A 105124-nucleotide genomic window follows, 5' to 3' on the forward strand; every position below is an offset into this window, starting at 1 on the left:
GATCGATGGCTTTCTTGTCGATTCCCTCTCCTAAAAATCGTCCGGACTATTGTTAATTCAGCCATTTAACTGAGAATTGTCTCCGTCGTCTCACTCAAATCGCTAGAATAATGAAAATTATCAAAAGCAGGCTCCATGATTCCTACCGTTATTGAAACGTCTGGTCGGGGCGAACGCGCCTTTGACATCTATTCTCGACTGTTGCGAGAGCGAATCATTTTTCTGGGGCAGGCGATCGACGCAGACGTTGCCAACCTGATTGTCGCCCAACTGCTCTTCCTGCAATCAGAAGACTCCGAGAAGGACATTTACGTTTACATCAACTCTCCGGGGGGTTCTGTTTCGGCAGGTATGGCGATCTACGACACGATGCGTCAGATTACACCGCCAGTCAGCACGATTTGCGTCGGGTTTGCTGCCAGCATGGGAGCGTTTTTACTCAGCGCTGGCACCAAAGGCAAACGGATGAGCCTTCCCCACTCGCGGATCATGATTCACCAACCGTTGGGGGGTGCCCAGGGTCAAGCGACTGATATCGAAATCCAGGCCAGAGAAATTCTCTACCATAAGCAGCGCCTCAACGAAATGCTGGCAGAGCATACCGGACAATCGATCGAGCGCATCCAGGAAGACACTGAGCGCGACTTCTTTATGTCAGCCGAAGAATCCAGAGCCTATGGACTGATCGACCAAGTAATTGAGCGTCGTCCGTCAGCTACCCGGCCCGCAGTGGTGAAGTAAGCGGTCGGGAGTGAGGAGTGAGGAGTAAAGACTTTAGACCCAAGACCTAAATTTCCTCTGTCTAGAGTCCAAAGTCTCATCCCTCATTCCTTTCTTAAAATGGAATCTGACTCATTGAGGGATGTCCCTTTGAGGGCAAAGCCTTGAGGTAGTGCAGAAACTCTAACAACTCGTCTTCGGTGAGTTCGGCGCGGGTTTTTTTGCCATAGGTTTGTTGGAGGTAGGTGCTGCCCTGTTTCTTTGTCCAGCCGATTCGCTCGATCTCGGCGCCAATCTGGGCGATCGCATCTGACAAATCCACTGGGTCGTGCTGCATATCGGGCACTGTGACCTTGGCAGACTCTACCGCAGGCTCAAACGCTTCGGTGTACTCATACTCCATCTCGATCGCTGGCTCAGGCGTGTCCAAACCCGGAAACGTGGATAAGAAATCGTCGGACTGAGCAACAGAAGGCGCTTCTTTTTTCTTAGTGCGGCCGCGAGGAGGAGACGCAATTTCTTCGGGCGTGGGGATGGGGTCTACTGGGGAAGCGAAACTATCTGCATCTCTGAGGGTCGGCTCTGTAGACGATTGACTTTCAGAAAGCTGAGGGGTTGCTAAACTGCCTGCAATCTCTGGTTGGGAGGCTTCGGTCATCAGTCGGGCTGACATCTCAAAGGCTGAAACGCTGGGAGAGGCAAGGTGAGTCGGGGCGATGCCCAAAACCTCCATTGCACGAATTCTGGCTCGATCTTCGGCAAGCTCAACGCGATCGGCGGCAGCCATCCCAGTCGCCATCGTCAATCCGCCCACTTGTACCAAAGCACGGACGACAAACTGACCTTCATGAACCTGGACTAGCTCAGAACTGAGGGCACCTGTCGGATAACGGCTGCGGAGTTGAGCAAACAAACTGTGACTCGTGGATTGGTGCAGTTCCGCAGGCAGCGCTTCACGCAGGGCAAACATAGCAGGGTTCAGCGAGTCATCTTGCGGTGTAGACGAATACATAGTGGTCGAGCGATCGATGTTAGAAATCAGATGGGTTGCATTCATGTCCATTCTAGGTGGTAGGGGACTCGACACTCTCTGGTCACAGCCTCAACTATCCCTCTCAAGAGAGAATTTGAAAGTTGCTCTGTGTGAGAAATTATAAAGTAATGGATTATCTCAGATTGTGATCACCTTTTCTTTAAATTAAATCTAAAAAGTTAATCTCAAAGGTTCTGCTCGATACCTGACCTCGCCAAAAAGTCTTGCTATAGTGGGTCACTTAAGAGGAGTTCTAATAACCGGATCAGCCTTTATTGTCTCTTATGAAATGATTTATAAAAAAGCTTTGGAAAGTCAAGAACCACTTCGGATCAATTTTGAACGTCAGCTTAAGCGCATTCAGCGAGATGTGTTGAGAATGGGGGCGCTTGTTGAGAATTCTTGTTGCTTAGCGAGGCAGGCTTTGTTTGAGCAAGATTTAGATGCGCCCCAGCGAATTAGGATTCAGGACAAGCAAATCGATCGCCTCTACAAACAGATCGAGTTGGAATGTGTTAATTTAATCGCCCTTCAGTCTCCTGTGGCTCAAGATTTGCGGCTGCTGAGTGCCCTGATGCAGCTTGTCCGTGACTTAGAGCGCATCGGAGACTACGCCAAAAACTTGGGAGATGTGGCCGTTCGCTTATTTCCTTACCCAGTTTCTCCTCACATGGGCGAAATTCGGATGATGTTCGATCGCTGTCGGGCCATGTTAGCGATGAGTTTGGCTGCGTTATCTAATTTAGATGCGGAGTCTGGGCTAGAGGTGAAACTCAAGGATGATGCGGTCGATTCAGACTACGAAAATCTTTATACTGTCCTGGCACATCAGTCTGACATCCAAGGCGTTGTAGAACCGATCGTTCTTTTAGTGCTCTTGATTCGCCACTTGGAACGCATGGCCGACCACGCCACTAATATTGGAAAGCGAGTTGCTTACATCGTGACGGGGCAGAGGTAAGGAACGAAGTTCTCCTTCATCCCTACTTCTTGTGGCGATCGTGCCCCTTTTCATGACAGTATTGAAAATAGCGCCTATCTGAAAAACCTGAGTGAAGATCGTTAGAATGACCTTTTTGGGTTAACTTAGGTGACCGATCGTGGGCAGACAAGCGACCTGAGTGTGCGACACTTCGCAGAGACATCCAACACGCTTTGAGAGGAGAGGTCTCTAGAATTGTCATTCGAGACAATGAACTGAGCAATTGGGTGAGCTTGGGTCAACTGACTGCGATCGGGCTGTGACGGCTGAAAACCGCAGACTCCCCACTGCCCAACGGGGAAACCACACAGGCAAGTGCCTTTTTGCGTTGAGTGAAAGGGGGTTGACTTGACCCTGTGGAAGCGCGAAACGCACGAACGAACAGAAGATTACGAGGACATATCGCTGCATGGAATTCTCGATCGCCGAACTGCTGGCAAATTTTACAGAAGATAAGCTGGTCGCCCCCAAAGCTCTAGAGAAAAAATTAGAGTGTCTCAACGAAGCCAGTCTCCGCAGATTGCAGATTACGCTAGATGCCCTGGAAAAAGTCGGCATTTTGGTGAAAGAGCGAGGCAAATATCGTCGAGTCACCGAAGACGGCGTGGTCGAAGGTAAGCTGCGCTGTTCGAGTAAGGGCTTTTGTTTTGCAATTCAAGATATCGAAGGGTCAGAAGATATTTACATTCGCGAAAGCCAGCTAAATCATGCCTGGAACGGCGATCGTGTATTGGTGCGTGTGACCAAAGAAGGCAGTCGTCGCCGCAGTCCTGAAGGTGAAGTTCGGTTAATTTTAGAAAGGGCAAATCCTTCGGTGCTGGCTCGGCTCAAGAAAGCGGATTCTGGAGACTATCGGGCTGTGCCCTTGGACGATCGTCTCTTATTTGAGTTGGATCTTAGAGAAAACGGCAATCACCTAGAAGACGCGATCGATAACCTGGTGCATGTCGAAGTGCAGCGCTATCCATTGGGGCAACATGCCCCGATCGGCAAAGTCGCCAAAATTCTCGGCCCCGATTCTGAAGCGGCCGACATCGATATCGTTTGCTGCAAACATGACTTACCGCGGGCTTTCCCCGACCATGTTTTGGCCGCCACAAAAGGACTATCCGCCAAAATTAGCAAAGTCGAACTGAAAAAAAGGCTGGATCTGCGTGGGTTGACGACGGTTACGATCAAAGCGCAGGCGACCGATAGTGCCGATGATGCGATTACGCTCGATCGCACCGATGACGGCAACTGGCAGTTAGGCATTCATATTGCCGATGTGGCCCACTATGTTGAGGCGGGCGGATCGGTCGATCGTGAAGCTCAAAGACGTGGCGTTTCGGTCTATTTGGGCGAATTGGTGCTGCCCATGCTGCCTGAGCAACTCACTGACAACCTCTGTTCGCTACAGCCCGGAAAAGATCGATTGGCGATTTCGGTCGTGCTGACGTTAAACACAGACGGGCAAGTGATTGAGTTTGAAATTCAGCCGACGGTGATTCAGATCAACTATCAACTCAGCTATCACCAGGCAGAATTGATTCTCGCCAAGCAGCACACCGAAGAAGTTCAAGAATTTGAGCCAATCTTTGAAATGCTGTCTCACTTGTCAGAGTTGAGCCACGCCATCAAAGAGCAGCGCCGCCAGCGAGGAGCCTTTGAACTCAATCTGCCCGAAAAAATTTACGCTCGTCCCGATGGGTCAGAAGCCCCTGAAGAAGCTGATAAGTACACATTTAGCAAGTTTCACTACGACGACGAAGGATCTTTAGGAGCGGTAGTCGTTTCTTCGACGTTGCCCATTCACTCGATGATTGTTGAGTTGATGCTGTTGACCAATCAGACCGTCGCAACTCACCTTCACGCTTTAGAAGTTCCTGCTGTCTATCGCGTCCACCCCACGCCCGACCCAGACGACGTACAAGAACTGATCAAGCTAGCCGTCAGCATGGGCATTGACCTAAAGCTAGAACAGGAAGATGAAGTGCATCCGCAGGACTATCAAAATCTAACCCACAAATTTGCAGAATCTGAGTCAGAACGAGTACTAACTTATCTGCTGTTGTCCACGCTCAAACCTGCTTTTTATAGCACGACTCCAAAATCGCACTTTGGGCTGTCTTTAGAGCAGGGATACACTCACTTTACGTCTCCCGTTCGGCGCTACCCTGATTTGCTGGTGCATCGGGCCCTCCATGCTTTGTTTGAAGACGGGCGCGATCGTCGCTCTACTCGTGCCAAAGAAAGCGTCCATCTGCGTCATAGCTCCAGTCACGGACAAATCACCTGGAACGTATTGCCCACCGAAATTCATCAAGAGTTAGAGAGCCATTTTTCAGCCGTGGTGGTGCATCTGAGCGAACGCGAAAAAATCGCCCAGGATGCCGAAAACGACTTGGAAGGGCTGAAAAAAGCCGAACTGATGAAAGAACGCACGGGCGAGATCTTCCACGGGCTGATTACGGGAGTTCAATCCTACGGCTTGTTTGTTGAGATCGAAGAACTCTTGGTCGAGGGGCTGGTTCATGTCAGTTCGCTTAAGGATGACTGGTATGAGTTTCGATCGCGCCAACAAACCCTCGTCGGACGCAAAAATCGCAAACAGTATCGACTGGGCGATCGGATCGAAGTGCAGGTCAAGAGTGTCGATTATTACCGTCAGCAGATTGACCTGATTGCTGTAGGCGGAGGCAGCGAAGCCAGCGAAGAAGATCTCGAAGGTGAAGACAACGCCCTCGATCAAGAACTCGATAGTGAGGAATAATAAGGAAGACAATAAGGAAGATTTTGAGTATTGAGTTTTGGGTTTAAGTGTAAAAACTGCTCAGAATGTTAGATTCAAAATCCGAACTTAAAATCAATGAGCGTCTTCTGTGCCTTCTAATTCTTCTCGTCCGCTTATTTTGGGCATTTCGGGAGCTTCTGGGCTGATATATGCCGTTCGTGCGCTCAAGTATTTGCTAGAGGCGGAGTATACGATCGAGCTTGTCGCTTCTAAAGCAACCTATATGGTCTGGCAAGCTGAGAAAAATATTCGGATGCCTGCTGACCCTCTGCAACAAGAGGAATTTTGGCGGCAGCAGTGTGGAGTCGAGCTTGGCGGCCAACTGACCTGTCACTCAGCTACTAATGTCGGTGCTAATATCGCCAGTGGCTCATTTCGTACGGTAGGGATGCTGGTGATTCCCTGTAGTATGAGTACCGTGGCAAAATTGGCAGTCGGATTGAGTTCTGATTTGCTGGAGCGATCGGCTGATGTGCAGCTTAAAGAAGGTCGCAGGCTGGTGATTGTGCCGCGCGAAACGCCGTTTAGCCTGATTCATCTTCGCAATCTGACCACCCTCGCAGAAGCGGGAACCCGGATTGTACCCGCGATCCCGGCGTGGTATCACAACCCTCAGACGATCGAAGATCTCGTCGATTTTGTCGTCGCCCGTGCGTTGGATCAGTTAGAAATTGACTGCGTTCCTATCGATCGCTGGAAAGAAGGCTAGGATCAACAATGAGTTCTCAGTTTTGAGATTTGAATTTGCCCACCTCAAAACTCAACGCTCACAACTCAAGACTCAAAAACTATGCCTCTTCTTCGTCTCATCCTGCTGCTCGGAATTGCCGTCCTGTTGCTGCTGTTTGTGTTGCCCAACTGGGCACCGTCGATGCAGCTTGTCTTTTTGGGCATTCGATCGCCTGCATTTCCCTTGTCGCTATGGATTTTGGGCGCGATTGCGGCAGGCATTGTCACCACCCTTGTCATTTCGATTTTGTTTCGGCTGACAGGCTTCACCGCTCAACGCAAAGGACGAAAAAAGGCGCGATCGTTTGATCAGTCTTCCGCTAGAGCTTATTCCTACACGCAGTCCCCTGCTTCAGAACCCACGCCCCAAGCTGCCAACAAATCATCAGACTGGGAGGAAGACGCTTCAGATTGGTTTGACGACGATTCAAGCTGGGAAGACGAACCAAAAGACCGCAAACGCACCTCCGCTTCTCCGTCCCCTGACTCTGAGACTCGCTCATCCTACTCTTACAGCTACCGCGACCCTAAAGCGACTCGCCCTGCTGCGCCTGACTCTGTGGTGGATGCTGACTACCGGGTGATCATTCCGCCAAACCGCAATCTCGACCAAAATGAGGACGATGAGGGATGAAAGAATCGCTTCTATCGCTTGAGAAATGCTAATTCTTCCACTGTGTTCTTGACCGTATTTTTGACAGTTAGCTAAATCTTTTGAGTTCGCTAAACTAACTATCTACCGGGACTTCGATCGCAGCCACATTCTCTCCAGGCTCTCGATCGTGTTGTGATAGGTGGCCGCTTTGTAAGCAAGATGTGCGTGTAGAGCAGGTCAGTCAAGACGGGGGTGACAACCATGTTGATTGCAGTGGCTCCCATTCATTTATGCAGCAAGTCTTCTATCGAAATTCGTCTGGTCAAAAGCAGCGATCGCTCAATCCTCCAAAAACGCTAGGCTGGTGTAGAACCCTTATTCAATCAACGGACAACTCTTTTGTTAAAAGGCGTAAATCTCTATCTCATCGGCATGATGGGGGTTGGCAAAACCACGATCGGACGCTTGCTGGCAGACCAACTTGATTACCAATTTTTTGATGTTGATGCCATCATCGAGCAGGCCAGCGGGCAGTCAATTTCTCAAATCTTTGCAGAGTCGGGTGAAGCAGCGTTTCGACAGCTAGAAACTAACGTTTTGGCAGAATTAGCTCCTTACACTCGACTTGCGATCGCGACGGGCGGCGGTATTGTCCTCAAACCCGAAAACTGGGGATATCTGCGGCATGGAGTCATCGTTTGGCTAGACTTGCCCCTGGATGAGCTTTACAACCGCTTGCAGCACGATCGCAGCCGTCCCCTGCTACAGTCTTCAGAAACGCTCAAACCGAGACTCAACACGCTGACAGCCCAGCGTCAATCCCTATACGCTCAGGCAGATGTGAAAATTACAGCACAAGCTAATGAGTCTCCGACTGAGGTGTCTAGGCGAGTTATGGAAGCGATCGCTCAAGCCTGTCAGCAGAAGATCGCCGCCACTCAGGAGATCGATCGACTCAATCGAGAGGCTCCTTATAAAATTCAGAATCAGATTCAAAACAACTAGCTTCAAAACAGTTAAGGGCAGAAATGAGAGAATCAGACGGGAAAATAACTCTCCCATGATTCTCTTATCTCCACCCTCTCATACGTTGCAGAGTTCAAGATTGGACGAATAGCCTTTTCTCAATCGTTGTCCAACGCTGAAGGAATGCCCAAAATGGGGCAGGGAAAGTCCTGACCCAACTGCTGTATCAGTGAATGAGCGGTCGTTTCACAACCCAAAATCAAGAGTGAAGCGGACTCTTCTTGAACCACAGACCTTAACTCTTCGGCTACGGTGCCAAATCGCAGATGCGTCTTTAGTGACCCTCGCCACTCATCCGCTAGACAGCGCGCTTGCCAGAGAATGCGATCGGCTTGCTCAAATACGTCCGACATCCCGATTGGTTGGATGAAATCACTGAGTTCGGGTAGCTCGACTACTGCTGTCTGATGACCCTGACGATCGGCTTTGCGAGGATATGGGCGCTCTCTCAGATCTACCCGATTTTCAACCTCTCGAATGCTTTCTGTAGGGCAATAGACCGGGATCTTAGTCGTTTTGTTTTCGACGACATACACAACCTGTACAGTGACTTGTTTGCCAGTGGCGAGCCGGGTCTGATGGGCAATCCACAGCGTCAAGTCTAGAGCCGTTTGACTACAAGGAGAACCCGAATAGCCAACCGCCAAATTGATTTCTTGCTTAGAATTTGGGGTCAGAGAATGCGCTTTGGGCAAAAGCACCATTTGATTCACTAGATCAGAACGACCCAGCGTGCTTTGAAGCCGCACCAACATGGACAAAATATTCACAGTAAAACCTCTCAGGATTAGGATAGGCGAGAGGTGGGTCAGGGCTAAACTCAACACTCAGAACAAATCCGAGCTTGAGATACCAGGAGACCTCAATGACAGTTGCTGACAGTAGCAAGTCTTGGGCGCTCCTCCCATTGCCGACGGAGTTAGCTGACGGGCTAAGACTGGAAGGTGTCTCTCTTAATCTGGGTAAGATTCGCCCCAAAAGGTTGGTTCCTCCGCTTCAAATTCGCAACTCAGAACATTTACTGAGCCAAAATTTAGATTAGGCTACCCACTCAAATAATGGTTTGACGGCACATGAAGGAGAATCCAACTTAGAGTTATGGAATCCTTCATTGATCAATCTAGTGCAGCTTTATGGTAAAAGGCTGCTACTTTTAAGACAAAAATCGTTTCTGCTTGAGTTTATTTAACCGCAAACTCTAACAGTATAACAGCGCAAATTACAGGTCTGCCTGTCCTATGAAAAGATATGTTTTGTTAGTGTCTGTTATCTAGACTACAAATACAACTATTTCATAAAGATTTTAGATTAATATCTGTCTAAAGACTCAGCTTAAAAGGAAGTTTAATCAGATGTTTTGAGCAGCCTCTGGGGTAGTGGAGATTCTTGGGAGACTGCTTTCTGGCTAGAGAATCTCTTAATTAACAAAGTTGAGAATTTGTGACGTTTGTTTCGACGTTTGTTTCTAATAAATTTTTGTATAGACGATTGGTTCTAGTAGCTCTTTTGAATTTGCCAAGCAGCTCTAAATAAGCAAAGGGTAAAACGATCGGCCAAAGTAGCGTCGCGATCGTCAACACAATTAAAGACATCTGTTTTTCTTCTTTTGACATATCAGCGTCTTGTCGGAAAAAACCCAGCCAGCCGATAAACAAAATGGGCATCATACCAAGGTAAAAAACACCCAGGAAGAACAACAGTGTCTGCATTGTGGATAACCCTCATGAATGATGTTTTAGGAACTGATAGGGCTTCAATCGCTTGTTAATGGACGAGAAATGGTATCCGAAGCGCCTTCTATACAAATACAGGGAAGCTCTGCTGATTCCATGAGCGTGAATACGTAAGCTGTTTTCAAGATGAGAGGTATTAAAAAATAAACTACCTCAAATCTACGGACAAGGGTTTCGTATGAGTCGCTACCTGATACGTTTAGTAGAAAGTTTACTTGAATTTGCTCCTTGCTGGACTGATCTGAGCCAACCAAAAATTCTCTTTTCCTAGAAGTGATGTCACTCAAAGTTTACGGTTTTAGGAGTCTATCGTGCCTTGAGTGAATGCTACTGACTCCATGATCTCCCTTTGGTTGTAGCAAAAAAACACGGTGCCATGTCTCTTACTTATGAGGGATCGTTTGCGGCGATACTGATGCATCTAGGCAATCGGTCATGGGTTATTAGTCATGAAATGCTCACTTTTTGAACTAACTTTTAGGCTCTAAACAGCAGGTAAACTCCAATTAACGCGATCGCCACCCCCAAAACTGCTCTCAAACTAACTCTTTCACCCATGTAAACGGCAATCGGCAAAATAAATAAAGGACTTGTATTGGTGAGCGCCTGAGCAACCCCAGTAGCGGTATATTTTAAAGCGGTCTGCTGAAGCCAGATACCCAGGTAGGTGCTGACAAAGGCGGTTCCGACTACTACCTTGAGCAATCGATGAGACTGGAGTGGTTTGATTAGACTACGAGACTGCCCCCGCAAAACGACCCAGAGAAACAGGACGATCGTGCATCCCAATAATCGGATCAGGGTACTCCAGAGAGGGTCTACATTAGTTCCTGACAGGGCGGCCCGTGATAAGACGGCTCCTCCAGATTGTCCCAGGGCTGCCAAAACGCCAAAGATTAGACCTCGTAGGGGACGAAAGTGAGTTTCAGCTTCAGATGGGGGAACCCGTTCGAGGACGACCCATATCACTCCGGTGAGGGTCAGTCCGATTCCTAACCAGGCTGAGAGCGGCAGACTTTCTTGCAGAAATATCAGGGCTAATAGGGCTGACAAAGAGGGGGAGAGGGTTTCCAAGACCAGCGTTCGTCTGGCTCCGATGCAGTTGAGGGTGTTGAAGTAAGCGGTGTCTCCAAAGGCGATGCCCAAAATGCCGCTGAGGAGGAGCAAAATCCAGCTTGTGGGGCTGATATCGGGAATGGGTTGTCCTTGTAAAACCAGCGTAATCAGCAGGAAGACGATCGCAATCCATCCTTTAGTGAGATTTAAAATCAAGGGCGACACCTGCCGTCCGACACCTGTATAGATGATGGAAGCGATCGCCCAAATCAAAGCGGCCGTCAGCGCAGCAAATTCTCCTCTAAATTGGAGCAAACCAGCGGGAAGTAAGGACATAGCAGACAGAAGGTGAGGGCGGCAAATCTAAAACTCAGAACTCAAACCTTTTTCAAGAGGTCTGCTGTTTGGTGAGGCTCGACGATCGTATTGGCGCAGAGAATTCCAGAGGCGGCGACAGCGGGCACTCCAATTCCGGGAAGCGTGCTGTCTCCGACGCGGTAAAGTCCAGAAATGGGCGTATGGCAACTGGGAAACCTGCCTTGACCAACGGCGATCGCGGCTCCATACGTCCCCTGATGACGGCGCAAGTAATGGGCGTGAGTGAGGGGAGTGCCGATTAGCTCCAGGACAATGCGCGATCGCAGGTCAGGAATAATCCGTTCTAACGCACGAAACAGGGAGTGCGATCGCGATCTTTTCCTCTCTTCATAGGTGTCGTCTCGGTGCCATCCCTCAAACGGTTCTAGCGTGTAGGCGTGGAGGGCGTGGTGTCCAGGGGGTGCCAGATTTGCATCCCAGACTGAGGGAATCGAAATCATGCAGGTGTTTCCTGGCGTAGTGATGTCTTGAGCCGCATCGTGAACGACGACGTGGTGCCCGGTCAGATTTTCTAAGCCGTTCGATCGGATGCCCAGATGCAGATGCATAAAGCTATCGACTGTGGGCGTGTCTAGCGAAGTCTGACGGTAAGCCGCAGGCAGATCAGTCGGTTTGAGTAACTTGGTGTAGGTGTCCCAAATTGTGGCGTTAGAGAGCACGATCGGAGCCGTCAAAATTTCCCCTTTTGTCTCTCCTTTTCTCAGCCCTTTTCTGAGCTGTACGCCTTGCACTTTGCCAGACTCAACCAAAATCTGCTCAACGTGAGTGCCCAACCGAAGCGTGCCGCCCCACTTTTCTAATCCTCTGATCAGCGCTTGAATAATCGCTCCACTGCCGCCGATCGGGTAGTCGATCACCGATCGCGTGCGCTCTCCAAACATAAAGGCGACTTCGGGGGCGATCGTGCCGTGAGCTTTCAACCCTGACAGCAAAAAGCACTCCAAGTCAATCAACCGCCGTACCCAGGGGTCGGTTACCGTCTCATCCATTAGTGCGCCCACTGACCCTTGAATCACGCCTATCTGAGGCAGCAGTTTCAATAAAGTGGGCAGATAGCGACTTAGCAAGACTGGAATCAGCTTCAAATCGGCTCTCAGGGCCAGCGTGGGAATTTCTCGTAAGCTGTCGTAAAGTTTGAGAAAGCGCTGTTCGAGTTGGGCCAGTTGGGTTGCCCCTTGAGGCGTAATTTGGGCAATTGCCTGCCGATAGCGGTCTGAGTTGCCGTACACCGGGAAGGTGCCTTCGGGAAAATGATAGTGACCAAACGGATCGTACGCGATCGCTGCCACCGACTCGCCCAATACGTCCAACACTTGTCGCAATGGATTGACTGAATTGGGGTCAGCCAATCCACAATAAAACGACGGGCCAGAATCGAAGTGAAACCCCTGCCGCACAAAGCTGTGAGCTGCCCCACCCGGAATATTGTGGCTTTCACAGACAATTACTCGTTTGCCATATCGAGCCAGCAGGGCCCCCGCGACCAGTCCGCCGATTCCACTGCCGATGACGATCGCGTCTGCGTTGGTTTGACTTTGCATCGTAGATGTTTAGGTAAATGTTTAGATCGGGCCGGTTTGAAGTCTGGGCGGCTAGAGTAAAACGTATTGCAATTCTCACTTAAGGAACTTTGCGACGATTGCGCTTTCCCCTAATTTAAGTAGTGATGAAGTGCGATCGAGCAGTTACGCAATTACAAGGAGCTTAATGCATGGTACAGGCACAACAAGGCGATACGGTCAAAGTCCACTACACAGGTAAGCTGGACGACGGAACGGTTTTTGACTCCTCGGCGAGTGGCGATCCTTTAGAATTTACGATCGGGTCGGGCAATATCATTCCAGGGTTTGAGAAAGCCGTTGTGGGCATGAGTCCTGGTGATTCTAAAACAGAAGTGATTCCGGTAGATGAGGCCTATGGTCATCATCGAGAAGAAATGGTGCTAGTGGTCGATCGCACCCAGATGCCCTCTGATTTAGAACCCGAAGTTGGTCAACAGCTACAAATTCAACAGCCTTCAGGTCAGACAATTCCCGTGGTGATCACTGACATCTCTGAGGCTGAAGTGACGCTCGACGCAAATCATCCTTTAGCGGGCGAAGATCTGACGTTTGACATTCAATTGGTCGAAATTGGCTAAATTCTGAGTTTTTGGCGACGAGATTGGCTTTGTGATCTGGGCGATCGGTCTGGAGGCAGGGCCAATTTTTGTGAAAATCAATGGAATTGCTCAGTCCGTTCGTAACTACGGAAAAAATTATCGTATAACTTTCTTAAATTTCCGTAATGTATTGTTGGGGAACTGAAGTCGATTGTCGCCAAATGCCTGATTTGCCCCTCACGGCAGATCCAGATTGAGAAGATTATTGTATTCTTGGATAATCTTGCTCATCCTCTATACGCCATGCCAGACAAGGTTTTCAGAGTTTCTGACTCAAGATCTGCGCGGTTTGTATCTCCTCATGAAGTTTGACAAGACTACTTGTGCATGGTTTCTATCTATATGGACTCGTTAAAACTTAAAAAATTATGAGGAAGGGACTTCTGCACAAGCCCATCGTTGTTTTTGGTTCCGTTATTGACAAAGTGATCTTCACGCATGTGGTGGTGATCGGCTTACCCACTCTGATTTACTACTTCATCTTGAAGAGCGGATGGAATCTCCTTGCCTTGCATGTGTGCATCCCCATCCTCTATTTTTTGACCTCGATCGTGGTGATTGGGGAGTCGGTTTCAACGGCGATCGCCTACTCAACTCCACGCAAACAAAAACCTCGACTCGGAACGCTGCAACGCTGGCTGAGAATGCCTCGCACCTATGCTACTCATCGACATTTGCCGTCTGAGCCAAAACGCCCGCTGCCCAAGTGTTCTCTCGTCGTCGTGGCATATCTGCCCAATGAGCAGCACATCATTGTCAAGACGCTGAAGTACATCCTAAACAATGTGCACCGTCCCGAGGCTGGGCTAGAAGTGATTTTGGCATACAACAGTCCGGTTCGGCTGCCCGTCGAAGATGAGCTAGAACGCCTCGCCGAACAGTATCCAGAATTGCGCCTGCTGTATGTCGAAGAAAGTCACTCAAAAGCCGAAAACCTGAATGCTGCGCTGAGAATTGTCACGGGCGAGGTGACGGGAATTTTGGATGCTGACCATCGCCCGATCGCTGATTGCTTCAAACGTGCGTGGAGTTGGCTGGCGAGTAATCGCTACGCAGTGGTTCAGGGTCGCAATGTAATTCGCAACAACAATAGCAATTTTTTGACGCGGATGATCGCTGTTGAGTTTGAGTGCATGTATGGGGTGAGCCATCCTGCCAAGTCGCTGCTGGCCGATACGGGCATGTTTTGTGGCTCAAATGGCTATTGGCGGACGGCTGTCCTCAAGCGGATTCGGTTTGCTCCTAGCATGATGACGGAGGATATTGACGCGACCCTGCGTACCCTGCTGAGAGGACACAATATTGTCCATGAACCCAGCATTATCACCACAGAATTGGCTCCGATCGACGTGCGATCGTTCTGGTTTCAGCGCAAACGGTGGGCCCAAGGCTGGCTCGAAGTGACGCTCAAGCATCAAGTGCCGCTGCTGCATTCTCACAAGTTAGACGCTTGGCAAAAGCTTTATTGGACGCTGCTTTTGATTTATAGCGCTGGGTTTCACTTTGTCGCGCTGCAAATTTTTCCGATGTTGTTTAGTTTGAGTTTGAGTCAGACGGAGCCACCGATCATTCCTCAAGAATATGTGTGGGCAACCACTGCTCTGACGCTGATGAGCGGGCCGATTCAAACTTTGGTGGCGTGGCGAGTCAGAAATAAGATGGTGAAACATCCGATTCGGGATTTTGTGGTCTATTGCTTGTTTATCCCGTTCTATTGTGTGTTTAAGAATGTGATTGCGATTATTGCCATCTACGATCACATTTTGGGTAATACGGAGTGGGTTGTCACCAAGCGTGGATTTCGCGAATCTGTTGCGGCTACACCTTCTAGACGAGAAGTATTGCGTAAAGCGAGCTAGTCAAAATCGTTCCTTTCTCAGTTCAGAGGTTCCTCACACGCTTCTTTGAACTTGATCAGAGATTAAAAGTTGTTTGAAATGCTACATTTTGAATCGTCGTGAGCGGCACCTGATAAAAATATTGACGATAAAACTGTTCTTCTCGAATCTCAGCTAGAAACTGTTCGGTGACTCTGGCGATCGCTTCTGATGACTGCGATTCTCTGGCTGCATTCCAGGTGATCTGAAAGCGGTCGGAATAAGTGACGCTAAAGCCCAAATATTCCAGTGCTTTGAAGCCACTTTTGAGGGGACGATCGCTGATTCCTAACCGTTCGGTCAACTGCTGGCGCGTGGCAGCTTCTCCAGTGCGGCTCAAATATTTGGCGATACCGACCAGTTGGGCCCAAATCTCGTGGGGAGGCGTGAGTGTGGGCGTAGGATACGCGATCGCCAGGTGACTTTTTGCGTTGAGGGCGCGACGAAACCAGGCTTGTAGGTCGCTCCAACTGGTGGGGCAGCTTTGCACTTTGAGCAGCTTTTCGGGGGTATTGGAGGGCATCTCAGTGCGCCAGTCGAGAATCCAATCCACTTGTGGCGAAGCTGTCTGAACGGAGGTTTCACAGGGACGAACGGCCACCAAGCGCACTTCATACTGTTTGCGAAAGGTATTGTTTTCGAGTTCGACGATCGCATCACAGCGACCTTGAGGAATTTCGTGGCTGTAGTGTCCCCACCAGAGACCGGGAAAGCCCGTTGTGACCGTTTCGTCCAGGATTTTGAACTCGGTTTGAATATAGCGGACTTCTTGCCCCTTCCAGTCGCGACTGTTGCGATGTTTGCCCACTTCAAACCAGCAATTTTGGATTAGCAGTTTGGGAATCGGATTGCCCATGCCGCAAGGTTCGATTAGTTTGAGTTCTTGAAATAGCTCAAATCCCAATTCTTGAACGGTGACCTGTAGATCGGCTTTGAGGGAAGGCGTAGCAGGAAGGGGCTGCTGGCGCGATCGCTGGTTGATCGCCTCGACAAAGAGCGGTAGATTTTCGACAGGTAAACTCAGCCCTGCTGCAAACGGATGTCCGCCAAAGCGATGAAGCAGATGCGCCTGATCTTTGACCAGTTGGTATAAATCAATTTGATTGGCAGAGCGGGCAGACCCACGAGCTAGCGATCGATCTGAAGAATGATTTGCTGCCTCGGTGCTGAGAAGAATGGTAGGTCGCCCGTATTCTTGAGCGATTTGACCTGCGACGAGTCCCAATACGCCCAGATTCCACTGGTCATCCCAGAGAACGATTACGCCTGTGGTGGAGAGATCTAGCTGGGCAAGTTTGGCGGTCACCTGTTGGGCAACATCTTTTTGTAAAGCTTTGCGGCGAGCGTTGGCCAATTCGGTCGCGTCGGCTAATTCTTGACAGCGCTGGGGGTCTTGACTCGTCAGCAACTCTACACAAAAGTGAGCATCTCCCTGAATGCGGCTGACAGCGTTGATGCGCGGGCCGAGACCAAAGGAAATATCGGTGGCTCGATCGCCGCTCCGATGACACCGTTCTAACAATCTCGTGATGCCGGGGCGGGTCTGTTCAGAGGGTTTGCGCTTGCTGTGAGTCTGGAGTTGTTGGATGCCTTTTTGGGCGAGATAGCGACAGTCGCCTTTGAGTTCTACCAGGTCGGCAATGAGTCCGATCGCCACCAGATCGAGCAGCGTTTCTAATGGTTTTTTGGGTACCTCTGGCATCGTTTGGTAGAGCGCTTCGAGCAGTTTGTAGGCAACGGCAACGCCTGAAAGTTTGGCTAATGGATGGTCAGCCGAAAAATAGCGCGAGTTGAGAATGGCGGCCACAGGCGGACGATCTTTGGGCAAGGTGTGGTGATCGGTGATGATTACGTCGATTCCTAGACTTTGAGCGTAGGTCAATTCGTCCAGGTTGGTGCTGCCTGTGTCGCAGGTGACGATTAGCTGACAGCCTTTTGCTTTGAGCGCGTCAATGCCCGAATTGGACAAGCCGTGAGACTCGGTGAGCCGATTGGGAATGAAGTAAAAAAGCTGCTGATTTTGGGCAAAAAATTCTCCCAGCCCATCCCACAAAACCGCCGTTGAAGTCACGCCGTCGGCATCAAAATCTCCCCAGATGGCGATCGTTTCCTGAGATTCGTAAGCCGCTTTGAGTCGTTGAACCGCCGATCGCATCTCCTGCCCAAATTCAAAGGCGCTCGTTGGTTTGTAAAGATCAGCATTCAAATAGCCCGCCAATTTCTCAGGGTCGCGAATGCCGCGTTGCCAAAGCAGTTGAGCCACATACCGACCTTTCACGCCGTGAAACTCAAGCGTTTGAATGAATTCTGCTGGTGGCAACTCTGATTGAATAGCCCAAGCGATCGCTGACATGAATAATTCCTCAGATTTTGGGGTGCCTCAAGGTTGAGATTTCAAATTTCGGATCTCAAATTTTGGATCTCATGTTTTGGGGTTTGGGCGACGGGGACGCTTCCAGACGGCTCGTTCTGCTTTTTCTCGCTCGTAGGCGATCAGTCTGCCGTAGTATTCATGCTCACTGAGATTTAGCGATAAGAAAACGTGTCGCCGCATATTGCCAAAACCCTTGCGATCGAAGAACTTAACGGCGGGAAGATTTTCGGGATCGGTATCCACCATCATAAATCTTGCCCCATCATCGATCATGCGTTCTACCAGCTTATCGACCAGTTTGTCCGCTACCCCGCGCCGCTGAAAGTCGGGAGACACGCCTAGCCAAATGATGTAGCCATAAACCAGCGAGGCTTTGTTGATCACGGTTCCGAGAATGAATCCGGCGACGCGATCGTCCACTGCGGCCACCAGGCAATATTCGGGATCGGTGTTGTAGAGTCCGATCACTTCCCACTCATCCCAGGTGCGATAAATGTAGGGGTACAGATCGCTGGTAAAAAGCCTTTCGCCCAAATGATAAACGGCAGCCAGATCATCAATCTCCATATCCCGAACTTCGATCGGAGGTGAGATGACTTCGCTGCTAAAAGATTCCGTCATAAAAATAATTCCTACGCCCTATCTTGATTACAACGGAATTTCTTGAATCTCTGCAAAGTTAGGTAAGCGTACAGTCGATTCCTCACCATCTCCTCGTTGACAGCGTGTTGCAAAACTACAGTCTGCACACTGCTTTGAGCCTTCTGCCACTTGCGGAAAAGACTCGCCTTGCTCGTAGCGATCGATCCATCCGCTCAATCGTTGGAGTAGCTGGGTTAGATCTCGCTGAGTTTGCTGATGAGTCGTTGAACTGTAGGAAAACTTGAGGCTTTGCGGGTCAGCGTCTTCTCCAGACTTCGATTGAAAAAACCAGTAAGTCATCGAAATCTGCCCAGGATCGTAGTGACTCGTCTCCGCCAACACGAACGGATAGAGGCGAGTTTGCCAATTTTCTGCCAGTTGTCTTGACTTCAACGGTTTTGGGTAGGTTTTCCAGTCGAGAATTTGGGCCTGAGAGTCGCTCATCACCAACAAGTCATACACCACCGTTAGCAAATGCCCTTCTACCTCCAGAGTGCGCTGATGCTCACTTTGACGAAAGGTGGGTGCCTCTAGCTCCAAAATCCTGGGAGCCGCTCCCACAAATGCCGTAAACCACTGATTTAACTGCTCGTCTTCGCGAATAAACGGTTCCACCGGAAGCCCCATCTCCCACTGCTGCATCAACGAGTGAAAGCGGCTCCCCAACATCAAGCGCGCCTGCTGATCGGGTGTGGTGGGCGCTCCCAACTGTTCTAAATAAGTGTGCTGAAACTTACGCGGACAGGTTTCGAGGAGGTTTAACTGTCCTTGGGAAAGACGCATGGGAAGGGATGAGGGATGAGGGATGAAAGGGGAATGGCACGATCGCTAACCCCATTCTAAGTTTTTCGTTACACCTCACACCTCACTTCTCTCCCATCACCCTTTTGTCAATACAAACACGCTGCCCTCGTTGCCGCGCCCGATGCGGAGGTCTTCGTCCAGGTAGGTGATGTCTAGCCAACCTTGCTGATCGCGGTTTTCGACGCTGAAATCGATCGCCGCCAGTTTTTGTCCTGATTCAAGCTGCTCGATAAAGCGATCGGGGGTTTGATAGCCGATAAGTCGCTGAAGTCCAATCACCGATCGCTCAAATTTCACATCTACCCGTCGCTCAGAGACAGGTTTGAATCGGGCCCCAATGCTGACGATCGTCTCGACAAAGGGCAATCCAATCAGTTCGGCAATGTTGTAGAGCTTGGCTTCGGGGGCGCGAATGCTTTGGTAAACCTGCCCCAATTTGAGAAAAGGCACCTGATCGATGCTCAAAATCCCCCGACTGGTGGTGTAGATTAACCGCCAATCACCATCTAATAGATCCAAGGCTTCGATCGGGCGAGGAGTGGGATTGCGATCTTCGAGTTGAGCGATCGCCGCCAAAATCGCCTGCTTTTGAGAATCGGTTGCCAGCAGGCCTCGATTTTTGCCTGCGATCGTTTCTAATAGTGCTGCCTTCCCGATCATTCGCGTTCAACCCCGTAAACAGATGATAGGATAGCCGACTGATTACCCAATCGTAATTCTGCGGTCGGGATCAGAGGACGATTATTACAAATTTTCTTAAATGCAGCGATCGCTTTTCATAGCCAATTTCTAACCTGGAAAAAGCAACCTTGACATCTGCCAAAAAATGTGAGAATTCCCTGTTCCAATTTCCTTCCTGGATGGTAGACTCTGGTTGTTTCACTGCGTATAAGATTTAAGTAAAGCAACGTTAATTTTTGTTGTGTCTATGACTTACAACCCCTCATTACGTGAAGAACCGCGTGGGCAACGGGCCGCTGTGATTCCAGTCCAGCAAGAGTCCTCGATTCTAGATTGGCTAGAAAATACGGGCCGCCTGTTGGCTCGTGAGCCAGTGGATGCTGAATATCCAGGTAGCGAAGAAGAAATCACGGAGTTCATTTCAGAGGATGACAACTCCTTTGATCTCGACGACGACGATGATTTAGATCTCGAAGATTAGGTTGATCGGTTTATGGTTAGCCAAACTTAACCAAGTCTTGACCATAGACCTTTCCGAGTTGACCTAAAGTTCAAGGTATTGGACGATTTTTCCGAAAAAAGTCCTTTGGTTGGTGTGGTGTACTTGTGGAGTGAAGTGAGATTCTTGTGGACGCAAAGTTATTTACAAATCGGTCATTCAGCCTTTCCGGAACGCGCTTATTTTTGTGCGTGACGATCGGGCTTTCGGTAGCGGCGCTGGGGTTAGACTGGCTAGCTGGACGATCGCTCGACCAAGGAGCCTCGCTAACTTTATCCTTGTGGATTTCTGCTCTGGCGACGGCTGGTGTGGGGTTCTGGGCAGTTCCGCTACTGCGGGTGCTCAAAGCAGGACAGGTGATTCGAGAAGATGGGCCGCAGTCCCACTTAAAGAAGGCAGGGACTCCGACGATGGGAGGCGCGTTCTTTGTTCCGGTGGCAGTGGGAATCGCGATCGTGCTTTCCAACTTCTCGCCGAATGTAATGGCCGTTTCTGCGCTAACCATGGCTTATGCGGCGATCGGCTTTTTGGATGATTGGCAGATTATTCGCTACAAGTCCAACAAGGGCATTTCGCCTCGCTTAAAGATGGGGCTACAAATTGGCTTCGCGATCGCGTTCTGCGTCTGGATGTACGCCACACAGCCCGTTAGCATCACGACTCTGGCGCTTCCCTTTGGATTAATGTTGCCGTTGGGCGGCTTGTTTTGGCTGCTGGCTTCCTTTGTGCTGGTCGCTGAGAGCAATGCAACCAACCTAACGGATGGCATGGATGGTTTGGCTGGGGGAACGGTGGCGATCGCGCTACTGGGTCTCGGTGCCCTGGTGGGTCAGACTTCACCCGACTTGATGGTTTTCTGCGCTTGTTTGAGTGGCGGCTGTGTAGGATTTTTGGTTCACAATCGCAATCCGGCCCGCGTTTTTATGGGCGATACAGGATCGCTGGCGCTGGGCGGTGCATTGGCGGCCGTTGCCCTGATTAGCAATTCGCTGTTTGCTCTACTGATTTTGAGCGGATTGTTTGTGATCGAAACGCTGTCTGTGATCGCCCAAGTTAGCTACTACAAAGCAACCAAGGACTCAAACGGCATTGGCAAGCGTCTCTTTAAAATGTCGCCTTTCCACAATCATCTAGAGTTGACGGGCTGGACAGAGACTCAAGTGGTCGGCTGGTTTTATGCGATCGCCACCCTCCTGGCAATTCTCACCTTCACAATTCGCTAACTAAATGGTTTTACGTTTCGATTCACTAATTTTGAAACTGAGTCGCTTATGTAAGCAAAGTCTAGTATCATAGTGAATCGAAACCTTGGAGAGATGGCTGAGTGGTCGAAAGCGGCAGATTGCTAATCTGTTGATGGTTTTAGGACTATCCGAGGGTTCGAATCCCTCTCTCTCCGTCCCAAATCGACCACTTGTAATGGGTCATGAATGTTCTAAATGTTCGTGGCCCATTCTTGTTTTTGAGCCAAATCGACAAACGTGTGTATTTTCTGAGGCAATTGGTTTAAGATGAGGCTCATTTCTAAGCGGTTGTGGCTTTTAGCAACTGCATACGAGACATTGAGGGGTTTACATTCGATGAGTCACTTGTCTTCACATCCTAAGCCGAAGTCGGCAGTCTCTCCGAGATACCCGCGAGGGGTCGCTCTTGCTGCCTTCGATTCTAGCCACTCACAACAACATCCTCAAAGCTCTCCGAGATACCCGCGAGGGGTCGCTCTTGCTGCCCTAACCCTAGCCGTCGGGTTTCTCACCGCAGCCTGTCAAGAAGCCGCTCCGCCACCTAATGCGGCCTCTCCGGGCACAACGACCGCTCCAGCCGCCGCTCCCACGACAGAAGCAAAAGGGCTGAAGATTGGGTCGCTCTTACCTGCAACGGGGGATTTGGGGTCGATCGGGCAGCAAATGATTGCTACAGTTCCGCTTTTAGTCGAGACGGTCAATCAGTGCGGTGGCGTAAATGGTGAGCCTGTCACCCTCGTTTCGGTCGATGACCAGACCGATCCCTCAGCGGGGACAGAAGGCATGACTCGGCTAGCCGAAGCTGAAAAAGTGGCGGGAGTCGTCGGATCGTTTGCCAGTAGCGTTTCGACAGCAGCGTTGCCCGTAGCCGTTCGCAATAAAGTTGTGTTGATTTCCCCTGGCAGCACCAGTCCCGTTTTTACTCAACAGGCGAAGGAAGGCAAGTTTCAGGGCTATTGGGCGCGGACGGCTCCTCCGGACACCTATCAGGCTCAAGCGCTGGCGAAATTAGCCCAAGAGCGCGGCTTTAAAACGGCAGGTACGATCGTCATCAACAACGACTACGGGGTGGGCTTTGAAAAAGAATTTGTAAAAGCCTTTGAGAAATTAGGCGGCACGATCACGAACGCTTCTAAGCCGACTCGCTACGATCCCAAAGCAACGACGTTTCAAACCGAGGCGGCGGCCGCCTTTGCAGGTAAGCCTGATGCGGTGGCGGCCGTGCTTTATGCGGATACGGGCAGTCTGTTGGTCAAGTCTGCGTTTGAGCAAGGGGTGAGCAAAGGAACTCAACTGCTGCTAACGGATGGCGTTTATTCACCCGATTTTGTCTCCAAGGTGGGCAAAACTCAAGATGGCAAATCGATCTTGTCCGGGGCGATCGGTACCGTTCCGGGTGCCAATGGCAAAGCGCTAGATGCCTTCACAAAACTTTGGGCTGAGAAACAAAAGCGTCCCCTCGCTCCCTATGCGGCCCATTCCTGGGATGCCGCCGCAATTCTAGTATTAGCGGCCCAATCCGCCAAAGCCAATACAGGAGAAGCCATCAAAGACAAACTGCGCGAAGTGACCAATGCTCCTGGGACAGAAGTCACAGATGTTTGTAAAGGGCTAGAACTTCTCAAAAAAGGCGAGAAGATCAACTACCAGGGCGCAAGCGGCAACGTCAATATTGACGAAAGTGGAGATGTCATCGGCAACTACGATGTTTGGACAGTCAAAGATGATGGCTCTCTAGCCGTGATTGGCAAGGTTAGCCCTCAGTAGACCGGAGTAGCTAGTAAATTTCTGAACGGTCAGTCTTTAGAACTCTCCCGATTGGGGTGCGATCAGGTCATTAAGCCAGCCGTCAATTTGAGCCAACAGGCGATGAGAGGCGGCTGAACTGATCGCATCTGTATCGCTAAATCGCTCCAACGCCCGGTTGTAATCTGAGATCGCATAGTTCCAGTCTCCTGACAGATGGTGCGCTCGCCCTCGTGCCCCAAAAATGTGGGCTTCTAAAACGCTGGTGGAACCGTTGGACAACAATTGGGTGATTTGCAGGGCGTGATCAAAGTTCTCGATCGCTTGAGCAAATTCTTCTAGCTCTCGAAACGTAATTCCCTGATTGATCCAGGCGCGAATGTTGGTGGGGTCGAGGTCGATTGCCATTTCATAATCTGCGAGAGCCTCCGTCAGACAGCCTTGAGCTGCATAGTAGTTGGCGCGATTATTGTAAGCGCTGGCCAACTTGGGGTTGAGATGAATGGCGTAGTTGTAGTCATCCAACGCTGCGCCAAACTGACCCGATTGAAAATGAACCAATCCTCGGTTGTTGAAGTCTACAGAGCTGGAGGGGTTCCGTTCGAGGAGAAGGTTGAGTCCCTCGATCGCGTCCCTGTAGTTTCCTTTGCGAGCTTCACAGAGAGATTGTTGTCTCAGCAACCGATCCTGCTCACTCGGCTCTAGCCAGGTGGTGCGACGGGTGCTTTCTAGAGGTCTGCGACGCTGGCGAAGCGGATTTGTAGTGGAGCTACGGCGAGTAACGTGCGTTCTTCCACTCTTGAGATAAGTCGGACGTAAAGATCTGGAGTTGTCTTGACTGAGAGAAGTACGAGCGTTCATGCAATCCTCACTAGGCTTCTGGATTAACCTTATCGACTTGACGACTAAATTTTTTCTGCCTACGTGTCACAACCTGATACGTCTACGGTTAGATTTTAGATCTGTGAGGTGACAGCCGTGTTGCGTCGTGGTTTCGACAACAAGTTCTACAATGCCAATTCAGGTTATTTCTGACGAAACAGGAATTGACACACGGGTTCACACTTCTGGGTTAAACGATTGGGTAACAGGACGGATAGAAATTTACGCGAACTTTGCATAACCTTAATATTCCCGCAAAATTAATTCACTAACGGCGGCTCACCTGTGTTGCGAGTCATAAAGCCTGAGGCAGACTGATCGCTCAACTTGATAAAATGCGGCAATCAAGCGATCGCACCAGTGTTGAACTGGGCTAAACAAGCTGTTTATGACGACCACATTTTCCTACCCCAACACGTCCGATTTGACCGCAGATGACTATCTAGTGCTGGGTTTGGCAACCTGCTATATCAAAGATGATGGTGAAGTGCATGAGGTGAAGGTGATTGAGCCGATTCCGTCTGCGGCACTCGAAGCGATCGTCAAAGGGATTCCGACTTCTTACTCCAAAGCGATCGCGACGACGATCGGCACCGTTTTGAGTGATGAAACGCCTCAACTCCCGGATGGTTTTCCGGCTGACGCTCAATTTTGTGATGATTTCAGCTTTCGGGCGACGGCGGCGGCTCGGACGTTTAAAGCACGATCGCAGGCGCAGTCTCACATCGCGATCGGAACAACCCGCACCGACTTTAACCACTCTACCGAACGCAAACGGGTGCTCAATTCTCAGCGTATCGTCAGCACCGAAGACAACGTAAAACAGCACGAACACACTCATAAGGTGCTGTAGGCTTGGATTTGGGCATGGGGCAACCTCAAACAATGCTTTTAGAATAGTACAAGTGTACCCTAATTTCAGCGAATATTTTTAGTAGGAGTTTACGAATGTTGAAGCTCTACGGTGGTGCGCGGAGTCGGGCCTCGATCGTGCAGTGGTATCTAGAAGAATTAGAAATTCCCTACGAGTTTGTGCTGCTGGACATGTCGGTTCAAGAACACTTGCAGCCTGAGTTTCGTCAGATTAACCCCTTTGGGAAGGTGCCCGCGATCGTCGATGGCGGCTTTTCTCTCTGGGAGTCAGGCGCAATTTTGCTTTATCTAGCTCAGAAGTACAGCAAAGAATTTGACTCGCCCGAAACTCAAGGAACGATCGCCCAGTGGATTCTGTTTGCCAACGCAACGCTGGGGCCAGGAGTATTCGTCGAAGCGAGTCGAGAGCGAGAGTTTCCCAGACTGATGCAGCCGTTAGATGAATTGTTTGGGCAGCAGCCGTTTGTGTTGGGCGATCGCTTTACGGTGGCAGATGTAGCGATCGGCTCGATGCTGTCATACATTCCTCTGATGCTGAAGCTCGATTTTGGTGCATATCCCAACGTGGTGAACTATGTACAGCGACTGTCGGAGCGTCCTGCATTTGTTCAGACGATCGGCGGTCGAAAATAGTCCCTTTCAAGCTTGAATAGGAGCTATTCGCAGACAAAAAAGGGGACAGCTTTTACCATCCCCCATCAGTCAACAAATTTTGGGCAGAATCTACAGATGAGGCACATAGCGTTCTTTTTCAGGAACGTTCGCATACTCAGCTACGATTTGACGAAACTCGTCGCCGTCGATCGTTTCCTTTTCAATCAGCAAATCGACCAAGCGATCGATGACTTCGCGATTTTCACGCATGATCCGGCGCGCATCGTCGTAGCAGTGTTCGACAATCATGCGGACTTGAGCATCGATGCGAGCGGCGATTTCTTCGGAGTATTCCGATCGCGCCGTCCAATCCCGACCCAGGAAGACTTCGCCTTGCTGACTTTCAAGCGAAACCGGCCCTAAATCGGACATGCCAAACCGAGTCACCATTTGACGCGCCATTCCTGTGACCTGCTGCAAGTCGTTTCCGGCTCCAGTCGTCACCTCGGAATCCCCAAAGATCACTTCTTCAGCAGCCCGACCACCCAAAGCACCCGTGATGCGTGCTAGGATTTGCGCTCTCGAAATCAACCCTTGATCTTCAGAAGGCGTAAACCAGGTCAACCCTTGCGCCTGTCCACGGGGAACCAGCGTCACTTTTTGCACAGGATCGTGAGCCTTGACCAGCGTGCCAATCACGGCATGTCCAATCTCGTGGTAAGCGATCAAACGCTTGCTCTTGCTGTCTACGAGCGGTGTGCCTTCCATGCCTGCGACGACGCGATCGACGGCATCATCCACTTCCAGCATGGTGACCGCCTCTTTGCGACGACGGGCGGTGAGAATAGCCGCTTCGTTCAACAAATTGGCGAGGTCAGCCCCAGAGAATCCGGGAGTGCGACGGGCGATCGCTTCGAGTGAAACTTCGGGAGCAATTTTTTTGTCGCGAGCGTGGACGTTGAGAATTTCTAGACGACCTTTGATATCGGGGACATCGACCGTAACTTGACGATCGAATCGGCCCGGACGCAGCAGCGCAGAATCCAAGACATCGGCGCGGTTGGTCGCAGCGATGATAATGATTCCAGTGTTGCCTTCAAAGCCATCCATCTCGGTCAGCAACTGGTTGAGGGTTTGTTCGCGTTCGTCGTTACCGCCGCCGATTCCTGCACCCCGCTGGCGACCCACTGCGTCAATTTCATCGATAAAGATGATGCAAGGTGCGTTCTCTTTGGCTTTTTTGAACAAATCACGGACGCGAGAAGCCCCCACCCCGACAAACATTTCGACAAACTCAGATCCAGAGATCGAGAAGAAAGGCACGCCAGCCTCACCTGCGATCGCTTTTGCCAACAGAGTCTTACCCGTTCCAGGCGGCCCGACCAGCAAAACGCCTTTAGGAATCCGGGCACCGACTGCGGTAAAGCGTTCTGGCTTTTTCAAAAAGGTCACGACTTCTTGCAGTTCTTCTTTGGCTTCTTCGATGCCTGCCACGTCGTCAAACAACACGCCCGTTTTGGCTTCCATCTGGAACCGAGCGCGAGATTTGCCAAAGCTCATGGCTTGACCTGGGCCACCCGGAACGTTTCCAGAACGGCGGAACAAGAAGAATAAGCCACCCAACAGCAGCACGGGGAAGACTAAATTTCCTAAAAGTCCCCAAACTGCGCCATCGTTGCGAGCAGGGTGAGAATCCAAATTAATGTTGGATTCTCTCAGACGAGTAATCAATTCGGGAGCATTGCCCGGAAGGTCAACGCGCAAACGCTGTAGCCGATTTTCCAGTTCGGGGTCGATCGCTTCAACAATGGCAGTGCGCCCACCATCATACAAATCAACGCTTTTGACCCGATTGGCATCCAAATATTCCAAAAATCGCCCGTAGGTCATGCGGGTGCTGGCGGTGTTTTTGCTCACCGTGGCGGGATTAGGAGCAAATGACCCCTGCCATAGGAAAAATCCAATAACGAGTGCAGGCAAGGCCCACAGCAGGATGGTTCTCCAGGAAGCTTTCATAAACTGGCAACCTCTATATGTGGCAACAACGGTTAAGTCTCGATCTTAAACAAAAGTGAAATTTCCTCAAGGGGAAGCGCGGATTTAAGTGGGTAGATTTCCGCTCTGTAAAGGCGCTTCTGAGAAAGTTGATTCGATTTCCAGACGTTTAATGAGAAATATCTTAATTAAATTTAACCTAATTGGGAGACATCCAGCAATCAGGTTAAAGATATCGAGGTCTGATGCCATTCCCTTGCTTCAGGAATGCTGCGCTTGCTTAGTATCGATTTGCTTAGATGAGAGGTGACCGTGTTGGGGAATACGTGGTCGATCGCTCCTTTCGTGATGTGGCTATTTTAAAGTTGAGTCAGAAACAGAATTCTCGGAGTGCTTGGATGCTGATCAGGCTAAAGCTAAGGGAAATTGCCGAGCAGGAAAGGTTTCAATTTATCTTATTTTCAGACGGCGAAGAACTCGCAGAAGGGCACCTTAGTGCGATTCCTGAAGGCTTGACTCAGGCGTTTGAGGACTGGCGGCAAGCCTATCTAGGATTGGACAGCGTACGATTTCGCCTTACGCCCATCCCTACGAAGACAAACTTCTCAGAATTAGACATCGCGGGCTTTGCCAAAACGCTCAAATCGCACTTGGATGAGTGGCTCAACGGCGGTCAGGAGTGGCAAAAGGCGCGAGAAAGGTTAGCTCAAGTGCTGGCGCGAAATGCGGGCAGTGAGATTCGGGTTTTGCTGGATGTGAAGGATCATCGGCTACGGCGGTTTCCCTGGCAGGAATGGGAGTTTTTTGAAGACCACTTTCACAATGCCGAGATTGCTCTCTGTGAACGGTTTCAGCCGCCTGCTGTTTTACCTGGGTCGGGACTCGTCAAGATTTTGGTCGTGGTTGGCAATACGCAAAACATTGAGAAAGGGGTTCTCGCAGATCTGGAAGCTATCAAAAGCGTTGAGAAAAATGGCGCAGTGGTAGAAATTTTGGAACAGCCCAGTCGCCACACGCTGCTCGAAAAGCTGCGAACTCACCCCTACGAAATTTTTATTTTCACGGGACACAGCAGCAGTAACGCCAGTGGGGAGATTGGCAAAATTGCCCTTTCTGACACCGATGATTTAGAGATTGGTGAACTGAAACAGGCCCTACGATCGGCGATCGCTCAACGATTACAGCTTTGTATTTTCAATTCTTGCGATGGGTTGGGGCTGGCAAGACAGTTGGCTGAGTTAAAACTGCCCTGCACGATCGTCATGCGAGAGCCTGTTCCCGATGATGCGGCTGCCAAATTTCTCAAGGTGTTTTTGAAAAGCTTTGCGGAAGGGCGATCGTTTTTTCGCTCGTTTCGAGAGGCGCGGCAACGGCTGGAAGGCTTTAATCAATATCCGGGGGTCTGTTGGTTGCCTGCAATCAGTATCGGTCAGTCGGTACAGCCGCCCACTTGGGAGCAGTTAGCTGGCAAGGTCGCTCCGATCGCTTCAAATCCACTGCCAAAAGAGTCAGGGAACCGTAGTAAAAAGCTGATTTTGGGAAGCATTGCAGTTCTGGGATTGGTTGCAGGTGGAGTCTGGTTCTTGAATCGGACTAAACCCCAAATTCCAGCTTTAGAACCTAGCCCTAGCGTGATCGAAATCAGTCAGATTCAGTTTCCGGCAATGACAGTGAAGTATGGCGGGTCTGGCACGTTGTCACGTCTGGCAAATGGCTTAAAGGTGCTTCCGGGCGTTCCAAGCAGTTTTAATTTAGATTATGTGAAGCCGCCCGAAGAAAACGGCAGCGAAGTCGGCATTCAGATGTTGATCGATGGCGAACTCGATATTGCGCTCTCATCAACTCAACTGGAAACCAAAGATTACGATCGCGCCGCTCAAAAACAAGTGCGGATCAAGCAGGTTGCGATCGCCATTGACGGGATTGCTGTGGTCGTGAATCCCAGTTTGAATTTGGATGGGCTGACGATCGGGCAGCTAAAAGACATTTACACAGGCAAAATTACGAACTGGCAGCAAATCAATCCGTCTCTGCCCAGTTTGAGCATTCAGCCCTTCTCTAATCCGCCACAGACCTCCGGCACGGCCAAAAACTTCAAAGAAAAAGTGCTAGGTAACGAAGACTTCAAGATTCCTCAAGAAAATTACACTCGTGGCTCGTTGAGTGCTGGGATAGCGAGAGTTGCTGATGCTCCGGGGGGCATTTATTATGCGACGGCTTCCGAAGCAGTCAGACAATGTACGGTAAAGCCGATTTCGGTTAGTCCGGGGGCCAGCAGCGGGTGGGTCGCGCCTTACCAGGGTAATTTAGGAAAGCGAGGGCCAGGCTGTACAGAGCAGGATCAGAACAAAGTTAACGTAGAAGCGTTTCAGCCTAATGGCCAGTATCCAGAGCGGCTAACTCGCAGGCTGTATGCGATCGTGCGTCAGGACAATGACCCCCAGCGAGCCAAACGCAAAGAGGCAGGAGAGGCTCTGATTAAGCTACTGCAAACTCAGCCAGGACAAGAACTAATCCGAGAAACAGGGTTTTATCCATTGCAGGCGGCGATCGCTTCGAGTTACCCGCAAGGGGTCGCTAACCTCTACCGGACTTCTGTAATCCTCAAAATGTAGGGGGTTGCTTTGTCTTTGTGGTAGGTGCCGACCCAGACTTGATAGCTGCCGGGGAGCCATTCTCCCTCGATTCCAGCATTTTTGTCCTGCAAATCGTCGTTGCACCAGACACCACCCGGCCCTTTGATGACGATCGTCGTGTCTTCAGAACTCTGCGTTTGAATCTTGAGATATTTGAAAGCGGCTTTTAGCTCGATCGTATGATTGGGGGCAGCATCCATAAAGCCCAAACAGCCACCCGTCGGAGAATCTGCCCGACCTGCAACCTCTTTGGCGGCAACTGATCCCCCTGTAATTCCCTTCAACTCTGTGGGGTCGGGGGAGAACTTGGGGCTAAGTGTGGCATTTTGAAACATCGGGGGACTTTGGGCTTGAGCAGGCATCGAGACGATCGCGCCTCCTATCATGGCTGAAGATACCAACACTGCCCATCTGCACTTTCGCTCGGAATGAATCTTAAGCATTGGTGTTTCTCGCGTTTGACGTGTCTGGTTCTCGAAGACGGTCTTTTTGGCAAGAGAGTTTCTCGTTGAGGGCAGAATTGTTAGGCTCTAAGAATCCTCAACTTCAATACTGAATTTTAGGCGATCGTCGCGGCCCTTTCGAGTCGAGAACGATCATATCCCTTCTGACTCAACAACAGCCAGGACTGCACCAAATCTGGCCCATGCATCGCACCCGTCAGCGCGGCTCTCAGCGATTTCATCACCACCCCTTTTTTGACGTTCTGTTCTTTAACCACCTGCTTGATGATTTCCTGAATGCTTTCGCTGGTCAGAGAAGTGGAGGAGAGTGTTTCATGGATGGACTTGAGGGCTGCCGCCGCACCTTCCTGCTTGAGTTGAGCGATCGCTTCTTCGTCAAATTCAATCTCGCTGACAAACAGATAGCGCGTCATCTCCACGGCTTCTTGCAGGCGAGACAAGCTGGCACCAATCAGACTCGTCGTTTGCTCTAACCAGGAACGATCTGCCGGATCAACTTCATACCCCGCTGCTTGCCAATAGGGAATCAGCAGATCGGTGAGCTTGTCCACAGGCATATTGTGCAGATATTGACTATTTAACCAATTAAGCTTGTCCCAATCGAATTTAGCGCCAGCTTTGTTAACGCGATCGAAGCTAAAGTCCGCTGCTGCCTCTTCCAACGTGAAGATTTCTTGAGTCGAATCTGGAGGCGACCAGCCCAGCAGCGTCATGTAGTTGACCAACCCCTCTGCGGTGTAGCCCATTTGCTGAAAGTCGTCGATCGAGGTAACGCCATCCCGTTTCGAGAGTTTTGCCCCAGCCGAGTTAAGAATCAGCGGCGTATGCCCAAATTCTGGAACGGTGGCTCCCAGCGCTTCATACAGCAAAATTTGTTTGGGCGTGTTGCCGATGTGGTCTTCTCCCCGAATCACGTGGCTAATCTGCATGTCAATGTCATCGACGACAACGACAAAGTTATAGAGCGGCTGCCCCACTTCGCTGCCTTCTGCTGCCCGCGCGATCACCATATCGCCGCCCAGATCGCGACCCTTCCAGGTGACTTTGCCGCGTACCATGTCGTTCCAGGAAATCTCGCGATCGTTCTCAATTTTGAACCGAATCACAGGCTTACGACCTTCTGCGACAAAAGCGGCTTCCTGTTCCGCTGTCAAATTGCGGTGACGGTTGTCGTATCGAGGCGCTTCTTTTTGCGCTTTTTGGGCTTCTCGCATCGCATCCAATTCTTCGGGCGTTTCGTAACTGCGGTAAGCCAGCCCTCTGTCTAAGAGCGTTTTGACCGCTTTCTCATACATCTCTAGCCGCTGCGATTGATAAAAGGGGCCTTCGTCCCAGGTCAGACCGAGCCACTGTAAGCCCTCCAAGATATTTTCGGTGAATTCAGGGCGCGATCGCTCCAGATCCGTATCTTCAATCCGCAGAATGAACTGCCCCCCCTGATGACGGGCAAAGAGCCAGTTAAACACAGCCGTTCGAGCGGTGCCAATGTGAAGCTTTCCGGTAGGACTGGGGGCAATACGAACACGAATCATAAGGAAAAGGGTAAAGGAAAAGGATAAAAAAGAAAAAGGATGAATTCTTTAAGACAACGAATGAATTTTACTTCATCCCTCATCCCTCATCCTTCATCCTTACTTCTTAACGGGACTGACGGGGCTCGAACCCGCAACTTCCGCCGTGACAGGGCGGTGCTCTAACCAATTGAACTACAGTCCCTCATTTCTGAGGTCGCAACCTTTCAGCGCGATCTCTATTGTGCCGATCGACCCTTCTTTTGTCAAACGTTTTGCGAAAGTTTTTTGAAACAAGGCGTTTTGGCGGGCGATCGGCACCAGCTAGCGAAACTGGATAGCTTCTAATTCACTACTTTTTACGATAGTCTGCATCGCGCCAGCAGAGCGGCAAGTCTTCGCCCGAAGGAAACAGCAGCGCTTCTTTGCGAAACGGAGTCGGGTCTTGCTCTTCTTGCCCTTCTTGAATCCGACCTTTGGTTTCGTCTTGAGCGGGGTTAAATAAAGATTCTAGATCTAAAATTTCAACCAGGTTGCCCGTTTGTTTTTCCTGCAAAAGCATGGAATTCTCCCATAAATTTTTGAGTACGCTACCAGAATGCGGCTTCACAAACGGCTTCTCATCTATCTGAAGGCAAGTTGGGCGATCGACTGAGGGATAATAGCGATCGAGCGTTGCACCCAAGCTTCATGCGAACTATTGCCGAAATCAATGACAAAATCGATCGCCATCAGGCCACTGTTCTCACCGTCGAAGCCCTGAAAGCGCGAGTTGCAGAAGTCGGCGTGACTCAAGCAGCCAAAGAAGTCGATGTTGTGACGACGGGCACCTTTGAGCCGATGGAGTCTTCTGGGGCAATTTTGAATCTGGGGCAGACTGATCCACCCATTAAGATCCGTCAGTGCTGGGTCGATGGCGTGTCGGCTTATGCAGGGTTTGGGGCGGTCGATCTGTATCTCGGTGCCTCTCAAATGGTGGAGTATTCGGGCATCGGAGACGGTTCGGACAATGAGGACTCACGAGATCGGGGCGGTGGGCATGTAATCGAGGATTTGATTGGGGGAAAGTCAGTGCATTTGCGGGCGATCGGGCAGGTGACAGACTGTTACCCTCGTGCCTCGTTTGAGACGACAATTACTCGCGAAACGATCAATCAGTTTTATCTATTCAATCCTCGTAATCTCTACCAGAATTTTATTGTTGGGGTGAATGGCGGCGATCGTCCTCTTTTCACTTATTTGGGCCCGCTACAACCTCGATTAGCGAATGCGGTTTACTCCAATCCAGGGGCGATTTCCCCGTTGCTAAATGATCCTGATTTGCAGCTAATCGGGATTGGTACGCGAATTTTCTTGGGAGGCGCGATCGGTTATGTGACCTGGGAAGGCACTCAGCACTTTCCGTTACAAAAACGACTGCCTAACCGCACGCCGATCGGGCCCGCTGCGACCTTGGCGCTGATTGGTGACGCAAAACAGATGGAGACTCGTTGGGTGAGAGGCTGCTATCTCAAAGGGTATGGCCCGTCGCTGATGTTGGGTGTAGGCGTGCCGCTGCCCGTTTTGACTGAGGAAGTGATTTTACGGTGTGCAGTGCAGGATCAGGATCTGGTGGCTCCGATCGTCGATTTTTCGATTCCTCGGCGGGTTCGTCCTACGTTCGGATTGGTCAGCTACGCTCAACTCAAATCTGGCAGAGTGGCGATCGACGGTAAATCCGTGCGAGTGGCCCCTTTATCGAGTATCCATCTAGCGCGACAGGTGGCGATCGAGCTAAAGCAGTGGATTGATGAAGGAAAATTTACGCTAACTGAAGCGGTTGCCCCAATTCCCAACGATCGCGCATTCATTCCCCAAGATTTGAGAGGTCGCTGATGTTTGCCAAAATCCGGGGCACCGAAATTTACTTCGATATTGAGGGGTCAGGACTGGTGCCCGACGGCTCTCGAATGCGAGAAAAACCAGTGGCGTTTCTGATTCACGGCGGGCCAGGGGCGGATCACACGTCCTACAAGCCAACTTTTTCCGCTTTGAGCCAGAAAATGCAGTTGGTGTACTTTGACCATCGAGGACAGGGACGATCGGCACGGGGCGACAAAACGACCTACACGCTGGATCACAACGTTGAAGACATGGAAGCTTTGCGTCAGTATTTGGGATTGGGCAAAATCGTCGTGATTGGCAGCTCCTATGGGGGAATGGTGGCTCTGACCTATGCCACTCGCTATCCTGAGAATGTGTCCCATTTGATTGCGATCGCCACCGTCCCCGATTTCCGATTTCTGCAACGAGCGCAAGAGATTTTGGCAGAACGAGGCACCGAAGAACAGCAAGCGATCGCTCAATTCCTCTGGAATGGCAACTTTGAAACGGAGGATCAGCTACGGGAATATTTTAAGGTGATGCGATCGATGTACTCGGTCACCTACGATCCCACTGACCAGACCGACCAGACAAAGAGTTGGAATCGCACCATTCTCTCGATCGATGCCATCAATGTCGCGTTCGGTGGATTTCTAAAAACCTACAGTGTTTTGGATGAATTGCCCAAAATTACGGCTCCAACCCTGATTATTGCTGGCCGACACGACTGGATCTGCCAGCCCGAATTTTCAGAAGAAATGGCTAAAGTGATTCCCAACGCTGACTTAAGAATTTTTGAAAACAGCGGTCACGCCATTCGAGCCGACGAGCCAGAAGCTTTACTGGATGCGATCGCAGGGTTCATCGTCTACAAAAAATAAGCCTGCAAAAAAATAATCAGGAATGGATCGAAATCCACCCCTGATCACTCAGCCAGACTGAAGACCTTTAAGCCTCTGTTGTGTTTGTGTCCCGCTTTTTAACAGGCTTTGGTAAAGGATCTTTGCGCGCAGGTGCGGGGGTAGACGGTGCCCCAGCGGTTGGTTTTGACGCACCTCCAGCCCGGTTAAACGGACGCGGTGACGCAAAATCTCGTCTCGGTCGATCGCCGCTCCCCCTGCTAAACGAAGATTTGGGCTTCTTCTTAGGCGGAATCATGCCGATCGGGGTTCCCTTCTCAATCACCAGCCCGTCACCCCGTCTGCGAACTTGCAGATCCCAAAAATAGCCAACGACCTTACCAGTCAGCGTTCCTTCAAGTTTGAGCTTGAAGCATTTGCTGCGGTTGCCGTCTTTTTTGCGAGGCGCTTGCTGAATCTTCACCACCAGAGAGTTTTCTTCGGGCGTGTGAAAAATCACTTCTCCACGAATCGAGAAATAGTCATCATCCGCTTCTGACGAAGGTTGGTAAACGATCGGGGGTTCTTCATCTTCTGAAGGTTCGCCGTCTCCCTCTTCCGCCTTGTTCAGCTTCTCTGGCTCCCAAACTCCGACGATTTGCGCGTGCAGATCTTCTTCTTTCTCGCGGGTGCGGGGATACACCACCCAGAGATGGTCTTGTTCTAAGTCCAGATGATTTCTCACCAGACTCATCACCCGACCCAATAGGACAGCCTGAATTTCGGTGCCATCGGTGGTGAACAGCGTCCCACGGGTAAACTGCTCTTCTGATGCGGTATAGCGACCTCGCAGGAGACCGATCGCTCGATACTGCATTGGCTCACTCGGTGCTGGGATGGGCTTGTGGCGCAATCCGTCATCTGGAGGCGCTTCTGGCGTTTCCTCTACAATGGGAGGCGGCGGAGTCGGCTCAGGCTCGATCGCTTTGGGTGGCATGACTGGTCTGGCCACCGGACGCATCAACGGGCGCTGGGGAGTCAGCGGGGCCGTGTCTGAGGAGTCTTCTGAGGAGCTAGATGGGGGCGATTCGGCAGGGTCTTTATGAGTCTCAGAAGAAGCATCGTTGAGGGGTTGCTCATCCAGGGGGGCCTGGGGGGATGCGGGAGACTTGGGAGGTTGGAGAGGACGGTTGGGCAGGGGACTCATAGGCTATCATCGTCACGGGCTGAGGGCAGAGTTGCATCAGTCAGCATATTGTACTAAATGCAGTCAGACTAAGAAGGAATCCGAAAGCTTTTTGCATTTCTATAAAAGATTATGGAATGCGCTTTTCAGAATTTCTGCTGGGGAGCCATCTCAGAGGTTGCCGAAAAGGTTGACCCACAGACTCATTCTTAGCATTTACGTTGGTCAGCATCAATAACGCTGTGTCTATGATACTGATTTCTGATGACTGACAAATCGACTCCAGGCAGACAATCTTAAGATTTCCCTGGTTCTCTGACGGATCAACAGACCCGGTTTGTATCAAGCCTCACAGTTAGAAGATTTCTATCGCCAAATCTATCCCAATGGAGGACACAGCATGGAGAAAATCTGTCTTGTGTGGCTCTGTTTCTCGATTGATCTGTTTCTCGATTGAGATGCGCGATCGCAGAGAGCAGACCTCTTTCTTTTAACCTGCTGCTTAAATGCTCGGCGGCTCATGTTAAGCCAGTTTGATGAAGTCTTTTAACTTCGTTGATTTGGGCAGAAGGTCGATTATTGGTCAAGCATTGACACGATTTGTAACCAGGAAATGAGTGCTCTACTGCTGTTTCTACTTTTTTAGCAAAACCCCTTGACTCTGACGTGACGTGAGGCTTTTAGGATGAACTCGTTCACAGTTAGAGCAAATCAAGGAGGAACAGGATGCAAACCACGGGGTTGAAAGTGGGCGATTTAGCAAAACAAACAGGAGTCTCTGTTCGGACGTTGCACTACTACGATGAAATCGGTTTATTGTCGCCTTCTCATCGTACCGAAACAGGTTATCGACTGTATGACGAAGCGGACATTATTCGATTGCAGCAAATTGTGTCGCTGCGGCAGGTTGGGTTCTCTTTAGAGGACATTCGATCGTGTTTGGATCAGCCTGATTCTTCACTTGATCACATTATTCAGTTACATCTCACTCGTCTGCGCGAACAAATTGATTTATCTCATCGATTGCTCACCCGATTGGAAGCGATCGCACAGACCCTAAACTCAGCAGAATCTGTTTCTGTCACGACTTTAATTCAAACCATTGAGGCTATTTCTATGTTGGAAAAGTACTACACGCCAGAACAATTAGAAACGCTCAAGCAACGTCAGGAGTTGGTGGGTGAGGAGAGAATTCGTCAAGTGGAACTAGAATGGCAGGAACTGCTGGAGCAGGTTCGCACTGAGATGGAAAAGGGCACCGATCCAACTAGCGAGTCAGTGTTAAGGTTGGCTCGACAATCACTCGCGTTGATTCATGAATTTACAGGCGGGGATGCAGGAATTGAACGATCACTGCACACGATGTATCAGCAAGAAGGAGCGGACGTTGCCAGTCGGGGGGTTGTTAATTCGGCTACCTCTGAATATTTGAGTAGAGCGGTGGCAGCTCTAGAAGGATCAGAATCGTGAGCTTCTACGATGGGTGAGAGGGGCACCAGTCTCTCGTATCACTTCCAGGGTGTCAAGGTGTAAAGAAAAAAGTTAGATAGGGGACTTGGACAGGGGACTTGAACAGGGAACTTTAGACAGAAGACTTTGGACAGGGGACTTTAGACGGGGGGCTTCTGACTCTGGGCAGTTGTCTGGTGGGGTTGACTAGAATGGGGGCTAGAGGGTCTGGGCATTTTCAGTTCTTTCACGGCTTAATCTTTGTTTCAGGATGCGATCGATGCAAATTCCTTTTGTTGGTAAAGATAAAAAGCTCCCTCGATGGCTGCTGGGGTTGATGGTGGCTGGGGTGATTGCGATCCCGGCGGGTACTTATTGGGCTTCGCGCAAGGCGGCTCCGCAGGCAGATATCAAGACGCTGACGACCCCGGTGAAGTCTGAAACCTTGACGATGCGAATTACGGCCAGTGGCACGATCGCGCCCGTTCAGACTGTCAATCTCAGCCCCAAAACACCCAGCCGCATTGCAGAATTGTATGTCGAGCAGGGCGATCGGGTAGAGGCGGGTCAAGTGATTGCTCGGATGGAAAACAACGAACTGCAAGCCCAGCGCGCTCAGGCAGTTGCCAGCCTCGAAGAAGCCCAACAGCGGCTCAATCAGCTAAAAGTTGGGACTCGTGTCGAAGAGATTCGTCAATCAGAGTCAGAAGTGACCCGTGCCCAGGGTGAGATCAACCGCGTCCAGGGGCAGATTGCCGATGCTCAATCGCAGTTAGAATTCGCTCGAACCCAGACTCGACGGCAGAGAGAACTGGCCAACCAGGGAGCGATCGCCGCCAACTCGCTCGACGAATTTCTTCGCAAAGAACGTAGCGCCCAGGAAGCTTTAAACCAAGTTCGCGCCCAGCTAAGTCAGTCTCAAGCTCAATACAGTCAGGCGGTGCAGCAGCTTGCTCAAAAACGCAACGGGGCGACTCGTGAGGAGATTGGTCAGGCGGAGGCGAGAGTAGCGGCTGCGGTGGCTCAGGTCAAGCAGATCGATTCTAATTTGGCGGATACGGTGATTCGTGCGCCTTTTGCAGGGCAGATTACGCAACGCTACGCCAGTGTGGGAGCCTTTGTTACCCCGACGACTTCTGCTTCGGCGACCTCTTCGGCGACTTCAACGTCGATCGTCGCTCTCGCCACTGAGTTAGAAGTGTTGGCTAAGGTACCCGAAGTGGATATTGGCAACATTAAGCAGGGTCAGTCGGTTGAGGTGAGAGTAGACGCTTTTCGGCAGGAAGTCTTTAAGGGGCGAGTTCGTTTGATTGCGCCCGAAGCGGTCGTTGATCGCGATGTCACCTCGTTTCAAGTGCGGATTCAGTTACTTTCGGGGCAAAACAAGCTGCGATCGGGGATGAATGCCGATTTAAGTTTCTTAGGTAACCAATTAAACAATGCCTTGATGGTGCCAACGGTCGCAGTCGTCACCCGCCAAGGGCAAACGGGCGTACTCGTCCCAGGAGCAAAAAATCAACCAGAATTTAAGGAAGTTACGATCGGCACAAGCATGGGAAATCAAACCCAAATTACCGAAGGATTGAATGCAGGCGATCAGGTTTTTGTACAGCTTCCCGAAGGGCAAAAACTACAAACAATCATTGACGGCGACACCAACAAATAGGACAGCAGAAACATATGGCAATGGACTGGCTTGAAAGTGGAAAAATGGCAGTCAAAACGCTCACTGCGAATAAACTGCGAAGTAGCTTAACCATGCTGGGAATGATCATCGGCAACGCTTCGGTGATTGCTATGATCGGTATTGGACAAGGGGCACAGCGACTCGCTTCTGAACAGTTTGAGTCATTGGGGCCGAACGTTCTTTTTGTTACGCCGGGGTCAGGTCAGGCCAGACAGAGAACGACTAACTTGCCGAGAACGCTGGTCTGGGGAGATGCCATTGCGATCGCCACTCAAGTCCCTTCGGTCAAAGAAGTCGCGGCTCAAAGACAGTCTCAACAGCCGATCGTGTATGGGGGACGCAACCGCAGTTCTTTAGTCGTGGGAACGACCCCAGAATTTCTCTCAGTCCGCGATTTTGATGTGGCTAAAGGACGGTTTTTGACCAATGCCGATCTCGATCGCAGTACCAAGGTTGCTGTTTTGGGGCCTGAGTTAGCGGCGGATTATTTTGGCACCAAAGACCCGATCGGACAGCGGATACGAATCCGCAACATTAGTTTTGAAGTGATTGGAGTGATGCAGGCGAAGGGGTCATTTTTGGGCAGCAATCAGGATGACGCGGTTTACATTCCCTTGACGACGACAGCTAATCTGCTGACCGGACGCACTTCACCCTATGGACTGGATCTCACCTTTGTTTCGGTATCTGCCAAAGATGAAGCAAGTGTCCAGGCGGCCGAATTCCAAATTACAAACCTGCTGCGCCTGAGACACAAAATCGTCAACGAAGACGATTTCACCGTCCAGACTCAAAAAGACATCCTTCGCATCGTCGGCACGATTACTGGAGGCCTCACCGCAATGCTGGCCGCGATCGCCGGAATCTCGCTCCTCGTCGGCGGCATCGGCATCATGAACATTATGCTGGTTTCTGTCACCGAAAGAACCCAAGAAATCGGCTTAAGAAAAGCGATCGGAGCCACCGAACAGGATGTTCTCGTCCAATTCATGATCGAAGCTGTTCTCTTATCAGCCGCAGGTGGCCTCATTGGCACCGCTGTCGGAGTGAGTGGAATTCTCCTCGTTTCTGCGTTCAGTCCCCTACAGGCAGGTGTCGCACCGATGGCGATCGCCCTAGCCGTAAGTGTATCCGGCACGATCGGACTCGTCTTTGGAGTCATTCCCGCCCGCCAAGCCGCAAAACTCGACCCGATCGTCGCCCTCCGCAGTGCCTAACTCTGTCATCCTCCAAATAAAACGCGAGACCTCAACTCCCACCAACCAATTCTTTCATCCCTCATCCTTCATCCCTCATCCCTCCCCATGCCCCAACCTGTGATCATCCGACTCGAAGAAGTCACCAAAGTCTACGGCTCTGGCGAGACTGAAGTTCATGCTCTGGCGGGTGTGGATCTGATTGTCGAACAGGGCGAATATTGCGCCATCATGGGCGCTTCTGGATCGGGCAAATCAACGATGATGAATATTATTGGCTGTCTTGATCGCCCCACTGCCGGACGCTACTACTTAGACGGGGTAGACGTTTCGGGACTTCAGGACAAAGATCTGGCGCACGTTCGCAATCTCAAACTGGGCTTTGTGTTTCAGCAGTTTCATCTATTGCCGCAGTTGAGTGCGCTCGAAAACGTCATGCTGCCGATGGTCTATGCCAGCGTTCCGTCGGAGGAGCGGCACAACCGGGCGAAAGAGGCGCTGATTAAAGTGGGGCTAGAAAATCGGCTGGCCAATCGTCCCAATCAATTGTCAGGCGGACAACAACAACGGGTAGCGATCGCGCGGGCTATTGTCAATCGTCCCGTTCTTTTGCTGGCAGATGAGCCGACGGGCGCGTTAGATTCTGGAACCACCAAAGAAATTCTCAGCATCTTCACCGAACTGAATGCGAGTGGCATGACCGTCGTGATGGTGACGCACGAACCGGATGTGGCCCGCTGTACTCGCCGGGTCATCTGGTTCAAAGATGGGCAGGTCATAAAGTCTTATCTCGCGCCTGAAGAGTTGGGCACGGTGACGGCCGCCTGATGACCTCAGTGTGATTTTTTAGTCATTCATACTAGGTCGCGATCGGACTAAGCTCGTATTCTCTGGTCATCAGAATGTTGAGCAGCTCTCGTCACAATACTCTTAGTTGAAGCGAGTAAAAGCAGTTTAGCGCAAATTGTGCCTGACAATACACTAGGTACTGAACGCTCTGTGGTCACACCGGATGTCACGATACGAAGAATCAGCAGCGGGAGCTTGGCTGTTGCCGAAGGCATTCTAGCATTCACACTTTATTGACTACTCTCGCGAAGGAATAGAAACGAATTGTGAATGCTAAAACGCCTGCTGGGAGAAGGTTACATCGTTTTTTAGCAATTTTACTTCTTCTAAAGTGGCATAAGAGGGATAGCGCTTTGAAGTTAAATATTTTGTCGAACGAGGGCTAATTGCAGGACACTTCACCGGCTTTGGGCGTGGCATCTGGGTAGAAGGTGACGATCGCTCGATTTGTTTTGACAAACACCGCTTTAAAGGGTGGAGCCGCATTATCGCGCACGGTAAGTAGACAAGCTTGCTGACCCCTGTTTCTGAAAGCTTTGAAAGCCTGGGTCGCGTCGGTCAAAATCTCTTGAGCATTGCTCACATAGGAGTAGCCTTTTTTAGTATCTCTGGTGACAATGCGATCGCCCTGTCTCACCTCGACCCCCAGGGTATAAATTCCGCCCTCCATCACCTCTTCGGCTCTAGAATTATTGGGCAATCGTCCAGCAATGCCTTGAGTTTGTAGCTGCAAATATCTGCCCGCAAAATGCAGTCCACCAATCTGCCGCGCGCCTTTGATTTGTCCACAAAAGATATGCTCAAATCCACTTCTGTCTGACCAGACGGTGATCAAGTCGTCGCGAAACTGCTGATCGCTGCTGCGTCCCGGAAACAACTCGCCGCCCACCGATCGCTTCACACTTCTCACCACATCCGGAGACTCGGCAAACAATCGTCTCAGGCTGACCGTGTTAACTTTGCTGCCAAAGGCTCCGCAAGTCTGCAACACTTTCTGATCAAAGGCATTCAAACTAGGCGGATTGGGCGTAATATCAACTCGCTGATTTCTAGGAATGCCAACCGCAACGGGATTGTTAACTTGATCAAAAAAGGGCAATAGTTTTGAATTAGACTGAGAACGCTGTTTGGAATAACTCTGATAATCTGTCTGGGAAACTTGAGCGATCGCTTGTTGAATCAGTGATGGAACCGTTCCTAACAACAGCAGCGAGAATCCACCAACACAACTTTTTAACAACCTGGACATAAATGAGATTCTCATAACGACAATGTAAGCCAAAACACGAGAGAAACGGTCTGAATACTCCTGTGACGTGATTGCGCCTCTAGAGAGTTCCCGGTTAGATGAGAATAAAATGAATTTTATAGATGTAAAAAATTACGTAGAAAAGTCGCGATCGTGACTCGCTGCTTGATTTTCATCGCTTCATAACCCTAAAGTGCATTAGACTAAGGGCATTCATCGCTTTGAGTGGGTGGGGAGGCTTCAGGATTGGGTTTGATTCGATCCTGATGGGTCGATCGCAGTGTTGAAAACAGTTCTATTCCCTACAGCGCACGACTGCCATGCGTAACAGATTCCCGTTTGGATTAATTCTGCTTCTCAGCCTTGTCTATATCGGGTTTGGTGACCAGTTTCTACCCTTCTCGCTCGGTCGCTACAGCTTTCAGGCACGCAGTTCGCTCAATCAAATCATGGTGGGGGCGTTTCCGAGTTGGCGACCTAAAGCAGATCCCCAACAGCGCACTCAGGAAGCCGTCAAGCAAACTGAGAAGGGAGAGCAAAAAACGAATTAGATTTGAGGTTTGAGTTAAAGCGTTGAGTTGTCGGTTGAGGCATTGTCTAAACTTTTGGCGATCGCCCTCACTCAAACCCTTTTCACTCAAACCTCAGCCTTTTCTAAACCTTTTTCAACCAGCTAAACATGGCGCGCAGGTCTTTGCCGACTTCTTCGATCGGGTGTTCTGCTTCCCGACGGCGCATGGCGTTGAATCCTGGTTTGCCTGCCTGATTTTCGAGGACAAACTCGCGCGCAAATTGTCCGGTTTGAATCTCAGACAAAATCTTTCGCATTTCCAAGCGCGTCGCATCGGTGACAATCCGCGGCCCGCGAGTCAGATCGCCATACTCTGCTGTATTGGAAATGCTGTCGCGCATCGTAGCCAGTCCGCCTTCGACGATCAGATCGACAATCAGCTTGACTTCGTGCAGACACTCAAAGTAAGCCAGTTCGGGCTGATAACCTGCTTCGACCAGGGTTTCAAACCCGGCTTTGATCAACGCACTCAACCCGCCGCACAGCACCACTTGTTCGCCAAACAGATCCGTCTCGGTTTCTTCGCGGAATGTGGTTTCAAGAACGCCGCCTCTGGTGCCCCCGATGCCCTTGGCGTAAGCCATTGCCCGATCGCGGGCCTGTCCTGACGCATCTTGATAAACCGCAAACAGCGCAGGCACACCTTGACCTTGCTCATAGGTACGCCGCACGAGATGACCGGGGCCTTTGGGCGCAACCATCACCACATCGACATTGGACGGAGGCACGATTTGGGCGTAATTGATGTTAAAGCCGTGGGCAAACGCCAACACGTTTCCTTCGCTGAGATTGGGTTCGATTTCCTGGGTGTAGACCGATCGCTGCACTTCGTCGGGGAGCAAAATCATGATAAAGTCGGCGGCTTTGGTGGCATCGGCCACACTATGAACCGTCAGCCCCGCATCTTTGGCTTTGATTGCAGACTTGCTGCCAGGATACAGTCCGATAATCACGTTGAGACCGCTGTCTTTGAGGTTGAGGGCGTGGGCGTGACCTTGAGAACCGTAACCGATGATGGCGATCGTTTTTCCAGCGAGTAAATCGAGATTGGCATCCGCGTCGTAATACATCCGCGCCATGAGAAAGTCTCCTTGCAGCAAGTCTTGATGGGTTATCAGAACTCTCAATTTTATCAGAAGGAAGCCACAAAAATTGGATGGTGTCCGGCGTGTCGAGAATTCTGTTGTACAGTATCTTCGTCATTCTTTTATGGAGGCGATCGAGTCGATGTCTACCCCTCACACTTCACCGTCCCCTTCTTTTTTGCGATCGCTGGCTCGATTTTTTGGCGAATATTTTATCTACTTGCTGCCGTCAGCGTTCATCATTTACTTAGTTTTAGAGTCTTATCAAATTGATTTTCGTCCCTATTACATTGCAGGTAAATCAATTTTATTTGGACTTGATCCTTATCTAAATCATGTGAATGACCACCCAGAATTTTATACCCCTGTCAATGCAAATATTTCTCCAGGTTCAGGCTTTATTTATCCCCCATTTGCATCGCTATTATTTGCGCCTTTTGCAATGCTGCGTTACGCAAACGCCAAACTGTATTACAGCATCTTTATTTTGATTCTATTGTGGTTGTTATTGTTTGAGTTAGTCAGATATAGCCAATTTGAAACAAAAGGTGAAACGCTGCTGTTTGTGATGGCTAGTTTTCCAGTATTTGCCAACTTTGAGCGAGGACAAATTGATATTCTGGTTTGTTATCTGACGATCCTCTCGTTTCTCACTTATCAACGTCGTCAACCTCAAGTAATTTCTGGATTTCTCTTAGCGCTGGGCTGCTGTATCAAGCTGTTTCCTGGGATTGCCGTTCTCTACTACCTGTACAAGCGAGAATATAAGCTAATTGCTTACACGTTTGGGTTTATTGGGTTTTTATTTTTATCACCGATCGCTTACTTTGGCCCGGCGATCTACACCAGCTACGTTAAACGAATTTTGCCTCAGTTTTTTGGCGCTCTATCGAGTCCAGTTCCGATCAGTACGCATGGTCAGGCAGTTGTCGATCGCGTGGTCAAATCTTTCGACAGCAATGGATTAAGAGCAACCCATGATTTTGTTCACGGCTACATGAATCCCTTCTTGAGAAATAATCTGGTCGGTGCGGTGATTGTGGGAGCGATCGCGTTTTCAGTGCTGCTTTATTATCTGCGTCGTAGCCCAGTTGAACATCAGTTTTTCTCGGTGATGAATTCGATTTATCTATTCAATCCGCAAACCTGGATTATGGGCCTAGTCTGGTATATTCCTCTGTTTGTTTATCTATTTGGAAAAGCCAATCATTTGGGCAAGTTTGTATTAGTTTTGCCGCTGATGATGCCGCCTTTTACAAATACTAATGGAATGTTAGCGTATGCAATTACGCTTGCCTTTGCCATTCCCAAATCTCGCGATCGTCTGATTAAGGGACATGAGCTTTTACAGAATGCTTAAGAATGAATGTTCCACACCAGTCAAAGAAAGTTTAAAGTCATATTGGTTTGATTAAGCCTCTTCGCCCCGGTGTTTAGCGCTTCTGCCCCCCAACCTACAATCGGGGACTTTAAAGAGATTTCTGATTCAAAGTCCCTCACTTGTGGGGGATCTAGGGGGCTGCTAAGAACTGCAACCGTAGCCCAAAATTATGTTGAGTTCACGTTAATTAAAGCGTCTGCAAACTATCGACTAAGGCTGAAATGGCACTCGGAACTTGACTAGCCGCCGTTTGAGTCGCGGCAATCAAAATCATCGCCACATCGGTTGGTAGCTGACGAACTAGAATCGTGCCGCCGATCGGTTGACTTTTTCCGGCGATCGTCAGGCTCCCTGTCCAATCGAGCTTGATGCCCCCTGGAATCGCTTGCCACTGACCCGGCTGAAATCCTTCTCCTTGCTGAAATGCCGTCTGAGCAATCTTGACCAGCGCATCGTTATCCGTTCCTTGTAGGGCGAGTTGTCCCTGGGATCGCACCAAAACCGTATACGCCAAACTGCCGTCGGGCGACTCGATCAGCACCGATCCCGCCAAAGGACTGACTTTATAATTTTGCAAAATCCCAATCTTAAAGCGGCCTTCCGGGTCTTTATATTCACCACTCACGGGCAAAGGTGGCGCAGTCGAAGCGGGAGACACCGGAGCGACCCCTTGCGGGTAACTCGGAGAGAGCGGACTGGGAGCCGCCAGCGGCGAAGTGGGCAGTGGGGGAACAGGAACACCTGGCGCAGTGGGAGAAATCGTCGGTAAAGGAGCCACCGGAACGGCCGTCGGCGGCACTGCGGGAGAAGCGGGAAGTGATGGAGAAGCGGTGGGCGGTTCAGCTTGGGCCCGACTCAATCCTGTCCAATTGTTTTGAATAAGCGTCGCGGCAACCAATAGGGCGATCGCCACTCCCATCCACCAGTTTCGCTGCCATCTCATCGCTCGTCTGCTCCTATCGACCTAAAATTGAGGGATTGTTTGATCCAAAAACACCAGCAACGCATCCGATCATCAAGGTTGCGAGAGTTGCTGCCCAGAGAGCTTTCCAGCCCAATTCGCTCAGGTCTTTGCGGCGAGACGGAATCAGACTAACAAAGCCGCCGACAAAGATTCCGACCGAGGGCAAATGGGCAAAGCCACACAGCGCGTAGCTGACGATCAACAGAGAGCGATCGCTGATTGCTCCTCGATCACTCAACAGCGCCAATTGCTGATAGACAGGCACTTCTGTTTCCAGCAACCGCCGCCCGATCAGAACCGAAGCCTGCCACAATTCCGCCCAGTTTAACGAAACGCCCGTCAAAAAAGTCAGCGGCAAAAACAGCGCCCCCATAATATTTTGCAGCGTCACGACTTCAAAAATCAGACCCAGACGACGCAAAAAGAGATTGCTGCTTTGGGCGAGAGAAGCCAGGTTGCCAAAAAACAAATTTACCAGGGCGACCAGTCCCAGAACCGCGATCAGAAGGGCCGCAATGGCGATCGCCAGTTTCACCCCATCCATTGCCCCGGTGATCACGCTTTCCATTGCATTCGATTCGGGCGCGTCCTTCGGTTCTTCTGGCAAGCTGCCCAGGGTTTTAGGCGTTTCTGTTTCGGGCACCAGCAGTTTAGAAATGACAAAGCAAGCCGGAATCGCCATAATCGAGGCAGAAACCAGGTGCCCTGTAATGTTGGGAAAAACGGGGCGAAGTAGCTGGGCGTAGAGGGCGAGAACCGTTGAAGCAGCGCTTCCGTAGCAGGAGGCAAGAACGGCACAAAGTTCACTCCGAGTCATGTCTGCCAAAAAGGGACGCACCACCAGGGCGGACTCAATGCCCACAAAAATGTTTGTAGCTCCGCTCAACGCCTCTGCGCCACTGAGATTCATCGTTCGGCGAAAGAGTTTGGCAAACAGACCAACGATCGGCTGAATTAGCCTCAAATAATAAAACAGTGACATCAGGGCGGAAAAGAAAATCACCGACGGCAACGCGCGAAAGGCAAACACATAGCCCAAATTTAAACTATCGGGGCTGAGGCGATCGCCCGCAACCGGAATATAAGGCGGCGTGACCGCACGAGCAATCCAGCGACCTGCCAACACGGGCCCCGGTACGGTAGAAGCGTCTGGGACTAATAAGGAACCAAAAATAAACCGAGCGCCCGCCTCCGTCGCATCCAAAACGGCGTTGACGTTGGTGCTAATAATCTGAACGATCGTGCGCGTCACCGGAAACGAAAACACCAGCAGGCCCAACACCAATTGCAGCGCAATCCCCCAAATTACGACCTTCCAGGGAATCACACGGCGGTTTTCGGAGCCGAGCCAAGCGATCCCACAGAGGGCAAAAATCCCGACAAAGGACAAAAGATTTAGCCAGGTCATTTTATCGATATCGACCGATCACATCGTTGAATCTGATTCTCAGCAAGTCTATCAGCATTCGGATCGAGTCTTGCACAAGATTCACGGTTGAGTGTTTTGTTTGATGCTGGTCTGACACCTTCGCGGGGATTTCGACGATCGTATACCCCCACTTTTTCGCCAAATAAAGTAGCTCTGCATCAAACGAAAAGCCTGTTAATGCTTGTTTAGCAAACAATGTTTTAGCCGCATGTTTCTGAAATCCCTTTAAACCTGCTTGCATATCTCAATATTGAAGATTCAGCACTTTGCGAGACAAAAAGTTATAAACTTGACCTGCAATTTTATGGCTCCATTTCAAGTCTTTTTTCAAGTCTTTATTGTTGCTCACTAACCCTCGACAACCGATCGCTACTTCTGCATTTTGCAGCTTTCTAACTAACCGATCTAACTGATCGAGTGAATAAGCTAAATTACCATCCAAAAAGCAAATATAGTCACTTTGAGCATCGTCAACTCCTCGACTAATCGCGTGTCCTTTTCCAGCACGAGGACGATCAGAAAGTAGCTGAATCTGTCGGGTTTTGGCTAAATGAATTCCAAAAGAAATGATGCACTTGGCACGATCGCTCGACCCGTCATCCACAAAAATAAATTTATAGTTCGGATGCGTTTTCAAATAGCCCAAAATTAGATGCAACGTATCCTGAATACAGGCTTCTTCGTTATAAACAGGCAAAATGACAGAAACAGGTGATTTATTCTTTAACTCGGAGTCCAAATCTTGAGATTCTGATTCACTCGATCGGTGGCGAATTACAATCCAGGTAGACCCAAGCAGAACGGTGAGATGACAGGACAAAAAATGATCAAATGGTTCAATCAGCGCCCCTGGTTACTGTTGCCATTTTTGGGGCTAATTCCATTAGCAGGATATGCGCTCAATCACACGCCACAGTCTGAGCCAAGTCCAGTTGCAGAAAGTCGTCCCAGTCCCGTTGCTTCGAGTGACCCGCAGGTCGTGCCCCCTCGTCCTTCCGCTTCCCCGACTCCTGCGCCCAAACCTACCAAATCGCCCTCTGCCAAAGCTACTCCGACGCTTACGCCCGTCAATCCTGCGGCGCTGACCAAAGAAGAAATCGCCCTCAACCAAAAAGCCAAAGCAGAATTTGCAGCCCTGCGCGGCACTGTGGATTCGTTTATTGAAATGCAGGTGTCGATCAGCAATGGGAATGCTTCGACGATCGCCTCCAATGCGGGTGCTACGATTCTGGATGAAAAAGGACGATCGCTGCACACCTTAGCCCCAGGGACAAACTATCCAGCCCAGTTAGCAGGCAGCGGGATTGCGGTAGGCGATCGCCAACTCCCGGCGGTTGTTTGGGTAGAACCTGATCCGAGGGGAGTTTTGTATTTGGGCGATCGCCCTTATCACGGCAAGTTTTTGTTAGTCTCTCAAGCAGGTCGGCTGCGGGTGATCAATTATGTGAATCTCCGCCAATATCTGCACAGCGTTGTGGGCAGTGAAGTGTCACCGAGTTGGCCAATGCAGGCGCTCAAAGCTCAGTCGGTAGCGGCGCGTTCTTATGCGTTGACGTATTATTTTAGACCCGCCAATGCGCTCTATCACATGGGGTCAGACGAGTATTTTCAAGTTTATAGCGGCATCAAGACCGAAGCCGATACAACCCGCAAGGCGGTCGATCAGACAGCAGGCGAGTTCGTCAGCTATCGGGGGGGCATTGTCGAGTCACTTTATGCTGCGTCAGACGACATTGTTGCAGAAGCCTTTCGCGGGAAGGGAATGAGCCAATTAGGAGCCTTAAGCCTCGCCGAAAAAGGCTATTCTTACAAACAGATTTTGTCTAATTACTATCCCAAAACCGGGGTCGCTCGTATCGAAGAAGATCGCGAATAAGCAGTTGCAACCATTCCCAACCTCATCGATCGGATCAACCCAAAGATGATGTGGATTATCTAGATAACGTTCCGGTTGAGCGGCTACCGATAACTTCTGCCACAAATCAACTAACCTTCCAGTCCGCTCTAACCGGGTTGTTATGCCGCCGTTGCTTTTACCAAGTCTTAGGGCAACGGAATGCCTGCTGAACGAATAGCTAACTTGACCACCCCTTTAACCACATCGCTCACTGTTGCATCACCTAGAGATTGCCCCCACTTTATCAACTTGTCTTTTATTTTTGGATTACTCTCAGCTTTAGTTGCAATATCTTGCGCCACCTGATCTCGAGCAACATCAACTGTTACCCCCGTTTTTTGCAACTGCTCAATTAAGTCTTGAATTTGAACTGCTGCTTGAACCAAGTCATGGTTCATATCGATATAATCGCCCTGCACATTAGTTCCACTATTGGTCTCAATGAAACTCCTGATAGTAGAGTTACGCATGTCATATTTAGGAGCCTGTGACATAACTTTTAGAACCTCAGTAATACGGTAAGCGATCCAAGAAACAATACTAACACTTAGTAAGTCTTTCCAGTTTCCGATAAATAAGTTCCAAGTTAAAGAGGATAAGTTAAATCTTACTGAAACTCGTTCATTAAAAATATCTTTTTGTTGGAGATATGGTGTTTCAAGTTCAGGAATTGGAAATTCAACACGAGCCTGCAACGTTAATAAATTATCACCAACTTTCAAAGGTGTAACTTCCCAAATCCATTCTGCAACCTCTCCTAGAACAAGGAACTGCTTTCCAGTATGAATTTGGAAGATCTTAAAACTTTCGGGATCAGCAATTAACCTCATTTCAACACTTCTCGGATCATAGTGAATTTCGTGATTTGAATTCACTAGCTTTTCCCCCAATTTTTGAGATTTGGCGAGCATATCTTCGTCAATTCTGGGAGAGGCAACTGCTCGAATAACTTCCTTAATTCCAACTTGCATCTCGCCAGGAATATTGTGAAAAACCTGTGTAGTTGGTGAACTATCTACTGACCGCGAGATAATCTTTGAAAGGAATATAATAGACTCTGATGGAGATGAAAGTACTGAAGTGATGGAACCGATAATGCTAATAAGAGCATCGGGAACTGACGATTTGTCACGTTTTATAACCCCTGTGATGTTTGTACCATGTTGGCTATGTAGATCGATCTCATCACTATACACAGATGGCTTGAAGATGACTAGGACTAATAAGGCTACTACAAAAATAATAAAGATAACTTTAGCAGCAAAATTGAAAAAGCTAGCTGCAATTGCCAGCGCTCTTGTAGAGTTAGAGATTCTAAGGCAAGCAACCGTTATTACAATTAATGCAATAGCAATAGAGGTATACCAGTTAATAAACATTGAAAACTATACAAATAGATTTTTTATCGACATAAAAACACCTTACTTATTTAAAAATGAAGATTGACGAGTTGGGGTTCTCCAAAAGTAAACACTTAATGCTATTAACTTCAAGTCATGCCAAGAATCTCATGTCATCCCCATTGATTGCCCAGCGGCATAACAATTTAATTCATAAGCCTTGATCTAAACAGACCTACTGAGGCTTGGGAGGCGTTTTAGAGGGGCCAAAGTAGGCTTTGTAGACCTCATGAGCGATCGGCACCGCTGATTCTGCCCCATAGCCGCCATTTTCGACCACCACTGCGATCGCGATCTGAGGATCGTTGACTGGCCCATACCCGACATATAGCGCATTGTCACGCTGCCCCAAGACTTCTGCCGTTCCGGTTTTGCCAGCCGTCAGCGGAATCGAGCCATCATTTAACTGTTTGCCCGTGCCCTGCTGCACTACGGCGGTTAATCCCTGTCGAATCACGGCGATCGCTCCCGGACTCAGGCCTGTCGCTTCTCGCTGCATCGCGGGTAAGTTGGTTTGATCCGCCAAAAGATGAGGCTTGATCCGCCAGCCGCCGTTTGCGATCGACGACACCATCACCGCCATTTCTAACGGAGTCACCTGCACCACGCCCTGCCCGATCGACATACTCACCGTGTCACCGGGATACCACTCTTCGCCAAACAGTTTTTTCTTTTGCTCAGGAGTGGGAATGAGTCCGTGATTGCCTCCATCTAAGCCCATTGTAGAAGTCTCGCCTCCAATGCCCAAACGGTGCCCCCATTTCGAGATTTCTTCGGGGCCAGCAGCGATCCCAACCTGATAAAAGAAAGTGTTGCTGCTAAAGGCAAAGGCTTCTGGAAAGCCAATCACTCCATATCCACTGCCGCCGTGTTCATGAAAGGAAATGCCACCAATGTTGATCGACCCAAAAGTCGCCAGCGTCGAGTCAGGAGAAAACTTGCCAGACTGCATCCCCGCCGCAGCCGTCACAACTTTAAAGGTACTCCCAGGGGGATAGCCTTGCAGGGCCCGATTCAAAAAGGGATGATCCTGGCTTTGCAGCGTCTCCCATTCCTTACCAGAGATTTTGCGCGTAAAGAGATTGGGATCAAACGTGGGAGCACTGGCCATCGTCAAGACGGCTCCCGTTTTCACATCCAAGACGACGACCGCCCCGCGACGATTGTTGAGTGCTTTTTCGGCGGCCTGCTGCATCTTGAGATCGAGCGTCAACCGCAGATTAGTCCCGGCGATCGGCTGCTGTTTGCCCAACATTCTTAGCTCTTTGCCAATGGAGTCTACTTCGATCAGGCGATTGCCCCAGGTACCCCGCAGGGTTGCGTCTGCAATCCGCTCAATGCCCATCTGCCCCACCAACATCCCCATCGGAAATTCGGGGTGCGCTTTGAGATCGTCTGCGGTGGCTTCTCCGATATAGCCCAACACATGGGCCGCCAGACTGCCATTAGGATAGCTGCGATTGGATTCTGCCTGAATTTCGAGACCTGGAATGTCGCCGCCTTCTTGCAGGGCAATAAATTGGGGGGGAGTCAGCTTGCGATAGATCCGGACGGGAACGGCCGATCGATACCCCACCTTTTCCAGCTTTTTGAGAATTTCTTCTTTGGGCAGGTCGAGAGTTTTGCTCAGGCGATCGGCGGTCTGCTGCCATTGGGCCTGAGTTTGCTCACGCGGGTAGAGGTAGATTGCTCTTGATAGCTCGTTTGCGGCCAGAGGATTGCCCTTGCGATCGAGAACGTTGCCGCGATCGGCCACCAGCGGAGAGGGACGAATGCGGTTTTGTTCGGCGAGTTGGCGATTATGTTTGCCCTGAACAATTTGAAGCTGGGCGAGTCGAAACAAACAAACACTGATCAAACTTGTCGCCACCATCAGCAGCACAATGGATCGGTGAGAGCGCTGTGATCGGGTTTGGTTGACCCAAGAGGTAGATGCAAAAGAGAGTCCACTAGCCATCGTCTATCCAAGCTTTCCTATGCTGAAATATGAATTTGAAACCGGGGTGAAACTTTAAAAGAGACCCTAATGTTTGAGAGAAGTTTCTGTCTGTAATGCTGTACGGTTGTTGGGTTTATAATCCTGTCTCATCCAAAGATTTGAAGACTTTTTACCTGACTATCTGAGAGCGTATTCTAAGCGATCGAGGAGTCAAAAGATAAGACGTTTAATTCTGTTTGATAGAGGTTAAAAGACTCACCCTCACCCTGCTCTTTAGCCTCACAAGCTCACTGCAAAAAAGCCTTCTCAGTATCCTCAGATTTTGGCTTTCTCTCTGCTAGATTCGCTACCTCTTTCTTACAATCCGGAGAATCGAATTCCTAAAAGGACGCTTTGATCGTCCTAAATCGACTTCTCGACCCAAGGTTTTCCTGCCTCCCCGTTTAGTGTCCCTTCTCGTCTCACCATACACCGCTCTATTCCTTCTTCAAGTCTTCGCTGCATAGAAAATCTCGCACGGTTTGAATAGAGTGAGCCAATGCTAAAAGCAATTGCGGAGCCTCTTCAAGATTTTGCTGTTGGGACTGTTGGTCGAGTTTGCTGGCGATCGTCTGCATTTCAGTCAGTCCTACATTGGCGCTGGCTCCTTTGATATGATGGGCTGCGCGGGCGACCGCTTCGTGATTCCCAGTGGCGAGGGCGGTTTGGGCGGTGTTTAGATGCTCCTGGGTGTCCGTGACAAAAATCTGTAGCAGTTCTTGCTCAAAGTCTGTGTTGCCGTCAGAAATTTGATGCAGATGCTCCCAGTCGATCGCTAGGCTAGTTTGCCTCACCCTATCAGTTTGCTCCAAGACTTCCCCCCAGTGCAGTAGCTTTTCATGCAGTTTTTCTTTGGAAATGGGTTTGCTCAGATAGTCATCCATTCCCGCTTCTAGACAGCGTTCTCGATCTTCGCGGAGAGCATTGGCGGTCAAGGCAATGACGATCGTGCGGGGGCGGACTGGCGGCCCCTTACAGGTCTCTCGGAACGATCGACGAATCGCTTGAGTGGCTCCATAGCCGTCGAGAATGGGCATCTGGCAATCCATTAGCACCAGATTGTAAGGAATCTTCTCCATCATTTGCAAGGCTTCTTGACCATTGGCAGCGACATCGGCGGTGTAACCTAGATTTTTGAGTTGATTTAAGGTGACTTTCTGGTTAACCGTGTTGTCTTCGACCAGCAGAATTTTGAACTTTGATTTTTTCTCAAGGGGAGCGACCCCTTGCGGGTAACTCGAAGAGAGCGCCGTTCGGTACAGCAGGTTCTCAGATTGGGCGATCGCAGAATTTAATTCTGGCTCTGGGTTCAGGGTTTTGGCGGCTTCCACCGCATCAGACAGAGCCGTCACAATGCAGGCGAGCAGGCGAGATTGTTTGACAGGCTTGACCACATAGGCCGAAAATCCCATCTCTAGCATTCGTTTTGCGCCGCCCCAGTGATGTACCGAAGTCAGCATAATCAGCTTGGTCTGAGACAGCAAGGGATCGGACTTGATCAGAGATCCCAGCGTTTCTCCATCTGTGCTGGGCATTTGCATGTCGAGAATGGCTAGATCAAAGGGGTGACCGATCGCCTGCTGAGATTGAAGGAGTGCGATCGCGGCGGTGGCGCTGTCTGCCTCGCTGACCTGAATTCCCCACCCCGAAAGCTGATAGCGTAAAACCTTACGATTGGTGGCATTGTCGTCTACCACTAACAGCCGCAGTTGACTGAGATCAAGCGGACTGACGAGCGCGGGGGCCGTTTGCAGAGGCTTCTCAAAGGTGAGGGTAAACCAAAATTTTGACCCCCGGCCTTCGAGACTCTCGACTCCGATCGTGCCGCCCATTAGCTCTACCAGTTGTTTTGAAATCACCAGCCCCAGACCCGTTCCGCCATATTTGCGCGTCATGGAGGCATCCACCTGAGCAAAGGGATGAAACAGCTTGCGTTGTGCGTCTGGCGAGATGCCGATCCCCGTATCCATAACGGAAATCTCCAATGTGGTCGTGGTCGCAGTCTGCGCCCCCTGGCGGATATCTTGAGGAGATTGCTGCGTCGCCTGAATCACCACTTCTCCATGATTAGTAAATTTGACGGCGTTGCCCACAAGATTAGTTAAGACTTGTCGTAGCCGACTGGCATCTCCTTGAAGCTGAGAAGGGAGATTGCGATCGATCAGCGTGGCAATTTCTAATCCTTTGGCGTGGGCGGCGGGGGCCAGCAGATCGGCGACTTCTTCGATGCAGGTAGACAGGTTAAAGTCAAGGGTTTCGAGTTCCATTTCTCCCGCTTCTAGCTTGGAGAAGTCGAGAATTTCATTAATCAGCGTCAGCAAACTATCGCCACTGGCTCGAATCGTTTCGACAAAATCTCGCTGATCAGCGCTGAGACCTGTGTCTAGCAGCAGCCCTGTCATGCCCAAGACGGCGTTCATCGGGGTGCGAATCTCGTGGCTCATCGTCGCCAAAAAGGTACTTTTCATTTGAGACGCGCGTTCTGCTTCGGCGCGAGCTTGCTCTAGAGCCAGATTTTGCCGGGCTAACTGTTCTCGCTGTTGGGTTTCTTGCGCCAGAAGCCGGGCCTGAGTTAGGGCAATTCCTACTTGATCGGCAAGCTGGGCGAGAAAGTTGACCTCAAAGCTATGCCAGTGGCGAGGGGTGGCGCATTGGTGTGCAATCAAAAGCCCCCAGAGAACGGGTTCTGTCTTGGAGCCTGTGCCTTGTAGAATGGGGACGACCAGATTGGCTTTGACTTGAAACTGCTGGAGTAGCTGTTTGTGACAGGGCGTGAGGTCAGAGGATTCGAGGTCATCGATCGCCACCGTTCGCCCGTGATAATAAGACTTCCATCGCCCTTCTTGAAAGCAGGTGTCTTGAATGACTTGACCTAGGGCGGGCACCCATTGAGTATCCACCGATTCGACGACGACGGTGCCGATCCAATCTTCGTCAAAGCGATAAATCAGCACGCGATCGGCCTGCAAAAATTGCCGCACTTCTGCCACGGTGGTGTTGAGAATTTCTTGAATATTCAGAGATTGCCGAATTCTCAGGGTGATGGCCGCAAAGAGTTGCGATCGCAGGTTTTGTCGTTGCAGTTCTTCTTGAGCCTGTTTGCGCTCGATAAATTGGCCGAGTTGGCTACCGATCGAGGTAACCATCATCACCATCAATGCTTCGTCAGGTGGCTGAATGGCTTGATTGAACAGGGTGATCACGCCCAAAATTCCGTTGCGGCTGGAGATCGGGCAGCCGAGTGCGGTGTGGAGTCTGGACTGTTGAGCGAGGGGCGATCGCAAAAATCGCTTGTCAAACACCACATCGGTGATCCACAGGGGTTTGCCACTCGCCCAGACTTGACCGGGAAGCCCTAACCCAGGCGAAAACACCCACTCTTGAGATGAGGCTCCAAAGTCAACAAATTCTTCTTGAGATCGACACCAGTTGGCCGCGCAGCGGATTTGATTGGCGGTTCGATTGACGACCCACAGTTCACCCAAGTCCCAGCCGCAGCTTTCACAGATTGCCTGCAATAGTCGGGGAGTCGCTTCGCTAAGGGACGAAGATTCGGCGAGGACTCGCGCCACAGCCTGTTGGAGATGAAGTTGCAAACTGGTCTGTTGGGCTTGAGCGGCTGTCTGCTCTAATCGGAGAATCTTGCGGCGCTGTTCGAGTTGGGTGATGACCTGGCGAGCGATCGATTTCAAGTGTTGCGTTTGTTTGGCATCAAGGCTTTGGGGCTGATAGTCCATGACGCAAAGGGTTCCGATCGCCAGCCCTTCTGAGGTGACCAGAGGAACTCCTGCGTAAAACCGAATCGGCAGCGCGGCGGCTCCCTGGGGATGAGGAATAAAGCGTTCGTCTCCTGACGCATCCACAACCACCAGTACATCTGATTGAGTGAGGGTGTGGGCGCACATTGCCTTACGGCGGGGCATTTCTGACGCTTCGATACCGATCTTGGCTTTGAACCATTGGCGATGGTCGTCGATCAGACTAATGAGCGCGATCGTTGTGCCACACAACTCTGCTGCCAGTTGAGCCAACTCATCAAAGACGGCTTCGGGGGGAGTATCAAGGATGCAATATTCCTGGAGGGCGCTCAGTCTTGCCGCTTCGCTGTCTGACGAAAATGAGTTCATAAATTGAACGGGGCTACGACGCTGCGTTTTTCATAGAAGTCACCCATACTTTTGTGATTGTTACATAAGAAACTTTAGACTTCAGTATTCTTTTAAACTCAGGCGAATTTTTATTTTGGCATTGCTGATTGGAGAGATGAATCTGTGGGAAGTGTCCATCTTTTCGCCCCCTAAATCCTCCAAAACTGGGGGACTTTGAACCTTGGGGTTTCCGCCGCTTTGGGGCAATTCATCCCCTGATTCAGCAACGCCTTTATTCTTTTAATTTACTTGGACTTTGGACTTTGGACTTTGGACTTTGGACTTTGGACTTTGGACTTTGAACCGAAAATCTTGTCTAAAAGTCCCCTAGAGTTGGGGCCAGAAGCGCTGAATATCGAATCGAACAACTTTCATCGAATTCACGCACGTCAGCCGTTGATTAACCTCCTGTCTAACGTCTTCTGTCTAATGTCTCTCGTCCAACGTCTTGCGAAACCCTGCGAGAGGTGACACCATAAGCATCAGAAGCGAACAAGTGTTCTGAGCAAAGGTTCTGAGCAAAAAAATGGCTCGTACTCCCATTCTCAAATTCGATCGCGGCACCCTCATTTTGCATCCGCCTCCCAAAGGTAAAGCCTGGATGGATTATGCCACATGGGACGATCGGGTGGAAAAGTTTCGCATCCCCGCTCATCAGTATCGTAATCTGGTGCTGGCCATGCGGGCAGAAGGTACAGAACTTGACGACAAAGCCAGGGCGTTTGCAGAAGTTAAAATGGTGCCCAGTCTAGAAATGGAGCCGTATCCTCATCAGCAAGAAGCGCTGGATGCCTGGAGGTCTGCGGGCCGTATGGGTGTGGTCGTGTTGCCAACCGCCGCCGGAAAAACGTATCTTGCACAATTGGCGATGCAGGCGACTCAGCGCAGTACGCTCGTGATGGTGCCGACATTGGATCTCATGCACCAGTGGTATGCTCATTTGGTGGCGGCCTTTCCAGATGTTGAGGTAGGCTTGCTCGGAGGCGGATCGCGCGATCGTACCCCCATTCTTGTCTCAACCTACGATAGTGCTGCCATCAATGCCGAAACATTGGGAAATCAATACGCGCTGTTGGTGTTTGATGAATGCCATCATTTGCCCAGTGACTTTAATCGAGTGATCGCTGAATATGCGATCGCGCCCTACCGATTAGGACTCACGGCCACACCCGAACGAACGGATGGCAAACACGCCGATCTACAAAGCTTAATCGGAGCCGAGATCTATCGTAAAACCGCTGAGGAACTGTCTGGATCAGCCCTCGCAAAACACAAAGCCACTCAGATCAAAGTAAAACTTTCTCAACAGGAACGCGAACGCTACGATCGCTTAATTCAGATTCGCAATGCCTTTCTCAAAGAAGCCAATATCTACCTCAGCAGCGCTCAAGGCTGGCAGCGATTTGTGCAGGCGAGTGCCCGATCCAAAGCGGGACGCAAAGCCATGTTGGCCCATCGAGAAGCGAAAGCGATCGCCTTTGGCACTGAGGGCAAGCTGAGAGTTTTGGCGGATCTGCTGGCTCAACATCATCCCGAACGCACGCTGATTTTTACCGACGACAACGCCACGGTTTATCGCGTTTCCCAAGAGTTCTTAATTCCCGCAATTACCCATCAAACTCCGGTTAAAGAACGACACGAGATTCTCACGCGATTTAAGCAGGGAGACTACAAAACTTTGGTGGCTTCGCGAGTGTTAAATGAAGGGGTGGATGTGCCGGAGGCGAGTGTGGCGATCGTGCTATCAGGGACGGCTTCGACCCGCGAATACATCCAGCGTCTAGGGCGCATTCTTCGCAAAGGAAAAGACCCCACAAAACTGGCATTATTGTACGAAGTGGTGGCAGAGGATACGACTGAGGAAAACGTGTCTCGTCGGCGCAAAGGTGAAACGGCTCGATCGTCAAAGTCCCATCAGCTAGAGTTGGTGCCTCCTACGATTTATGCGGTGCCTGCTAAGACGGTGCCTCGTGCGGCCGAATCTGAGGCGGATTGGGATGATTGGTCTTAGAGCTAGGAACGAGGGATGAGGGGTTGTCTTCGATGATCTGTTCCCCCTTTGGGGGTAATACGCTTCGCGAGAGGGATGAGGGATGAAAAATGACTTGTCGGAAGTGTTGAATCGGCTTAAAGAGTCTTCTCAGGGATTGTTGTGGATCAGTGAGTCAGAAGCGCCGTTTGAGGTGGTTGTTTGGGAAAATGAAGCGCAGGAGGAATTGAACGATCGTACCCTTCTCAGACATCTCGATCGTTCAGATACGTCTGTCGAGACCCAGGACTTTGATGCTTTTTTTGCAACGGCTACCCAAATTCAAGATTGGCAGAATGAGGAAGAACAAGCGATCGTTCATCAATATCAGCAGCTTGTTATCGCGCTCAAACAACATCTCCGAGATCTCAAAGTTTATCAACTGGGTGAAGTGAATTGTGACATCTACATTCTCGGAAAAACAGAAGCCGGACACATCGCAGGATTAACCACCCAAGCTGTAGAAACTTGAAATAGCGTTAACGTGAATTCGATGAGAGTTCTTCGCTTTGTTGTTTACGGCTTCTGCCCCCCAACCCCCAATTTTGGGCGACTTTTAGATCAGTTTTTTGGTTCAAAGTCCCTCACTGGTGGGGGATTTAGGGGGCTGCCGAGACGACAACCGCAGCGAAAGATCTCATCGAATTCACGTCAACCCGAAGAGAAACAGGGTTTAATTTCTCATCCCTCAGCCCTCAGCCCTCATTCCTCTCGCGAAGCGAAGTTCTCCCTCATCCCTCATCCCTGATCGACCTTCTCCTCAATCTGAACTTGAATCGCATCCGACACATTCGTTAAAAAGTTGTAGCCTGTGCGGTCTTCTATCAGATCAACGCTGACTCTAAATTTGCGCCAGTCGTCTTCTCGAATCCCTTGCTGATTGGGCATATCGACCGCAATGAGTCGTGTTTTTGCATTCACGCCAGCCGTTCCTAATCCTGGTTTATCCAAGACGACGATGACTTTCCAAACGCGATCAGGAGCCGTAATTTTGACGTTGCTCTTGCCAATCGATCGTTTGTTGCCATAGCCACCCGCAATGATGTAAAGCTCTTTGCCCTGGGTGACTAACTCTCGGCAATAATCCTCCAAAACTCTCCACGGCCCCTGATTGTTGTCGGGCGCTTGAGGCAAAATATTAGTCATCAAAAACGTCGCAGAATTGTCTTCAGCATTGCGGCTACGATCGCCAGAAGGAGTGAGGTGTCCCCGGTCAAACCCACTGCCGTTGTAGTCACTCGATCGCACGGCATAAAATCTCTGAGGCAGACGCTCATCAGGGCGAAAATTATTGCTGCGCGGCACCTCTCCTAGCCAATCTCGGTTTAGCTGCCAGCTTGCCCAATTAGGAATATGCCGACTGTTATTGTAAGAAACCACATACTGAGGCTTTTCTAAGAGATAGTTGTTGGCATCAGTTTTGGCATTACTAGGATTGCCCATCATCAGATTAGGATTGATCACCGGAAGAATTGATTGGGGCGGTCGCTGCATCCATAAGCCACAGCCAACCACTATCAACAAAATCAGCGCGATCGCAACCCACCAGCCCCGTAATTTCATCATATTTGGCAGATCTACCCACCATAAAGCTGACTTTAATTATGGCTTGAGCCAGCCTGTTGCAAGAATAATCGTTGATCACCCAGCGATCGTAGAGCGCTAAAGTAACGTGAATGGCGTTGCTGAATCAGGGGATGAATTGCCCCAAAGCGGAGGGAAACCCAGTGTTCAAAGTCCCCCAATTTTGGGGGATTTAGGGGGCGCAAAGATTGACACTTCCCACAGATTCATCCCTCCAATCAGCAACGCCACGTGAATTTCATGAGAGTTTTTCGCTTCGTTGTTCACAGCTTCTGCCTCCCAAGCTGCCAATTTTGGGGGACTTGAAGAGAAGAATCCTGGTTCAAAGTCCCCTACTGGTGGGGGATTTAGGGGGCTGCCCAGATTAATCACCGTAGCGAAAGTTTCATCGAACTGACGTTAAAGTAAAACGTTAAAGTAAAGTAGTCTATTCCTGAATTGCCGCCATGCCCCTCACCGTCAATCTCAGCCCGATAATCAACCTCACCGACGATCAGTTTGAACAAGTTTGCAGCGCCAATCGTGACCTCAAATTTGAACGCACTGCCCAAGGAGAACTCATCATCATGCCACCCACTGGTAGCGAAACGGGAACCTGGAATTCTGGACTCACCGGACAACTCTGGTTTTGGAATCAGCAAACTCAGCTAGGAAAAAGCTTTGATTCATCAACAGGCTTCAAACTGCCCAACGGTGCCACCCGCTCTCCTGACCTCGCCTGGGTCAAACAAGCCCGATGGGATGCTCTTACACCTCAACAAAAATGCAAGTTTGCTCCCCTCTGTCCTGACTTTGTGGCTGAACTGAAGTCTCCGAGCGACGATGTACAAGACACCCGCGCAAAAATGCAGGAGTATTTGGAGAATGGTGCTTTGCTAGGTTGGCTGATTAATCCTGAAGATCAGCAGGTAGAATTTTACCGTCCGGGTCAGCCTGTAGAAATTCTGCATCGTCCTGCTACCCTCTCTGGTGAAACGGTTCTGTCAGGGTTTGTCTTGGATTTAAGCGAAATTTGGGGAACGAATGCTACCGAGTGAGTTGTTAATTCATCGATTTAGCGGCGAAGAACTGATTCCCAAACGCCTCAAAATTGACCAGGGGAATTTGGCGATCGCTCAAGATCTGATCACCCTTTTTCACGAGGCCAAAGGCACTTCTAAAGGTGAACTCAATCGCCAACTTCTCGAACTCGAAGGCGAAGAAACCGACTACCGCATCAAACGAGGTCTGGCCCACCTGCTCAACAGCGCCTTTAGCACCTATGAAACCGTTAGCCCGCTCGAACCGCCGATGCTGCGAGAACGGGTCTTTGCGCTGTCTGCTCAATCTGCGCCCAGTGTCCAAACCACGCAGGTTACCCTTGATCGCCTTGCCGACCTCCTGACGCAAGAATTGGGGCGTGAAGTGTTGAGTGATCAGATTCGATCGGGTCTCTACGCCGACTTGCCAGATAATCAGATTTTGATTGATTTTGAGTCCCCTACGCCAGAGGCGTTGATTCACCGCTACAACCTGTCTCAAGTGCAGGGTGTTTTTTATCGCGCCAGCCACATTGTCTTAAATGCCCACCGCAATGATCCGGGTGAATACAAACTGCTGTTTCGCTACGTCAAGCTCTTTCAGCTAATGACCTACATCGAAGGTGACGCGGATCATGGGTTTACGCTCACGGTCGATGGGCCCACCAGCTTGTTTAAGCCCTCGACGCGGTATGGATTGGCGATCGCAAAACTCCTCCCTGCCCTGCTCCACGTCACTAAATGGAATCTGTCAGCCGATTTGCAAATCAACGACACCTACGCAGGCAAAACGCGCAAAAGTCGCTTTACACTAGACGCTGACTGCGGGTTGGTCAGCCACTATCCCCCCGGCAAAACCTACGACAGTATGCTAGAAGCGGGCTTTGTCGAACGGTGGGAGAAAGCCAAAACCGAGTGGCGACTAGAGCGAGAAGTTGATTTAATTCCGATTCCGGGGAGTGTGATGATTCCTGATTTTCGACTTGTTCACCCCGACGGACGCACCTTTTTGCTGGAAATCGTCGGCTACTGGCGACCTGAATATCTCAAGAAAAAATTCTCTCAAGTCCGCCAATCGGGACGCGATGATCTGATTTTGGCGGTTTCAGAACGGCTCAACTTAGACAAAGCTGGGGTCAAAATTCGCGAGACTCCCGCCCAAATTGTCTGGTTCAAAGATCAGCTACTGCCCAAAGCCGTACTGGAAGTTTTAGGAGAATCGCGATGACTGCTCACATTCTGGTCGTCGAAGATGAAGTCAAACTCGCCCGCTTTGTGGAACTTGAACTGACCAGCGAAGGATACCGCGTCAGTGTGGCGCACGATGGCATGTCAGGGCTGACGATCGCACGCGAATCAAGTCCCGACTTAGCCATTCTCGACTGGATGCTGCCAGGGCTAACCGGAGTCGAACTCTGTCGTCGTCTGCGGGCCACCGGAAGCAAAGTGCCTGTAATTTTGTTGACGGCGCGAGATGAAGTCGGCGATCGAGTCACCGGGTTAGATGCGGGAGCTGACGACTATGTAGTCAAGCCCTTTAGCATTGAGGAACTGTTAGCTAGAATTCGGGCCCATCTACGGCGCACTCAGGAATCTGATGGAGATCTGTTGCAGTTTGAGGACTTGAGATTAAATCGTCGGACTCGTGAAGTGTTTCGAGGGCAGACGGCGGTTTTGACAAGGGCGATCGAGCTAACCGCCAAAGAGTTTGACCTATTGGAATACCTGCTCACCCATCCTCGTCAAGTCTTTACCCGCGATCAAATTCTCCAACATGTGTGGGGCTATGACTTTATGGGAGATTCCAACATCATTGAGGTGTATGTCCGTTACCTGCGCTTAAAGCTAGAAGAGAAGGGCGAAAAACGTCTGGTTCACACCGTTCGAGGGGTTGGCTATGCGCTGAGAGAGTAATTGATCGGATGAGCGTCTTCGCTGCAATTCTCCATCGGGAAACGCCCCAAAAGTCTTCCACGGTAACGACTCTCGGCCGGGGAACGCTTGCTAGTCCCCCAGAATTGGCAGCTTGAGAGGCAGAAGCTTGACAGCGAAAAACCTTCAGCCAAGGGATGCTACGGTGTATACACAAGTCTATACTCACTTCGTTCTAGTCGGCTTCAGCCCCCTAAATCCCCCATTCTGGGGGACTTTAAGCAAAAAAGACTTCCAGAATTTAGAACCCTGATCAGCGTTCAAAGTCCCCCAAATTTGGGGGATTTAGGGGGCGAAGGATTACGGCAAGTACAGATCAATCGACTTATGTATACACGGTAGGCCAAGGGATGAGGGGATTTAGGCAGAATATTCTTTTAGACGGGGCATCAATCCCAAAAGTGTGAGAACTGCGATCGCTAACACCGCAACCATCGCATTAAATTCTAAGGTTGCAATGTCCTGATTACTTCGAGCGATCGCATCCTCAAATGCCTTTTTGTTCAAATCGTAAGCGACCTGATTGGCCGCTTTGAGTTGCTCAAAAGCCCAGTTAGACTCGCCCTGATTTTCACCCAAGCAAAGCCTGATTGCTCCCGCTCGATCGCCCTTGGCAAGAAGTTGACGGATTCTCTTGTCGATCACGACGTACTGCGACAGCGCATCTACATGTTTGTTTAGAGCCTCCCTTTCACCAGCAAATGTGATGTTACTCTGCCCATCCGCCAAAAAACCGCGAACTTCGTCAATTTTTGCCTGGAATGCAAGTTCGTGATTTGAGGCAAGATTGCGATCGGACTCCAACAGATAACGACTCTCATCAGAATTGGCACCATACGCGATCGCACGAGCCTGACGCAGCGCATACATCGACATGAAAGCATCTTGCTTGGCGACCTTGAGATGCCCCGAAGCAGAGAGTAACGCACTCACCGTAGAGGCTAAAAAGATAACCGCGATCGCACTGGCTCCCAACAAAAAAGGATTGATCGTGCGACGAGTGCGCTGATTGAGAAATAGCTGAAGCTTGATCAACACAACTATCACACACAAACCAAACACAGTGATCAAAAAGAGCGATCGGGCGTGGTCAAAATTATGTTGGCTGTAAGTTTCTTCTAGCTTTTTGCGGTTGACTTCTGCCAGCAGGTCAGCGGCCGGTAGGAGTTGGGTATCTAAGATCTCGATTGCCGATCGATAGGCTGACAGAGTACCAGCGCGATCGCCTCGTAGATGAGCATCTCGCGCCTGCTGAAGTTTGGTCAGATAAGCCCCCAGCCCCAACTGCATTTTTTGAATAGGAACGCGCTCATCGTCACCATAAGTAATGTTCTCAGCCGCAGCCACCAATCTCTCCGAAGCGGCATTGTAGCGTTCGCTAAAAGTTTGAATGACTTTACCATCGGCATTTTTTTGAGGTTTCTCTTGTAAATCGATCGGTGTGCTGTTGGGCGGTGCCAAAAATTCACTCGCTGCAAACGCATCCATACCAGCCATTGCATCTTTTAGCCGTTGCGCGGTGATGATACTGAGCGTGGCATCTGTACTAACCGTCTTGATCGTATTGCGTTGCCCTTGCGTCCCTGCGATCGTCACCATCAGCAATAATAAACTTGCTCCCCAGGTGATAAACAAACTACCTCTCATTAGTTGAGGCGTATTGAGATTACTGATTGTCTTTTTGGTTACGGTCGTTATACTACTCATAATTTTTATTTGATCTAGACGGCTTTAACTTGTATTCTTGTCCAATGTCCGACTGTGATCTCGTCTGCATTCTTTAATCGAATATCAGTCATGGATTTAATTTCTACACCGTTGAGTTCCGTCCCGTTTGCAGAACCAATGTCTCGTAGCGTCAAATCTCCGTCTGACTGACATTCGATCAAGGCGTGACGGTGAGAAACTGCATCATCAATGTCGAGGGGAATTTCTGGATAAATGGCTCTCACTTGGCTGGTGCGTCCAATGAGATGAGCCGTTTTGTCGAGACGAATGGTGACGGGAGCCAGATTGGGCGGGGGCGGACTGTCGGGATGATGGGGCACTGAATCGATCGTGACCACGACTTCCCAGACGATCGCAGCTTTCTCATCGCCGCTTTGCCGGGTGGTGGTGACTTCGGGGGGCGGAGCGGTTTCTTGCAGGTCACTCGCAGCGATGGTCACTGATAGTTCTCCATGTGCCCCGGTGGTGAAGTTGTAGCCACAAATCTCGCAAAAGTTGCCGCTTCCCAACTCGTGAGGCGCACTGCAATCGGGACAAAGCTGAGAAGCTCCGACAGAAATCGGTGTTTTGGCAACGGACGAAACTGGCTCAGAAACACTGCCCATTTTTGCACCGCATTCTGAACAATAATCGGACTCTGTAGATTCGTGACCTTTGGGACAAAAATAGGTAGACATTGTGGCTTAGGCAGTGGGATTTTTGGCGATGGGAGTAACCTGAACGGCGGTGCCATAACACAAAACTTCAGTGACACCGGGGGCGAGTTCGGTCGCGTCATATCGAACGCCGATTAGGGCGTTGGCTCCAACTTGTTGAGCATGACGAATCATCAGATCGTATGCATCCTGGCGAGTCTGCTCACAGAGAGACGTGTAAAGCGTGATGTCTCCTCCAAATAGCGTTTGTAGTGAGGCTCCGATCGTTCCCACGACACTGCGCGATCGGACGATAATGCCTCGCGTTACACCCAGGTTTCTAATAATCTGGTAGCCGCTGAGTTCAAAGCCTGTGGTAACAAGTTTGTGATCAATCATGACAATGCTGAATGGAATGGGTAAAGACTAGAGCTAGAAACTTTTGAGAACGCTTCAGACTATGCTTTTGGAATCCGAGCGGTTTTGGTCGATCGCGTTTCCAGGGCCATTTCGTCTTCTTTGGCGATCGCTTTCTTGAGTCGGATCGTTCCGGTGGGTGCGTCTTGGACATCAACCACGGTTCTGAGTAGTTTGGCGGTGGCTTCGTTGCCGGAGTCATGGGCAATTTTAACGGCGCGTCCGAGTTTGGCGGTGGCGGCTTCTACGTCGCCTCGGTTGCGGGCTTCGAGTCCTTCTTGAATGGTTTGGGCAAGTTCGGCTTGTCCGGTGTAGTGGGCAACTCGGCGATCGATTTTGGTCGATTTTGCGTCGTCATCCGTCCAGACTGCCAGAATTTTGGCCTCAGCGATTTTGGTTTCAGTCTCGTCTACGCGAAAGATCAAACTGGCTCGACCCGCCAACATTTCGTCACCGACGCGACCCGGATTCACCTCAATACAGAAGTGATAATCTCGCGATTCGCCTTTGCCCCAGGCCCCGGTGGGATAGTCCAAAACTTGCGCTTTGACGGATTTAGAGCGATGAGTCAAATCTACAATATCGGGGCTGACTTGTTTGCAAAACAAAATCTTTGCGCCTTGAGGAGTCCAGAGTCGCATCAAGACATCGCTGACACTTTTTCCCATTGCTTTTTCGAGAATCGATCGAAAGTCTGCCTCGATCATCAACGCATCAGGAATGATGTCGGTCGTGCCCAAAAGTTTGCTAGAAATCAGCTTTAATTGACTGACCCGCCAATCGGTGCCGACTCCCCGACAATCGCATTCAAATATGCCCTCCGAATCTTGCAAGACTTTGGTGAGTTTGTGCTCGTCTGAGTCGTCGTTTTGACCATCGGTGAGCAGTAGCGCCTGACGAATCGCATTGGGCATTTGTTTGAATTGCTGGAGCGCTTCGTTTAGCCAGGTTGAAATCAGCGTTCCACCAGTCGCCTCGATCGAGCGGAGGTTCGCGATCGCTCGTTGCTTATTTTCTAAAGTCGCTTGACACGCAGGAACCACCAACCGCGCACTAGAGGAACCCGTGACGATAAAGAAGCTGGCATCTTCGGGCAGCAAATTGACAATCTTGGTCATGGCTTCTTTGGCAGATCGCATCTTTTGTCCGCCCATTGACCCAGATGTGTCACAAATGATGCCAAATAATCTGCTGCCTGATGTAGACGTTGCATTTCCTGCATTCTCACCAGCGTTGACCGTCATGATCGCATGAACTTCTCTAGAGCCTTCAGGAAGGTATTGATTTTGAAAGACTTCAGCCGTAAATTGAGTCATGTTTTTCTCCTTTAGAAGCCGTTGACTTGTAGAACTGCAACTGTAATATTGTCGTGTCCGCCACGCGATCGCGCGTATTCCATCAATGTTCTCGAAATAGAGCGTGCGTCATTTTCTCGAATCAAATCTGCGATCTGTTGAGCCTCTGATACATAATTCCACAACCCATCGGTGCAGAGTATCAAATAACCATTTCCAGGAATAATGAATTCAACGATTTCAGGATTAGCATCGTCTTTGGCATCGGCCCCAATCCAGCGAGTGATCGCGTGTGTCTGCGAGTTTTGTTGGGCTTCCGATTCTGTCATTTCTCCAGAAGCAATCACAGCATTGATCCACGAATGATCTTGAGTCAGTTGCCGCGATCCGTTTGTCGAAATCCAGTAAGCCCGGCTGTCACCCAACCAAGCGATCGTTGCCCTGCCATTTTGAACGATCGCCGCTACCAAAGTGGTCGAGGGCGGTTCTAGCCCAGGGTGACTCGGAAGCTGACAAACCGCAGAAAACGCTGCACTCACAGCCACTTTTAGAGCATTGACGGGAGGTTGATCTAAGCAGTTTGCCAGCGTTAGACAGGCTGTTTTGGAGGCTTGTTGAGAAGCCAGTTCGGGATGATCAGCGCTCGAAACGCCATCACAAACGACGAGAATCTGAGTCTCTTGAATTGCTTGCAGAGCCAAAAAATCCTCATTTTGATAATGTTTGAGTCCGCGATCGCTCACGCCTGCCAAATTAGAATCGATCAAAATTTCGACCGGGGGAATCTCACCCCGAAAGCCACAGTCTGAGCAAAACCCTTCCGCGTCGATCGCGCCCCCACATTTTGCACAGGCGATCGAGCGAGCAGGCTTGAGGGCGGTGCCACATTCCTCACAAAACTGGTCATCTGGTAAAACGGACATATGGCAAGCGGGACATTGCATAATCTGAGTTGAGTAAAGTTTTGAAAAGCTGGCTAGGTTGACTCAAAAAAGGGTTTTGGGTCGGACTCGGTTTGCTTCGTCGATCAGGTGGATTTTCTCTTCGCCTGTGGTCAGATGCGCCATGTCTCGTAGGGCTTTTTCGAGTCCCACTCTGAGCTTATTTTCTTCGAGCGGCTGTCCGAGAATGACCATTGCAGAACTGGGCGACACCGCTTTCGTCGTCACTAAATGCAGGGCAGTTTCTAAAACTTGTTTGGTGAGTCGATGGCGATCGATGCCATCCAGCGTTAGGGTTTCAATTGCGATCGAGGCTTTCTTGAGTTCGTCTGCACCCGGAGTTTTTTGCTCACGATCGATCAGCGTTCGAGCAATTTCGACTCGCGATCGCGTATACAGGCTAGAAGTTTGAGGAATTTTTTCTAACGCTGCGACGGCACTTTGACGATCGCCAATTGCACAAAAACAACGCGCTAAACCGAATGCTGCTGAGACATAGCTGGGATCAGTTTTGATCACCAATTCGTACATCTTAATCGCTAGTTGGTAATGCTGAGACTGTTCGGCTGACAACGCTAATGCTAACTTGGGCGCAAGTTCTCCAGGCAAGTCAAAATACACTTGATCAAACGCGGCCTGTGCTTCTTTAAATTTGCCCTGCGCCATGAGCGATCGACCTCGATACCAATAGACGCGCCAATCCCAGGGATCTTTCTCTTCAACTTTGGCGATCGCTTGCTCTGCTTCTTGATATTCTTTTTCGTCAATCAGACTATTCGCCAATCGTAACAGGGCTTCGACTGAGTTTGGAAACTGGTGAGTAATTGCCTGGAGACTAATCGATCGCTGCACCGGATCAGCAATCATGCTGGCATTCATCACAGCGTTGAATCCTGGATCGGTGGGGTTCAAGGTGGGAATGGGCAATTGTTCGTAGTCTGCGTGAATGGGTGCGAAGTCTCCCGCGTGGGTTATCGCTAACCGATCGCCGCTCAAAAGACTGCTATTAGAAGGGCGCGGAATGTTGGTTTCTAATGCCACAATTTCTCGCAACACCCCCAGCAGTTGATCCGCCATCTCTTCAGCAGTCTGAAAGCGATCGTCGGGGCTGTCTGCCGTCGCTTTGATCAAAAATCGATACAGCGACTCGTGTTGGGCAAAAATCGGATCTTCGTCTGCATTGGGCAACGTGAACAAATGCTCTTTGCCAAAGCCGCGAATATTTGTGATCAAAACGGCTAACGTTCTGGCAATGGTAAAGAGGTCAGAGGCGATCGTGGGCCCATCTCCTGCTTCTGGCGCACTGTATCCAACGGTTCCATAAATGTCGCCGTGGGGGTCGTCAATTCGCCTGACACCGCCCAAATCGATCAGCTTGACATCATCGCCTTCTAACATCACATTATCGGGCTTGAAATCGCAGTAGACCATTCCCATCTGATGCAAGTAGACAAAGGCGCTCAGAATTCGATGAATGTAAGCGATCGCTTCAGTGACAGGTAATACGCCGCGTTGTTTGCGAATATCTTTTAGCGTTTTTCCTCCGACATACTCCATGATGATAAATCCTTCGCGATTGTGGTTCACGAAGTTATAAATACCGACAATATTGGGATGTTTGACCGCCGCCAAAAACTGACGTTCGGCAACCGCTACCGCCGCACTGGACGCATCTTCAGTGTTGAGCAATCCTTTTAAGACGACGTAGCGAGACAGCGTTTTGTCAAAGCCTAGATAGATCCAGCCTAAACCGCCATAGGCGATCGCGCCCTTGACTTCATACTGTCCGGCGACCAGATCTCCTTTTTGCAAGGTGGCAATAAACGAATATTTCTGTCCACACTTGCTACAAAAGCCTTTCTCGCGTTTGAGTCCGTGGTTGCAGTTACTACAAAAGCGTTTGTTTTCGGGGACAACGGACTCTAAAAGGAGCGCTTTTTCGGGGTCGGTTGAGGGCAATTCGGGGACAGAAACTAAGCCTGCGCCGAGTTGTTTACGGGTACTGCGGGCAGAGGTGGGACTGGTGCGCCGAGAGCCTTTTGCCGATCGATTGGTCAGCGGTGAGGAGCCTGTCCCGGTGGTGACGGGGGTACTTCTGCCAGTGACACGCACCGAGGAATATCGCTGGCTTCCGGCAACTACGGCCGCCAATCCACAAACGTCACAGTAGCCATCTTCGATCGTGCCAGTGCATTGATTTCGAGTGCAGCGATCTTTTCGAGTTACCCGCAAGGGGTCGGCGTTCATAACGGTCTCCTTGAGAAGGTCTTGAGGGTTACGTGGAGGAGAAATTGAGAAGCTGTTTTTAAAGAATTTTTGATCTACTGAAATTTAGAGATCTCCCCTGGCTCCCTTAAAAAGAGGGGAAAATCTAGAGGTTCTAATCTAAAACTTTCTTGCCATTCAGTCGTTTTTCGTAGTGTGAAATCAATTCGGACGCTTTTTCTAGAGGCGTTGGGCGTGTATAGAGAAGCTGTTTGGCTTGAGTGGCGAGATTGATCAAGGTGGCATCTTCAGACAATCCTTTTGCGAGGGCTTTGGCTTTGAGGGCATCAAGTCGGCCGCGCAATTCTTGGCGGGTGGCGATCGGGGCAAGATTGGCAGAGTATGCCCGTTTTTCGGTCGCGATCGCTTGATTGATATTTTGAGTCAGATTCTCCAAGCCGACCAAAATCGGACTGATAAACCCCTGGGCAAACTTGGTTTCTAATCGAGTTAACCATTGGTGAAGTGCGGCAATTTGCTCTGAAGCGATCGGATCTATCAGCATTGAGTGATCCACGACTTTTTCTCGACTTTCCGCAAAGGCCGCGATTGCACCTTGATGAATTTTTTCTAATTCGCTGAGAAGCTGATGCGCGATCGCTAGTTTTTCTTGTACCTGGGTTTGTTGTTGGGCGCTTTGTTCTAGTGCGTTTCTGGCTTGTGTAATCAGCGGTTGGATGGTTTGTTCAAATTGATCGTGAACTCCTAACGGGTCTTGCGCTATCTGAGCCTGAATCGTCGCGATCGCCTGTTCTGCCTGAGTCAGTCCGACAATGATATTTTGCTCCAGTAAGTTAGCGGATTGTCGAAGCGATCGCAGTTCTGTCTCGGCGGTTGATAACTTCAAATCGATTGCTGACCAGGCCACATCCACCGCCAACATCACCTCTTTTGCGGTTTGAAACACTGCCAACATCACCGTTAATAACTGAGCAGGTGATATGGTCGAGATTGCCCCTTCCTGTGTGAGAAAATTTCTTTGAGACGGGGGCAGGCGCTCCACCGATAGCTGAATCCAAACGTCAGTTAAAGTCTCCTCAATTTCTTGCAAAATCTGCTGAGATCCCAAAAATCGAGAATATTGCTTTCGCAGTTGAGTGATGCGATCGCTGGTCTTCACCAACAAATCAAAGTGTTGCAATAAATCATTCATCGCCTCCCATGCAGGCATCACTTGAGCGGCAGTCGCTCCGGTTAGTTGAATGGTAGGAACCCCTGAATCACCAGACAGTCGTTGATAGGTATAAATATCCTGCAATTCGATGAGAATTTGACTCACAAGCCCAACTTTGTGTTGCCAATCGGATAAGCGTTGATCAATCTGTTCGAGAGTGAACATAGGGTAACTTATGGGTTTGCCTGTTCTGATATCAGCGCCTCGGTGAAGAATTACGCATCAAAAAAATCTCGATCGCACAAACGTCGCAAAGCTAACAACAGTACTAACGATTTGGGAGAAGTTGGGGGCGGTAGAGACTTTTTTTCGCAGTTGCTGCATTTGTTTGACATCATCTGACGTACAGGTAACGCTGTTTTTAAGAATGGTCAATTTTGCTCGTGAAAAATCGCTCATGGCGCGATCGAGATCATCTTTAAGTTCTACCTGTTCGTCAAAGTCGGCTTCTAGATAGCGAATTTGCAGTTCGTTTAAAAGGTTAGAAGCCTGTTGTAGAAAGAGCCGATTGTGGTCTGACATGGTGGGAGTTTTGAGTTGAGCGTTGGTCTGTTCTACAAAAGTTTCTAGATTTAGCCGCTAACGTCTGGGAGGTAAAGCAACTTCAGCAGGGAGACTAACCTGAATTTGCGATCGACTCGCCGCCGCAGTGTTGGCCCGATCAAGCAGTTTACGGGTCACATCACTCCAAAAAGGATCAGACCGAATTTGAGCCACCACGCCCGTTGCTTTGAGTTTGAGACTGGTATAGTCACGACCTGTAAAGGCAGAAGCCGTGGTCAAAATTCTCGGAACCAGCGTATTCAGTTGGTTGAGATCTAATTCATCGTAGCGATTGGCCACTTCGATCAAGTCTTTGCCCAACACAGCCGCTTTGGTGCATTGAGCGACAGTTGTTTCTAATAGTTTTTGTTCTTCTTGTTTGATCTGTTGCCATTCGCCCATCATTTCGCCCGCTTGATTTTCGAGGTCAGACTTGCGTTGGTTTAATTGTTGTAGTGTTTCGTTTCCAGTGCCATTTTTCAGCTTTGCCAGCACGGTTTGATACTCTTGACGCAGCTTTCTAAATCGGACAATCACCCCCGATCGATACTGGGTCAGCATCGGTGGATTTTTGTTAATCGCGTCCGCCAACAAAGCCATCTGAACGGTTAGCGTCTTGGCATATTCAGCCGACTTGCGGGCTTCGTCTCGACTGACCAGTGTGCCGCTATTGAGCTTGTCAAAAATCGATGCGAACCCTTCATACTGACCGCGCAAATCGACGATAAAATCGTCCCACTCTGCAACTTTGGGCGGCTGAAATGGGTCGATCGCCAGATCGATCACCGTACTATTGATATCGACTTTGGAATTGAGAATCCGACTGATAAAACTCTGACGCATCTCAGCTTGCGATCGTGGAGGCGCTTCGAGTTCCCGTTTTCGCATGGTGTCGATGGCTTCGATCGCTGCCAAAGATTCTGTCTTAAATTGAACGGCTGCCCCCTGAAGCGATCGCGCTTTTTCGACACTACATCCGCCTAGCGAACTGCCAACCACCAAAATTCCGGCAATCCAGAAGGTTTTGATCTGTTGAGTTTTAAGCTGCCCAATTTTTACAACCACCCGCCCATCTCCTACTCTCCCGCAATATGAACCACGATTTCGCGGCTATTTCCCCGTTGACGATGCTCCCAGATGTAGATGCCCTGCCAGGTTCCGAGTAAAAGGCGACCTTGAGCGATCGGAATTTGCTCAGAAGTGTGGGTGAGCACGGTGCGAATGTGAGCAGGCATGTCGTCTGGCCCTTCGGCGCTATGAATGTAATTCTCCCACTCTGGAACCAGCTTTGAGAGAAAATTCTCTAAGTCTTTCAACACATCAGGATCGGCGTTTTCCTGAATAATCAGACTGGCGGAGGTGTGGCGCAAAAACAAGTGACAGATTCCGGTTTGGATGCCAGAGTCAGCGACGATCGCCTGAATTTTTTGAGTAATTCTAAGCAGCGATTTACCCGACGTAGGGATTCTGATAATTTTCTGATACTGAGACATAATCGAGGGTTATGAGGCGAACGTCTCCATCTTCTATTGTGCCTGGGAGCATCCCAATTGTGTAGCACAGTCTTTCTGCCCTCACCATAACCCTCTCCCCTAGGAGAGGAAACAAAAGATCTGACTCCCTTCTCAGGGAGAAGGGCCTACCGTGTATACATAGGTCGATTGATCTGTACTTGCCGTAATCCTTCGCCCCCTAAATCCCCCAAATTTGGGGGACTTTGAACGCTGATCAGGGTTCTAAATTCTGGAAGTCTTTTTTGCTTAAAGTCCCCCAGAATGGGGGATTTAGGGGGCTGAAGCCGACTAGAACGAAGTGAGTATGGACTTGTGTACTCACATTGATTGACTGTCTAATAGCCTGATTTTTTCAGATACTCGACCGCCGCCCGTGCAATAGTAGCGTTTCCATCTTTCGCGAGTGTTTGAGTTGAGTGGGGCGCAATTAAGGGCTGATTCAAAAAGTCCCATTTATTCAAAAAGAAAGCATCTGGCGTGAGAATTTGGTGATGAGCATACTGTTGAATCCCTTCTAGTAAAACGGGTGCTTCGGCAAAGCCTTCTCGTGTAATGCTAACGATCGGAACATCCAATCGGCAAGCTTCCGAAAAAGTGCTGTAGCCCGGTTTAGAAATCAGCCGACCACACAAAGGTAAAAAGTCAACTGGACGGTAGAAGCGATCGTCAATCTTCAACAAATTGGGATAGTCAGGAGCCGTCAAATCAAAACAAATAAATGTCCAATCAGGGAAGTTTTGCACATTCTCGTAGGGAATTCTATGCAGTCCCAATCCTCCAAAGGTCATCAGGGCGATTTTTTCTTTTGGGGTGTCAGATAGATTGAATTTCGATCGCAGTTCTTCAAGATCAAATCGCGGATCGACACCTGTCAACCCTGTATCAATGATGTTAGAAAATGCTGCCATCGGCTCATGAAATGGGAGACGAAACAAGCGATCGCACTGCCCAAAACACTTCCCAATCCAATCTGCCATTTCGTCAAATTCACCCCCCCATTCTCGATAGATAAAGTCCCAGCCAAAGTTACCCATCATCCATCCAGGAATGTCAGCCGCTGCCGCGATCGATGCCGCCAACGGAGGAATATCCGCTAACATCAATCCCACTCGATTTTGTTTAATAAAACTGACTTCGGAGGCAATCAACGATCGCTGTTTTGCTCGAATTTCTTCCAGCTTTTTTAAGGTAGCCGCCTTGTCCATCGTCAAACTGTCACTTTGAATTACGCCCACATCAAACGCGCGAGGTCGATGAATGAAATCACCGGGAATGTAAGCTTCGAGGAGCGATCGGGGAGCCGTTGTCGCCAAAATCAACAGAATCTCTGGACACAATTTCTGAACTTCTGCGGCTACCGAAGCGGCACGAGTCGCATGTCCAAAGCCGTGATTGGTGATGGCAATATAAAGAATGGGTTGAGGCATGGAAGAAAGGGATGAGGGAGGGCTTTGCCCCGCATTCGCGAGGAGAGATGAGAGATGAGGCAGGAACAGTGACCTCATTATTTTGCCTGCTGATGCTTCGAGAATATTAAGTATTTTGGGTTGTGCGATCGGGCTGGATAGACTGGATTGGTTTGTTTAAACGTGAAGTAAGGTATGCGTCGGTCTAATTCATTGTTTGGGTTGGTGGCAGGAACAGTTACAGTTGCCACGATCGTGTTGAGTCAAGGGTCACTGTTGGCAAAAAACCCTGATTTAAGAGATATTTCTTCGGTGCGGACGCTGGTCGCTCAAGAAACCCCTAAAACGGCTAGAGAATATTTTGAGCGGGGGCTGCGTCGCCTCGACGAAAAGGATGCTCAGGGAGCAGTAGATGATTTTAGTCAAGTCATCAAACTCGAACCCAAACTAGCAGATGCCTACTACAATCGGGGACTGGCGCGATCGGATCTGGGCAATCTTAAGGGCGCGATCGCAGACTATGATCAGGCGATTCGGCTCAATCCCAAAGATGCTGACTCCTATGTGAATCGAGGCAATGCAAAAGACGATTTGGGCGATAGAAAAGGGGCGCTAGTTGACTACGATCAAGCGATCAAATTAAATCCCAAAGATGGTAATGCTTACTACAATCGAGGCGTAACCCGTGCTCGGTTAGAAGATAATAAAGGGGCGGTAGCTGACTACAATCAAGCAATCAAATTGAACCCCAAAGATGCTAAAGCCTACGTCAATCGAGGCAATGCGCGAGATGATTTGGGTGACAGACAGGGCGCACTTTCTGACTATAATCAAGCGCTCAAACTCAATCCAGAATTTGCAAATGCGTTCTTTAATCGAGGCATTACCTATTCTCGAATGGGCCGCAAGCCACAAGCGATCGCTGACTTTCAACAGTCCGCCAAACTTTATCAGCAGCAAGGAGATACCGAGAGCTATCAGCGAGTCATGCAAGCCCTAAAAAGACAGCAACAGTAGATAAAAACAGGTCTCTCAAATCAAATAAGTCAGATTTTGAATTCCAGGTCAAATCTTGAATTTCAGCGACGCGGAGACCTGTTTGACAAATGATTTCAAAGTTGAGGCTATTGTTGTTCTCGTACCTTGAGTCTGCTTTTTTGCAACTGCATTTTTTCTTAAAGGCAACATGGCTCAATTCTCTCAAAAGCCCGTTATTTCAACTCAGTTTGTCTCCGCGCTCAACTTGACTTTCAGAACCCTCATGGGAGACAGAGGGATAAATTGATTAAAGGAAATCTCCCTAAAAATCAAGAAGCGGATGCCAAAAATCGATCGCTTGTACCGTCTTTTCATCCCTCATCCCTCATCCCTCATCCCTGCTGAATTCTCCTAGCCGCCACACTCCGATTTTTGAGCGCAAGCTCGTCGTCCGGTTTGAGCGCGAGAACTTTGTCGTAGCTGGCAACTGCTTCCTCAAAACGGCCCAAACTACAAAGAACTCCACCGCGATTGTTCCAGGCTCGAAAGTCGTTAGGTCTGAGCGCCAGAGCTTTGTCGTAACTTTCAACTGATTGAGCAAGCTGCCCCAGATTTTTCAGCGTCACGCCCCGGTTGTACCAGGCTTCGTAAAAATCAGGTTTGTGCTGGATGGCTCGATCGAAGTTAGCGATCGCGGCCTCCAAATCATTTAATCTCATACAGGCACAGGCTTGCTGATACCAGGCGTGAATGTGGTCAGGCTGCAACTCGACGGCTTTTTGGTAGCTGGCGATCGCCGTTTCGGGGCGGTTGAGTTGTTTGAAGGCAATACCCCGATAGTACCAAGCGTCTGCATCGTCGGGCTGGCTGGTCAAAGCTTTCTCGTAGCTGACGATCGCCGCTTCATAATCTCCCACACAGAGCAAAGCGTTTCCCCGGCTGTAGAGCGCTTCCTCAAAGTCGGGGCGCAGTTCTAAAGCACGATTGAAGTGATCGATTGCGCCTTCATAGCGTCTGGTCACATAAAGAGCGGCTCCGTGCATGTACCAGGCATCGGCAAAATTGGGAAACTGCTCGATCGCTTTGAGAAAATAGGGAATTGCTTCTTCATAGCGCCCGATTGCATAGAGCGTCAGTCCTTGACTGTATTGAGCATAGGGATAGTTGGGTTGGATTTCGAGGACTCGATGAAAGCTGGCGATCGCGATTTCAAAATGTCCAGCGACATAGGCAGCCCAGGCGCGACTGTAGTGAAAATATCCAGCGTGAGGATGATGCGAAATGGCTTTTTCAAAGTGGGCGATCGCCGCTTCGTGCTGTCCTAAATTAATCAGAGCGCTGCCTTTCTCGCTGAGTGCGTCAAACAAGCTGGGGTTGAGGACAAGGGATTGGTCAAAGTAGGCGATTGCGTCGGCGTAGTCTCCGACCTGGCTAAAGGTGAGTCCTTGTTGCAAAAGGCTTTCGGCGGTGGCGTTTTCAGTCTGCACCATAGAGCGTCAACGTGTTCTCCCGTCGTTGTAACTATCCGGGTATGAGCGATCGGAGAAGTAATCTGAATTTAGATCCACAATTCCAGCCGCTTGAATCCTTAGAGGTTAAGGTTCCCTAAGAATCAGGGCAGATTGAGGTTTATGTAAAATTTTGGTAAAAATTCTCACTAAGTACAAAAGTCATTTGACTTATCGACCACCGCCAAATGAATGGTTCTGCACTGCGTCCGCGATCGTCGTTCTCTACCAAATGTTTGATGTCAGACCAATGTAACCGCCCTAGCATGGGGGATCTGGTGACTGCTCATCTCAAGAGGCGACTATGCAAACGACTACTAATCTGCAAACAAAACAACTAGGTAATTCTGATCTGCATCTCACCCCGATCGGTTTTGGAGCCTGGGCGATCGGCGGGGGCGGCTGGGAGTTTGGTTGGGGTCACCAGGAAGATCAGGAGTCGATCATGGCGATTCAGCGGGCCCTCGACTTGGGAGTGAACTGGATCGACACCGCCGCAGTGTACGGATTGGGACACTCTGAAGAAGTGGTGAGTCGGGCGCTCAAGGGACGATCGCAACCCTATGTGTTTACCAAATGCTCCATGATTTGGGATTTGGGACGAAAAAGGGACGATCGGTCGCAGCCTCAAGGCAGATTCTCTCCGACGTGAAGTAGAAGATAGCTTACGCCGACTACAAATCGAAGCGATCGACCTTTATCAGATTCACTGGCCAAACCCAGACGCGGATCTTGAGGAAGGCTGGAGTACGCTAACCTCAAACTGGTTCAACTGCTTAAAGAAATCGGTCAGCAAAGCGGCCATTCTGCGGGTGAAGTGGCGATCGCTTGGACGCTAAAGCATCCCGCTGTCACAGCCGCGATCGTCGGCGGTCGTAACGCCCAACAGGTTGAAGGGGTAATCGGAGCCGCAAATTATCAATTGAGTGAGCAAGCGTTGAACGCGATCGAGACGTTTTTGCAGCAAAATCCATAGGCAAAATCGGCGTTGCATAATGGAGGGATGAATGAGGGTGTTGTACTATGCAGTGTCGATACTGTGGGTCTACTGAGGTTCGCCAGAACGGGAAACGACGAGGCAAGCAAAATCATATCTGTCGCGCCTGCGGTCGCCAATTTATTGAAGGCTATGACCCACCCAAAGGCTACAGCGCAGCAACCAAGCAGGATTGCTTGATGCGTTACGTCAACGGCATGGGATTTCGCGCGATTGAGCGCTGTACTGGCGTGCATCATACAACCGTGATTCATTGGGTCAAGCAACTCGGACAGCAACTGCCGGATGCCCCACAGGAGTCGGAGATCCCAGAAGTGGGAGAACTCGATGAACTGGAAACCTATGTCGGGTCAAAAAAAACAAGGTGTGGATCTGGACAGCGGTGAATCATTTTCGGGCGGGCATTCTCGCCTGGGTGGTGGGAGATCACAGCGCGGAGACATTCAAACCCTTGTGGCAGATTGTCTGTTGCTGGCATTGCTACTTCTATGTCACGGATGGGTGGAAGGTTTATCCCAGTTTCATCGAGGAAGGCGACCACATCGTGAGCAAGACTTACATGACCAGAGTCGAAGGGGAAAATACTCGCTTACGCCACTACTTAGCTCGATTGCATCGCAAGACCTTGTGTTACTCCAAATCGGTCGAAATGCTGAAGCATTCGCTGCGCTTGCTCCTCCACTATCTAAAGTATTGGACAATACCCGTACTTACTTGATTCATCCCTCTGTTCAGCAACGCCGCAAAATCCATTATGCGATCAGACGTTATGAATTTAGGTATGAATTTAGGTATGTCAGCTAATACACCTCAGCAAAATAACAGCAAATTAGCCATGAATTAGTCTTGTGTTACCGTTGATTTTTTGCTGGTAGGTTGAATGCTTGATGCCATCCCTTAAACAGTTTGCAAAAAGTCTAAAGCGAGAGATTCACGTTGTCTATCTGGCAAGCAAAGATCCTAGAGTACCGTGGTATGCAAAGCTGCTGGCGGTTTTGATTGGGGCTTATGCGGTTAGTCCGATCGACCTCATTCCTGATTTCATTCCCATTTTGGGTCAGCTTGACGATCTGATTATTGTCCCATTGGGAATTTGGTTGGTTCTCAAAATGATTCCCCCGGCTGTGTTGAGTGACTGTCGATCGCAAGTTGCGTCTGATTCATCTGATCGCCCAGGACAAAATTGGATTGTGGCCGGAGCGATCGTCACCATTTGGTTTCTGATAGGAGTGCTAATGGTCTATTTGATCGGACTCTACCTAAACAAATAAACTACACTGCCTGAGCGATTATCGTCCGGTGGCGGGGCGTGTTGCGGGTGACTTTGGGATGGGTGAATCCGGCTTGAACGATCGCCCCTTCTAGATCAAACGAAAAGTAGTCATCCATATACGGCTCTGTGCTTTTGAGCAGCGTCAGAATGTAGGGCGGCATTTTGGCATAAATTTCTGACTGAGGATTCATGTCCATAATGGTCAGATGTCCACCGGGACGCAGTAGCCGTTTTGCTTCTTGAAAGACTTCTACTGCGGCAGTTCTAGGCAACTCGTGAAACATCAGACAAGCGGACACCAAATCAAAAGAAGCGGACGGTAAGCCTGTCGATTCAGCGGCGGCGTGAAGCCAAACTGGGGGATTTTGAGGGGCGAGTTCTTGAGTTCGATACTGAGCGATCGCCAAAAAGTAAGGTGACAAATCAACGCCCATAATCCTTGCGTCGGGGAAGGTTTCTTGTAGCTTAAAAGTACTCATTCCCACACTACAGCCCATGTCCAGAATGTCTTGTGGCGGTTTGGGTAGTTGAGCTTTCAACACATCATGGTAGCTTTGCCGCAGTCGAGAATCGCCTTCTATTCCCGCATCTTTCCAGATTCGAGCATGGACAGCATGAGCCGCAGATTCGACTTCGCTGGCAGGCTCCCAACCCAAATTTCCCTCGGTGTAGGCATGAAAGGGACGCAAATAATAATCGGGATAGGTGAGCGTGGGATTGTTAACTTGATTAAACTCGGTTGACCAATCGCGCGATCGTAGCTTTTTGGCATCTTCTAGCCAGTTGACCCCGATCGACGTTGCCCGTTTGATCATCATCTGACGCGCCTGATATTTTGCCAAATCAAATAGCGGCTTGATCGCCAAAATGCCGTTTACAACGCGAGAAGACAGACGAGGAGTGGAATCAACAGCAGTCATAAGTCGCAAAATTGAAACAACATTTGATCAACAAAATCATTATTGCAAAGTTGCTGCACCTGTGAATTGGCAGCGATCGCAATTTCCTCTTTAACTAATCACAAAATCATGATACAAGTGTTCTTAGAGAGCAAAGTTTAGATGACTAGACGATCTCAATTTGATATGATACAAATGTTCTAAAATCCATTACCATTTATTCTGTTATGGAATCCCTCACCGAAGCCCAAAGACAACTTTACGACTGGCTAGCCGAGTACATTCACCAACATCAGCATTCTCCCTCGATTCGGCAGATGATGGCCGCCATGAATCTCAAGTCTCCGGCACCTGTGCAAAGCCGTCTAGAACACTTGCGAAATAAAGGCTACATTGATTGGTCAGAAGGTCAGGCCCGCACCATTCGTCTGCTTCAGGCAACCCCCAAAGGAGTGCCGATTTTGGGTGCGATCGCCGCCACCAGCTTAGTTGAGAATTATCCCGACAACGAAGTTGAGCATTTGGATCTCTCCAGTCTGCTGCTCAAGCCACAACATTTTGCGCTCAAGGTCAGAGGTCACAGCATGATCGACGCTTTGATTGACGATGGCGATGTCGTGATCTTAAAGCCGACAGACGATCCCAAAACCCTCAAAAACGATACGATCGTCGCTGCCAGAGTCGAAGGCAAAACCACGCTCAAGTATTTTCAAAGAAAGGGCAGCAAAATCGTTTTGCAACCTGGCAACCCTAATCGAGAGCTTTACCCCGTCACCGAAGTTCCTGCCTCCCAGGTCGAAATTCAGGGCGTTTTGGTAGGAGTGTGGCGCGGCTACGGCAAGCTGTAGTTTTGACAAACTCAGATTCTTCCTGATTCTACTCACTGTGAGATGATGTCTGAATTGCAAACCGCATCAGCCAGGCTCAACAGGAGTTGCTGTCCGTCGTGAATTCATTTTCGTCCTTCCTCAAAGTTTTTCAAAGTCGCAAAATGGCGGCTCTCCTTCTCCTGGGCTTCGCATCGGGACTGCCGTTATATCTAACGAGTCGAACTTTGCAAGCATGGATGACCGTAGAAGGGGTCAAACTGGGTGCGATCGGGCTGTTTAGTCTGGTTGGCTTGCCTTATTCTCTGAAGTTCATTTGGTCGCCGCTGCTCGATCGCTACATGCCCCCCTTTTTGGGCCGTCGTCGCGGCTGGTTGGTGATTACCCAGGTGGGGTTGGTGGTCGCGATCGCGCTGATGGCAACGCAAAACCCCAAAGAGTCTCTTCAGCTGCTGGCGATTAATGCCCTCTTGATCGCCTTTCTGAGCGCCAGTCAAGACATTGCTTTTGATGCTTATCGCACAGACGTATTAAGTCCGCCTGAAATGGGAGCCGGAGCCGCCGTCACCGTTTTAGGATACCGAATTGCGCTACTGCTGACAGGTTCTTTAGCCCTGATTTTGGCGGATCGAATGCCCTGGCAATTGGTCTATCTGCTGTTGTCTCTATTTATGGGCATCGGCATTATCGCCGCGTTTTGGGCCCCCGAACCTGACCTGCGGACTCAACCTCCTGCGTCTCTGGCAGAAGCGGTAACGTTGCCATTTATCGAGTTTTTCCAGCGGCTCGGACAGATGCGGGCGATCGCCGTTCTAGTGTTCATTGTGCTGTACAAGCTGGGAGACTCGCTCGTCAATAACATGGCGACCCCGTTTTTGCTCAAGACAGGCTTTACCCAAACTGACATTGGCGCGATTCAAGGCGGGATGGGGCTGCTGGCGACGATCGTCGGGACGCTGACCGGAGGAGCAATTCTCAGCAAAATTGGCATCTATCGATCGCTCTGGGTATTTGGCGGACTACAAGCCATCAGCAACCTGACCTATCTAATTTTGTCGCTGCTTGGAAAGAGCTATCCCTCAATGGTGGTCGCCATTAATATTGAAAACTTTTGCGGTGGACTGGGAACGGCTGCTTTTGTGGCGTTTTTGATGAGTTTGTGCAACCAGAGATTTTCAGCGACTCAGTTTGCGTTGCTCTCTAGCTTGATGGCTGTCAGTCGAGACATTCTGGTCGCCCCTGCTGGAAAGTTAGTTGAAGGGACGGGCTGGCCGGCGTTTTTTGCGATTACGATTTTGGCGGCTGTTCCTGGATTAATGCTGCTGCCAATCTTTGCCCCTTGGAATGGTGAGCCTCCAAAGATCGAAGAAATTTCTTAAGAAGTCGCTCCATTTCGTCAACCGGGATCGGGACTTGAGCGGTAGGATTAGATTAGAGATTTTTACAAATCTTGAGCTTATTTGTTCTACCCCTATCCCTTCATTGCGATCGCCCGTCCTATGGCTTTCTTTCGTCAGTACATTGCCCCCCTACTGGTTGTGCTGGTTTTTATCGTCTCCCTTGTTGCGGTGAGTGCCAGAATCTTTTTGCCCAATGACATGGCCGCCCCTGCCCCGATCGAGGAAGTGACCCCAACCAGCGACAAAGCCCAATCCCCCACAGGTGAGAGCGTTGCAGACTTACCACCTGCTCTCTCAGCGCTACTTAAAGGGTTGCCAGACGAGCCAGGGTTGTCAGAACAGCTTTAGAGGAAGGATTTCGATGATCTGTTTCCCCTTTGGGGGTAATCCGCTTCGCGGGTAGGGGGAAGGGATGAGAAATCTGTAAAAAATTTGGGCTGGGCTACTGAGATTGACTAGAGCATCACCCCTTTCTATCACTAGCACATCAATCCTTTCATCCCTCACCCCCTGTGTTCGACCTGCCCCTCGATTACCGCTTGCTAACTGGTTCAACCTTGGATCGGGCGTTGCTGGTGAAATTTATGCAGCGCACTTATCGAGAGCTTTTTCCGCAGGGAGAGGTTGACCATTTGGTGCTGACGGTTGAGCAATATTTTTCTAAAGAAACGCCGCTGTGGTGGGTTGAGTGGACTGAGGAAGATTTGAATCTAGCGGACGGGATGCCTTCTGCGCGATCGATTCATCCAATTGCTTGCCTCTGGGTCGGAAACGCGATCGATCAGGCGAGTGGCGATCGTCATGCCCACATTTTTTTACTCTACGTGTCACCTCAACATCGGCGCAAAGGCATCGGAGCGACCCTGGTGCGGTACGCTGAAAGTTGGGCAAAAGCGAGGGGCGATCGCCAAATTGGTTTACAAGTTTTTCAATCTAACCAACCTGCGCTTAAGCTCTATCAATTCCTGGGGTATGAGACTCAATCTTTGTGGATGGTCAAATCCCTGGAAGACTGAGCAATGTTCTGATTTTTGAGTCGAAATCTGGCTTAAAACTCAAAACTTTCTGGCCGTTTGGTGCTGTAAAGTTACAGATATGTATAGTGATGATGACTTGACCGTTCTCGATATCGAAGCTGATTTAGCAGACCCTTTAGATCAGATTCCGATTATCGAAGATGAGTCAGCAACCCCAAAACCAGACCCCGACGAAATGTTAGCGCTCCTCGACTCGCAGGATGTGCAACATCGGATGCTGGCTGCCAGAGCGTTTTGTGAATTGCAAGACGATCGCGCCATTCCGCATCTGATTGGGTTGTTGAGCGATCCCTGTCCGCTGGTGCGGGTGAGTGCTGCTTATGGGTTGGGGCGCAATCCCAGTCATGATGCGGTAGAGTCACTGATCGCGCAGTATGAGCAAGATTGGAATGGCTATGTGCGAAAGGGTGTGGTTTGGGCGTTGGGCAACTGTCGCGATCGCCGCGCTTTACAAACTTTAATTGATGCTTTGAAGACGGATATTTCTGCGGTGCGACTTTGGGCGGCCAGTTCTCTCGCGCAGATGGCGACGGTGGGTTATGAGGTGGTGGTGGCTTCGACTCCGCCGTTGATCGAGGCACTCAGACAAGATCCGATCGCAGCCATTCGCAGCAATTGTGCGTGGTCGTTGGGTCAACTCTGCCGAGAACTGCCGTCAAACGTGATTTATGCGACGGCGATCGATGCTCTGATCGAAGCGTTTGCCGAAGATGAAGATGTGGGCGTGAGAGAAGATGCGAAAGCCTCAATGCTCAAGGTGGGCGATCCGCGTGGGTTGCAGGTGATCGAAGAATTGGAGCAGGAAGGACTGCCGTGGGAAAGAGGCCGCGAATCTTGGGGCTAAGAAAACTGCGGATTAAGGAAACTATGAATTACTCATAGCGTGTCTTTTTCGACTTAATCACCTCGATCACATCGTCATGTCTTTTCCCCTCAATGATGTCTTTGAGATGGATTTGCCCATTAATATATTGAAGGTGGATGCGCCAGCCTGAGACTTTATTAACGTGAATTCGATGGAGTTTTTTCGCTTCGTTATTGAGCGCTTCGCCCCCTAAATCCCCCATTCTGAGGGACTTTGAATCAGCATAATTTCTTTGAACTCTGAAATTTTTTCTTGGTCAAAGTCCCCCAATTTGGGGGATTTAGGGGGCTGAAGCCGACTCAAACGAAGCGAGTCCCTCTCATCGAACTGACGTTTTATTAATATCAGCGCGATAGATTGCCTGCTTGATACCTTTTACTTTGTGCAGCCTTGTTTTTGGGAATGTTCTTGTTCGATGGCATTCGTTGTCTTCAAGCTCTGCCAAGGCTTCAAGAAAGCCAATCTTTAGCTCGTCGTCTGGCAAAACTTTGATAGCTTGATAAATGATGCCGTATTCATCACAGAGAGTCAGGGTTTATGCCATGAGCAAACTTACGATCGAGCAGTTTCTCGTTGGTGGTGGAGTAGCTCTTGATATAGAGACTCTGCCACATCTTTGTATGCCCGATCGAGATCATGAGAGTTGACCGATCGAAAAAGCGTAAAAATAACTTGCCCAAAAATTGGATCTTCGTCAATGGTCAAAACTACGCTAAGTTTTTGAGAAACCCCTAGTGTGTAGAGCGAAGATTCGTAGCCATTTAAACCCGATGGTAGGGAGAGACGACGCAACTGACGATAAACATCTGCTTCTTGAGTTGGGAAAAGGCTGACACATTCATTGATCTTGTTGACTGTTGTGGCTTTGTCATCTTCGCTCAATTCGTCAAGATCCTTCTCAAAGCTCTTCGTTCACTCAATTAAGATATCCACGCTGAGGGCCGCCAATATAAATTTAGCTATCTTCCTTCAATCTCAGCATAGCAGCGAAACTTGTTCATTTTCCCAGTTCTCACGATGCTCTTCCAGGGTGAATCGGACATGTGAACAGACCTGGAGAAATAACTCAGCGACTTCAGTTACTTTGACCATATGGGTGAAGAAAATTTTTGGGATCTACTCAAGTGAGAGCGATCGAGCGGCTTGTATCCTCACTGCTTTTCCCAGATGGCGCAATTTTTGGCAACAGCTTTGGAGTTTTCTCTCGTAAATTCACAATATCTCAGGCTCCATGAATCGTACTGAGATTGACTAACACGGCTAAAATCATAACCGCGACGGTATACTTCTTTGTCTTGAGAATGCGCTCTTTGAAAATCTGAGATGCTATCTAACTATCGCTCAAAAACTTGATTAGTCGCTTGAAATGTTTCTCCTGCAAAAGCTGAAAAATCATGTGAGAGCGCGTCAATCATCCGAAATAGAGATTGTTCATCACCTGCGATGTATCTATCAAGGAACAATAGCGGCTTTTCTTTAAGGGCATTAAAGCAATGACGATAAAATGTGAGCGTCAGTCCAGCATCTGTAAGAGAACGGTAGTGATGAAGTGCTTTCCAGGCGTTCTCATCTTTTGGATTGTTTTGGAGAATTGTTAATAACTTTGACGGTGCATCATAATCAACGGCAGATGCACTCTGACTAGTTAGCACTGATTGCACATTTATTGCATCTGTTATTGGCTGACAGGCTACAAACAATACAACGAGCAGCCCAACTAATGTAACGAACAGAAATCGCATAAAACTTTCTAATCTAATGGTCTTCCTTAAGAAGAGTTTGCCCCACTTTTCTTGAAGCATTTAGATTAGTCTGAGTTTTTGGCAAAGACGATCGAATAATCGAGACATCGCCCTTGGACAAGTCACCTTTGAATCACGATCACAAATGATATCCCCAACGGTTTGAGAAAGTCAGAGATATCACTCATACTGCACAACAGAACTTACAAAATTCACATGTTGTAAATCACGGTCTAAAAGATTGCGATCGCAAAATCTATACCAATTTGATTACATCACCACGTCGAACGGTGCCACCTTGAGCAACGCTGGCGTAAATTCCGACATTACCTTGATTATGCTTGACCGCAGTTCGCAAAACCTCGACATCATTGGGCAATTCACCTTGGGCCATTGTCGTCATCACACAGCGAGGACAGCCCCCCGTCACCGTCAACTGGACTTGACCCCCGATCGCCAACGTCTGCCCAATCCAATCATTTTCGACAAATCCTGTTGAGCCGTTAGCTGCGACCATAATGTTAGGACGAAAGCGCCGAGTTTCAAATCGAGAACCAGGGGTAATTTGTTGAAACTGATCGAGCGTCGCCGTGGTTAATAAGTGGATCGTTGCTCCATCAAAAAATGTGTTGGCAAGCGTGGCTTCGTCAGTCACTACGTCTTGATGAGGCAGCCCTTCAACCGACGGCCAATATTCTTCTAGACTGGGTTTTTGAGGCGCGATCGTTTCTAATTTCACCTCACGACCCAACAGACTAGAGAGAATTTGGTCGGCATCTTGGGCACTGCTGAACACGATCGACCCATCCGGCAGCGTGATCTTCACTTGCGATAAGTCAACGCCGTCTCCCGACTCGGCCAGGGTCGCCCGACAATCAAACATTTTGCCCCACTTACGCGGATTTTTGGCGCTGACAGTCATTCCCGTCGCCTTATCGATTAGAGCAAAGGCACGATCGCCCAGCAATCCCTGTTCTGCCACCTGACTCGCATTCAACTCTTCGCCCAGCATCGATTTAATTGGATAGCGCCAGAGCGACACGACTGAACCTACGATCGATTCATCCACCATATCGAATCCTCAAAATTTGTGATTTAGCGTCAACTCAATGAAGTTCTTTCGCTTCTTTATTAAGAGCCTCTGCCCCCCAAGCTGCCAGTTCTGGGGGACTTTAAGACAAGAATTCTAGTTCGGAGTCCTCCATGTTAGGGAAATTGAGGGGCAATCCAAATCTGCAATCCCTTGTGGATATCTTGAAGCGCGAAGTGAAGAATTTCGTCGAATTCACGTTGATTTAGCATCCTGCGAAATATCGTTGCTGTCAATTTTTGGTTGATAAAAAGTTAACTCTACGTTCACACAAGGCTTGCAGCATAGGGTTTGACTAGTTTCTTCGCTTCTTCTGCGGCTGCTTCTTGTAAGAGACTTTCTGCGAGTTTGCGTTTGCCTTCTGCGTCTAATTTTTTCGTTTCGTCATGCAATACTCGTTCGTTGACGCTCTGATTCCAATAGTCCAGCGATTCCATTCCCAAAAGTGCCATCTTTCCGACAAATTGACGCAACACCTCATTGGTTGGGCCCAGTGATGTAAAGTCGATTGTCAGTAGCGTTACCAGAATTTAGCGTAGGAATTCGCAGCAGCAATCTTTACGAATCGCCATTGTGATCTGAGAGCAGTTTTAGAACCGCTGCGTCTCGAAGAAATTTTTGAAATACGATCGGCTCGATCGCTACAGTGAACGATAATCTGACTGCATTTTTGATACGGTCAATTTGAATACCATTTGTTATAACAAGTCGGGTTTAACTTCTCTTTAGGTTTGGTTCAGGTTTGTTGTTTGAGATTGCAAATAGTGTTCTTACCCCGGATGTAAAGTTTATGTCTCCAGAAGCGCAACAATTTCTCGGAACGTTTACTTCGGAGTCCTTTTACTATTGGGCTTCGGTTTTTATGCTGCTGATCCACGCAGGCTTTCTTGCTTATGAAGGAGGAGCCTCGCGCACCAAAAATGTGCTGGCCACAATGGTCAAAAACCTGCTGACGCTGGCGAGTGTTGGGTTAGCGTTTTTCTTTTTTGGCTGGTGGGTTTACAACGCTTTTCCATTTTTCCCCGTTACGGGTGGCATTCTGGGCCCGTGGACAAATCCTGAGCAGAGCGAAACGATCAAAGCCGCAATGGTTTATGTAGATGCGTCTTACCCCTGGTCGCCTGCTTTGGGGCCCAATACCAGCGATCACATTACGGGCGTTTTCTTCTTTGCCTTTGCGCTGTTTGCCATGACGACAGCATCGATTTTGTCAGGCGCGTTGATTGAGCGGGTCAAGATTGGCGCTTATCTGGTGCTGTCGATCGTCCTGGGAGGCTTTACCTGGGTCGTCGCCGCTGCCTGGGGCTGGAACGCTTATGGGTGGATGTTTACCAAGCTGGGCTATCACGATTTTGGCTGTGCAGGTGTGGTACATGGCGTGTCGGGTTTCTTTACATTAGGCGTGCTGTTAAATCTGGGGGCCAGAGTGGGCAAGTACGATGAAAATGGCAAACCGCGCCCGATCTTGCCTCACAATTTGCCACTGACGATGGTGGGCTTGATGCTAATTTTTGTGGGCTTCTACGCCTTTCTTGCCGCCTGTCTGATCTTTTTGCCAGGGTACGCCAGAGAAACCACAATTTACGGAACGCCGATGACACTAGCTTCGGTGGGAGTCAGTACCACAATGGCGCTGGCGGCAGGACTGGTGGGCGCTTACGTTTCCTCAAAGGGCGACCCGTTTTTCACAATTTCAGGCGGACTGGCGGGCATCATCGCAACTGGGGCAGGCATGGATCTGTATCACCCTGCTCTTGTGATTGTGCTGGCGTTTATCGCTGCGTTTTGTATGCCGAAGATGATCATTTCGATCGAGAAGATGGGCATTGATGATGCCGTCGGTGCGGTGGGGGTGCATGGATTTTGCGGGGTGTTTGGTGCCGTCGCGGTTGGAATCGCAGCCAATGGCTATCCGCAGGGCGAAGGCATTCCATCGATTAATTTGGGGGGTCAGGTCGTGGGCACGCTGATTTGCACCATTGTTTTGGGCTTTATTCCGGGCTACGGGACAAGCTGGCTCTTAAAGAAATTTAACCTGCTGCGCGTGTCGCGAGAAGAGGAGATCATGGGGCTGGATCTCGCTGACTTGGGGGTTGAAGGTTACCCAGAATATGCCTCAATGTCTCTAGTTTCTCATCTTGCCAGCACGAGTGAAACGGTTCCGATCGCCACGCCCAAACTATCCGCCGAATAGGAGAATCATCATGCCAAGTCCATTCTCGACCTTCAAAGAGTTTTCTGAGACCAAGGGGCCGATTTACACGTTTGCCAACAATCCGACGATGATTGGGATTTTGCTGCTGATTTCTGTGGCGATTTCGCTCTATTTCATCTATGCCTCCTTCACCATGCAAGATGGGTCAAAATCCAAAAATCCGGCGATTTTGAGTATTCTCGTTTTGGCCAGTGTGGGGTCGATGATCAGTTCCTGGGTTCAGACTGCCAAAGATTCGACTACGGCTGATCGTCGCGTCAGATCTGAAATGCAAGCAAACTGGCAACCTTTGGCGATGCTAGGGTTATTGGGAACCGGAACGACGATCGGACGGCGGCGATCGAGAAAGCGGAAATCCAATCTGCGTCGTTAACGTAGCGTCAGTTCGATAAAGTTTTTTCGCTGCGTTGTCAAGCGCTTCTGCCCCCCAACCCCCCATTGTGGGAGACTTTAAGACAAGGATTCCAGTTCAAAGTCCCCTACTTACAGGACTTAGCTTGGGGACTCCCCCATGCCTGAAAGATGTTGGTAATGACAAGCACTTGTGGGGGATTTAGCTTGCTCTCCCGAATTTGCAACCGCAGCAGAGCATTTTCATCAAGCTGAGGGCTGTCTAAATTTAGACGATCGCTTCTACATTTTTCCCCTACACGCCTTTCCATTGAATTTTAGGAGGTTCTGTCTGGGCCAATAGCTTGCCGTTTGAGATCACATATTGGACGGTAGCGCGGCGACGAATGGCATCGTAGCGATCGTCGGCATCCAATACAATCAAATTGGCAGGCTTGCCCACCTCAACGCCATACTGGTCTTCAACATGCAGCGTTTTTGCCCCGTGCCACGTCACCATGTTATAACAAGCCTCAATCTCAGACATTCCAGTCATCTGACAAACGTGAACCGCCATCGACGCGACATCCAGCATGTTTCCCGTACCAAGCGAATACCAGGGATCTTGTACACAGTCATGACCTAGACTGACATTCAGCCCTTGTTGCCAGAGTTCTTTAACCCTCGTCACACCTCGACGCTTGGGATAGGTATCCGTTCGACCCTGTAATGTAATGTTGATCAAAGGGTTAGCGATGAAATTGATCGCAGTGCGCTGCAAAAAGCCCATCAGCTTGAAGGCGTAAGCATTGTTGTAAGACCCAAACGCTGTCGTATGGCTCGCCGTCACCCGCAAACCCATCTCTTGACGCATCGCACAGGCCGCCACCACTTCTAAAAACCGGGACTGATCATCGTCAATCTCATCACAGTGAATGTCAATTAAGCGATCGTACTGTTCCGCCAGTTCAAAAATCCGATGCACCGATCGCACCCCATCTTCGCGAGTCAGTTCGTAATGGGGAATGCCGCCAACGACATCGGTTCCCATTTTCATCGCTTCCTCAATCAGCGACTCATTTTTAGCCCCTCCATAAATGCCGTCTTGAGGAAAGGCTACGACTTGCAGCGTCATCCAATCTTTGACTTCTTCCCGAACTTCTAACAAAGCTTGCAGGGCGGTCAGACTCGACTCGCTCACATCGGCGTGACTGCGGACAAAGAGAACCCCTTGCGCGGCCTGCTGTTTGAGCGTGGCGATCGCCCGTTGCTTGACGTTATCCAACGACAGATTTTGCTTATACTCTCGCCAGATCTCGATTCCTTCAAACAGGGTGCCGCTTTGATTCCAGCGAGGGTTTCCAGCGGTCAGGGCTGAGTCAAGATGAATGTGGGACTCGACAAAAGGCGGACTGACTAGCTGATTGGCAACGTTCAACTCCAAAACAGCCGCTCCCTCAATAAAAGGGGCAACCGCCACAATTTTGCCATTCTGGATCGCGACATCGACTTGCTCAACGCGATCGACAGCACCCAACAATCGACCCTGCCGCAGAACAATATCGTAAAGCTGATCAGACATAAATCAGGCACCTTTTGAAGCGATCGTTTCATCCACTCTAGCGGAAGTTTACGGCGCAAAAAGGTGCCCAATTCTGCATTCTTGAAAGTGAATTGCAGTAGCAAAAACTAAAGGACTGGATGAGAAGCAATCTGAGGTTTGCGCGTTCCAAAGCTTCAAACTTGAGTCACTGTCACAATTCAATCAGCCTTTAATAACTCTGCCGTTCCATCAGTGGCTCTAACCAGGGCTGAAACTGGTCGCGGCGAAAGATCTGAGCGCGACGACGATAGTCAAACCGCACTAAGCTCGGCAGTCCATGTTTACGAAGACAGTCTTTGATCCAGGACGCAACGCCCTGACCCGCTTCAGGTAACATTTCGGTTTGAAAAGGGCCATACATCAGCACCAATTGACTGTGGGTTTGAAGCGGCGAATCTTGCTCGATTAGCTTCGTCAGGTTGGTGTGAGGGTTGTAGCTGTGAGAGTGATGGCCTTCTTGGCGCGATCGACTGCGAACATCTGAAGATTGAGGCTTACGTTGAGAATGTCGGTGGGGCATATAACTCCTTACGAGAGGGTACAAAAATAGCCAATCAACTCCCGCCTGTTACGTATCCAGGCATATCAGGAGTCAGTTGGCTGTGGGGTAAATGCAACTTAAGTCAAGGTGTAAAGCTTTATAAGTTGATAGTATTATCTTTTATGAAAAAGTGCAAACATTAACAGATTGATATATCAAATGGGGCCGATTGGAGACAGAAGTGTGTTAGCGGCGACAAGAAGAAGGGCGTACGCGCTAATTCCCTCAAAAATTCAACTCTGAGCCAAACAATACAATCTGCTCTATCAAATCTGATAAGTTAGCTTCAGACCAACTGTAAGAAAACGGCGAACTGAACTAATGACTGTCTATGAATATCGGGCAGGTCTAGAGGGCGTTCCAGTCACCCAATCCGGCATCAGCTTTGTCGATGGGCAAAAAGGCATCCTGGAATATCGCGGCATCCCCATTCAGGAACTTGCAGCCAAAAGCACTTTCCTGGAAACAGCCTATCTCTTGATCTGGAAAGAATTGCCAACCCAAGACGAGCTAGAAGAGTTTAAGCACGAAATCCGCTATCATCGGCGGCTCAAATATCGCATTCGAGACATGATGAAGTGCTTTCCCGAAAGCGGTCACCCGATGGATGCACTTCAGGCTTGTGCGGCAGCCTTGGGCCTATTTTACTCACGTCGCGCCCTGGATGATCCGACCTACATTCGGGCAGCAGTCGTTCGGCTTTTGGCCAAGATTCCTACAATGGTCGCCGCCTTCCAACTGATGCGAAAGGGCAACGATCCAGTACAGCCTCGTGACGATCTGGGCTACGCCGCCAACTTTCTCTACATGCTCAACGAGAAAGAACCTGACCCTTTTGCGGCGCGAATTTTTGAAGTTGCACTGATTCTTCACGCAGAACACACGATCAACGCCTCAACCTTTTCGGCAATGGTCACTGCTTCTACGCTGACTGATCCCTATGCAGTCGTGGCCTCGGCGGTCGGTACGCTGGCTGGCCCGCTACATGGCGGAGCCTCTGAGGAAGTGATCGAGATGCTCGAAGAAATCGGCTCTGTTGAGAATGTCCGCCCCTACTTAGACGGCCTTCTAGAACGCAAATCTAAAATTATGGGATTTGGGCATCGAGTTTACAAAGTTAAAGATCCCAGAGCCACTATTTTGCAGCAGCTTGCCGAACAACTTTTTGAGAAATTTGGTCACGACAAATACTACGATATCGCCACTGAGCTAGAACGCGCCGTCGAAGAAAAATTGGGCCACAAAGGCATTTATCCCAACGTTGATTTTTATTCTGGACTGGTGTATCGCAAGTTAGGAATTCCTACAGACCTGTTTACGCCTGTGTTTGCGATTTCTCGTGCGGCTGGCTGGCTGGCTCACTGGCGCGAACAACTGGGCGAAAATCGCATCTTTCGGCCAACTCAGATTTACACCGGATTGCACTCCTCGCCTTACATTGAGATTGACGATCGCTAGTCCGTAAGTACGGTATGAAGGGTGTCACCCCTCTTGTGCAATTCCCGATCCCTTGCAAACATAACAACGTGACGATTTTCAGGAACTCCAGCCCTCAGGAATCTTGCTTCTGGGGGCTTCTTTTATGGAAAGTCTGTAGGGATACGGCTGTCTAAGGGATCCTATGGAGTTCTATCTAGAGAACGGGAAATTGACCACTTGTGAGTAGCTCAAAGAGACTTCCGAGGATTATTCACCTGCTCCATTCCTCAGAGTCGATAGATCGCTTCCCAACCATTCACTTCAGTCAATCCCTCTCATTGGATACTTTGATAGGCAAAAAGCTCAGAAATTCAGGACTTTGATCCGGTTCCGTTCCCAGAGTAAAGATATACTGATAGGCGTTAAGGTCGTCAAAAACCTTCATCTGAAAGGATCGGCTGGCGACGACTCGTTTGATGACTTGATGCGGATTGGGAAACATGAACCCAGGAATTGACCTTCAAGGAACTTTTATTGAATCCGTTAAAGGATTTGGCATTCCACCGGGAGCTGCTAAAGCCCTTTGGATGCCTCTGCCAATGGTAGTCATGCTGATCGTGGCCACCCTGGGTGTATTCACGATGGTTTGGCTCGAACGAAAAATCTCAGCCGCCGCACAACAGCGGATCGGGCCAGAATTCATCGGGCCGTTAGGGATATTGGCTCCGCTTGCAGACGGGCTAAAGCTGGTCTTTAAAGAAGATACCGTCCCGGCAAAGGCTGACTCGTTGCTGTTCCTCCTTGGCCCAGTGATTGTCGTTTTGCCTGTGTTTTTGTCGTATCTGATTGTCCCGTTTGGCGAAAACATCGTCATGACCGACGTGGGCACTGGAATCTTTCTGTGGATTGCTCTGTCTAGCGTCGCACCGATCGGTCTGCTGATGTCCGGCTATGCCTCCAACAACAAATACTCCCTGTTGGGGGGGTTGAGAGCGGCAGCCCAATCGATCAGCTATGAGTTGCCCCTGGCGCTATCCGTCTTGGCGATCGTCATGATGTCTAACTCTCTAAGCACGATTGACATTGTGCAGCAGCAATCTGGCTACGGCATCCTCGGCTGGAACATCTGGCGACAACCCGTGGGCTTTCTGATTTTTTGGATCTCCGCCCTTGCCGAATGTGAACGCATTCCCTTTGACCTCCCAGAAGCCGAAGAAGAATTGGTCGCAGGCTATCAGACCGAATACTCTGGCATGAAGTTTGCCCTCTTCTACATCGCTTCTTACGTCAATCTGGTGCTATCTGCCTTGCTGTTCGCCGTTCTCTATCTCGGCGGCTGGGAATTTCCTGTGTCGGTGAGCGTGATTGCGAGTGCGATCGGAGTTAGCGAAAACACCCCCTGGCTCCAAGTTTTGACGGGCACCCTGGGCATCGTCACCACCTTGCTCAAAGCCTATTTTCTGCTCTTCTTGGCAGTTCTCTTGCGTTGGACAGTGCCGCGTGTACGGATTGACCAATTGTTAGACTTAGGTTGGAAGTTTTTGTTGCCCGTCTCCCTGGTGAATCTGCTCCTCACCGCAGGGTTGAAGTTGGCATTTCCCTCCGCTTTTGGAGGCTAGAAAATTAGGGATGAGGGATGAAGGATGAAAGAGTTTTGAGTCTGAGTTCTGACTTTCAGGTTGTTCAGAGGTTCAGCCACTTCTCTAACCCCCCGTGTCCGGTTCATCCCTCATCCCTCATCCCTCATCCCTTCTGGAGAACACTCATGCTTAAGTTTCTTAAACAGGTTAGTGACTATACCAAAGAGGCAGTTCAGGCGGGAAAATATATTGGTCAGGGGCTATCTGTCACCTTTGATCACATGCGCCGCCGCCCGATTACTGTGCAATATCCCTACGAAAAGTTGATTCCTTCTGAGCGGTTTCGAGGGCGGATTCACTTTGAGTTTGACAAGTGCATCTCTTGTGAAGTCTGTGTCCGCGTTTGTCCGATCAATCTGCCTGTGGTGGATTGGGAATTTAACAAAGAAACGAAGAAGAAAAAGCTCAACCACTACAGCATCGATTTTGGAGTCTGTATTTTTTGCGGCAACTGTGTCGAATATTGCCCCACGAACTGCTTGTCGATGACCGAGGAATATGAGCTATCGACCTACGATCGCCACGAACTCAATTACGACAACGTGGCACTGGGCCGTCTGCCCTACAAGGTGACGGATGATCCAATGGTCACGCCGCTGCGCGAACTGGTTTACTTGCCCAAAGGGGTGCTTGATCCTCACGACCTTCCCGCTGATGTGCGGCGATCGGGCAAAACCCCAGAAGAAATCTTGGAATCAGAAAAATAGCAGGCAATTGGCGATGAGCTAGTTGCCAACTGCTGCTCAACAAGGAGTTAGAAATCGTGAATTTGGCAGAAGGGGTTCAAATTGTTTCCTTTGGGATTCTGGCAGTGATGATGCTGGGGTCGGCCTTTGGCGTAGTGCTGTTAAATAACGTGGTTTATTCAGCTTTTTTGCTGGCTGGCGTGTTTATTAGCATCTCAGGGCTTTATCTGTTGCTCAATGCTGACTTTGTGGCGGCGGCTCAGATTCTCATCTATGTCGGTGCGGTCAACGTGCTGATTTTGTTTGCCATCATGCTGGTGAACAAGCGACAAGACTTTGTGACGGTGCCGAGAATTTGGATTCGTCAGGTGGCGACGGCTGTTGTTTGTGTGGGCATTTTTGCGCTACTGGGGACGATGGTCGTCACGACTCCCTGGGCGATCTCGACAGCGATGCCTGCGGGGGATGCGTCGATCGTCAAGATCGCTCTACATCTCTTCAGCGATTTCTTGCTGCCGTTTGAGTTGGCTTCGGTGCTGTTGCTGATGGCGCTGATTGGTGCAGTGGTGCTGGCACGTCGCGAGTTTCTACCCGAAGCAACGCTGGATGCGGATGGCACTGAAGCCCTCACCTTGCCAGAACGCCCTCGCGAGTTAATGACCACCGGCCGCAGCGATGGCACTATTCAGTAGGAAGCAAAACTATGCAACTTCAATACTTTTTGCTGATTGCAGCAGCACTTTTCTGTATTGGCATCTATGGGCTGATTACGAGTCGAAATGCGGTGCGCGTCTTGATGTCGATCGAGCTAATGCTGAATGCAGTCAATCTTAATCTGATGGCGTTTTCTAACTACCTCGACCCAGACACAATTAAGGGACAGATTTTCACCATTTTTGTGATCACGATCGCAGCAGCAGAAGCGGCGGTTGGGTTGGCGATCGTCTTGGCTATCTACCGCAACCGCGACACCGTGGATATGGAGCAATTCAATCTACTCAAGTGGTAAGCGTTGGATTGCCCAAACAATAAAATTCTGAGAATGAAGGGTGCAAGCGATTGTGCCCTTCTTTTTAGGGGTCATCCTTAAAAAGGACAAAAAGGACGATGAATGTTTGACAATATTTGCAAATTTTTGGTTGAAACCTTCCCGATCGATTTTGCAAGCTGGCTTTTGGGAGACCCAATTTCTCTCACAGAACTCAGCCCCTCAGAGCTTTCGACGGAACCTATTCGAGCAGACGCATTGATTCTCCTGGAGTCAGACAACCTCGTGCTTCATGCCGAATTTCAGACCCAGCCCAAGGCTGAGATTCCCTTTCGGATGATTGACTATCGGCTGCGCGTCCACCGTCGCTTTCCCAACAAACAGATGCGACAGGTTGTAATCTATCTCAAGCCCACGACATCAGAACGTGTCCAGCAGACCAGATTTAGCCTCGAACGGACTTCTCACGAATTCGATGTGATTCGGCTTTGGGAACAACCTACCAGCGTCTTTTTGCACTCTCCAGGGTTGCTGCCGTTTGCGGTTTTGAGTCAGACAGACGATCGGGCACAAACGCTTCAGGAAGTTGCTCAAGCAGTTGCAAACATTTCTGACCAGCGAATGCAAAACAATGTAGCAGCTTCTACTGCGATTCTGGCTGGCTTAGTATTAGAGAAGGACTTGATTCAAACCATTTTGCGGAGAGGACTTATGCAAGAGTCAGTCATTTATCAGGACATTCTTCTAGAAGGCAAAGCAAAAGGCAAGGCAGAAGGCAAGGCAGAAGGCAAGGCAGAAGCGCTGGAGCAAGTTGCGACCAACCTGTTGAATGAGGGAATGACGATCGACATCGTGGTTAAGGTTACAGGACTCTCGATCGAGCAAGTCCGACAGCTACAAGCCAAATCCACCTGAAAGTTGTCAGTCCTAAAAAGAAGGACGGTAGACTTTGAAGACCGGACGACCACAGGGTAGAGTTTAACGATCACACTCAGCTAAAGTACTGTGCAGCTAAAGCAGGTCATCATCATTCATAAAGCAGGCGATCCTCTGAGTCGTAGCTGGGCTGAGAAGTGCGCTCGTCAATTAGAGAAGCTTGATTGTCAGGTTTTGTTGGGGCCAAGTGGAGCCAATGACAATCCTTATCCCGTGTTTTTGGCATCGGTGCAGCCGCCGATCGACCTGGCGATCGTGTTGGGTGGCGACGGGACTGCTCTATCTGCGGCAAGAAATTTAGCGGCGGATAAAATTCCAATTTTGGCGGTGAATGTCGGCGGACATTTGGGGTTTCTCACGGAGTCGTCAGAAGATTTTGACACAGAGACCGTGTGGGATCGGTTGCGAGACGATCGCTTTGCCGTCCAGCGGCGGATGATGCTGCAAGCGATGATTTTTGAGGGCAATCGCACCAATTTGGAGCCGATGAGCGATCGCTTTCTCGCCTTAAATGAGATGTGCGTCAAGCCTGCTTCTGCCGATCGCATGATCACCTCGATTTTGGAAATGGAAATTGATGGCGAAGTGGTCGATCAATATCAGGGCGATGGGCTGATTGTGGCGACACCGACGGGTTCAACCTGCTACACAGTGGCGGCGAATGGGCCGATTATTCATCCTGGCATGGATGCGATCGCCGTCACGCCCATCTGCCCGCTCAGTTTGTCGAGTCGGCCGATTATTTTGCCTCCGGGGTCTGTCGTGAGTATCTGGCCGCTGGTTGATCGAGACTTGACGACTAAGCTGTGGATGGACGGCGTTTTGGCCACGACAATTTGGCCGGGTCAGCGGGTTGACATTCGGATGGCTGATTGTGATGCTCAGTTTATTATCTTGCGAGAAAACTACTCTTACTTTGAGACGCTGAGAGAAAAGCTGCAATGGGCAGGGGCGAGAATTCGATACAGCAACAATCATCGCAATTAAGCAGGTTTGAGCCAATGTTGTTTGGACTGCTCGATCAGATCCAGGTATTGAGAAACGGCTCGATCGCAGCTAAATTCCGCCGCCTGGTTTTGAATCGACTCGACACAGATGGGGGCATCGATCGCTTGTTTCATCGCGTCTGCCAGGGCTGTTGGATTCTCGATCGGCACCAGTTGACCAAACCTTCCACCTGCCAAAATTTCATCGGGGCCATAGGGGCAATTAGTTGCAACCACCTGACAGCCACAGGCCATCGCCTCAATTAAGACTGTGGGCAGCGCTTCCCAGCGAGACGACAGCACAAACACACTGCTCCGCCTCATGTACTTGTAGGGATTCGCCTCAAAACCCGGTAAGTCAACATCTGCCTCCAGTCCCAACTGTTTAATCAGCGCTGCTAACGGTGCCCTCAGTCCGCCTTTACCCAAAATAATCAGACGAGCGGGGCGATCGCGTTTCACCCACGAGAAAGCCCGAATCAACGTCTCAAAGTCTTTTTGCGCGTCCAGTCGTCCCACACCCAAGAAGACCGGAGGTTGTCCAGGCTGTAACCAGGGATGATCGACAGGTTCCTGTGCTTTTTCGTATAGGGTTTGACCGACGATCGGATTACGAATCACTTTGAGTAACCCGGCTCTCAATTTCAAATCGGCTTGTAGCTGCTCGGCCAGTCCATGAGAAACGGCCACTACGGCATCGGACATGGGATAGAGCGATCGCATCAACAACGGGACAAACTGGCTGCGTCGCTCGTCGAGTCGGTTCTGATTTTTGGACAGGGCCAGATGCTCCACCAAAATGAGACGAATCTCAGCGCGCGCCAGCAGTTTTGCTAACACAGGAATCGCATTCGTATAGCTAAGATTGGCGATCAGTACTTTGGGCTTTTCTTGACGAAGGTAGCGACTTAGCGGCAACAACAGCTTAAAAGCGCCCAAGGCTCTAGGCGGTGCCACAACCTGAAGATCGATGACGCGCACCTGTGGCGGCAGATTTTCGACCACAAGCTCGGCCGCAGAAGCGAGCACTAAATCCACAAAAAGGTTGCGCTCGGCCAGACCTTTGAGTAGATTGAGAACAACTTTAGTGTCTCCGCCTACAGGATTGCCAGCGCACAATAGAGCAATACGATCGACGTTTTGCATTTCATATCCAATTTGCATAATCTTTGGGAGCGATGCGCTCCACTCGATTCAGACTACCCACTTTGGGGGTTCAGTTCCTGAACAATGGTTTCAAGTTTTGCAGACGGTTCACAAAATTGCTCAGGGTTTAGCGTTTGTCGATTGGGGCGTGCCCTTTAGAGCCTCTTGAGCCGAAATGCCGTCGCCCTGAAACCCGAAATGCCACAGTACAGATGCCGCTTCCGCACGAGTCACCGATCGCTTGGGTTGAAACAAAGTCGTATAGCCAAACGCCCGCCGCAAATTGGACTGGTCTCCATTCTGAAAGTCGGCGAGTACGGCTCTGAGCGCCCTAGAGTCAATGCGGGCGACATCTTGAAAGCCCCAGGTTTGTTTGACGGATTCGATCGTCGCCGTGGGCAAAGCTTGACGCATATCAACGGGCATCTTCCAGAGAATCATTTCTTCGCGGGTCAGCGGCGCATTGGGGCGAAACAAAACTGTTGTGCTGTCTCCAGAAAGCGAACTGGGAATCAGCCCAGCCTCAGCAAGTCCCTGAATCGTGGCAAAGTCAGCATCGCTGCGACCCACATCCTGAAAGGCAGGCTGAGACGTATCGACGGCTAACCGAATTTGTCGAGCAGGTCGGCTGGCGTAAATGCGGTTATTGGCTGTCACGAGCCAACGGGCATACTCACGGCGCGTAATCACCTTATTGGGTTCAAATAAGCCTTGATCTTTAGAAGCAGATTTGTTGGCCGATAAGTCTAAAACGCCCAACTGGATCAAGTCTTGAACGTATTTCTGAAGTTCTTTGGGCGCTTTGTTGAGGTCGGTAAAGTCTCCAGATGTGGGGGCGGCAGGTGAATTGTCTGGCACCGCTGAAGGAATCGGGCCAACAAACTCAGGACTGCCCGGACTGGGAGCAGCGGACGGAGAAGCCCCAGGCTGAGGAGCAGAAGCCGTTGTAGAAGGACGATCGACGCGAATTTCAAACTCCCCCGATCGCACATTTACCGCCACTTGTAGACCGTCTCGGCTCGCCTCAAAAGTACCTTGGTTTTTGTCGATCGACTGTCCGTCCAGTTTCCAACCATTTTTTTGCAGTTCTTGCCGATAGAACTCGACGACGCGATCGCTACTATCAGGACTGCTCCAACGAGTTAAAAATCCCTGTTCAGGCTGGCTGACTTCGAGTAAGGCGCGATTGGGATAAAGCGGAATCTCAGTCGGAAAATCAGCCGGGAGCTGGGCTTGATCAGTTTGAGCGATTGGGCTGGGTATCGCTTGAGGAGAGCCAAACACTGAGGGATTATCTCTGAGTCGTGGGTCAGCCGCCAACGCATCCTGAAGGGATTTGCTCACTGGACTGGTACAACTCGCCAAAGGGAGCAGTAAAAAGGCAGCAACACTCAGAGCAGTCAGACGTTTGGGAGACAACACGATCGGATGACCAACAACTTTCTCTATTCTAGTCCTCCCTCATCCCTCATCCCTCATCCCTCATCCCTCATCCCTCATCCCTTCTTACTCTCAAGTCTGCTGATTGTCGTCAAGCATCTTTTGGAGAAGCGATCGCCGTTTGGCTCTCAAGCGGGCGGCTTCGAGTTCTTGAGATTCTTCGGAGAGAATTTCTAGCTTTTTGAGCCACCATTGCAAAAGGTTAGGAAATTTGATGGTTTCTTGAGACGCTTCGAGCAGTTCGATTGCACGATCGTGACAGGGAATGGTTTGCACAAAACAAGCGGCGGGTTGTTGCATCAACAGATTAGCTTGTTCTCGCATTTTTTTGCGAATACCCGTTGCACTGAGTTTTAGACAAACCGAACAAATATCTCCTTGTAGGAGACGGCGATCGCTATATAAAAGAGTGCGAATTTTGCCTGTAAAGAAAGGTTCTCGGCAAACGGTGCAAACTAATTGATCGGGGCAAGTAGTCAACTTACGCTCAAGGCAAATTCTCATTTCTGTCTCGGATCTGAGGTAAAAATTTGTTCTCTCTGAATCTCAAACTAACGAATGATGACACCTATTTTTTTGATATTTTGCAATTCTAAATATTAAAAAAAATCACTACTTATGTAGAGAATTGTAAACACAAGCAGCAGAGTGATCGAGAATCCACGCCATGACAACCAAGAGTCATCCAAACCTCAAAACTTTTCTCGTCTAACTGCAACTCAAATCACAATCAGGGTGCCCCAAATTGATACGCTAAAAGAAAGCAGACTACCCGCCTTTACGTCATCTTGTATTCAAAGCGCCATGAAACCGCCCCTGTCTAGAGACGAAATTTTGCATCTTATTGACCACTGCTGGATGGTTGAAGATCCTGACAAAGACGAACATGCCTTTTTGTTTCGGATGATTCAAGAAAAACATCGGGCCCAATTTGAGCAGGCATTTCAAGAAACCGCCCCTGAAGCGCACGAGGCGTTTAGCCAACGTCTGAACGAATTAGCAGAACAGCGCGATCGCTCCGAACAAATTCTCTACTGGCTCTACCGAGATTCAGAACTGCGTAAACAGGGCAAAACGCTGCCTGATCAATGGGAACAGTAGTCTGCTCAAAGCTAACAAAACCGGGCGACTCTCAAAATCTCTCGCTTCAAACGTTGGCGGTACATTTTGGCTCAACCTCTACAGAGAACGGTTTTATTTAATTCACTATCATTGGAAATGAGGATTAAACAACATCGAACTTGTAGGGTGCGTTTCGCGTGGCTCAACGCACCGCCAACGTTTGAAATCGGTGCGTTTCGCGTGGCTCAACACACCCTACGCAGTCTTCGGTTTTATTAAATTCATGATCCTTAGCGAATTAGCGACAGGTGAGTAGTGATGATCAATGTGATTGGTTGATCAGTTCACTGGTAATGTTCATTCTAATCTGTTGCTGATTAAACTTTTATCTGTTTGGAAGTTTAGAGATGGGTTGGCGCTGAGCTGTGAGATTGTAATTTGCGATCGCTCTTCCCGTTCTCACTTCCGCAACTCCTTTGAGCGTGTCTGCATTCACTTGACCGTTGAATCGAATGTTAACGTCTTGTCCGTTGATCGGTTGACGTTGCTCAAAACTAATGCGATCGCCATTCACCAACACTCGCGGAATGCTGATTCGTTGTCCTCCAAAATCAACCGTCGCCCGCACATTTTGAAACGTCTGATCGACCTGTACTCGATAGGGTTGTGGCGACCCTGATTGAGTAGAAACGCTGCCCTGCCAGGTGCCCGAAACGGTTGCTGGAATTACCCAAAGAAAAATTGTGCGCGGTCGGCCGCCATCCTGGACGAGAATGGTACGATCGGGTCGCCAATCGCCCATGCCAAAAGCGTGAGAGACAACGCGAGTGCCGGGTTTGAGTTCGCTCAGAAGTTTGGGACGCAATTCTAAGTTAATCTTGGGCAACAGATAGAGCGTTACGACAGAAGCTTCTTGAAAGTTGGTTTTGAATAGGTCTTGCTGAAGAAACTGAACGCGATCGCTCACCCCTGCCTGTTTTGCATTCTCATTACTTTTGTTGACTAATCCTGGATTGATCTCAACCCCAACGCCGCGTTTCGCTCCAAATTTTTGTACGGCAGTAATCACCAATCTGCCATCTCCTGATCCGAGGTCATACACGACATCATTAGCGGTGACATTCCCGATTTTTAGCATCTCCATCACTACCGATTCGGGAGTCGGAACGTAGGGCACATCCGGTTTGATGGGGACGGGTGTGGGAGTCGTCTGAGCGTGAATAAGTGGGGTCGTAAGCAAGGAAAACGCCACAAATACGCCTAACGCCAGCTTCTTTCGCATTGCGATCGCCATAAACATCTTGATTCTTTTAGCGTTTTAATCTCATCAACTCATCTATCTCAATATAGATTTTCGAGTTTTAGAAAAGCACTCTGTCCAGTAATGAGCGTGCTATTTAAGATTCAGTATCTTGTGTAATCCATTTGGCTACACTTTGGGGTTTGTAGGTTTCCATTAGCGTTAATAAAGATTGGGGGTCAGAGGATTCTAGAACGAGCGATCGATGTATAGAGCGCACCAGTTTCTCATTAACGGCGTGATCAAAGAAGGCCAGCAACGCATCGTAATAGCCTTCGATATTCAGCAGTCCGTGTGGTTTTTGATGTAGCCCCAACTGCGCCCAAGTCAACACTTCGCAGAATTCTTCCAGAGTGCCATATCCACCGGGCAGCGCGATGAATCCGTCAGATAGGCGGGCCATCAGGGCTTTGCGATCGTGCATTGAGTTCACCACATGCAGCGCCGTCAAATTCTGATGAGCCAGTTCTTTGTCCACTAAGAATTTAGGAATGACTCCATTGACATACTCACCGTCCTAAAGGAGCGGTGATTCTTGACGCTTCGCCGACTGAT

At 49.8% G+C, this 105124-nt stretch carries 95 protein-coding genes, 2 tRNA genes, 2 pseudogenes and 1 riboswitch; of the genes and pseudogenes, 49 read left to right on the plus strand and 50 right to left on the minus strand.

All coding sequences use genetic code 11. The features are described 5' to 3' along the window. Nucleotides 1–135: 135 nt before the first annotated feature. Nucleotides 136–741 (plus strand): ATP-dependent Clp endopeptidase proteolytic subunit ClpP, encoded by a 606-nt coding sequence (gene clpP, locus ACKFKF_RS08615; protein ID WP_446857507.1) that lies wholly within the window; start codon nt 136–138, stop codon nt 739–741. Nucleotides 742–835: 94 nt separating this feature from the next. Here the strand turns inward: clpP and ACKFKF_RS08620 are convergent, their stop codons facing one another. Then, nucleotides 836–1777, minus strand: a complete 942-nt coding sequence (locus tag ACKFKF_RS08620; protein ID WP_446867359.1) for a hypothetical protein — start codon at nt 1775–1777, stop codon at nt 836–838. A 265-nt stretch (nt 1778–2042) separates the two neighbouring features. Here ACKFKF_RS08620 and phoU point away from each other — a divergent pair, with 265 nt between their 5' ends. From phoU to ACKFKF_RS08645, 5 genes are all read left to right on the plus strand, one after another. Then, the gene (gene phoU / locus ACKFKF_RS08625; protein ID WP_446867360.1) at nt 2043–2714 is read left to right on the plus strand and encodes a phosphate signaling complex protein PhoU; all 672 of its coding nucleotides are present in this window, start codon (nt 2043–2045) and stop codon (nt 2712–2714) included. A 430-nt stretch (nt 2715–3144) separates the two neighbouring features. Continuing rightward, nucleotides 3145–5487 carry a ribonuclease R family protein gene (locus tag ACKFKF_RS08630; protein ID WP_446857504.1) on the plus strand — a complete coding sequence of 781 codons (2343 nt, stop codon included), beginning with the start codon at nt 3145–3147 and terminating at the stop codon, nt 5485–5487. 109 nt (nt 5488–5596) lie between these two features. Beyond that, nucleotides 5597–6217: a flavin prenyltransferase UbiX gene (locus ACKFKF_RS08635; protein WP_446867361.1), complete on the plus strand. Its 621-nt coding sequence runs from the start codon at nt 5597–5599 to the stop codon at nt 6215–6217. A gap of 81 nt (nt 6218–6298) precedes the next feature. Continuing rightward, nucleotides 6299–6871 carry a hypothetical protein gene (locus ACKFKF_RS08640; RefSeq protein ID WP_446867362.1) on the plus strand — a complete coding sequence of 191 codons (573 nt, stop codon included), beginning with the start codon at nt 6299–6301 and terminating at the stop codon, nt 6869–6871. A gap of 360 nt (nt 6872–7231) precedes the next feature. Continuing rightward, nucleotides 7232–7837, plus strand: coding sequence for a shikimate kinase (locus ACKFKF_RS08645; protein ID WP_446867363.1), 606 nt, complete (start codon nt 7232–7234; stop codon nt 7835–7837). 119 nt (nt 7838–7956) lie between these two features. Here ACKFKF_RS08645 and ACKFKF_RS08650 read toward each other — a convergent pair whose 3' ends face one another. The 4 genes from ACKFKF_RS08650 to ACKFKF_RS08665 all read right to left on the minus strand — a co-directional run bounded on the left by ACKFKF_RS08650 (nt 7957) and on the right by ACKFKF_RS08665 (nt 12566). Further along, nucleotides 7957–8628: a universal stress protein gene (locus tag ACKFKF_RS08650; RefSeq protein ID WP_446867364.1), complete on the minus strand. Its 672-nt coding sequence runs from the start codon at nt 8626–8628 to the stop codon at nt 7957–7959. A gap of 126 nt (nt 8629–8754) precedes the next feature. Continuing rightward, nucleotides 8755–8883, minus strand: a riboswitch (cyclic di-AMP (ydaO/yuaA leader). Nucleotides 8884–9279: 396 nt separating this feature from the next. Beyond that, nucleotides 9280–9522 carry a hypothetical protein gene (locus tag ACKFKF_RS08655; RefSeq protein ID WP_446867365.1) on the minus strand — a complete coding sequence of 81 codons (243 nt, stop codon included), beginning with the start codon at nt 9520–9522 and terminating at the stop codon, nt 9280–9282. 546 nt (nt 9523–10068) lie between these two features. Beyond that, the gene (locus ACKFKF_RS08660) at nt 10069–10983 is read right to left on the minus strand and encodes a DMT family transporter (protein ID WP_446867366.1); all 915 of its coding nucleotides are present in this window, start codon (nt 10981–10983) and stop codon (nt 10069–10071) included. 41 nt (nt 10984–11024) lie between these two features. Then, nucleotides 11025–12566, minus strand: coding sequence for a phytoene desaturase family protein (locus tag ACKFKF_RS08665; protein ID WP_446867367.1), 1542 nt, complete (start codon nt 12564–12566; stop codon nt 11025–11027). A gap of 170 nt (nt 12567–12736) precedes the next feature. On the opposite strand from ACKFKF_RS08665, the gene ACKFKF_RS08670 reads away from it, so the two are divergent. Then, a complete protein-coding gene (locus ACKFKF_RS08670) occupies nt 12737–13165 on the plus strand; it encodes an FKBP-type peptidyl-prolyl cis-trans isomerase (protein WP_446857495.1) in 429 nt (142 codons plus the stop codon). Nucleotides 13166–13554: 389 nt separating this feature from the next. After that, entirely contained in the window at nt 13555–15045 is a 1491-nt protein-coding gene (locus tag ACKFKF_RS08675) for a glycosyltransferase family 2 protein (RefSeq protein WP_446867368.1), read from the plus strand. Between the two features lie 55 nt (nt 15046–15100). Here ACKFKF_RS08675 and recJ read toward each other — a convergent pair whose 3' ends face one another. The 4 genes from recJ to ACKFKF_RS08695 all read right to left on the minus strand — a co-directional run bounded on the left by recJ (nt 15101) and on the right by ACKFKF_RS08695 (nt 19543). Continuing rightward, a complete protein-coding gene (gene recJ / locus ACKFKF_RS08680; protein WP_446867369.1) occupies nt 15101–17416 on the minus strand; it encodes a single-stranded-DNA-specific exonuclease RecJ in 2316 nt (771 codons plus the stop codon). Nucleotides 17417–17485: 69 nt separating this feature from the next. Continuing rightward, on the minus strand, nt 17486–18058 hold the full coding sequence (locus tag ACKFKF_RS08685) for a GNAT family N-acetyltransferase (RefSeq protein ID WP_446857492.1): 573 nt from the start codon (nt 18056–18058) through the stop codon (nt 17486–17488). Between the two features lie 27 nt (nt 18059–18085). Then, a complete protein-coding gene (locus tag ACKFKF_RS08690) occupies nt 18086–18862 on the minus strand; it encodes a PD-(D/E)XK nuclease family protein (protein ID WP_446857491.1) in 777 nt (258 codons plus the stop codon). Nucleotides 18863–18958: 96 nt separating this feature from the next. After that, nucleotides 18959–19543, minus strand: coding sequence for a PAP/fibrillin family protein (locus ACKFKF_RS08695; RefSeq protein WP_446857490.1), 585 nt, complete (start codon nt 19541–19543; stop codon nt 18959–18961). A 268-nt stretch (nt 19544–19811) separates the two neighbouring features. Between ACKFKF_RS08695 and ACKFKF_RS08700 the strand changes: the two genes are divergently transcribed. From ACKFKF_RS08700 to ACKFKF_RS08715, 4 genes are all read left to right on the plus strand, one after another. Continuing rightward, nucleotides 19812–20045, plus strand: coding sequence for a DUF3134 domain-containing protein (locus ACKFKF_RS08700; RefSeq protein ID WP_446857489.1), 234 nt, complete (start codon nt 19812–19814; stop codon nt 20043–20045). Nucleotides 20046–20191: 146 nt separating this feature from the next. Then, entirely contained in the window at nt 20192–21286 is a 1095-nt protein-coding gene (gene mraY / locus ACKFKF_RS08705) for a phospho-N-acetylmuramoyl-pentapeptide-transferase (RefSeq protein ID WP_446867370.1), read from the plus strand. A gap of 87 nt (nt 21287–21373) precedes the next feature. Beyond that, nucleotides 21374–21462 (plus strand) — tRNA-Ser (locus tag ACKFKF_RS08710). Nucleotides 21463–21652: 190 nt separating this feature from the next. Then, a complete protein-coding gene (locus tag ACKFKF_RS08715; protein WP_446867371.1) occupies nt 21653–23074 on the plus strand; it encodes an ABC transporter substrate-binding protein in 1422 nt (473 codons plus the stop codon). Nucleotides 23075–23110: 36 nt separating this feature from the next. Here the strand turns inward: ACKFKF_RS08715 and ACKFKF_RS08720 are convergent, their stop codons facing one another. Then, complete coding sequence (locus ACKFKF_RS08720; protein WP_446867372.1) at nt 23111–23914, minus strand: tetratricopeptide repeat protein; 804 nt, start codon at nt 23912–23914, stop codon at nt 23111–23113. A gap of 409 nt (nt 23915–24323) precedes the next feature. Between ACKFKF_RS08720 and ACKFKF_RS08725 the strand changes: the two genes are divergently transcribed. Next, the gene (locus ACKFKF_RS08725) at nt 24324–24788 is read left to right on the plus strand and encodes a hypothetical protein (protein ID WP_446867373.1); all 465 of its coding nucleotides are present in this window, start codon (nt 24324–24326) and stop codon (nt 24786–24788) included. 95 nt (nt 24789–24883) lie between these two features. After that, nucleotides 24884–25441 (plus strand): glutathione S-transferase family protein, encoded by a 558-nt coding sequence (locus ACKFKF_RS08730; protein WP_446867374.1) that lies wholly within the window; start codon nt 24884–24886, stop codon nt 25439–25441. A 90-nt stretch (nt 25442–25531) separates the two neighbouring features. Here the strand turns inward: ACKFKF_RS08730 and ftsH2 are convergent, their stop codons facing one another. Next, nucleotides 25532–27418 (minus strand): ATP-dependent zinc metalloprotease FtsH2, encoded by a 1887-nt coding sequence (gene ftsH2, locus ACKFKF_RS08735; protein WP_446867375.1) that lies wholly within the window; start codon nt 27416–27418, stop codon nt 25532–25534. A gap of 278 nt (nt 27419–27696) precedes the next feature. Between ftsH2 and ACKFKF_RS08740 the strand changes: the two genes are divergently transcribed. After that, complete coding sequence (locus tag ACKFKF_RS08740) at nt 27697–30012, plus strand: substrate-binding domain-containing protein (RefSeq protein ID WP_446867376.1); 2316 nt, start codon at nt 27697–27699, stop codon at nt 30010–30012. On the opposite strand, the gene ACKFKF_RS08745 is transcribed toward ACKFKF_RS08740, so the two are convergent. From ACKFKF_RS08745 to ACKFKF_RS08760, 4 genes are all read right to left on the minus strand, one after another. Further along, nucleotides 29982–30437: a hypothetical protein gene (locus ACKFKF_RS08745; RefSeq protein WP_446867377.1), complete on the minus strand. Its 456-nt coding sequence runs from the start codon at nt 30435–30437 to the stop codon at nt 29982–29984. The two genes, ACKFKF_RS08740 and ACKFKF_RS08745, sit on opposite strands and share 31 nt — an antisense overlap. Before the next feature lie 155 nt (nt 30438–30592). Then, nucleotides 30593–32029, minus strand: coding sequence for a glutamate--tRNA ligase (gene gltX / locus ACKFKF_RS08750; protein WP_446867378.1), 1437 nt, complete (start codon nt 32027–32029; stop codon nt 30593–30595). Between the two features lie 110 nt (nt 32030–32139). Next, a tRNA-Asp gene (locus tag ACKFKF_RS08755) sits at nt 32140–32213 on the minus strand. Nucleotides 32214–32360: 147 nt separating this feature from the next. Next, the gene (locus ACKFKF_RS08760) at nt 32361–32693 is read right to left on the minus strand and encodes a hypothetical protein (protein WP_446867379.1); all 333 of its coding nucleotides are present in this window, start codon (nt 32691–32693) and stop codon (nt 32361–32363) included. Nucleotides 32694–32698: 5 nt separating this feature from the next. On the opposite strand from ACKFKF_RS08760, the gene ACKFKF_RS08765 reads away from it, so the two are divergent. After that, nucleotides 32699–33883 carry a homocysteine biosynthesis protein gene (locus ACKFKF_RS08765; protein ID WP_446867380.1) on the plus strand — a complete coding sequence of 395 codons (1185 nt, stop codon included), beginning with the start codon at nt 32699–32701 and terminating at the stop codon, nt 33881–33883. Continuing rightward, the gene (locus ACKFKF_RS08770) at nt 33883–34752 is read left to right on the plus strand and encodes an alpha/beta fold hydrolase (protein WP_446867381.1); all 870 of its coding nucleotides are present in this window, start codon (nt 33883–33885) and stop codon (nt 34750–34752) included. The genes ACKFKF_RS08765 and ACKFKF_RS08770 overlap by 1 nt, the downstream gene beginning before the upstream one ends. A 67-nt stretch (nt 34753–34819) precedes the next feature. Here ACKFKF_RS08770 and ACKFKF_RS08775 read toward each other — a convergent pair whose 3' ends face one another. After that, nucleotides 34820–35917, minus strand: coding sequence for a hypothetical protein (locus tag ACKFKF_RS08775; protein WP_446867382.1), 1098 nt, complete (start codon nt 35915–35917; stop codon nt 34820–34822). 705 nt (nt 35918–36622) lie between these two features. Here ACKFKF_RS08775 and ACKFKF_RS08780 point away from each other — a divergent pair. From ACKFKF_RS08780 to ACKFKF_RS08795, 4 genes are all read left to right on the plus strand, one after another. Further along, nucleotides 36623–37366 (plus strand): MerR family transcriptional regulator, encoded by a 744-nt coding sequence (locus tag ACKFKF_RS08780; protein ID WP_446867383.1) that lies wholly within the window; start codon nt 36623–36625, stop codon nt 37364–37366. Nucleotides 37367–37625: 259 nt separating this feature from the next. Then, on the plus strand, nt 37626–39011 hold the full coding sequence (locus tag ACKFKF_RS08785; RefSeq protein WP_446867384.1) for an efflux RND transporter periplasmic adaptor subunit: 1386 nt from the start codon (nt 37626–37628) through the stop codon (nt 39009–39011). 14 nt (nt 39012–39025) lie between these two features. Further along, a complete protein-coding gene (locus ACKFKF_RS08790) occupies nt 39026–40249 on the plus strand; it encodes an ABC transporter permease (RefSeq protein WP_446867385.1) in 1224 nt (407 codons plus the stop codon). 87 nt (nt 40250–40336) lie between these two features. Then, nucleotides 40337–41056: an ABC transporter ATP-binding protein gene (locus ACKFKF_RS08795; protein ID WP_446867386.1), complete on the plus strand. Its 720-nt coding sequence runs from the start codon at nt 40337–40339 to the stop codon at nt 41054–41056. A gap of 403 nt (nt 41057–41459) precedes the next feature. Here ACKFKF_RS08795 and ACKFKF_RS08800 read toward each other — a convergent pair whose 3' ends face one another. Next, the gene (locus tag ACKFKF_RS08800) at nt 41460–42326 is read right to left on the minus strand and encodes an EndoU domain-containing protein (RefSeq protein WP_446867387.1); all 867 of its coding nucleotides are present in this window, start codon (nt 42324–42326) and stop codon (nt 41460–41462) included. A gap of 320 nt (nt 42327–42646) precedes the next feature. Here ACKFKF_RS08800 and ACKFKF_RS08805 point away from each other — a divergent pair, with 320 nt between their 5' ends. Then, nucleotides 42647–42877, plus strand: a complete 231-nt coding sequence (locus ACKFKF_RS08805) for a hypothetical protein (RefSeq protein ID WP_446857467.1) — start codon at nt 42647–42649, stop codon at nt 42875–42877. 103 nt (nt 42878–42980) lie between these two features. Here the strand turns inward: ACKFKF_RS08805 and ilvC are convergent, their stop codons facing one another. Further along, entirely contained in the window at nt 42981–43976 is a 996-nt protein-coding gene (gene ilvC / locus ACKFKF_RS08810; protein WP_446857466.1) for a ketol-acid reductoisomerase, read from the minus strand. Between the two features lie 73 nt (nt 43977–44049). Between ilvC and ACKFKF_RS08815 the strand changes: the two genes are divergently transcribed. Further along, nucleotides 44050–45342, plus strand: coding sequence for a glycosyltransferase family 87 protein (locus ACKFKF_RS08815; protein WP_446867388.1), 1293 nt, complete (start codon nt 44050–44052; stop codon nt 45340–45342). 208 nt (nt 45343–45550) lie between these two features. On the opposite strand, the gene ACKFKF_RS08820 is transcribed toward ACKFKF_RS08815, so the two are convergent. From ACKFKF_RS08820 to ACKFKF_RS08835, 4 genes are read right to left on the minus strand one after another with little or no spacing between them, the layout of a single operon-like run. Further along, nucleotides 45551–46306, minus strand: coding sequence for a hypothetical protein (locus ACKFKF_RS08820; protein WP_446867389.1), 756 nt, complete (start codon nt 46304–46306; stop codon nt 45551–45553). Nucleotides 46307–46319: 13 nt separating this feature from the next. Then, nucleotides 46320–47735 carry a NupC/NupG family nucleoside CNT transporter gene (locus ACKFKF_RS08825; protein WP_446867390.1) on the minus strand — a complete coding sequence of 472 codons (1416 nt, stop codon included), beginning with the start codon at nt 47733–47735 and terminating at the stop codon, nt 46320–46322. 1 nt (nt 47736) lies between these two features. After that, complete coding sequence (locus ACKFKF_RS08830; protein WP_446867391.1) at nt 47737–47997, minus strand: hypothetical protein; 261 nt, start codon at nt 47995–47997, stop codon at nt 47737–47739. Between the two features lie 3 nt (nt 47998–48000). Continuing rightward, nucleotides 48001–48576, minus strand: coding sequence for a glycosyltransferase family 2 protein (locus tag ACKFKF_RS08835; protein ID WP_446867392.1), 576 nt, complete (start codon nt 48574–48576; stop codon nt 48001–48003). On the opposite strand from ACKFKF_RS08835, the gene ACKFKF_RS08840 reads away from it, so the two are divergent. After that, nucleotides 48565–49632 (plus strand): SpoIID/LytB domain-containing protein, encoded by a 1068-nt coding sequence (locus ACKFKF_RS08840; RefSeq protein ID WP_446867393.1) that lies wholly within the window; start codon nt 48565–48567, stop codon nt 49630–49632. The genes ACKFKF_RS08835 and ACKFKF_RS08840 overlap by 12 nt on opposite strands. 167 nt (nt 49633–49799) lie before the next feature. Here the strand turns inward: ACKFKF_RS08840 and ACKFKF_RS08845 are convergent, their stop codons facing one another. The 3 genes from ACKFKF_RS08845 to ACKFKF_RS08855 all read right to left on the minus strand — a co-directional run bounded on the left by ACKFKF_RS08845 (nt 49800) and on the right by ACKFKF_RS08855 (nt 57158). Then, nucleotides 49800–51032 (minus strand): hypothetical protein, encoded by a 1233-nt coding sequence (locus ACKFKF_RS08845; RefSeq protein ID WP_446867394.1) that lies wholly within the window; start codon nt 51030–51032, stop codon nt 49800–49802. A gap of 196 nt (nt 51033–51228) precedes the next feature. Continuing rightward, complete coding sequence (mrdA, locus tag ACKFKF_RS08850; protein WP_446867395.1) at nt 51229–53010, minus strand: penicillin-binding protein 2; 1782 nt, start codon at nt 53008–53010, stop codon at nt 51229–51231. Between the two features lie 458 nt (nt 53011–53468). Beyond that, on the minus strand, nt 53469–57158 hold the full coding sequence (locus ACKFKF_RS08855) for a GAF domain-containing protein (RefSeq protein ID WP_446867396.1): 3690 nt from the start codon (nt 57156–57158) through the stop codon (nt 53469–53471). Between the two features lie 547 nt (nt 57159–57705). On the opposite strand from ACKFKF_RS08855, the gene ACKFKF_RS08860 reads away from it, so the two are divergent. Continuing rightward, nucleotides 57706–59190: a DEAD/DEAH box helicase family protein gene (locus ACKFKF_RS08860; protein ID WP_446867397.1), complete on the plus strand. Its 1485-nt coding sequence runs from the start codon at nt 57706–57708 to the stop codon at nt 59188–59190. An 82-nt stretch (nt 59191–59272) separates the two neighbouring features. Further along, nucleotides 59273–59680: a nuclease A inhibitor family protein gene (locus ACKFKF_RS08865; protein WP_446867398.1), complete on the plus strand. Its 408-nt coding sequence runs from the start codon at nt 59273–59275 to the stop codon at nt 59678–59680. Between the two features lie 266 nt (nt 59681–59946). Here the strand turns inward: ACKFKF_RS08865 and ACKFKF_RS08870 are convergent, their stop codons facing one another. Next, the gene (locus ACKFKF_RS08870; protein WP_446867399.1) at nt 59947–60774 is read right to left on the minus strand and encodes a DNA/RNA non-specific endonuclease; all 828 of its coding nucleotides are present in this window, start codon (nt 60772–60774) and stop codon (nt 59947–59949) included. A gap of 464 nt (nt 60775–61238) precedes the next feature. Between ACKFKF_RS08870 and ACKFKF_RS08875 the strand changes: the two genes are divergently transcribed. From ACKFKF_RS08875 to ACKFKF_RS08885, 3 genes are read left to right on the plus strand one after another with little or no spacing between them, the layout of a single operon-like run. Beyond that, nucleotides 61239–61829: a Uma2 family endonuclease gene (locus ACKFKF_RS08875; protein ID WP_446867400.1), complete on the plus strand. Its 591-nt coding sequence runs from the start codon at nt 61239–61241 to the stop codon at nt 61827–61829. Further along, a complete protein-coding gene (locus ACKFKF_RS08880; RefSeq protein ID WP_446867401.1) occupies nt 61816–63039 on the plus strand; it encodes a DUF790 family protein in 1224 nt (407 codons plus the stop codon). The genes ACKFKF_RS08875 and ACKFKF_RS08880 overlap by 14 nt, the downstream gene beginning before the upstream one ends. Continuing rightward, a complete protein-coding gene (locus ACKFKF_RS08885) occupies nt 63036–63725 on the plus strand; it encodes a response regulator transcription factor (protein ID WP_446867402.1) in 690 nt (229 codons plus the stop codon). Before ACKFKF_RS08880 ends, ACKFKF_RS08885 begins: the two co-directional genes overlap by 4 nt. Before the next feature lie 378 nt (nt 63726–64103). Here ACKFKF_RS08885 and ACKFKF_RS08890 read toward each other — a convergent pair whose 3' ends face one another. From ACKFKF_RS08890 to ACKFKF_RS08940, 11 genes are all read right to left on the minus strand, one after another. Further along, nucleotides 64104–65450 (minus strand): hypothetical protein, encoded by a 1347-nt coding sequence (locus tag ACKFKF_RS08890; RefSeq protein ID WP_446867403.1) that lies wholly within the window; start codon nt 65448–65450, stop codon nt 64104–64106. Between the two features lie 14 nt (nt 65451–65464). Then, nucleotides 65465–66148, minus strand: a complete 684-nt coding sequence (locus ACKFKF_RS08895; protein ID WP_446867404.1) for an FHA domain-containing protein — start codon at nt 66146–66148, stop codon at nt 65465–65467. Between the two features lie 6 nt (nt 66149–66154). After that, nucleotides 66155–66505, minus strand: coding sequence for a YbjQ family protein (locus ACKFKF_RS08900; protein ID WP_446867405.1), 351 nt, complete (start codon nt 66503–66505; stop codon nt 66155–66157). A gap of 59 nt (nt 66506–66564) precedes the next feature. Beyond that, nucleotides 66565–67839 carry a vWA domain-containing protein gene (locus tag ACKFKF_RS08905; RefSeq protein ID WP_446867406.1) on the minus strand — a complete coding sequence of 425 codons (1275 nt, stop codon included), beginning with the start codon at nt 67837–67839 and terminating at the stop codon, nt 66565–66567. Between the two features lie 11 nt (nt 67840–67850). After that, entirely contained in the window at nt 67851–68762 is a 912-nt protein-coding gene (locus ACKFKF_RS08910) for a PP2C family serine/threonine-protein phosphatase (protein WP_446867407.1), read from the minus strand. Between the two features lie 42 nt (nt 68763–68804). After that, nucleotides 68805–71006: a tetratricopeptide repeat protein gene (locus ACKFKF_RS08915; protein ID WP_446867408.1), complete on the minus strand. Its 2202-nt coding sequence runs from the start codon at nt 71004–71006 to the stop codon at nt 68805–68807. Nucleotides 71007–71139: 133 nt separating this feature from the next. Next, nucleotides 71140–72363: a hypothetical protein gene (locus ACKFKF_RS08920; RefSeq protein ID WP_446867409.1), complete on the minus strand. Its 1224-nt coding sequence runs from the start codon at nt 72361–72363 to the stop codon at nt 71140–71142. Nucleotides 72364–72420: 57 nt separating this feature from the next. Continuing rightward, on the minus strand, nt 72421–72720 hold the full coding sequence (locus ACKFKF_RS08925; protein WP_446867410.1) for a hypothetical protein: 300 nt from the start codon (nt 72718–72720) through the stop codon (nt 72421–72423). Nucleotides 72721–72777: 57 nt separating this feature from the next. After that, a complete protein-coding gene (locus tag ACKFKF_RS08930; RefSeq protein WP_446867411.1) occupies nt 72778–73806 on the minus strand; it encodes a hypothetical protein in 1029 nt (342 codons plus the stop codon). Nucleotides 73807–73817: 11 nt separating this feature from the next. Then, the gene (locus tag ACKFKF_RS08935) at nt 73818–74234 is read right to left on the minus strand and encodes a secondary thiamine-phosphate synthase enzyme YjbQ (RefSeq protein ID WP_446857435.1); all 417 of its coding nucleotides are present in this window, start codon (nt 74232–74234) and stop codon (nt 73818–73820) included. Between the two features lie 356 nt (nt 74235–74590). After that, nucleotides 74591–75682 carry a glycosyl transferase gene (locus ACKFKF_RS08940; RefSeq protein WP_446867412.1) on the minus strand — a complete coding sequence of 364 codons (1092 nt, stop codon included), beginning with the start codon at nt 75680–75682 and terminating at the stop codon, nt 74591–74593. A 174-nt stretch (nt 75683–75856) separates the two neighbouring features. Here ACKFKF_RS08940 and ACKFKF_RS08945 point away from each other — a divergent pair, with 174 nt between their 5' ends. Further along, complete coding sequence (locus tag ACKFKF_RS08945) at nt 75857–76678, plus strand: tetratricopeptide repeat protein (RefSeq protein WP_446867413.1); 822 nt, start codon at nt 75857–75859, stop codon at nt 76676–76678. Nucleotides 76679–77031: 353 nt separating this feature from the next. On the opposite strand, the gene ACKFKF_RS08950 is transcribed toward ACKFKF_RS08945, so the two are convergent. Then, nucleotides 77032–78129 carry a tetratricopeptide repeat protein gene (locus ACKFKF_RS08950; RefSeq protein WP_446867414.1) on the minus strand — a complete coding sequence of 366 codons (1098 nt, stop codon included), beginning with the start codon at nt 78127–78129 and terminating at the stop codon, nt 77032–77034. Between the two features lie 322 nt (nt 78130–78451). Here ACKFKF_RS08950 and ACKFKF_RS08955 point away from each other — a divergent pair. The 4 genes and pseudogenes from ACKFKF_RS08955 to ACKFKF_RS08970 all read left to right on the plus strand — a co-directional run bounded on the left by ACKFKF_RS08955 (nt 78452) and on the right by ACKFKF_RS08970 (nt 80415). After that, nucleotides 78452–78986, plus strand: a pseudogene (locus ACKFKF_RS08955) (aldo/keto reductase). Further along, nucleotides 78911–79123: an aldo/keto reductase gene (locus ACKFKF_RS08960; protein WP_446867433.1), complete on the plus strand. Its 213-nt coding sequence runs from the start codon at nt 78911–78913 to the stop codon at nt 79121–79123. The pseudogene ACKFKF_RS08955 and the gene ACKFKF_RS08960 overlap by 76 nt, the downstream one beginning before the upstream one ends. A gap of 47 nt (nt 79124–79170) precedes the next feature. Continuing rightward, nucleotides 79171–79862 (plus strand): IS1 family transposase gene (locus tag ACKFKF_RS08965; RefSeq protein ID WP_446867415.1). Its coding sequence is split into 2 segments (ribosomal slippage): nt 79171–79495 and nt 79495–79862, totalling 693 coding nucleotides; the frame shifts between segments, so codons are not numbered across the junction. 169 nt (nt 79863–80031) lie between these two features. Continuing rightward, nucleotides 80032–80415 (plus strand): YkvA family protein, encoded by a 384-nt coding sequence (locus tag ACKFKF_RS08970; RefSeq protein ID WP_446857430.1) that lies wholly within the window; start codon nt 80032–80034, stop codon nt 80413–80415. Between the two features lies 1 nt (nt 80416). Here ACKFKF_RS08970 and ACKFKF_RS08975 read toward each other — a convergent pair whose 3' ends face one another. Further along, nucleotides 80417–81337 carry a class I SAM-dependent methyltransferase gene (locus ACKFKF_RS08975; RefSeq protein WP_446867416.1) on the minus strand — a complete coding sequence of 307 codons (921 nt, stop codon included), beginning with the start codon at nt 81335–81337 and terminating at the stop codon, nt 80417–80419. A gap of 206 nt (nt 81338–81543) precedes the next feature. Between ACKFKF_RS08975 and lexA the strand changes: the two genes are divergently transcribed. The 5 genes from lexA to ACKFKF_RS09000 all read left to right on the plus strand — a co-directional run bounded on the left by lexA (nt 81544) and on the right by ACKFKF_RS09000 (nt 85424). Further along, nucleotides 81544–82164 carry a transcriptional repressor LexA gene (gene lexA, locus ACKFKF_RS08980; protein WP_446857428.1) on the plus strand — a complete coding sequence of 207 codons (621 nt, stop codon included), beginning with the start codon at nt 81544–81546 and terminating at the stop codon, nt 82162–82164. A gap of 98 nt (nt 82165–82262) precedes the next feature. Beyond that, entirely contained in the window at nt 82263–83522 is a 1260-nt protein-coding gene (locus tag ACKFKF_RS08985) for an AmpG family muropeptide MFS transporter (RefSeq protein ID WP_446867417.1), read from the plus strand. 81 nt (nt 83523–83603) lie between these two features. Continuing rightward, entirely contained in the window at nt 83604–83891 is a 288-nt protein-coding gene (locus tag ACKFKF_RS08990) for a hypothetical protein (RefSeq protein ID WP_446867418.1), read from the plus strand. A gap of 164 nt (nt 83892–84055) precedes the next feature. After that, entirely contained in the window at nt 84056–84559 is a 504-nt protein-coding gene (locus ACKFKF_RS08995) for a GNAT family N-acetyltransferase (RefSeq protein WP_446867419.1), read from the plus strand. A gap of 79 nt (nt 84560–84638) precedes the next feature. Beyond that, nucleotides 84639–85424 carry a HEAT repeat domain-containing protein gene (locus ACKFKF_RS09000; RefSeq protein WP_446867420.1) on the plus strand — a complete coding sequence of 262 codons (786 nt, stop codon included), beginning with the start codon at nt 84639–84641 and terminating at the stop codon, nt 85422–85424. Nucleotides 85425–85997: 573 nt separating this feature from the next. On the opposite strand, the gene ACKFKF_RS09005 is transcribed toward ACKFKF_RS09000, so the two are convergent. From ACKFKF_RS09005 to ACKFKF_RS09020, 4 genes are all read right to left on the minus strand, one after another. Further along, nucleotides 85998–86327, minus strand: coding sequence for a hypothetical protein (locus ACKFKF_RS09005; protein WP_446867421.1), 330 nt, complete (start codon nt 86325–86327; stop codon nt 85998–86000). Between the two features lie 452 nt (nt 86328–86779). Continuing rightward, complete coding sequence (locus ACKFKF_RS09010) at nt 86780–87247, minus strand: hypothetical protein (protein ID WP_446867422.1); 468 nt, start codon at nt 87245–87247, stop codon at nt 86780–86782. 196 nt (nt 87248–87443) lie between these two features. Beyond that, nucleotides 87444–88259 carry an MOSC domain-containing protein gene (locus tag ACKFKF_RS09015; protein WP_446867423.1) on the minus strand — a complete coding sequence of 272 codons (816 nt, stop codon included), beginning with the start codon at nt 88257–88259 and terminating at the stop codon, nt 87444–87446. Nucleotides 88260–88543: 284 nt separating this feature from the next. Continuing rightward, on the minus strand, nt 88544–88729 hold the full coding sequence (locus ACKFKF_RS09020) for a hypothetical protein (protein ID WP_446867424.1): 186 nt from the start codon (nt 88727–88729) through the stop codon (nt 88544–88546). A gap of 338 nt (nt 88730–89067) precedes the next feature. Here ACKFKF_RS09020 and ACKFKF_RS09025 point away from each other — a divergent pair, with 338 nt between their 5' ends. Together ACKFKF_RS09025 and ACKFKF_RS09030 are read left to right on the plus strand one after the other, a co-directional pair. After that, on the plus strand, nt 89068–90471 hold the full coding sequence (locus tag ACKFKF_RS09025) for an ammonium transporter (protein WP_446867425.1): 1404 nt from the start codon (nt 89068–89070) through the stop codon (nt 90469–90471). A gap of 10 nt (nt 90472–90481) precedes the next feature. Beyond that, nucleotides 90482–90865: a hypothetical protein gene (locus ACKFKF_RS09030; protein WP_446857418.1), complete on the plus strand. Its 384-nt coding sequence runs from the start codon at nt 90482–90484 to the stop codon at nt 90863–90865. Nucleotides 90866–91138: 273 nt separating this feature from the next. Here ACKFKF_RS09030 and codA read toward each other — a convergent pair whose 3' ends face one another. Together codA and ACKFKF_RS09040 are read right to left on the minus strand one after the other, a co-directional pair. Then, nucleotides 91139–92404 (minus strand): cytosine deaminase, encoded by a 1266-nt coding sequence (gene codA, locus ACKFKF_RS09035; protein ID WP_446867426.1) that lies wholly within the window; start codon nt 92402–92404, stop codon nt 91139–91141. 190 nt (nt 92405–92594) lie between these two features. After that, entirely contained in the window at nt 92595–92945 is a 351-nt protein-coding gene (locus ACKFKF_RS09040) for a hypothetical protein (protein WP_446867427.1), read from the minus strand. Nucleotides 92946–93287: 342 nt separating this feature from the next. Between ACKFKF_RS09040 and ACKFKF_RS09045 the strand changes: the two genes are divergently transcribed. The 7 genes from ACKFKF_RS09045 to ACKFKF_RS09075 all read left to right on the plus strand — a co-directional run bounded on the left by ACKFKF_RS09045 (nt 93288) and on the right by ACKFKF_RS09075 (nt 99622). Then, on the plus strand, nt 93288–94424 hold the full coding sequence (locus ACKFKF_RS09045) for a citrate synthase (protein WP_446857415.1): 1137 nt from the start codon (nt 93288–93290) through the stop codon (nt 94422–94424). Between the two features lie 461 nt (nt 94425–94885). Beyond that, nucleotides 94886–96004, plus strand: coding sequence for an NADH-quinone oxidoreductase subunit NuoH (nuoH, locus tag ACKFKF_RS09050; protein ID WP_446857414.1), 1119 nt, complete (start codon nt 94886–94888; stop codon nt 96002–96004). Nucleotides 96005–96150: 146 nt separating this feature from the next. Beyond that, nucleotides 96151–96732 carry an NAD(P)H-quinone oxidoreductase subunit I gene (gene ndhI, locus ACKFKF_RS09055; RefSeq protein WP_446857413.1) on the plus strand — a complete coding sequence of 194 codons (582 nt, stop codon included), beginning with the start codon at nt 96151–96153 and terminating at the stop codon, nt 96730–96732. Nucleotides 96733–96788: 56 nt separating this feature from the next. Further along, entirely contained in the window at nt 96789–97403 is a 615-nt protein-coding gene (locus ACKFKF_RS09060; RefSeq protein ID WP_446857412.1) for an NADH-quinone oxidoreductase subunit J, read from the plus strand. 11 nt (nt 97404–97414) lie between these two features. Beyond that, entirely contained in the window at nt 97415–97720 is a 306-nt protein-coding gene (gene nuoK / locus ACKFKF_RS09065; protein WP_446857411.1) for an NADH-quinone oxidoreductase subunit NuoK, read from the plus strand. A 102-nt stretch (nt 97721–97822) separates the two neighbouring features. Next, nucleotides 97823–98614, plus strand: a complete 792-nt coding sequence (locus ACKFKF_RS09070) for an Rpn family recombination-promoting nuclease/putative transposase (RefSeq protein ID WP_446867428.1) — start codon at nt 97823–97825, stop codon at nt 98612–98614. 90 nt (nt 98615–98704) lie between these two features. After that, entirely contained in the window at nt 98705–99622 is a 918-nt protein-coding gene (locus tag ACKFKF_RS09075; RefSeq protein WP_446857409.1) for an NAD(+) kinase, read from the plus strand. On the opposite strand, the gene ACKFKF_RS09080 is transcribed toward ACKFKF_RS09075, so the two are convergent. The 3 genes from ACKFKF_RS09080 to ACKFKF_RS09090 all read right to left on the minus strand — a co-directional run bounded on the left by ACKFKF_RS09080 (nt 99619) and on the right by ACKFKF_RS09090 (nt 102711). After that, on the minus strand, nt 99619–100785 hold the full coding sequence (locus tag ACKFKF_RS09080) for a glycosyltransferase (protein WP_446867429.1): 1167 nt from the start codon (nt 100783–100785) through the stop codon (nt 99619–99621). The genes ACKFKF_RS09075 and ACKFKF_RS09080 overlap by 4 nt on opposite strands. A gap of 102 nt (nt 100786–100887) precedes the next feature. After that, nucleotides 100888–102189 (minus strand): S-layer homology domain-containing protein, encoded by a 1302-nt coding sequence (locus tag ACKFKF_RS09085; protein ID WP_446867430.1) that lies wholly within the window; start codon nt 102187–102189, stop codon nt 100888–100890. Between the two features lie 90 nt (nt 102190–102279). Continuing rightward, complete coding sequence (locus ACKFKF_RS09090; protein ID WP_446857406.1) at nt 102280–102711, minus strand: hypothetical protein; 432 nt, start codon at nt 102709–102711, stop codon at nt 102280–102282. Between the two features lie 300 nt (nt 102712–103011). Between ACKFKF_RS09090 and ACKFKF_RS09095 the strand changes: the two genes are divergently transcribed. Further along, nucleotides 103012–103308, plus strand: a complete 297-nt coding sequence (locus ACKFKF_RS09095) for a hypothetical protein (protein ID WP_446867431.1) — start codon at nt 103012–103014, stop codon at nt 103306–103308. Nucleotides 103309–103654: 346 nt separating this feature from the next. On the opposite strand, the gene ACKFKF_RS09100 is transcribed toward ACKFKF_RS09095, so the two are convergent. Continuing rightward, entirely contained in the window at nt 103655–104551 is an 897-nt protein-coding gene (locus ACKFKF_RS09100) for a class I SAM-dependent methyltransferase (protein WP_446867432.1), read from the minus strand. A 115-nt stretch (nt 104552–104666) separates the two neighbouring features. Further along, nucleotides 104667–105068: pseudogene (locus ACKFKF_RS09105) on the minus strand (LOG family protein); the annotation flags it as partial. Between the last annotated feature and the right edge of the window lie 56 nt (nt 105069–105124).

This window comes from Phormidesmis sp. 146-12, assembly GCF_052939495.1.

What these genes read in the sequence shown, in the direction of transcription:
- ACKFKF_RS08820 (WP_446867389.1), bottom strand. Translation starts at nt 46,306, where the DNA reads ATGAGATGGCAGCGAAACTGGTGGATGGGAGTGGCGATCGCCCTATTG.
- ACKFKF_RS09010 (WP_446867422.1), bottom strand. Translation starts at nt 87,247, where the DNA reads ATGCTTCAAGAAAAGTGGGGCAAACTCTTCTTAAGGAAGACCATTAGA.
- ACKFKF_RS08900 (WP_446867405.1), bottom strand. Translation starts at nt 66,505, where the DNA reads ATGATTGATCACAAACTTGTTACCACAGGCTTTGAACTCAGCGGCTAC.
- ACKFKF_RS08630 (WP_446857504.1), top strand. Translation starts at nt 3,145, where the DNA reads ATGGAATTCTCGATCGCCGAACTGCTGGCAAATTTTACAGAAGATAAG.
- ACKFKF_RS08830 (WP_446867391.1), bottom strand. Translation starts at nt 47,997, where the DNA reads ATGCAAGCAGGTTTAAAGGGATTTCAGAAACATGCGGCTAAAACATTG.
- ACKFKF_RS08655 (WP_446867365.1), bottom strand. Translation starts at nt 9,522, where the DNA reads ATGCCCATTTTGTTTATCGGCTGGCTGGGTTTTTTCCGACAAGACGCT.
- ACKFKF_RS08620 (WP_446867359.1), bottom strand. Translation starts at nt 1,777, where the DNA reads ATGAATGCAACCCATCTGATTTCTAACATCGATCGCTCGACCACTATG.
- ilvC (WP_446857466.1), bottom strand. Translation starts at nt 43,976, where the DNA reads ATGGCGCGGATGTATTACGACGCGGATGCCAATCTCGATTTACTCGCT.
- ACKFKF_RS09070 (WP_446867428.1), top strand. Translation starts at nt 97,823, where the DNA reads ATGTTTGACAATATTTGCAAATTTTTGGTTGAAACCTTCCCGATCGAT.
- ACKFKF_RS08725 (WP_446867373.1), top strand. Translation starts at nt 24,324, where the DNA reads ATGACGACCACATTTTCCTACCCCAACACGTCCGATTTGACCGCAGAT.
- ACKFKF_RS08780 (WP_446867383.1), top strand. Translation starts at nt 36,623, where the DNA reads ATGCAAACCACGGGGTTGAAAGTGGGCGATTTAGCAAAACAAACAGGA.
- ndhI (WP_446857413.1), top strand. Translation starts at nt 96,151, where the DNA reads ATGCTTAAGTTTCTTAAACAGGTTAGTGACTATACCAAAGAGGCAGTT.
- ACKFKF_RS08970 (WP_446857430.1), top strand. Translation starts at nt 80,032, where the DNA reads ATGCCATCCCTTAAACAGTTTGCAAAAAGTCTAAAGCGAGAGATTCAC.
- ACKFKF_RS08870 (WP_446867399.1), bottom strand. Translation starts at nt 60,774, where the DNA reads ATGATGAAATTACGGGGCTGGTGGGTTGCGATCGCGCTGATTTTGTTG.
- gltX (WP_446867378.1), bottom strand. Translation starts at nt 32,029, where the DNA reads ATGATTCGTGTTCGTATTGCCCCCAGTCCTACCGGAAAGCTTCACATT.
- ACKFKF_RS08800 (WP_446867387.1), bottom strand. Translation starts at nt 42,326, where the DNA reads ATGTCCAGGTTGTTAAAAAGTTGTGTTGGTGGATTCTCGCTGCTGTTG.
- ACKFKF_RS08935 (WP_446857435.1), bottom strand. Translation starts at nt 74,234, where the DNA reads ATGTCTCAGTATCAGAAAATTATCAGAATCCCTACGTCGGGTAAATCG.
- ACKFKF_RS08865 (WP_446867398.1), top strand. Translation starts at nt 59,273, where the DNA reads ATGAAAAATGACTTGTCGGAAGTGTTGAATCGGCTTAAAGAGTCTTCT.
- ACKFKF_RS08785 (WP_446867384.1), top strand. Translation starts at nt 37,626, where the DNA reads ATGCAAATTCCTTTTGTTGGTAAAGATAAAAAGCTCCCTCGATGGCTG.
- ACKFKF_RS08910 (WP_446867407.1), bottom strand. Translation starts at nt 68,762, where the DNA reads ATGCAATGTCCCGCTTGCCATATGTCCGTTTTACCAGATGACCAGTTT.
- ACKFKF_RS08660 (WP_446867366.1), bottom strand. Translation starts at nt 10,983, where the DNA reads ATGTCCTTACTTCCCGCTGGTTTGCTCCAATTTAGAGGAGAATTTGCT.
- ACKFKF_RS08825 (WP_446867390.1), bottom strand. Translation starts at nt 47,735, where the DNA reads ATGACCTGGCTAAATCTTTTGTCCTTTGTCGGGATTTTTGCCCTCTGT.
- ACKFKF_RS08945 (WP_446867413.1), top strand. Translation starts at nt 75,857, where the DNA reads ATGCGTCGGTCTAATTCATTGTTTGGGTTGGTGGCAGGAACAGTTACA.
- ACKFKF_RS09095 (WP_446867431.1), top strand. Translation starts at nt 103,012, where the DNA reads ATGAAACCGCCCCTGTCTAGAGACGAAATTTTGCATCTTATTGACCAC.
- nuoH (WP_446857414.1), top strand. Translation starts at nt 94,886, where the DNA reads ATGAACCCAGGAATTGACCTTCAAGGAACTTTTATTGAATCCGTTAAA.
- ACKFKF_RS08920 (WP_446867409.1), bottom strand. Translation starts at nt 72,363, where the DNA reads ATGTTCACTCTCGAACAGATTGATCAACGCTTATCCGATTGGCAACAC.
- ACKFKF_RS08700 (WP_446857489.1), top strand. Translation starts at nt 19,812, where the DNA reads ATGACTTACAACCCCTCATTACGTGAAGAACCGCGTGGGCAACGGGCC.
- ACKFKF_RS09015 (WP_446867423.1), bottom strand. Translation starts at nt 88,259, where the DNA reads ATGGTGGATGAATCGATCGTAGGTTCAGTCGTGTCGCTCTGGCGCTAT.
- ACKFKF_RS08905 (WP_446867406.1), bottom strand. Translation starts at nt 67,839, where the DNA reads ATGACTCAATTTACGGCTGAAGTCTTTCAAAATCAATACCTTCCTGAA.
- ACKFKF_RS08885 (WP_446867402.1), top strand. Translation starts at nt 63,036, where the DNA reads ATGACTGCTCACATTCTGGTCGTCGAAGATGAAGTCAAACTCGCCCGC.
- ACKFKF_RS08695 (WP_446857490.1), bottom strand. Translation starts at nt 19,543, where the DNA reads ATGATCGGGAAGGCAGCACTATTAGAAACGATCGCAGGCAAAAATCGA.
- ACKFKF_RS08770 (WP_446867381.1), top strand. Translation starts at nt 33,883, where the DNA reads ATGTTTGCCAAAATCCGGGGCACCGAAATTTACTTCGATATTGAGGGG.
- ACKFKF_RS09090 (WP_446857406.1), bottom strand. Translation starts at nt 102,711, where the DNA reads ATGAGAATTTGCCTTGAGCGTAAGTTGACTACTTGCCCCGATCAATTA.
- mrdA (WP_446867395.1), bottom strand. Translation starts at nt 53,010, where the DNA reads ATGGCTAGTGGACTCTCTTTTGCATCTACCTCTTGGGTCAACCAAACC.
- ACKFKF_RS08845 (WP_446867394.1), bottom strand. Translation starts at nt 51,032, where the DNA reads ATGTTTATTAACTGGTATACCTCTATTGCTATTGCATTAATTGTAATA.
- clpP (WP_446857507.1), top strand. Translation starts at nt 136, where the DNA reads ATGATTCCTACCGTTATTGAAACGTCTGGTCGGGGCGAACGCGCCTTT.
- ACKFKF_RS08940 (WP_446867412.1), bottom strand. Translation starts at nt 75,682, where the DNA reads ATGCCTCAACCCATTCTTTATATTGCCATCACCAATCACGGCTTTGGA.
- ACKFKF_RS08895 (WP_446867404.1), bottom strand. Translation starts at nt 66,148, where the DNA reads ATGTCTACCTATTTTTGTCCCAAAGGTCACGAATCTACAGAGTCCGAT.
- ACKFKF_RS08880 (WP_446867401.1), top strand. Translation starts at nt 61,816, where the DNA reads ATGCTACCGAGTGAGTTGTTAATTCATCGATTTAGCGGCGAAGAACTG.
- ACKFKF_RS08665 (WP_446867367.1), bottom strand. Translation starts at nt 12,566, where the DNA reads ATGCAAAGTCAAACCAACGCAGACGCGATCGTCATCGGCAGTGGAATC.
- ACKFKF_RS08840 (WP_446867393.1), top strand. Translation starts at nt 48,565, where the DNA reads ATGACAGGACAAAAAATGATCAAATGGTTCAATCAGCGCCCCTGGTTA.
- ACKFKF_RS08860 (WP_446867397.1), top strand. Translation starts at nt 57,706, where the DNA reads ATGGCTCGTACTCCCATTCTCAAATTCGATCGCGGCACCCTCATTTTG.
- recJ (WP_446867369.1), bottom strand. Translation starts at nt 17,416, where the DNA reads ATGTCAGCGATCGCTTGGGCTATTCAATCAGAGTTGCCACCAGCAGAA.
- ACKFKF_RS08890 (WP_446867403.1), bottom strand. Translation starts at nt 65,450, where the DNA reads ATGAGTAGTATAACGACCGTAACCAAAAAGACAATCAGTAATCTCAAT.
- ACKFKF_RS08740 (WP_446867376.1), top strand. Translation starts at nt 27,697, where the DNA reads ATGAGAGGTGACCGTGTTGGGGAATACGTGGTCGATCGCTCCTTTCGT.
- ACKFKF_RS08765 (WP_446867380.1), top strand. Translation starts at nt 32,699, where the DNA reads ATGCGAACTATTGCCGAAATCAATGACAAAATCGATCGCCATCAGGCC.
- ACKFKF_RS08720 (WP_446867372.1), bottom strand. Translation starts at nt 23,914, where the DNA reads ATGAACGCTCGTACTTCTCTCAGTCAAGACAACTCCAGATCTTTACGT.
- ACKFKF_RS08950 (WP_446867414.1), bottom strand. Translation starts at nt 78,129, where the DNA reads ATGGTGCAGACTGAAAACGCCACCGCCGAAAGCCTTTTGCAACAAGGA.
- ACKFKF_RS09045 (WP_446857415.1), top strand. Translation starts at nt 93,288, where the DNA reads ATGACTGTCTATGAATATCGGGCAGGTCTAGAGGGCGTTCCAGTCACC.
- ACKFKF_RS09020 (WP_446867424.1), bottom strand. Translation starts at nt 88,729, where the DNA reads ATGGCACTTTTGGGAATGGAATCGCTGGACTATTGGAATCAGAGCGTC.
- ACKFKF_RS09080 (WP_446867429.1), bottom strand. Translation starts at nt 100,785, where the DNA reads ATGCAAATTGGATATGAAATGCAAAACGTCGATCGTATTGCTCTATTG.
- ACKFKF_RS08925 (WP_446867410.1), bottom strand. Translation starts at nt 72,720, where the DNA reads ATGTCAGACCACAATCGGCTCTTTCTACAACAGGCTTCTAACCTTTTA.
- ACKFKF_RS08730 (WP_446867374.1), top strand. Translation starts at nt 24,884, where the DNA reads ATGTTGAAGCTCTACGGTGGTGCGCGGAGTCGGGCCTCGATCGTGCAG.
- ACKFKF_RS08675 (WP_446867368.1), top strand. Translation starts at nt 13,555, where the DNA reads ATGAGGAAGGGACTTCTGCACAAGCCCATCGTTGTTTTTGGTTCCGTT.
- ACKFKF_RS08915 (WP_446867408.1), bottom strand. Translation starts at nt 71,006, where the DNA reads ATGAACGCCGACCCCTTGCGGGTAACTCGAAAAGATCGCTGCACTCGA.
- ACKFKF_RS09025 (WP_446867425.1), top strand. Translation starts at nt 89,068, where the DNA reads ATGTCTCCAGAAGCGCAACAATTTCTCGGAACGTTTACTTCGGAGTCC.
- ACKFKF_RS08975 (WP_446867416.1), bottom strand. Translation starts at nt 81,337, where the DNA reads ATGACTGCTGTTGATTCCACTCCTCGTCTGTCTTCTCGCGTTGTAAAC.
- ACKFKF_RS08685 (WP_446857492.1), bottom strand. Translation starts at nt 18,058, where the DNA reads ATGACGGAATCTTTTAGCAGCGAAGTCATCTCACCTCCGATCGAAGTT.
- ACKFKF_RS09040 (WP_446867427.1), bottom strand. Translation starts at nt 92,945, where the DNA reads ATGCCCCACCGACATTCTCAACGTAAGCCTCAATCTTCAGATGTTCGC.
- ACKFKF_RS08690 (WP_446857491.1), bottom strand. Translation starts at nt 18,862, where the DNA reads ATGCGTCTTTCCCAAGGACAGTTAAACCTCCTCGAAACCTGTCCGCGT.
- ACKFKF_RS09030 (WP_446857418.1), top strand. Translation starts at nt 90,482, where the DNA reads ATGCCAAGTCCATTCTCGACCTTCAAAGAGTTTTCTGAGACCAAGGGG.
- ACKFKF_RS09000 (WP_446867420.1), top strand. Translation starts at nt 84,639, where the DNA reads ATGTATAGTGATGATGACTTGACCGTTCTCGATATCGAAGCTGATTTA.
- ACKFKF_RS08790 (WP_446867385.1), top strand. Translation starts at nt 39,026, where the DNA reads ATGGCAATGGACTGGCTTGAAAGTGGAAAAATGGCAGTCAAAACGCTC.
- ACKFKF_RS08875 (WP_446867400.1), top strand. Translation starts at nt 61,239, where the DNA reads ATGCCCCTCACCGTCAATCTCAGCCCGATAATCAACCTCACCGACGAT.
- ACKFKF_RS08855 (WP_446867396.1), bottom strand. Translation starts at nt 57,158, where the DNA reads ATGAACTCATTTTCGTCAGACAGCGAAGCGGCAAGACTGAGCGCCCTC.
- ACKFKF_RS08795 (WP_446867386.1), top strand. Translation starts at nt 40,337, where the DNA reads ATGCCCCAACCTGTGATCATCCGACTCGAAGAAGTCACCAAAGTCTAC.
- ftsH2 (WP_446867375.1), bottom strand. Translation starts at nt 27,418, where the DNA reads ATGAAAGCTTCCTGGAGAACCATCCTGCTGTGGGCCTTGCCTGCACTC.
- ACKFKF_RS08805 (WP_446857467.1), top strand. Translation starts at nt 42,647, where the DNA reads ATGCGTAACAGATTCCCGTTTGGATTAATTCTGCTTCTCAGCCTTGTC.
- nuoK (WP_446857411.1), top strand. Translation starts at nt 97,415, where the DNA reads ATGCAACTTCAATACTTTTTGCTGATTGCAGCAGCACTTTTCTGTATT.
- ACKFKF_RS08775 (WP_446867382.1), bottom strand. Translation starts at nt 35,917, where the DNA reads ATGAGTCCCCTGCCCAACCGTCCTCTCCAACCTCCCAAGTCTCCCGCA.
- ACKFKF_RS09100 (WP_446867432.1), bottom strand. Translation starts at nt 104,551, where the DNA reads ATGCGAAAGAAGCTGGCGTTAGGCGTATTTGTGGCGTTTTCCTTGCTT.
- codA (WP_446867426.1), bottom strand. Translation starts at nt 92,404, where the DNA reads ATGTCTGATCAGCTTTACGATATTGTTCTGCGGCAGGGTCGATTGTTG.
- ACKFKF_RS08670 (WP_446857495.1), top strand. Translation starts at nt 12,737, where the DNA reads ATGGTACAGGCACAACAAGGCGATACGGTCAAAGTCCACTACACAGGT.
- lexA (WP_446857428.1), top strand. Translation starts at nt 81,544, where the DNA reads ATGGAATCCCTCACCGAAGCCCAAAGACAACTTTACGACTGGCTAGCC.
- ACKFKF_RS08640 (WP_446867362.1), top strand. Translation starts at nt 6,299, where the DNA reads ATGCCTCTTCTTCGTCTCATCCTGCTGCTCGGAATTGCCGTCCTGTTG.
- phoU (WP_446867360.1), top strand. Translation starts at nt 2,043, where the DNA reads ATGATTTATAAAAAAGCTTTGGAAAGTCAAGAACCACTTCGGATCAAT.